The organism is Octadecabacter sp. B2R22, assembly GCF_018861045.1.
Lineage (GTDB): Bacteria > Pseudomonadota > Alphaproteobacteria > Rhodobacterales > Rhodobacteraceae > Octadecabacter.
In genome coordinates this window covers 520,306-633,906 of the sequence record NZ_JAHKQJ010000007.1, presented here as the reverse complement: position 1 = coordinate 633,906, position 113,601 = coordinate 520,306, and the positions used below count along the sequence as shown (strand labels likewise).

Sequence of the window (113,601 nt, the reverse complement as noted above, 5' to 3'; positions counted from 1 at the left end):
TGCTGGAGGCGCGCTCCGCCCAAATTGCGCCAACGCTAATCGACAGGTCGAGAACACGCCCATCAATGACAATCTCACTTACCGATACGACGCGACGACATCTTTCTGCGATGTCTTCGGCTTTGCTGCGCGGAATCTGGTTGAGGATCACGACAAATTCGTCCCCGCCAATGCGTGCGAAAATGTCCTGATATCGCAGAACGTCACTGATCTCGGAAATGATATGTTTTAAGACGTCATCGCCAATTCTATGCCCATAGGAATCGTTGACCGATTTAAAGTGATCAATGTCGAAATAAAGCAACGCGCGGCCTTGATCGGGTGCAGTCGGGAAAGACAATTGTGAGTAGGCCATCTGCAATCCCCGCCGGTTCAGGAGGCCTGTCAATTGATCCGTGTTCGCGTCCCGCCGCAAAGCTTCGGCTGCAGACAAGAACGACAGTTCCCCAGATAAGAAATGGCTGATGACAAGAGCACCGATCACGTTCGAGACGACCATGTAGGGGATCAGTTGGGTCAGCACTCCGTACCACAAATGGGGCGGCGCGAAAAAAATTCCGACAGATTGAAGCGAGATCATCAAACCGAGGATGATTGACTTTTTCCATTGCGCAAAGCCTTTAGGTTTAATCCCCAGGCGCCAGACAAGTCCGCCAGCACAGGCCCCGACAATAAGCGCAATCCCCGATTCCAAACCGGGTGGGCCAATGCTGAGACGGAAAATCAAAGCGGTCACAGCCGTCATAAGCCCAACCACGGGCCCTAAAAGCGCCATTCCCGTGCCGATCAGCAACCCACGCATGTCGTAAATGCCGCCCGCCCCCATATCGATCGGGTCAGACATCGTAACGAGTGCTGCCAAAGAAAACACCGCGCCAAGCTGAACGCTGTGCATCAAACCCCGGCGATCACTTCGGTGTAGAATGCTCAAAACGAGTATGAGTGCCATAAGCATGGCAACTGCATCAAAGAACGTCAAAAGCAGCTTAGAAAAGTCATCCATCAACAGTACCAAAAAGAAAAAACTCCACGCCTGTCTGGCGTGAAGTTCCTAATATTTGATTATGTGGCGTCAGAATTACCATGACGCATTACGGATCCGGCAGACCCTAGCAGGTCTGGTCGAAAACGTCGCCTTAAAGGAAGACCCGTTCCACCACCCAATAGGCGCCAATCAACGCGATGCCGATGCTTGCAGGCATGGCGACCATATGACGGTAGGTTTCAAACCGTTCCACCGCACATGACGCCGCACATAGGCCGGACAGGGCTGCAACCATGAACAACAGCGGCAAATAGGCTTCAACCGCGTCAGGCCCCATGGCGCTGATTGGAATGATAGCCAATGGAACGACAAGGATCGCAATCCCCATATAGGCCCAAGCCGCACCTTTGTTGACCTTACCATCCTCAGAGAGCCGCACCGCCGACACCACAATGATGAACGCAACCGCGATGCACAAAAGCTGACCCAATTCGACGCCGATGTTAAAGCCAATCAGTGCCGGGAGAACTGCACCATCTGGCAAACCGTAAGCCGTCAATACAGACGCAAATCCAAGCCCATGCAACAAACCGAAACAGAAAATAATCGCCGGCCGCCATGGGTTTAGGCCATCGGTAAAGATGTTCTCAACGGCGACATAAACGATAGATGCCGCAATGATGGATTCAACAATCCACATGTATTCATCAGGAATATTAACAAAACCCATGGTCGCGAGAGCCAGCGTCACTGTGTGCGCCGCCGTAAAGGCCGTAACTTGCCACAGCAACGGGCGCATACGTGTCGACAAGAAGAACAAGCCCAACACAAACAGGATGTGATCCAGCCCCAGTGGCACAATGTGTTCGACACCAACAGGAATGAACCGCACGAAAGCCTCGCCGCCCGTCATGGCATCGCCACCACCCAGTTGGACTGGATCCGTCATGCCGCCGCCAGACAGATACCCGTCCCAACCGGCCTCAACGCCCATCTGTCGTAGAACCAAAACGCCATACTCCGCGGGCCAAGCAATTTGCATCGCTTCCGCGCCCTCAGCCAGTGTGGCTGTGAATTCCAAAGTGGAGGTGCGCACGATATCAACGTTGCCCACTTCCGGCACTGCAATGCCTGTCAGGGTCAGCTCAACTGGTGCGCCATCGACCAAAACCTTAATGCTTTCAGACATTTGCGGCCAATAAGCATCGATCTCCGCGATGAAGTCGTTAGGTTCTTGGGCACGCAACTCGGTGTAGCGGTCGGCCTCTGGGGCGGCTTCTGTGTCTTCCAGACCGTCCAGATTGATCCCGGCCACGAGGCTCTCGAGATTGCCGTCGACCTTGAATGTCAGCTGACCGTCTACGACTTCCATGTCACCAATGCTCGGCAGCACCTCGTGGGCCTGCGCCGCTAACGTAAGCGTGAACCAGATCACGGTAGCCATTGACACTGACAGCAGTCGGGCCACTGTGCCCATAACTTTATCGGAGAATTTCATGCGCATTCTTGCAGCCCTTTCAGCCCTAACACTCGCCCTGCCCGTTCCATCGGCCCTTGTTGCTCACGAGTTCTGGATCGAGCCTCTCGCCTTTCAAATCGAACCTGACGCCCGGATGCAAGGGAAACTCCTGAATGGAGAAGATTTTGGCGGCGTAGAACAGGCATATCTGCCGCAACGTATTGATCGTTTCAACGTTTCGGCAGGCATGCAGCGCGCGAACGTCGAAAACCGTCTTGGTGCGCGTCCCGCATTGGATGTGGCACCTCTCAGCGAAGGGTTGAACATCGTCACTTACGGCGCGCAGCTGTCCACAATCACCTACACGGACTGGGAAAAGTTCCTGGGCTTCGCCGAGCACAAAGGCTTTGAGGACATCGAGGCCCGTCACGATGCCCGCGGCCTGCCCCGCGAAGATTTCACCGAAGGCTACTGGCGTTTCGCCAAAAGCCTGATCGGGGTCGGCCATAGCGTAGGCCGTGACTACCGTGTGGGCCTTGGTGTGGAATTTGTCGCGCTCGACAACCCCTACACAGATGATCTGTCCGACGGTCTGCGGGTGCAGCTATATTTCTTGGCCGACACCGTAGCGGATGGTCAGGTTGAACTGTTTGAAAAAGCACCAGATGGAACCGTAGACATCACATACCACCGTACAGATGCCGACGGGATCGCCACCCTACCCGTACAAGCTGGGCATAGCTATCTGGTCGATCACGTCGTTCTGCAAGAACCATCAGAAGCCCTCGCGGCTCAGGCAGATATCGAATGGGAAACCCTTTGGGCGGCCCTGACGTTTGGCGTGCCAGAATAAGCCTACGTACGAGACCCAGCAACCGCCAGTTTCGAGTCCAAATTCACTGCTGAGAAACCGACAAAAAATAGACATAATATTTTGTTACTTTTTCCGAAAGTGATGCCGTTTTTTGGCCTCGCTGTATATCAAGTCAAATCCAGCAGGGGTTACCCTTGCGGAGGGAGTAAGCATGGCGTTCGTATCAGAAGTGCACTTTCGTGGCACAGGTGTTGCAAACTCGGGAGAGTTTGTGGAGATCACGCTTGGCCCCGATGATGACCCTGCCGACTTTGTTGTTTCAGTTTATGATGATGACGGAACCTTGCATACGGGTGCTGGGATTGCAGGCGGTGAAGTTAACCTTGGAACGCTGACTGGAACGACGCACCCAGACAATTCGGATTACACCATCTACACCATCCCTGTAGGGCTGCGTAACGCTGCAAGCGACTCCAACGAAGGGAGCGGCATTGCGCTGACGAATATCGATACCAATACGGTAATCAACTTCTATAGCGCCGACAATATTGCGGCATTCGCCGTAACAGAAGGTGCGGCGGATGGCGCGACATCTGAAGCTATTTTGGAACATACGGATGTTGCGGTTGGGGAAAGCTACCAGTGGGACATCTTTGGCAACCTTACCTATGAGACAATCGAATCTGGTGACTCCGTCTTGTGTCTCGCTGGCGATACGCGCGTCCGAACAGAACGTGGCGCATTGCACGCGAAAGACCTGATTGTAGGTGATATGGTTTGGACTGCAGACCATGGCTTTCAGCCTATTCAATGGCTCGGCAAGACAGAGCTTTCTGCGGAGTATTTGGCGCAAAACCCAAAGCAACAACCGATCACACTTACGAAAGACAGTTTGGCCCCCGGCTTTCCACAATCCGATCTAACTGTCTCAAGGCAACATCGTGTGTTGATCTCGTCACCTGTTGCCGAACGTATGACCGGCGAATACGAGGTCTTGGTCCCTGCTGTAAAACTGCTCGACGCTGAGGGTATCGAGTTGAGAGTTCCTGACGATGGGGTAACTCTTGTGCATATTCTTTTCGAGCGACACGAAGTCATTGCGGCCGAAGGTGCGTTGGTCGAAAGCCTTATGGTCACGGATCACGTCAATGCGAAGATCCACGGTAAAAATGCAGGTGGTCGAACGAATGACGGACCTGCTCGCCTGATTGTCGATAACAAAAGGGCCAAGCAGTTAGTGTCGCGTATTCTCAAAAACCAACGGCCCTTATTCGAATCCAGAATGCGGTATAACTCTGAAACGGACGCTGCTTAGGTTTTCACCCCCTAACCGTTCGGGTCTGAGCGGTCTCAACACGAACGATACAAATGGTAAATGGGCTTTGACTTTGGCTCTACAAAAGGCTGCTTTATATGCAAAGCGGCCGTCCTGGCCGCACGTCACCCATTCAACAACCGCTCCAATTCAGCATTGAACTCCGCCAGCTCTAGCCCCGCGTCCAGCTCGATGGGTTGCAGATCAAGGCTGACATGGCGACGACCCTTTTTGCGACCGATAAAGCTCCAGAACAGATCGTAGGTGGCGCGTTGGAACTTACCCAACCCGTCAAGGCGCAGCAGCATGACCGGCGTGTCCGGTTCCGCACGAAGGATTTCGTGAACGCCTGTCAAATACGGAGCAACGATTTCTTCGGGCTGGCGGCGCACCTTGCCTGCAGGAAACAAGAGGATCGAATTGCCCTGCCCCAACAGGTCGTGAATTTTGGATAGGGTTTCTTCTTTACGGGCCGTGCGTCGGTCCTCTGGCCATGATTTTGGCGACGACATAGGGACCGCACCTGCCACATACATTGGAAACCACTGTGCGAGGTTGTGGTATTCATCGTAATGCACCGTCGGACGGACCCGTTTGGTGGAATAGAGGGTCGTGGCGATCAACGGCCCATCATGGCGGCTGACATGAGTGGCAAGGATCAAAACACCGTCTGTATCTTGCAGCAGATGTTTGCCCGCTGCACTGACGTTGTAGAACAACCCGTAATAGGTCCGCAGCAACACGAAAAAGAAGTGGCGGGTCCATTTGCCCAAGGTATTGTCTAAGAAACGTTTCATATGGGAGAACCTTTACAGATTGGTCGCGTGAGGGGAACTGCATTAAATCGTGAACATTGTTCAATTAATCTCATCCCTACCCCAACGACAAGAGAAAATTCACCCGAGTAAGGAAACCCAGACCCCAATCCGTGTGTTGACCTCCTCGATGGCGCAAGCCATCAACACCTCATGACACAACCAGATATCCTTTGTATCGGCTCGGTCCTTTGGGACATCATCGGGCGCTCTTCCAGCCACATGCGCGCAGGGTCTGATGTTCCCGGCCGGATTACCCGTATTCCGGGTGGTGTTGCGATGAATATTGCGATGACGCTGATCAATTTCGGCCTGACCCCTGCGTTGCTGTCCGCCGTGGGCCGCGACCCTGAGGGCGATGAGCTGGTGGCTGAGGCGGATCAGCTCGGGATGATAACCAACCACCTTTACCGATCCGAGGATCTGCCGACCGATGCCTATATGGCCGTTGAGGGCGCAAACGGGCTTATTGCGGCGATTGCCGATGCCCATTCACTGGAACAGGCTGGGACCAAGATTTTACGGCCAATGTCTGAGGGGGCCCTTGGGACGCCAGACGCCCCGTGGAACGGCCTTGTGGCGCTGGACGGCAATCTGACCCGCGAACTGTTGGGTGACATCGCGAAATCCCCGTTGTTTGCCAAATCCGATCTTCGGGTCGCGCCAGCCTCACCGGGCAAGGCAGAACGCTTGCTCGCGTTGGTCGGGCATGCCTCCGCGACGCTTTATGTGAACCTCGAAGAAGCCGGATTGTTGTGCCAGACAACGTTTGATCTGGCAGCGGACGCAGCAAAGGCACTGACAGAGCGCGGCGTCCATCGCTGCCTTGTCACCGATGGCGGCAACCTTGCCGCAGAGGGCCATGGTAACGCCTTACGCACCGCACAACCGCCCGAAGTCCTTGTCACCCGCGTAACAGGTGCAGGTGATACATTTATGGCAGCCCATATCGCATCCGAAGTGCAAGGCATGGACCCACAAGCTGCCCTTGAACGCGCCCTTAACGCCGCCGCCACCTACGTTTCAGGAGAAACCCCAACATGATCCCACTGCACTACGCACCCGAAGTTGCCGCCGCCAAAGAGGCAGGCAAAGCGATTGTCGCACTGGAATCCACAATCATCACCCATGGCATGCCCTACCCCCAGAACGTCGAAACTGCGCGTCTGGTAGAAGGTGACATTCGTGATGCTGGCGCAGTTCCAGCCACGATCGCGGTGATGGACGGCAAGCTGCACATTGGGCTTACGGACGGCGAACTGGACACGTTGGCTCAAACGAAGAACGTCGCCAAGCTCAGCCGCGCGGATATGGCGGCGTGCATCGCCACAGGCGGCACAGGTGCAACAACCGTTGCCGCGACCATGATCGCCGCGCACCTTGCAGGCATTCACGTCTTTGCCACGGGTGGCATTGGCGGTGTGCATAAGGGGGCTGAAACCAGTTTTGATATCTCGGCTGACCTGCATGAGCTAGCGCAGACGCCTGTAACCGTCGTCGCTGCGGGTGCCAAAGCGATCCTCGATCTCGACAAAACCTATGAGGTTCTTGAGACTCTCGGCGTTCCGGTGATCGCCTATGGTCAGGACGTGTTGCCCGCGTTCTGGTCCGCCACATCGCCCCTGCCCGCACCTTTGCGCATGGACACCCCCCGCGACATCGCACGCGCTGGGCAGATGCGTACTGAAATGGGACTTCCGGGCGGTCAGTTGATCACCAACCCAATCCCGAAGAACGCCGAGATTTCCGCCGAAACCCTTGCGCCGATCATTGCGCAAGCCCTGAGCGAGGCCGAAACCCAAGGCATAGCCGCCAAGGCCGTCACACCCTTCTTGTTGGGGCGTATTTTTAAACTTACAGATGGCGCGTCTTTGGTGGCCAATATCGCCCTTGTGCGAAACAATGCACGGCTCGCTGCCCAAATTGCATGCGTTTGGGCGGGATAACGGGGCACAAATCCTGTCCTCCATTGCCGTTCCATAGGTCCTACCCTACATAACCATCTAGAGTTAATAACGGTTTCCCAAAGGTCCTTTCTGTGAGCACACCCCAAGACCCAAAACCGCGCCGCGCTGTTCTGACGGCCATGCGCAACAATTTCATCGCCGGTTTGGTGGTGATTGCCCCCATTGGGTTAACGCTGTGGCTGATTTGGACGGTCGTGGGCTGGGTCGATAGTTTTGTGTGGCCTTTCGTGCCGGATGCCTACCAACCAGAGGAGCTGTTGAACCGGTTCTTGGGCAACTCCCAAGCGGATGACAGCTGGATTCCGGTGAACGTGCGCGGCATCGGTGTTGTGATCTTCTTGGTCTTCACGATGCTTGTTGGCTGGATGGGCAAAGGGCTGATCGGGCGCAGTTTCTTGCGCTGGGGCGAAGGCTTGGTCGCGCGCATGCCTGTGGTCCGTTCTATCTATAATGCCGTCAAACAGATCGCCGAAACGGTCTTTGCCCAGTCAGAAACCAGTTTTGATAAAGCCTGCATGATCGAATATCCGCGCAAGGGAATTTGGGCGATCGGGTTTATTTCAACGGCCACAAAGGGCGAATTGCTGGTCAAGGCCGACACTGGGCCAATGACGTCCGTATTCCTGCCCACGACGCCGAACCCGACGTCGGGGTTTCTGTTGCTGGTTCCGACCGAAGATATCATCGAGTTAGACATGAGTGTCGAAGACGCAGCCAAGCTCGTTATTTCGGCAGGGCTAGTTTATCCGGGCGAAAAAGACGCCAAACTGCCGGATGCCATGGACAAACTTGCCGACAAGATCGCCCATCAGCGCACGCCTGAATCCTAAGATCAGGCGTTAAACATCGCCTCAAGATCGACAGTGTCACGTTTGCCGAGATCATCAAAATGAACGCTCAGGAAACCGTCCGCCGCCGCACGTCCCGCCGTCTTTAAACGTGACAGAACCACAGGGTTAGGTACGGATTTCGTCGCAACACTAAGATCATTCATCAAGGCGTCATCTGACACCATGTGCACGAGGACGTTCTTCATTGCATCCTCATCCATCGATCCCGCCGCCAGAAGGCGTTTGACGAATTTAATCGCCCGTAATTCGCGAAGAAGCGAGGAATTGAAGCTGATCTCATTGATGCGGTTTTGAATGGCTTGCGGATCCGTGGGAATGTCGTCGCGGTGCAGCGGATTGATGTTCACCACAACAATATCCGCGGGCAAATGCCCTTCAAACAACGGAAACAGCGCAGGGTTGCCGGTGTACCCGCCGTCCCAATAGGCTTCTCCGTCGATTTCAACCGCCTGATACACAGTCGGCAGACAAGCTGACGCCATCAACGCATCGCTGGAAATTTCGTCGCCAGAAAACATCTTGATCTTGCCCGAACGCACGTTAGTCGCACAAACATAAAGCTCAGGCCCCGTTTCAGCACAGACGGCATCAAACTTCATCTGATCGACGATTGGTTTCAACGTATTCGTATAGAAAAGCCCCGCCCCATAAGGCGACATCAACCGCGACGTGAAATCTATCGCCGCGTATGCAGGTGAATATGACATGGCGGCCGACAGGATTGACGTCGCGGGGGACCATGCATCCATCCAGCTTGCGAGGCCGTCGTCCGTCACCGCCCCGATTTGCCCCCAGAACCAATCAAGGTTCTCGCGCGCGCCGTCTCGTCCTCCGCTAATCATACCCGCTTTTAGCGCAGCGCCATTCATCGCCCCCGCAGAGGTGCCCGAAATCGAGGCGATCTCGATCCGCTCATCCTCAAGGATGCGATCCAGCACGCCCCATGTGAACGCCCCATGGGCTCCACCGCCCTGAAGCGCGAGGTTGATACGTTTTACCATTGGGCGACCGCCAGCACGGTGCGGTTCACAAAGCTGTCCAACCGCCATCAACGCTGATGGTCGTGCCTGTGATCTGTGCCGCAGCATCAGACGCGAGGAACACAGCCGTTCCGCCAAGCTGTTCGACCGTCGCGAATTCCTTAGACGGCTGGCGTTTCAACATGACGTTCTTGATCACGTCTTCACGGCTCATATCGTATTCTTTCATCGTGTCGGGGATCTGGGCCTCGACCAATGGTGTCAGCACATAACCCGGACAGATCGCATTGCAGGTGATTGGTTCTTCTGCGGTTTCTAGTGCTGTGGTCTTGGTCAACCCGACGACCCCGTGCTTTGCGGCTACATAGGCAGATTTATAAGGCGATGCAGTCAGCCCGTGGGCAGATGCAATGTTAATCACCCTGCCCCAACCTGCCTTGCGCATCATTGGCAATGCGGCCGCTGTGGTGTGAAACGCAGAGCTCATGTTGATTGCAATGATCGCGTCCCATTTTTCAGTCGGGAATTCATCAATCGGCGCGACGTGCTGGATACCGGCGTTGTTGATCAGGATATCGCAGGTCCCTGCGTCTGCAACCAAGCGACGGCAGTCGTCGGCTTTGGACATGTCCGCAGCGATATACGTCGCATCGACGCCAAATTCCTTCGCGATCTCGGCTGCAATTGCGTGATCTTCTTCGCGATCCGTAAAGGAGTTCAAAACAACATTGGTGCCGGCTTTGGCCATCTCTCGGGCGACCCCAAGACCAATACCCGAATTCGATCCCGTGATTACGGCGGTTTTACCTGAAAGAGGTGCGTTGGACGTCATGGTGCTCTCCTGCATATCATGTTGCGATGCAGCATAGGCGGCTGAACCAAGACAGCAACAGGTCTCGCGCCATAGTTGTGCCAGATTCGAAAATTAAATCTTTGGTAACAGTTATTTCTTGTGAGAATCCCCATGGAACCGATCGTCATCAAGTCCACCCCGAAGACCTTTCAATTTGGAATCATCGTCGGAGGGGACATCTTCCAAGGCGTCACCGTCAAAGGGACTGACCTGACGTATGACCCAGTGACCGGACTACCGATCACTGGCGCCGTACGATGGATGGAATACATCAATTACGGATCGCTTATTGATGCCCCTGAAGGCATGTTTGGGCTTCCTGCATTGACCGAAACGGATGTTGCAACTCTTAACGCTGGGTCAATTCAATGGTTTGAACCGGCCAGTTTTTTGGAGTTCGTCGCAGCGCAAGCTCAACTGACGATGAACCTGACATTTAGCAACGGTGAATTTGTCGGAACGAGTGGCGATGATCGGATTACCCTGACTGACCACATCTATGTTGAAAACCGCGCTGTTGATGGTCGTCTGGGTGATGACATCCTAAAGGGATCGGAAACCGCTGACACATTGTCGGGCAGCGAAGGGGCCGACCGTCTTTTTGGAAACTATGGTGATGATTCACTCTATGGCGGCACCGGCGATGATCAGGTTTTCGGCGGAAACGATGATGATTCAATCCTTGGCGGTGCTGGAAACGACCGCATTTACGGTGGCGACGGTCACGATTGGCTGTTCGGAGACTCGGAAACGATACAGGATTACGGTGTCACCGACTTCGGGCGGGACGTCATTTTCGGCGGTAGCGGGGACGACATAATCTTAGGCCATTCTGGCAATGATCGACTGCTCGGCGATGGCGGCGTTGATACCATTTATGGCGGCATGGGTGCCGATGACATCTTTGGCGGCGACGGCAATGATTATCTGTGGGGCGATGATAACTTTGTAGCAGACGATGCGGCCGATAGATTGTTCGGCGGCGATGGCGATGACGTCCTGGCCGGCGGCAACGGCGATGACCGATTGTTCGGCGGCAATGGCAACGACACCATAATTCTGGGCGAAGGTGACCAAATTGTTAACGGCGGCGCCGGTGACGACATTCTTGGATCGGAAGGCAATGGCACGAACGTCTTGATCGGCGGCAGCGGCGCTGATCAGTTCCTCTTCGTGGCGTCCTCATCGACTGTTGCTACGATCCGGGACTTCAATGCGGCAGAAGACGTTTTCTCGTTGTATTTCGCTCAGACCACCACCCAACAAGAACAGTTTGATGCTTTCATGGCAGGTGCAACGCAGGTCAATCAACATGTAATCTGGACAAGTGACACCAATACAATTGTGTTGAAACGGTTGGACATCGACGACCTGACACTCGACAATTTTGTTGACACCCAAGGCGAGGTCGTCGCGACCTATTAGCCCTTAAAGCCCTGCGGCAACCGACACCACGCTCATAAACCAACGAGCACGTCCGGCTGCCGCACAATCGACAAATTCATGCTCTGATTGTTTCCCGACGACACCCAATCTCCTGTTTAATGACATATTTCTCCCCAAATTGATGGGTACCTCTTTCGGTGAATTAACCAAATACTCACCACCGGAGGCAGATATGCCACTTACTGACCCTGTGATTTCGAATACCCATGAGAGCCGTTTTTTGTTTGGCTCATTTTCTGACGAAGGCACAGCACCCGTTTTCTATGGGGTTGTCGTGTTTGGCTCTGACCTGACATATGATCCTGATACTGGTCTTCCAAACGGCGGAAACATTGACCGCATCGAACTGCAGACCCGTACAGAAGACGGTATGCAAACCCTGCACGCGGAGTTCACTGATTTCGACGCATCGGTCATCCATTTGGACAATGCTTTCGCAACGGCGGACACGCCTTGGTATGACCCTACCCATTTCTTTGGAACGGAAATGTTGGACCGAAACGGTGAAGTTAACTGGAGCGGCGGCACCGATGGTGACACGTTTACAGGGTCGGAAAAAGGCGAAACCCTACTGGGGCGCGCTGGCGATGACACGCTTCATGGCGCAGAAGGTGCGGACGATCTGCGTGGCCAAACCGGCAACGACGAAATCTATGGCGGTGACGGGCGGGACTATGTCGCGGGCGGACTTGGCGACGACACTCTCTATGGCGATGCAGGCAAAGACTCCCTGCTCGGTGGCGAAGGTGACGACACTCTTTATGGTGGCCAGGAAAACGACGTAATGTTCGGTAACGACGGTGCCGACACTCTCTTTGGTGGTGACGGTAAAGACGAAGCACAAGGCGGTTACGGCAATGACTATATCGACGGGGGCGCGGGCGCGGATTCCATCCGTGGGGCCGCGGGCGACGACGATTTGTATGGTGGCGACGATAATGACCGTCTATCCGGTGGCGACGGCCTTGATGACCTTTATGGCGGCCTCGGAAATGACACCCTGAGCGGTGGGAGCGGTGAAGACACCCTGTCCGGCGACGAGGGAAATGACTACCTCTACGGCAACGACGGTGACGATACGGCCTACGGCATGACCGGCGACGACCGTATCACAGGAAACAACGGCCATGACGCGCTTTATGGTGGCGAAGGCCGCGACGACATCAGCGGCGGCCAAGGCGGCGACGTTTTGGACGGCGGCACAGGCAATGACAAACTGTCAGGCAACAGCGGCGATGACGTTCTCATCGGGGGCGCAGACGATGACCGTATGACTGGTGGTGATGGCAACGATGTTTTGGTTGGCGGAGACGATGATGATCAGATCGCGGGCAACGATGGCGCTGATACGTTCCTTCTGGACGAAACCCAGGACGGCGGTGTCATGACCGTTCGCGACTTTACGGACGGCGAAGACAACCTGTACCTTAACACCGGTGATATTCTTACGGCGCAAGAGATGTTTGACATCTTCACGGCTGGCGCAACCCAAAAGGGCCAAAGCGTGAGCTATGACAATGGCGAGGGCAATGTCATGTCCCTGCTGAAAACATCCCTTGAAGACATCACTGTTGACGATTTCTACACGCTCGAGGTGCATGAAGACGACGACACAGGTGAGAGATCCATCGCGTCCGAGGGCCTCGTTGAGGACTTCATGCTCGGGTTCCTTTAATCCAGCAGCCCTGCAGCGGCATCCCAACACAAAAACAAGCGGCCCCCTGTCACGGATAGCGGGGCCGTTTTGCTGTCCGGTTAACGATTCTTAACACGGGCCCACAAGTGATTCCGTGCGCCGGATCTACGTGCGATTCTGGTTGATTTGAAATGCTCTCTCAACCGCAAAACCCCCAATAAATGTGGGCAGAAAAAAACCCCAGCCGAAGCTGGGGTTAAGTTATTGAGGCAGGTTTCATACAGGCAAGAAACCTATCGAGCAGTGCCCTTGTTATAAGCAATTGGCCGCCCGCATCCAAGCTAAAAGTTTGAAAAGGTTTGTTTCCCCATCTAGGTTAGTCGTAATACCGCCGATCACAGGCGGTGAAAATCGGGGGAGCGACATCAAAATGTCCGTACAAATTCTATCAACAACGGCGGCAACTTTGCGCGTATTCGCGCTAGCAGCGTCAACGTCCGTCCTAGCAACACTTGCAGCAGCCGAGCCCGTCCATGGCATAGCTATGTATGGTGACCCTGCTCTACCCCCAGATTTTGCGCATCTCCCTTATGCAAACCCCGATGCACCAACAGGCGGTTCTATCGTTACGGCCAACATCGGCGGCTTTGACAGCCTTAACCCCTACATCGTCAAAGGGTCCGTTCACTGGCAGCTTCGGTTCTTGATGGGTGAAAGCCTAATGGCACGTTCCTTGGACGAACCTTTCTCGCTTTATGGCCTTCTCGCCGAATCGGTTGAGACCGCAGATGATCGGTCTTGGGTCGAATTCACCCTGCGCCCTGAGGCCCGATTCTCTGATGGAAGCCCAGTGACGGTCGAAGACGTGATCTGGTCGTATGAAACCCTCGGCACCGTGGGCCACCCGCGCTACCACGGATTCTACAATAAGGTCGAAAGCATCGAGACCGTTGGCGAACGCGGTGTGCGGTTCAACTTCGCAGAGCAAGACCGCGAATTGGCGCTTTTGGCGGGCCTGCGTCCAATCCTGCAGAAAGCCCAATGGGAAGGTTTGGATTTCGCCGAAAGCGGCCTCGACGTGATCCCTGTGACCTCCTCGCCCTACACCATCACCGATTTTGAGGCGGGTCGTCACATCGAACTCACACGCAACCCAGACTATTGGGGCTACGACGTCGTGCCGTTTGTGAACGGGCTTTATAACCTCGACACCATCCGCATGGAGTTTTTCGGCGACGAAACGGCGGCGTTTGAGGCGTTCAAGGTCGGTGACGTAAACACCAACCGCGAATTCAACGTCGCGAAGTGGGACAGCCAGTATGATTTCGCACTGATGCAATCCGGCGATTATGTGCGTTCAATCTTGCCGCACTCGCGCCCAAGCGGGATTACGGGTTTTGTGATGAACACCCGTCTGCCCCAGTTCGAAGATATCCGCGTGCGCGACGCAATGATGCATGCGTTCAACTTTGAGTTCATCAACGACGCGATGACAGGTGGCGCGCAGCCGCGCATCACCAGCTATTTCTCGAACTCTCCACTGGCGATGCAGGATGGCCCCGCAACGGGCCGTGTTCTCGAGTTCCTTGAACCCTTTGCCGACAGCATTCCCGCGGATGCAATCAGCGGCTATGCCCTGCCCGTTTCTGACGGATCCGAACGCAACCGCGCCAACATCGGGGCGGCTTTGGACCTGATGGAACAGGCCGGTTACACTGTTCAGGACGGCGTGATGGCAGGCCCCGACGGCGAGGAATTCACCTTTGAAATTTTGCTCAAGAGCGGATCGAGCGAGAACCAGTCCATCATCGACATGTTCACCGAAAGCCTCAGCCGTCTTGGCATTACGCCAACGATCACCGTGGTCGACAACGCCCAATATAGCGAACGCACTGACGCTTACGACTTTGGAATGACCTATCATCGTCGCGGGCTGTCGTTATCTCCGGGCAACGAGCAATACCTCTACTGGGGGATTGAAGCTGCGGACGTAACCGGTGGGCGCAACCTGATGGGTGTAAAGTCCGAAGCGATTGACGAGATGATCAACCTGCTTTTGACCTCTGACAGTCAGGACGATTTCGTCGCCGCCACCCGCGCGATGGACCGTTTGCTCACTTCAGGCCGTTATGTGATCCCGATCTATCAATGGAACATCAGCCGCATCGCCCATGACGCGGACCTCCACTACCCCGACACCATGCCGATCTTTGGCGACTGGCCCGGTTGGCAGCCAGATGTCTGGTGGTTTGAAGAAGGTTAACAAAACGAGCGCCCCTTAACTGGGGCGCTTTGTTTCTCAAAGTATGACCCAAGTAGCCCCTGCAAAAGACAGCGCAACCACATGGATCAAGGCCATATTGATATGGGCATTCCTCGCGTTTTGGTGTGTTGGCATGCTCACGGGGTTGATGGCATCCAGCTGCCGCAAGGTTGACGACGACCCCGCCCGAAAACTCAGCCGGTGTAATCTGGCAATCAGCACGGCTTGGATTTTCCCTAGCGACGGGCAGAAAGGGTCGATCATCCACCTAGAGCGCGGCATCGCACAAGCGCAGATCGGTAATCTGGACGCTGCGACAGTCGACATGCAACGCGCCATCCTAGATGCGCGCCCGCAAACGCCGTCCTACGAACGGCTCGCAGACCGCATTGCAGAATTTGATCCATCCTCACCCGAAGCCCGCGTCTGGACCAGATTAACAGAAGCCGCCACGCAGTAGCCCCGTCACACCCCTGTTACATTCCCGAACTAACGAAACATCATGAATATACTTGTCCTCTGCACCGGTAACTCGGCCCGCTCGATCCTTTTGGAATCCATCTTCAACCGCGACAGCAACGGTCGTTTTACGGCCTACTCCGCTGGCTCGACGCCGTCGGGCAAAGTGCATCCGCAATCGCTGACGCTTTTGGCAGATAAGGGGTATGCGACCGAAGGATTGTCGTCCCAAAGCTGGGATGATTTCGCCGGACCAGACGCGCCGCAAATGAATATCGTGATTACGGTTTGCGACAGCGCCGCCGCAGAGACCTGCCCCCTTTGGCCGCAGACGGGCGACACGCCACCCGTTCAGGCCCACTGGGGCATTCCTGATCCCGCCGCCGCAACAGAACCAGATTGGGCGCAGGCGTTTGAAACTGCCTATGCGGCCTTGGCCGCAAAAGCAGCAGCATTGATGGCGCTGCCACTAGAGGATATGGATCGTGCAGACTTGAAAACTGCACTAAACAAGATTGCTGATGTATGACCTCTCAAAAACTCGTTGCTGAAGGCCTTGGTACTGCGCTTTTGCTGATTGGCGTTGTTGGCTCAGGCATCATGGCGCAAACGCTGACGGATGATATTGCGCTGGCGCTGCTCGCTAACGCGATTGCCACGGGGTGCACGCTGTATTTCATCATCACCATTTTGGGGCCGATTTCGGGCGCGCATTTTAACCCGGTGGTGACGCTGGCCTTTGCGCTTAAGGGCGAACACCCTTGGCGTTTGGTGGCCAGTTATATTCCGGTGCAGATCATAGGCGGCATCTTGGGCGTGTGGCTGTGCCATGTGATGTTTGACCTTGATTTCATTCAGGCCTCCACCACCGCACGCACAGGTGTAAACCAATGGACATCTGAGGTTTTTGCCACTGTTGGTCTGTTGTTGGTAATCTTTGGCGGCTTGCGCAGTCGCCCTGATACCGTGCCAACCTTGGTGGCGGTTTACATCACGGGGGCCTATTGGTTCACGTCCTCGACCAGCTTTGCCAACCCTGCCGTCACCATCTCTCGGGCGTTTTCTGACACCTTTGCGGGGATCGATCCAACCCATGTTGTCGGCTTTATTCTAGCACAGCTGATCGGGTTGGCAGTCGCCCTGCCCGTTATTCGCTTCCTGTTTGACAAGAGCGACTATTAACCACGCTTTAAGGCTGTTGTGATGATCTGAACCTGCGCTGGCGGTTTGTCAGGGCAGAAAGGCATCTTATGACTTGGACCGACACACTGAAGTTCCAGCCAGATTTCCCCACTGTGATGTGCCGGGATTTTTCGCTTCTCGATCAGACCACATTACATGAGCGGCAATCTGATTGGGACGGCATCGTGCGCTACTTCGCCGGGGTTTATGACCTCACGGTCGCCGAAGGCTATGACACGTTAGGCGAATGGGCCACACGCCGACTAGCGCCAGTGATCGAAAGCGCGGCGGCCTGACCAATACTGGCAGTTGCACCTGCCTGTACGGATAAGATACCGCTTGGGCATGACACATGATCCTGTCCCTTCGCCCTTTAACCTCGCGGCTTATGTCCTTGGGCACGCGTCACAGCTGCCTGACAAAACCGCGCTGAGCATTATTGGCTCTGACACCATCGATGAGTGGTCTTACGCACGGCTGGAGCAAGCCATTCGCGGGGCGGCTACTGGTTTGCTGTCTACGGGGCTGACGGCTGGCGATCGGGTTATTTTGCGTCTTGGAAACACACCGGACTTTCCGATCGCGTTTCTGGCCTGTCTGGCTGTTGATCTTGTTCCCGTGCCGACCTCGGCACAGCTGACCGCGTTTGAAATCACCGCAATGTCACAGGACATCGCCCCCAAGGCCATTATCGCAGGGGACGGCATCACCTTGCCCGATCACCCTGCGCCCGTCATCGAAACTGCCACCTTGCGCGGGTTTTATGAACATGAACCTGCCGCCTTCACCTTGGGTGATCCTGACCGCGTCGGGTATATCATTTTTACGTCTGGAACCTCGGGCAAACCCCGTGGTGTTGTTCATGCACACCGCGCGATTTGGGCACGCCGGATGATGACAGATGGCTGGACAGGCCTAACGCCTAAAGACCGCATTCTTCATGCGGGCGCGTTTAACTGGACCTATACGCTGGGCACCGGATTGATGGACCCTTGGACCATTGGCGCAACGGCCCTTATTCCCGCAGCAAGCACCCCCATAGCAGATATCCCTGCGCTGCTACGCAAACATAACGCAACTATTTTCGCAGCTGCACCAGGCGTTTACCGACAACTCCTCAAGTGCGAACTGCCTCAGCTACCAGACCTACGGCACGGGCTATCGGCGGGTGAAAAACTCCCCGATATGACCCGCACCGCTTGGGAGACCGCCACTGGAACGCCCATCTTTGAGGCCTACGGCATGTCGGAGTGTTCTACCTTCATTTCGGGCAGCCCAACGACCCCCGCTGAGGCTGGAACCCTTGGGCAGCCTCAGACAGGGCGGCGCGTTGCCTTGATGCAAGACGGTGATCCGACGGTATCTGACGGTCAAATCGCCGTTCATCGCAGCGATCCGGGCCTCATGCTTGAGTATTTCAACGCCCCCACCGACACAGCTGCCCGTTTTGACGGGGACTGGTTTTTGACGGGCGACATGGGCCACCGCACCGAGAGCGGTGCCATCGCCTATGCGGGGCGCGTTGATGATATGATGAATGCAGGCGGCTACCGCGTCTCACCGATTGAAGTCGAAACCGCCCTTGCGCTCCATCCCGCCATTGATGACGCCGCCGCCGTTGAGCTGCGCGTTAAATCCGACGCATCCGTAATTGCCGCCTTTTACACCGGCGCAGGTGTGATAGACGAAGACGAACTGGCCGCGCATGCGGCCACACATCTTGCGCGGTACAAATGCCCGCGCCTGTTTATTCACGCCGAGACATTGCCTCGCGGGGCAAACAACAAACTGCTGCGCCGCGCGCTCAGAACCCAATGGGAGACCGACCATGGTCAAGCTTGATATTATCTCTGATCCAATTTGTCCGTGGTGCTACATCGGCAAAACCAATCTGGATCGCGCATTGGAACAAATCCCCGATCACCCATTCCAGATTGAATGGCATCCGTTTCAGTTGAACCCTGAGATGCCCGCCGAAGGCATGGATCGCCGCGAATACCTCGAGCGCAAGTTCGGCGGTAAAGACGGTGCTGTTCGCGCTTATGCACCCATCGTTGAGATGGCCGAAAAGGTCGGGCTTAAGATCGATTTCGAGGGCATGAAACGCACACCTAACACTATCAACGCGCATCGTTTGATCCATTGGGCTGGCATCGAAGGCCGCCAGACTTTCGTTGTGCATCGTCTGTTCGAAGCCTATTTCCGTGACGCCCGTGACATTGGTGATATCGAAGTCTTGGCCGATATCGCAGACAGCTGTGAAATGGACGCAGGTGTGATTGCTAAACTGCTGGCGTCTGACGCGGACATTGACGGCATTCGCAACCGCGATACCCATAGCCGTGAAATGGGCGTCAACTCCGTGCCGACCTTTATCATCGACAACAAACATGCCGTTCCCGGTGCACAGCCCGCCGAGCTTTGGGTGAAAGTCATCGGTGAAATCATGGAGCAGATCGAGGCCGCTGAGTGAGCCGTGACGTTATCCTTTTCTTGTTTGCCACCCTCGCGACGATCGTCGGCTTGGGCACGGTCTTCTTTCACTTCGTCGAAGGCTGGAGCTGGCTGGACGCCTATTTCTTTACGGTCGTAACCCTGTCCACGGTCGGCTATGGCTCCCTCGTGCCCGTAACAGCCGTCGGCAAGATCGGCACAACCATACTGATTTTTGTCGGGTTGATCGTCGTTGCAGCCGTTATTCAGCAACTGGGCTCCTTCACTTTGAACAACCGTATCAAAGCACGTCAGGCCATTACAGAAGCACGCCATCGTGCCGCTTTGGCCGAAAAACGCGCGATAGCAGCGGAAGAAAAAGGGCCAGATGCGTGATCACAGCTCACCTTCCTTCGGGGTATGTTTTCGGACGATTGCTTCAGAATAGCGGCGCCCGATGGCCTTTGATCCTTCCTGCTGCCGTGGTTGGCGGAATACTTCCCGATTTCGACATGATCTGGTTCTACTTGGTCGATGATCGCGCATTTCATCATCATCGCTATTGGGTGCATATCCCAGCATTCTGGGCTTTGGTTGCAATCGCCGTCTTGCCGCCGCTTGCATTGATCGCTAAGCGTTTCTTACCAGCCGCTTTGGCGTTTTTTGCCGCGCTCTTTTTGCACTTGTGTCTCGATACTTTGGCTGGCGATATTTTATGGCATTGGCCATGGTCCAATGACTTCACACACTTGGTAACGATCCCCGCAGTTCATGACTGGTGGGTTCTGAATTTCGTTCTCCATTGGGTATTTGGGCTGGAAATACTCATCTGGATGGCTGCAGTCTGGCTTTGGATTAAACGATGATAAGTGCTTCAAGAACCTCGCTCAAACCCCTTGGCCAAACAGAATTCATCGCGCTCGTCGCCATGCTGGCGGCAACTGTGGCATTTTCCATCGATGCCATGCTGCCCGCCCTGCCCGAAATCGCAGCCGAACTGACACCAGAAAACGAGAACCGAGCACAGCTGATCATCACGAGTTTTGTGCTGGGTATGGGCTTGGGAACTTTTTTCACCGGACCATTGGCGGACCGTTTCGGGCGTAAGGCTGTTATCGTGGGTGGCGCCGCGCTTTACGTTACAGCAACCCTTTTCGCATTCTTGGCCCCGACACTCGAAACGATGATCGCCTCTCGCGTGTTGATGGGACTGGCTGCAGCGGCGCCGCGCGTTGCCTCCATCGCGCTTGTCCGCGACATCCATTCAGGGCGCGAAATGGCGCGCATTATGTCGTTCGTAATGCTGATCTTTGCGCTGGTGCCTGCCCTTGCGCCAACCATCGGCGCTGGCATCATTGCGTTTTCAGGCTGGCGTGGGATCTTTATCGCCTTTGCGGTTTTCTCCAGTATGGTGACACTGTGGTTGATGCTGCGGCAACCAGAAACACTCGCGGTCGAAAATCGCCGCCCCCTTAGTTTCGCCGCCCTTGCCGCAGCCGCCCGCGAGGTCGCCGCACACCCAACCGTGCGCCTGTCCATCTTTGTTCAAACACTGGGTTTTGGGATGTTGTTTTCCGTCCTGAGTTCAACACAGCAAGTGTTTGACCAAACCTACGGCCAAGGCGAGACGTTCCATTACTGGTTTGGCGGCATTGCGGTCCTCGCTTCGACGGCATCGATCATCAATGCACGCCTTGTCGGACGGCTTGGAATGCGACGGATCGTCAAGGCCATGTTTATTGTGCAGGCGGGCATGTCTTTGCTGATGATCCTAGCCGTTTCATTGCACTTGCCAAACCACACAGAGCTGTTGATTTACGCGGCTTGGACTGTCTCAGTGTTCTTTCAGGCGGGTCTAACAATCGGCAACCTGAACGCGTTGGCGATGGAACCAATGGGCCACATCGCAGGGTCTGCGGCCTCCATCATCACGGCGCTCTCAACGGTCGGCGCGGTCTTGATCGCCGTGCCCATCGGCCTGAGTTTCAACGGCACCCCAATGCCATTAGCAATTGGTGTCTTCATCTGCGCAGTGCTCGCCTTTTGGCTCACGTCCTTGATCCGGCGCGACAGCGATTAAGGGGCTAAGCCTTCTTTGCTGTCGCCTCTTTAACCTTCGCCGCCAAGTCTTTGGCAATCGCAAAGGCGCCTTGGATTTTCAGGCGATCCGTGCCCCAATCCCGCTGCACAACGATCTTGTTGTCTTTGACTTTGGCCAAGCCCCGTTGATCCTCGATGAATTCGACCAACCCTTTGGGGGATGCGAACTTGTCGTTGTGGAACCGGATGACCGCGCCCTTAGGCCCGCCATCCAACTGGCTGATCCCTGCCCGTTTACACATCGCTTTGATGCGCACGACCAACATGAGCGTGTTGACCTCTTTGGGGAGAGTACCGAACCGGTCAATCAGTTCAGCCGCAAAGCCCTCCAGTTCGACCTTAGTCGTCAGATCGCTCAAACGGCGATAAAGGCCCAGTCGCACATCTAGATCCGGCACGTAGTTTTCAGGGATCAAGACTGGCACACCAAGGTTGATCTGCGGCGCCCATTGGCCGTCTTCGACCAATGTGACCTCACCGGACTTAATCTTGGCGATCTGTTCTTCGAGCATGGACTGATACAGTTCATAACCGACTTCGCGCATCTGGCCGGACTGTTCCTCGCCCAACAGGTTACCTGCCCCGCGAATATCCAGATCCTGCGACGCGAGCGTAAACCCAGCTCCAAGGCTGTCGATAGACCCCAGCACGCGCAGACGTTTTTCAGCCTGTGGTGTCAATTTTTGGCGCGGCTTATAGGTCAGGTAAGCATAGGCGCGGGTTTTAGAACGCCCGACACGGCCCCTGATCTGATAGAGCTGTGCAAGGCCAAACATGTCAGCCCGATGCACGATCATGGTGTTGGCCGTCGGAATATCCAGACCGCTTTCAACAATCGTGGTGGCCAACAGGACGTCGAATTTGCCGTCATAGAACGCGTTCATCCGGTCATCGAGCTCACCTGCCGCCATTTGGCCGTTGGCTGTCACATAGGTGACTTCCGGCACTTCGCGTTTGAGGAAATCTTCGATCTCTGGCAGATCTTTGATGCGCGGCACAACAAAGAACGACTGCCCGCCACGATAATGCTCGCGCAGCAGCGCTTCGCGGATCGTTACAGTATCAAATTCGCTGACGTAGGTGCGGATCGCAAGGCGATCCACGGGCGGCGTGCCGATGATACTGAGTTCACGCACACCTGACAGCGACAATTGCAGCGTGCGCGGGATTGGCGTGGCCGTCAGCGTCAGAACGTGGATGTCCGTGCGCATCTGTTTCAGGCGTTCTTTGTGCTGCACGCCAAAGTGTTGCTCTTCGTCGATCACCAACATGCCAAGGTTCTTGAACCGCACGTTCTTGGCCAGAAGTGCATGGGTGCCGATAACAATATCAACCGTGCCCTTGGCCAGACCGTCTTTGGTCAAAGCGGCATCTTTTGCACTCACAAAGCGCGACAACGTCCTGACATTAATCGGAAAACCACGGAACCGTTCGGCAAATCCTTTGTAGTGCTGGCGCGCCAGCAAGGTGGTCGGCGCAACAATCGCAACCTGCACACCAGACATCGCGGCCACAAACGCGGCACGGATGGCCACTTCGGTTTTGCCAAAGCCCACATCACCACAAATCAGACGGTCCATCGGCTGACCGGACCCGAGGTCTGTCAAAACGTCTTCGATGGCCTGCAACTGGTCTTCGGTTTCCGCATAAGGGAACCGCGCGAGGAACTGATCCCACATTCCGTCAGGCACTGTCAGCGCTGGTGCCGTACGCAAGGCGCGTTCGGCGGCAACACGGATCAGCCGTTCCGCCATCTCGCGGATACGTTCCTTGAGCTTGGCCTTCTTGGCCTGCCACGCACCTCCACCCAATTTGTCGAGCAATCCAACGTCATGGCCATAGCGGCTGAGCAGTTCGATATTTTCAACGGGCAAGTAAAGCTTTGAATTTTCTGCATATTCCAAAAGCAGGCATTCATGCGCGGCGCCTGCCGCTGTGACCACTTCCAGCCCCAAATAGCGTCCGACCCCGTGATCGACATGGACCACCAGATCGCCGGGGCTAAGGCTTTGGGTTTCTGTTAAGAAATTCTCGGCGCGGCGTTTCTTTTTGGTTTGGCGGATCAGGCGATCCCCCAGCACGTCTTGTTCAGAAATGACGGTAACGCCATTGCTTTCAAACCCGTGTTCCAACGCCCAAACGGCCAAATGCAAGCCAGACTTTCCAACGCGATTGAAGTTGGTGACAGGAATAGTCTCAGCGATACCTTCGTCTTCGATCAGCCCCATCAAGCGTTCGCGCGCGCCCTCTGAATAAGAGGCCACGACAACGGGACCATCCGCCATTTTCGCTTTAAGATGCTGCGCCAACGCCCCAAAAAGACTGATATTTTCTTGCTGACGTTCCGGCGAAAAATTACGCCCGATCCGCCCGCCAGCATCCGTTACACCAAGCCCCGTTGGCAGCGGCAAAGCATTGAACTGCACCACTCGAAACGGCGCAACGGCGGCGTCCCAAGCGGCATTGTCCAAATATAACCCCTCTGGGTGAGCTGGCTTGTAAACGGAATCCATTCGCCCCTTGGCGAGCATGGCTTCACGGCGGGCATCGTATTGATCATCAATGCTTTCCCACCGCGCCTGCCGTTGGGCGGCATTTTGTTCATCCAACGTAATGGTTGCGCCGGAAACATAGTCAAACAGCGTCTCGAGGGTTTCGTGAAAGAACCCTAACCAGTGCTCTAGGCCTGCGTGTTTATGGCCTGCGGAAACCGCCTCGTACAAAGGGTCATCCGTTCCTGCTGCGCCGAACTCCAAACGGTAACTCTGGCGGAACCGCGTGATCGCGGCCTCATCAAGGATCACCTCGGACACAGGCGCAAGCTCGACCACATCCAGTTTTTCGATTGTGCGCTGGGTGGCGGGATCAAAGCGGCGTGCGCCATCCAGATCGTCGCCAAACAGATCAAGCCGCACAGGCCCTGACTGACCCGGAGGGAAGATATCAATGATCCCGCCACGCACGGCGTAATCGCCCGGTTCCATAACGGTTGGCGCTTGGGCAAACCCCATACGGACCAAGAACGCCTTAAGGGCGGCTTCATCGATACGGTTGCCAACGACAGCCTTGAACGCGGCTTCTTGCAAGACGGCCTTCGCAGGCACCTTCTGCGTCGCGGCATTTAGCGTGGTCAGCAGAACATAGCGCTCCGGCATCCCGCCTTGATCCGCATGTGCCAAGCCCGCCAGAACAGCCATACGCGCGGCCGACACATCCGCGTTCGGGGACACACGGTCATAGGGCAAACAATCCCACCCGGGAAACACGATCACAGGCATATCGGGCGCAAAGAACGCCAACGCCGCGCGCGTGGCCTCAAGGCGCTTATCATCGCGACAGACATGCACGACGGGGCCGTCTTTCGCCTCGGCTAGAATGAGGCGGGCATCAAACCCTTCGGGGGCTCCGGATACGGTGATGTGTTTGTTTTCGGACATAAGAACCGACCTACTCTGCGCGGCCCTAGTGTCAACCGCTAGAACGGCAATTAAAAACCGGGACCGACGGCAAGGTTTTGATACATCCCGAACATGGCCGTTACAAAGATCGAAAACATGCCAATGAATTGGGTGATGACGCGGTGCTTTGTGAGCCGCGCGAACAACGCTTCGCCCTGAGGTTGATCACGGGCGATGACGTTAGCTGTCGCCATGCTAAGCGCTCCAACCAAGGTCATCGGGAAGGCCAACAGGAACACGGCTTGCGCAAATTCGACATCATAAAAGAACGCCATGATCCCTAATGAGGTCAGGGCGAACGTCAGAAACGTCAGTAAAACAAGCCCAGACACCTGCCCGATATAAAGCAGTCGATTGACGTTGATGCGGACCATGTCCTGAAGGTCGGCTTCTGCCTGATCACCCAGCTTGCGGGCCTTCTGGATCATGTCAAACGGGACACCCAGCACCCAATGGCTTACAGATGACCAGACAACAGCCAATGCAATCCAGTACCAAAGGTTACTGAAGGATCGCATGTCGATGACTTCAAAAAGAGTATTTGTCCAATTCACGGTGCGGCAGCCTGAGTTGATTTTTTCGCAACCTAACCGCGACGTGCGCCAATGCCCAGCCTTGTGAAGCGACGAATTCCATGGCAGCACATAGGTGTGACCAGAAAGGCCCGATTGCATATGAAACCTGTTGTCCCCTCCTTCCCGACTGCGCGCCTGCGCCGCTTACGCCAAAGCCCTGCGCTGCGCGCGATGGTCCGTGAAAACACGCTCTCCCCGTCCGATTTTATCTGGCCAGTTTTTGTTATGGAAGGTACCGACGCCGAAGAACCTGTCGCATCCATGCCAGGCGTCGTGCGCCGCACGGTCGACCGCATCGGGGCTGCCGCCCGAGAAGCCTTTGATCTTGGCATTCCAGCGATCTGCGTGTTTCCGTATACGGGGATGGAACAACGCACCGAAGACTGCGCGCTCGCGTGGTCGCCAGACAACATCGCCAACCGTGCAATCCGTGAGATTAAGTCAGCAGTGCCCGAAATGGCCGTGATGACGGATATTGCGCTGGATCCTTACAACATCAACGGCCATGACGGCTTTGTTGAAAATGGCCAAATCATCAATGACCGTACGGTAGACGCCTTGGTCAAGATGGCGCTGACACAGGCGGAATGTGGTGCGGACATCCTTGGCCCATCTGACATGATGGACGGACGTGTTGGTGCGATCCGCGCCGCACTTGAGGCCGAAAATTACCAGAACGTCACCATCCTGAGCTACACCGCGAAATATGCCTCTGCGTTTTATGGACCGTTTCGCGATGCGGTTGGCGCGTCCTCTGCGCTGACAGGCGACAAGAACACTTATCAAATGGACCCCGCCAATACAGACGAGGCCATGCGACTGGTGCAACGTGATCTTTCGGAGGGCGCCGATATGGTCATGGTCAAACCAGGCATGCCCTACCTCGATATCGTGCGCCGCGTGAAAACCGAATTCGGCGTGCCGACGTTTGCCTACCAAGTGTCTGGCGAATACGCGATGATGCAAGCCGCCGCCGCCAATGGCTGGCTGGACGGTGATGCAGTCATGATGGAAAGCCTGATGGGGTTCAAACGTGCGGGTTGTGATGGCGTGCTGACATACTTCGCTCCGGCAGCGGCCAACCTGTTGAACGGCTAAGCATGCTAAACACCGCCATCGACAACAATGTTCACTTGTGTCGCACAGTGCTGTCGCAGTTTGGTATCAAAGCGCAATCTCACGGCTGCGCCACCCTATTTTATGGCGCGCCACGTCCGTACTTTCCGAGCGTCATTACCCACAAGCCGCACTTAGACGACCGCACGATTGCCCATATCGCCACATTGCCCATTGGCGCTGGGATCAAAGACAGCTTTGCGACGCTCGATCTTTCACAGACGGGGTTTACCGCTGTGGTCAATGCCCATTGGATTGCACGGGCGCCAACGCCCGTGACAGGGCGACCGCTTTATCGTGTTGAGGATGAATTGAGCTTGCGAGGCTGGCTAGATGCATGGAATTCCGGAAACTCGATCGCACACGCCAACTTTACGCCGGACATTCTGGCACGAACTGACATTCGAATGCGCGCAACACCTGATTTTCATGCAGGTGTCATTACGAACCGGCATAAGAACGGCGTCACAGGTATTTCCAACCTGTTCGGTTCCCCAAGCCGCGTCCTCGATGGTCTCAGCGATCTTCCCGTTGGTGACAGTTTGATCGGTTATGAAACGGACCCCGCCCCATTTGTAGCTATGGGGTTTACCATACTCGGCCCACTAACCGTATGGATCAAAACGGGCTAAATCTTGCCGCCCTGCATCTAGCTGCTGACAGGGCGCGAAATACCGCCTATGGTGTGCGCATAACGGGAAAAAACCCCGATCCTAGAGGCGAGACAGACATGACCCTACTTACAAGACGCAGCTTTGCGCTTTCTGCGCTGGCAACAACCACCCTTTCGGCCTGCGGCAACGGCATCGGCGGCAATGGCGCCGATGTGATCGACAGCCGCGTCGATAGCACAATCAATTTCATGTACGATAGCTATCCTGGCACCCGTGATCTGGCCAACAAGGCCAGCGGGATGCTTGTGATGCCCGTCGTGACCGAAGCCGGCCTTGGCCTCGGCGGGTCTTACGGGCGCGGTGCATTGCGCATCGGGCAGACGACGGTTGATTACTATTCTTCCGCAGCCGCCAGTGCGGGCCTTCAAATCGGCGCACAACAATTCTCGACGGTGCTGTTTTTCATGACGGAAGAAGCGTTGACAGATTTCCGCCGTGCAAACGGTTGGGCAGCTGGCGCGGACATTGAATATGCGTTGCGCGATGACGGCCAAACCCTGCGTGCAGAGACGACAACGTCCCTGTCGCCTGTGATTGCGGTTGTTTTCGCTCAGGCTGGTTTTCGGGCTGGAGCCACCATCGAAGGCACCAAATACACGCGCATCATCCCATAAATCATGCTCTGAGCCGCTCTCCCTTGGGATCAAAGGGCGGCTCAGCCAGCACGACACCACGATGCGGTTTGCCGAGGATCATAACATCCACCTCGGTTCCTGCGGGTGTGTCTTTCAGATAACCAAGCGCCAAGCTCATATCGACAGAGTATCCAAACGTGCCAGACGTTACGCGCCCAACCGGCGTGCCGTCATGCAGGAAAATAGGCTCGCCACCTGTGGCGTCCGCCGTTGTGACATCTCGCACATGGATCAAAGACAGGACCTCACGGGATGGGTTATCTTTGATCTTCAGGTAACTGTTTTTATGTAGAAAATCCTTATCTATCTTGATCAATTTATCAAGACCGACTTCCTGTGGCCAGTATTCAGGTGAATACTCGCGCCCCCAAGACCCGTAACCCTTTTCGACCCGCAGGGACATCAAAGCGCGGCTACCAACTGGACCGCCGCCTTCTACGTCAGCAACCTGCAAAAGCGCTGCGTAAACTGCGGCTTGATCTTCGGCCTTACAGTGGATTTCCCAACCCAAGTCGCCCGTAAAGGACACGCGCAGCGCCAGACAACGCACGCCCGCAATGTCCAACCACTTTGATCGCATAAACGGGAAGTCCGCCGTTTCCAAAGATGTATTCGTAAGCGTTTGCAGCGCCTTACGAGACGAAGGGCCCGCGATGTTGAACCCGCACCACGCTTCGGTTTTACTTTCAAACGTTACATCGTCGGGCATCGGCACCATGTTCCAGAACCGCTGGTGATACCGTTCCGCCATACCGGACCCAATGATCCAGAATTCGTCCTCGTCCATACGTGTGACCGTGAAGTCCCCAGCGATACCCCCATTCACGCCAATCAGGGGCGTCAAACAGGATCTACCCACGGATTTCGGCATGGTGTTGGCAAAGACAGCGTTTAGCCAGTCTTCGGCCCTAGCCCCAGCAACGCGATATTTCGCAAAGTTGGAAATATCAATGATACCAACAGATTGCCGCAACATATTCACTTCACGGCCAACGCTGTCAAACCAAGGTTGGCGCGTAAAGCCCGCGCTTTCGGGGGTGTCTTTGTCGAAATACAGCGGGTGTTCCCAGCCGTAATTGAGCCCGAACACAGCGCCCATGTCCTTTTGTTGCTCATAGACAGATCGCACCCGTACTGGTCGCCCTGCATCACGTTCCTCATTCGGGAAGTGGATCTTGAAACGGTGGGCATATTGGTCCCCGACCCGCGCCTTGGTGAATTTTGCATCAGCCCAAGCGCCAAACCGCGCCACATCCCACGCGAACATATCATACGAACTTTCGCCCTTGGTGATCCATTCCGCCGCCATCAACCCCATGCCGCCAGACTGGCTGAACCCCGGGATAATGCCGTTGCAACAGAAATAGTTCTGCAAATCAGGGTGCGGACCAAACAGAACGTTTGAATCTGGCGACCAGATCATTGGCCCGTTAATGACCCGTTTGATCCCCGCTTCACCGACCGCTGGGACACGATCAATGGCGCGCATTATGTTGTCCTCAATACGTTCCAGATCATCGGCAAACAGCTCATGGCCGAACCCTTGTGGTGTACCGTCTTCAGCCCAAAACCGAACGTCCTTTTCATAGGCCCCGACAAGCAGGCCCTGACCTTCTTGGCGCAAGTAGTACTCACCGTCGCGGTCCGCGACAGATGGCAACCGCCTGTCCATCGCTGCAATCTCGGCTATGGTTTCGGTCACGAAGTACTGATGTTCTGTGGGTAGCAGCGGCAGTTCGATCCCAGCCATCTTGCCCACTTCACGCCCCCAAAGGCCCGCGGCGTTGATGACCCATTCGGTTGCGACGTTGCCCTTTTCAGTTTCGACGATCCACGAGCCATCAGGCTGCTGAATGGTCGCTGTGACGGGGCAGAACCGGATGATCTCAGCGCCGCGTTGGCGGGCCCCGACTGCATAAGCATTGGTCACACCGGAAGGATCAACATTGCCGCCATCAGGTTCATACATAATGCAGCGGATGCCATCATAGTTTACCATCGGGTGCAGCTCTTCCGCCTTTTCGCGGCTCACTTCATGGAAGTTCATACCGTAAAACTTGGCCTTCGCCGCCTGCAGGCGCAGCTGGTGTTCGCGATCTTCGGTTTGCGCCAAATACAAACTGCCGGGTTGAAACACACCGCAGGACTGGCCCGTCTCGGCCTCCAGTTCGTTATAAAGGTTCATCGTATAGTGCTGAATGCGAGAGATATTCGTACTGTCGTGCAGCCCGTGAATATTCGCCGCCGCGTGCCATGTTGATCCGCTTGTCAGTTCGTCGCGTTCCAGCAGCACAACATCGGTCCAACCCAGCTTTGCCAGATGGTACAGGATCGAGCAGCCGATAACGCCGCCTCCGATGACAACGGCTTGGGCATGGGTCCTCATGTGGGTCTCCTTATGTTGCCCTAGACTGAAAGCCGCAGCGGTCATTGGTTTGCCGCAAGGCGACATTTACTGTCGCTGCCGTCGCATTTTTTCGGTGGTGTCGCCGAAGCCAAATCGTTGCGACAAAGCCGACAAAGATAATAAGCAGCTTCCAGAACGACAAATGGTCGTGAAGGATAATCTCAAACCACCTTGTCACGATACTGATGAACGGCTCTTTCACGTTTAGGCAAGGAAACGGCTGGCGATCACTCCGTGCATAACGTCCAGAACCACACTCTTGTTGGTTTGCGAGTCATCCTCCAGCCTGTGGACAACTCTGTGGACAGACCGAAGGCCAATGGGTGCAAGTATCGGACTTATCGTTGCCCTATGCGATCAGGCACCGTGCTGGTCTAGGGATCGAAATCAATATAATAGGGGGTATGTGCTGTGCCCCTTCTATGACCGCCTCTAGATTTGACGCCGATGGCGCGCGGTTGCGCGGATGATTGCAACGCTCCTCCTTGCGGCGGGTGCGTCATCGCGCATGGGCGGGCGCGATAAACTGCTGGAAGATGTTGGTGGTGCGCCACTTTTGCAGGTCATGGCCGACCGTGCTTTGTCCGTCGGGCCGACCTACGTCACCGTTCCCTCGCTCAGCCACAAAAGAAACGCCATCTTGCCGGCAGCGGTGCAGGTGATTGTGGTAGATGGCCAGATGAGCGACAGCATAAAGGCGGGCATTGCCTCCCTGCCCGTAGCAACCACGGGCGTCTTGATTTTGCCTGCGGATATGCCGGACATCACGGCCAATGACTTGGCGCTGATCGGGTCAGCAGCACGCCAATCCGATGCGCCAATCCTGCGCGCAATGACCGAAGACGGGCGTCCCGGTCACCCGACTTATTTTGCGGCCAGTCAATTCGATGATCTTTCAACGATAACGGGGGATCGCGGTGCATCCGGTCTTTTGGCGGGTCGCACGGCAGACATCGAATTCGTGGCGTTACAAGGGGATCGTGCGCGGCTTGATCTGGATACGCCCCAAGACTGGGACGCCTACCGCGCCCGTTCATAAGCGTTTCAAAACCAAACATTTAGTGAGGGCATTTGAGGGGCCGTATCAGGGGTGCGTGCATTCCCCTTTAAAGTGGTACCGGTGGCCGGACTCGAACCGGCACGATGTCACCATCGGGGGATTTTGAATCCCCTGCGTCTACCATTCCGCCACACCGGCACGCATGCAACCATATGGGCTGCATTGGTATGCGGCGTGCAATAGCCGTCCCATTCGGGGACGTCAACGCCGCAATTTCACCTTTTGCATCTTGTCCTAAAGATCATTGGTCGAAAACGTATCACAGGCCGCGACCTGCGCCGTATCATAACCAGTTTGGAACCACCGTTGACGCTGCGCGGACGTGCCATGTTCAAAGGTGTGCGGCTGCACTGTACGGCCAGCATTACGCTGTAAGGTATCATCGCCAATCTGGGCGGCCGCATTCATCGCCTCGGCAATGTCGCCGCGTTCCAGACTGTTAAAGCGTTCTTGTGCGTAACGCGCCCAGACACCGGAAAAACAATCCGCTTGCAGTTCCAAGCGCACAGAAATCGCATTGCTTTCAACCTCGCTTACTTGTTGGCGGATGCGGTTGGCCTGCCCCAGAATCCCAAGTTCGTTCTGGACGTGGTGTGCTACCTCGTGGGCGACCACATAAGCGGCCGCAAAATCACCACCCGCACCCAGCTGGCGTTCCATCGTCACAAAGAAATCCGTATCCAGATAGGCTTTGCTGTCTGCGGGGCAATAAAATGGCCCGCTTTGCGCAGTTGCCCCGCCACAAGGTGATTGCGTCGCGCCCTTAAACAACACCAAGGTCGGCGCCGCATAGGTTTGACCGATCTGCGTCTGAAAAACTTCGGCCCAGATTTCTTCGGTGTCGGCCAATGTTACGGACACAAACTGTGCAGCGCGTTCATCCGCTTCGGTCACTTCACCGCTGGACTGAACCTGCGTGCCCCCCAGATCAACGAAACCTGATGTATCAAACCCGAAATACATACCTGCCAGCAGGATCAGAACACCCGCGATTCCACCGATACCGCCCGCTTTGCGCGCACCGCCGGAACGGCGACGATCTTCAATATTGTTGCTTCCACGCCGACCTTGCCATTTCATGACTGCACATCCTCTGCATAATACTACGGTTGACCATATCGCCTCTCTCTGGCCTAAGAAACCAAACAAATAAGAGCAGACCCAAGGTAAATCACATGATCCGACGCCTCTATGACTGGACTTTGTCCCTTGCGACATCGCCCTACGCGCTTTGGGCGTTGGCTTTTGTGGCCTTCATTGAAAGCTCTGTGTTTCCGATTCCGCCGGATTTGCTGATGATCCCAATGATCATCGCGACCCCGCGCCGCGCCTTCCTGATCGCAGGTATTGCGACGGTGGCATCCGTATTAGGCGGGCTTCTTGGCTATGGCATTGGCATGTTTGCCTTTGAGGCCGTCGGCCAGCCTATTCTGGAATCCTTGGGCAAGGCCCATTCAATGGAAGAATTCAGCACCCAGTTCAACGATTACGGGTTCTGGGCCGTCTTGATCGCGGGCCTGACCCCGTTTCCATACAAAGTTATCACTATCATGTCCGGCTGGACGGCGATGCCACTGGGCACCTTTATGGTCACATCGATCATCGCCCGCGCCTTGCGGTTCTTCATCATCGCGGGCTTGTTGTGGAAGTTCGGCGCTCCGATCCGTGATTTCATCGAAAAACGCCTCGGCCTGATGTTCACGTTATTTTGCGTTGTCTTGGTCGGCGGTTTCTTCTTAGTGCGGTACCTATGACAAAACCAAGCCTCATCGCCCTCGCCGCCTTTGGCAGCTTTGCCCTCCTTGCCGGAGCGTTCATGTTTCAGTTCATGGGTTTTCCCCCCTGCCAGATGTGCCTGTGGCAACGCTACCCACATGCAGTCGCGGTTGTGGTCGGTCTTTTGGCGATTCTGTTAGGCCGGTTCCAATCGCAGCTTGCGATTTTGGGCGCGATTGCAGCCGCTATCACGGGCGGTATCGGCGTCTATCATACAGGCGTTGAACGTGGCTGGTGGGAAGGCCCGACAAGCTGCACAAGCGGTGGCGCTCTCAGCGGCGATCTACTCAGCACTGACATTGCGCCAATCGTGATGTGCGATGATGTTGTCTGGTCGCTTCTGGGTCTGTCTATGGCATCTTACAACGCGCTGATCTCATTCGGTTTGGCCGCTATTTGGATTGCAGCGGCGCGGCGCTAACGCCCTGCCCGCCGTGTGCTTAATAGCAGGCTTGTTTCCGATCTCGTAACGCCGTCCAGACGGCGGATGCGAAACAAGACCTCGTCCAAGGCATCCAGGGTCTCGGTTCCGATCTCGACGATCAAATCCCACGTCCCATTGGTGGAGTGAACGGCCTGTACCTCGACCAGGCCCGTCAGCGTGCGCATCACTTTTTCTGTGCCGCGCCCCTCGATCCCCAGCATCATCAGCCCTCGGACGGCGTGGGCTGCAACATCGCTGCGTGTCACAACCGTAAATCCCGCAATCTCACCGCTATCTCGAAGCCGATCCATGCGGGCCTTAACCGTAGCACGTGTCACGCCCAAATCAGCACTCAGCTCCGACACGCTGGCGCGACCGTCACGCCGCAACGCCTTGACCAGCTTACTATCCATTTCATCCATTGCAGCTGCCCATTTTGAATAATCTTCGCTCATTTTGGACAATGCGCGGGCTATCCCAATCAATCAAGCCCCGCGATGATGATCCAAACAACAGGAGCCCAACATGACCGCGCAAGACATCATCTTCATTGGAGCCCCCGTAGACAGCGGCAAAGACCGCAAGGGCTGCATCATGGGGCCAGACGCCTACCGCACCGCAGGCCTTGAAGACACGTTAGCCGGCCTTGGGTGCACCGTAATCGACAACGGCAATCTTACGGCCGAACAAACCGAAATCCCCGATCACGACCACCTTGTTGCCCTGCCACAAACCGTGGGCTGGACCCGCACCCTTCACGCCGCCGCTGTAGAAGCCGCCCCCAAAGGCTTGCCAATCTTTCTTGGCGGGGATCATTCCTTGGCCCTTGGTACAGTGACTGGGATCGCCGATCACGCTGCCAGCGTCGGCAAGCCATTGTTTGTGCTCTGGCTGGATGCACATACCGATTATCATACGCCCGACACGACCAGCAGCGGTAACCTGCACGGCACACCGGTGGCCTATTTCACGGGCCGCGACGGCTTTGATGCCTTTCCCGCGGTCAACAATCCTGTCCCGACAGCAAACATCTGTATGATGGGCCTGCGTTCGGTCGATCCCGAAGAACACGCAGCTTTAGCGGATACGGAGATGCACATCGCAGATATGCGCGCCATTGATGAATTCGGCATTCGCGCCCCGCTGGCACACTTCCTTGACCGTGTCGCCGCCGCGGACGGGCTGCTGCACGTCTCTTTGGATGTGGATTTCCTCGACCCCGATATCGCCCCTGCCGTTGGCACCACTGTTCCAGGTGGCGCGACCCTACGCGAGGCCCACCTGATCATGGAAATGCTGCACGATTCTGGCCGCGTAACCTCGCTTGATTTGGTCGAACTCAACCCCTTCATGGACGAACGTGGCCGTACCGCATCCTTGATGGTTGATCTTACAGCTTCGCTCATGGGCCGCCGGGTCTTTGACCGCCCAACTCGTTCTTTCGTTTAAGGATAAGCCCTATGCAATCCCCCTCAAACCTCGCTCTCGTGCCGTTTGTTTCTGTAGAAAACATGATGCGTCTGGTTCATGCCAACGGGCTGGACAGCATGCTTATTCGCATCGCGGACACAATCGAGCAAGACTTCCTGCGGTGGGATCAATTCGACAAGACCCCGCGCGTTGCGTCCCATTCTGACGTTGGTGTGATCGAACTGATGCCCACATCTGATGGTGAAATGTATGGTTTCAAATACGTCAACGGACACCCCAAGAATACCGCCGAAGGCCTGCAAACCGTCACCGCCTTTGGCCTACTTGCAGATGTGCACTCCGGCTATCCGGTGCTGCTGTCTGAAATGACCCTGCTCACCGCCCTACGCACAGCCGCGATGTCTGCCCTGGCCGCCAAATACCTCGCCCCCAAAGGCGCGACCACCATGGCGATGATTGGCAATGGCGCGCAGTCCGAATTCCAGTGCCGCGCGTTTCAGGCGATCTGCGGTATCACCCATGTGCGCCTTTTTGACAGCGACCCTGCAGCGACGGAAAAATGTGCGGCAAACCTCGCGGACTCAGGACTGCACATCACATCCTGCACCACCCCAGAAGACGCCGTGCAAGGCGCGCAGATCATCACCACCTGCACTGCCGACAAACAGAATGCCACTGTCCTGACCGACAACATGGTCGGCGCAGGTGTGCATATCAACGCAATCGGCGGCGACTGTCCGGGCAAAACCGAACTGCACAACGACATCCTGCACCGCTCCGACATCTTTGTTGAATACCCCCCCCAAACCCGCGTTGAGGGCGAAATTCAGGCCTTGGCCGAAGATCACCCTGTTATTGAACTCCACGATGTCTTTGCTGGCCGCATCGCGGGGCGTAAAACTGACAAACAAATCACCCTCTTTGACAGCGTCGGCTTCGCGATCGAAGACTTCTCAGCCCTGCGTTGCATCCTTGACGCCATCCAAGGCACTGATTTCTACATCGACCTTGATATGCTCGCTGATCCAGACGACCCACGCGATCTTTACGGCATGCTCAACCGCTCCAAATAGGCATTTTCCCTTTGCCTTTGTTTCGAAAATACCTCGGGTGGAGTCCGCAGGACGGGGGGCTGGCCCCCCACTTGCTGCTATGGGGCCTGCAACGCCACTACACCAAGCGATCCAAACGGTGCAAAATCGGCCCTTTACCATTTGCACCACCCCTAGCCTCTGATAGTCTGTCCTGAACTAAATATAGAACCCGCGAAACGCGGCGAATCGGACAGGCACACGACATGAGCGACATTCCAGAAACTCCTGAAAATACAGAAGAAATGCCACCTGAACGCCCTGCGTATGACGGTCCTCAAATCTCGATCACCGCCGAGATGAAAACGTCCTACCTCGATTACGCCATGTCTGTGATCGTATCACGTGCGATTCCGGACCTTCGTGACGGGCTAAAACCGGTTCACCGCCGCATTTTGTATGCGATGTATGAAGGCGGAAATACCCACGACAAACCCTATCGCAAATCGGCCCGTGCCGTCGGCGACGTCATGGGTAAATATCACCCGCATGGCGACAGCGCGATCTATGACGCCTTGGTTCGTATGGCGCAGGATTTCTCCATGTCGCTGCCGCTTCTGGATGGTCAAGGCAACTTTGGCTCCATGGACGGCGATAACCCAGCCGCGATGCGTTATACCGAAGTCCGCATGGACAAACCGGCGGCGTATCTGCTAGCTGACATCGACAAAGATACCGTCGATTTTCAAGACAACTATGACGGCAAAGACCGCGAACCCACCGTCCTGCCCGCCCGTTACCCCAACATGCTGGTTAACGGCGCAGGCGGTATTGCGGTTGGTATGGCCACCAACATCCCGCCCCACAATCTGGGCGAAGTCATTGATGCCACTTTGGCTTTGATCGTAAATCCTGACCTTACGTCTGAAGAACTCATCGAATACGTGCCGGGCCCTGATTTCCCGACAGGTGGCATCATGCTGGGCCGTTCTGGCGCCCGCAAAGCCTACCTCGAGGGTCGCGGATCCGTTGTGACCCGCGCCAAGACCAAGGTCGAGGAAATCCGCAAGGACCGCTTCGCCATCGTGATCGAAGAAATCCCCTATCAGGTGAACAAATCCACCATGGTCGAACGCATCGCCGAGGCGGCGCGCGACAAGAAGATCGAAGGTATCTCTCACGTTCAAGATGAATCCGACCGCAACGGTGTTCGGGTTGTCGTCGAACTCAAACGCGATGCCACCGCCGAAGTCGTGCTGAACCAATTGTTCCGCTTTACGCCTATGCAAACCAGCTTTGGCTGCAACATGTTGGCGCTGAATGGCGGCCGCCCTGAAACGCTCACTTTGCGCCGTTTCCTGACGTCTTTCCTCGATTTCCGCGAAGATGTTGTTATCCGCCGCACCGCGTTTGAACTCAACAAAGCCCGCGATCGTGCCCACGTCTTGTGTGGTCTGGCCGTGGCTGTGTCCAACGTGGACGAAGTCGTTGCAACAATCCGCGCGTCTGCGGATGCCCCCGCGGCACGTGAGGCATTGATGACCCGCGCCTGGCCTGCCGAAGAAATCCTGCCGTTTATCGCGCTGATCGATGATCCGACCCACACGGCCAACGATGATGGCACCTATAACCTGTCCGAAATTCAGGCCCGCGCGATCCTTGAATTGCGCCTGCAACGCCTGACACAGATCGGCGTGAAAGAAGTAACTGACGAGTTGGAAGAACTCGCTGGGAAGATCAAAGAATACCTCGCGATCCTTAGCTCACGCGACCGTATCCTCGGGATCATCCGTGACGAACTGCAAGAATGCAAAGACCTGTTCGCGGTCCCACGTCGCACCGAGATCGTTGACTGGTCTGGCGACATGGAAGACGAAGACCTCATCGAGCGTGAAGATATGGTCGTAACGGTCACTGAATCCGGCTACATCAAGCGGACAGCTCTGGCTGACTTCCGCGCGCAAAAACGCGGCGGCAAAGGCATCTCTGGTGGGTCTTTGAAAGAAGACGATGTTGTTACACAGCTTTTCGTCGCCAACACCCACACGCAGCTGTTGTTCTTTACGACAGACGGAATGGTCTACAAACTCAAGACATGGCGCCTGCCCCAAGGGTCGCGCACGTCTAAAGGTAAGGCCATCGTCAACATCCTGCCGATCCCGACGGGTGTTTCGATTGCCGCCATCATGCCCGTGGACCGCGATGAGGAAGACTGGGACGACCTTCAAATCGTCTTCGCAACCTCAGCAGGCACCGTGCGCCGCAACAAACTGTCCGATTTCACCAACGTTATGCGCAACGGTAAAATCGCAATGAAGTTCGAAGGCGAGAACGAAGGCGTACAGCTCATCAATGCGCGTATCTGTTCAGATGATGACGATGTGATGCTTGTGACGAACTCGGGCCGCGCGATCCGCTTCCCAAGTACGGATGTGCGTGTGTTTAATTCACGCAATTCCCTTGGGGTACGTGGCATTAAGCTTCAGGGCGACGATACCATCGTATCCATGTCTGTGATCCGCCACTTCAAGGCCGAAGCCGATGAACGCGCCGCATACCTTAAAATGCGCCGCGCAATGGCAGGCCTCGCTGATGACGCAGAAGTCGAAGACGAAGAAGCGCCAGCGGGTGACATTACCACCGAACGCTATGCTGAAATGTCTGCCGCCGAGAACCTGATCCTGACGATCACGTCTGGTGGGTCTGGCAAGCTGTCCTCAAGCCACGACTACCCCGTTCGCGGACGTGGCGGCATGGGTGTTACGGCCATGGACAAGGCAATGCGCGGTGGTGAAATCGTCGCGTCCTTCCCTGTTGAAATGGACGACCAGATCATGCTGGCGACATCCAAAGGCCAATCAATCCGTGTTCCAGTTGAAGGCATTTCGTTCCGCAGCCGGTCCGCCGGTGGTGTTAAGGTGTTCAATACCGGTAAGAACGAAGTCGTTGTTTCTGTTGCTTATATCGCCGATCAAGCCGACGATGAAGACAGTGAGGACGAAGGCTCCGAGGAATGAACCCCGATATCTTCCTTCCCATCGCGTTCACAATCATGATCGCCCTTTTGGGCCTCATGGTCGCGGTGGGAATTCCACGGGGCAAGCGGATGCAAAAGACAAACGAGCGGATCGAAGCCAACCAGCGCAAACAAATGGAATTGGCTGAACGGCAAACAGCGGCGGTTGAACGCATCGCCGCTGCCCTTGAAAAACGCAGCTAACCTAGCGGCAATATTCTTCGGACACGAGCGCACCATCGTTGGTCACGGTTCGAGTTTCAAAGTTGTAACAGCCCGCCGTCTCGCTCGGTGAATACCGCATGTAATAGGCCTCGCCCTCATAGGTGTAATCCATGCTGCGGGTTCCGTCGGGCAATTGAGTGAAAATGAGATCCTCAACGCCGCCACGTGGCGGACGCCCCGGTTCAATGCCGCCACCCCCTGACGCAAGTGTTAACGGTGCTGTGCGCGGAAGATCACGCAAGCTGGCGACCTCACCCATCAAGCATTGCACGATATACGGAGCCTCAGTTGAGGTGTGATAGCGATAGCCGAAGGTTTCATCGGGTTGGCCGTTGCACAGGTCAAGGTCCCCTTCGGCGATCTCGGTGCCATCAGGGTTCTTGTCGCCATAAATCGGAAACCCGTCAAACGCCCAGCCAATGATCGCATCATCACCTGCGTTTTTCATCTGCTCGATCATGCAAGTCGGCGCGACGTGGTAGTGGTAATCATCCCCACGTCCCGCATGACCGCCACAAATATCAAGCTGCTGGGTCGCTAAAGTATCATGCTGTGACTGGTAATGAACCAAGTCGTCCTGACTCATCTCGCCGCCGCCGGTGTAGTCGAAAATCGGCACACCATTCACAGCTACCGCAAGGGCCGCGTCGCGGGTCTGCGGTGTATCGCCAAGAACGGGCAGCAAGGGAATAGGTGCGTCGTAGCTCTTTGCGGGCACTGGCACCTGCTCGTTCGTGCCAACAATGCCCGTCATCAGCTCATGATCGGGATAGCTGTCCGAGCTGATAACAGCGTTTCCACCGTCACAACTCACCGACACAGCCTCCGAAAACCCCGCCTCGGACACCGAAAGCTGCACGGCCTCGCAATGCTGCGCATCATCATGAGCCAAGACCATCTGCGGCGCGATAAATGCGGCCTGTACCGCGATTAGTCCGATGTGAAGCTGTTTCATGTTGCGCGCTCTCCAATTGGTCGATTTCTATATGATACGCGCCACGTTTCCGATTTGGTCGTTTGTCTGGCTTTTTTGTTGTAATCGCAGGATGGCGACTGGACCAAGCCCTTCGCAAGAGCGAATTCATCTCTTTTCAATAGGACACCAAGCGCCTAAGTCAGCCACATGACAGATACATTGCACATCATCGGCGGCGGAATGGCCGGATCAGAGGCCGCTTGGCAAGCGGCTAATCAAGGCATCCAAGTGGTCATCCACGAAATGCGCCCCAAGGTGGAAACCTTTGCTCACCGTACGGGCAACCTGGCGGAGATGGTTTGCTCCAATTCGTTCCGCTCGGATGATGACGAACAAAACGCGGTTGGCCTGCTGCATTGGGAAATGCGCACCGCTGGCGGTATCATTATGGCGACGGCTGATACACACAAACTGCCTGCGGGTGGTGCTCTCGCGGTGGATCGTGACCCATTTGCAGAGGCCGTGACCGCTGCATTAACATCGCACCCTAACGTATCGGTTTCATACGAAGAAATCGATGCGCTTCCTGATGACGGAAACTGGATTATAGCCACAGGTCCGCTGACATCTGGAAAACTGGCAGATGCGATTGCTGCGGAAACTGGCGCCGAAGCCTTGGCGTTTTTCGATGCCATCGCGCCGATCCTCTATCATGACAGCATCGACATGAGCAAAGCGTGGATGCAGTCGCGCTATGATAAGGGCGAAACCGAAGAAGAACGTACCGCCTACCTTAATTGCCCGATGAGCAAAGACGACTACGAGGGCTTTATCGACGCCCTGCTGGCGGCCGAAAAAGCTGAATTTAAAGAAGGCGAAACAGCGGGGTACTTTGATGGCTGCCTGCCGATCGAAGTCATGGCAGAGCGTGGCCGTGAAACATTGCGCTTTGGCCCGATGAAACCTGTCGGCCTGACAAACCCGCACGATCCGGAAAACAAGCCCTACGCCGTTGTCCAGCTGCGCCGCGACAACGCGCTTGGCACGCTTTACAACATCGTCGGGTTCCAAACTAAGATGAAGTACGGTGCACAAACCGATGTTTTCAAACGCATTCCCGGCCTTGAGAACGCAAGCTTTGCCCGTCTTGGTGGTATTCACCGTAACACGTTCCTGAACTCACCGACCTTGCTCGATGATCAAATGCGTCTGAAATCAAAACCAAACATCCGCTTTGCAGGTCAGATCACAGGCGTTGAAGGCTATGTTGAAAGCGCTGCGATGGGGCTTCTTGCGGGCCGCCTTGCTGTTGCAGAAATGAAGGGCCAATCCTTAGGCCCTGTACCAGACACGACCGCAACAGGCGCGCTTGTCACACACATCACTGGCGGCGCCGAGGCCAAGACATTCCAACCCATGAACGTCAACTTCGGCCTATTCCCCCCCGTTGAGGGCCTTAAGGGTGGGCGACGAGGCCGCAAGGACCGTTACAAAGCCTACACCGACCGTGCTAAACTCGATTGGCAGGGCTGGCTCGACGCATCTGACAGATGATCACCCGGTTTGCGCCATCCCCTACGGGGCCATTGCACCTTGGCCACGCCTATTCCGCGCTTTTAGCTTATGACATGGCGCTTGAGGCTGGAGGTGATTTTCTACTGCGAATTGAAGACATTGACCAATCCCGCGCACGCCCCGCATGGGAAACACAGATATACGACGACTTGAAATGGCTTGGCCTGTGGTGGCCCGAGCCTGTGATGCGCCAGTCGGATCGCCTTGGGGTCTATCACGACAAACTGCGTTGGCTTTGGAACCATGGCTATGCTTTTGCCTGTTCGTGCACGCGCCGTGACATCCAAAACGCAATGTCGGCCCCCCAAGAAGGCGTCACCCATGGCCCTGACGGGTTGATTTATCCGGGCACATGTCGGGCAAACCATTGCCACGGTGGCACGGTCCCGTTCCCCGATGACACCGCAATTCGTCTGTCGATGGACGCCGTCGCTCGCAAACATGGCAGCGCTTTGACGGGGGCTGATACCTTCTCGTTCTTAGAAACCGGTGAAGGCCCAAACGGCGAAACGGGGCTGATCGAATTCACCGTAGCAGACGCCATCCAAACCATCGGAGACGTTGTTCTAGCGCGGCGTGACATGGGCACGTCTTACCATTTGTCGGTGGTCCTAGACGATGCAGAACAGGGCATCACACATGTCGTTCGCGGTCAGGATTTGTTCGAAGCCACGAAAATTCACGTTATTTTACAACGTGTTCTGAAACTTCCAACACCGACCTACCATCACCACAAACTCATCCGTGATGACGCAGGGAAACGCCTTGCCAAACGCGACGATGCACGCGCTATTTCAAAGTACCGTCAAGACGGCGCCAGCCCTGACGACATCCGTGCGATGGTCGGGCTTTAGTCTTCCAGCGGTTTCATCAGTTCGGTTTCTTCGCCGTCCACGACAGATGTGTAGAAACATGACCGCCGGTTTGTGTGGCACGCTGCCCCGACTTGGTTAACCACGGCCAACAAGCAGTCGCGGTCGCAGTCTACCCGCAGATCAATCAGCTCTTGGGTGTGGCCAGATGTTTCGCCCTTGATCCAGAACGATTGGCGGGACCGCGACCAATAGGTGACGCGCTTTGTTTCAAGGGTCTTAGCGACGGCTTCAACATTCATCCATGCCATCATCAGCACTTCGCCCGTGCCGTCTTGCTGTGCAATACATGGGATCAAACCATTGGAATCATAACGCAATGTTGATGGATCGAACTTCATGACATGTTTTCCTTTGGCAATGGGTGCGCGCGGCCCTATCTAGGGGGAGTGATCCGCAAAGGCAATTGAGATGACCGCAGATACAGACCTGATAAAGCTATACTCAACCCGTATCTTGGGAATGGCTGCGGATATTCCGCACCGCGAGCGATTGGATACGCCTGATGGAACCGCCAAACGTCGCTCCCCCCTATGTGGTTCAACCGTAACCGTGGATTTGAACCTTGAAGACGGCAAAATTTCCGCTTTCGGCCAAGATGTAAAAGCCTGCGCCCTTGGGCAAGCAGCGGCATCCGTGGTGGGTCATAACATCATCGGCCTGACTGAGGCCGAGGTGCTGACAGGCCGCGATCAATTGGCCGCCATGTTGAAATCCGCAGGCCCAGCCCCTGACGCGCCCTTTGATGGCCTTGGCGTTTTGGCGCCAGCTGCAGAATATAAGAACCGTCATACGTCTATCTTGCTGACCTTGGACGCGACGTTGGATGCCTTTGCTGACGCGCGGAACGCAAAAACCGTCTGATCCCTTCCCCAAAAGAAAAAACCGCCGCTTTCCGGGACAGTGGAAAGCGGCGGGAGATATGCGTTTCGTGTGGGACCGGTGAAATCGGGAAAGGCAGTTTCCCAGACGGTACTTTGACAGGCAGTGTCGGACGTCGGCAGATCAAGTTGGGACAGAGATCTGGGGGCACCGGCACGAAACGCGAGGGTTGGACAGACAGTTAGAAAAAGTTCGGTAGGCTCAACGCAGCGAACATCATTACGACAAGGGCAGCCATTCCAAGGGCGTCGGCAATGATCGTGTCAGATGAACGAACGATAACGCTTTTGATTTCCTTAGCCATTTTGGTGCTCCTCAATGATGTTCTCTTTGTTGCCCCTTTGTTCTCATTAACCAAATCTAAAAGCAAGAACTTTTTGAGAACAAAAGTGAACAAAATGCGCTAAAATGCGCTAACCCACTGAAATTAAACGAATAGCCTTATCCTGTTCCATTAACCAAAGAAGAACACGCGCCGCCTGCCCGCGTTCTGTTGTCAGGTCGGGGTCATCCAAAAGCAGTTTACGCGCATCAGATTGCGCCAACGCCATCAAAGCGGTCTGGCGTTCCAGATCCGCGATGCGGAACCGCGGCAGTCCTGATTGAGCCGTCCCAATCACATCCCCCGCGCCGCGCATCGCAAGGTCTTCCTCAGAGATGCGGAACCCGTCTTCGGTCTCGCGCATAATCTCGAGCCGTTGACGCCCGCTTTCGCTAAGCGGGGCCTGATACATCAGCAAACAGGTGGATTGCGCAGACCCACGTCCGACGCGTCCGCGCAACTGGTGCAACTGCGCAAGCCCAAAGGATTCTGCGCGTTCAATCACCATGATCGAGGCATTGGGTACGTTCACCCCGACCTCAATCACCGTGGTGGCCACCAAAACTTTGGTTTCCTGCGCCACAAAGGCCCGCATGGCCTCGTCCTTTTGGCTCGGCGGCATTTGACCGTGGACAAGCCCGACGACGCCTTCGCCCAGGGCCGCGCGCAGACGTTTGAACCGCTCCTCTGCGGCGGTCATGTCGCTAACTTCGGATTCCTCGACCAAGGGGCAGACCCAATAGCATTGTCGCCCTTCTGCCACCGCCGCCCGCAAGCGATCCACCACCGCGTCCAGTTTGGATGTTGCCACAAGGGCCGTTGTTACAGGCGTTCGACCTGGGGGTTTTTCATCTAGAATACTGACGTCCATGTCGCCGTATTGCGCCAGCGCCAGGCTGCGTGGGATTGGCGTGGCAGTCATTACCAAGACGTCTACGGCGTCGCCCTTAGCGCCAAGCTCCATACGTTGCGCGACACCAAACCTGTGTTGTTCATCGATAATCGCCAAGCGCAAATCTTTGAAAACAACATCTTTTTGGAACACCGCATGGGTCCCGACAAGGATATGGATGTCACCCGCGAGCAGTGCCGCCAGCTTTGCCGCCCGCTCCGAGCCCTTATCCCGCCCTGTCAAAATCTCAAGCACAACACCCGCAGCCTCAGCCAAAGGGCGCAGGCCCTCAAGGTGTTGCCGCGCCAGGATTTCTGTCGGGGCCATCATCACGCCCTGCCCGCCAGCTTCAACTGCGATCAACAAAGCCATCAACGCCACATAGGTTTTGCCCGATCCGACATCCCCCTGCAAAAGCCGGTTCATCTTATGAGGCTTGCCCATGTCCTCCGCGATCTCACCCACAGCGCGGGTCTGAGCACCTGTCGGGGCAAACTCCAACGCGGCCAAGACCCGTTTTTGATTACTGCCATCGCCGACCGTCCCGCGTCCCTTGCCGCGCCGCGCCTGTGCACGGGCTAAGGCGAGGGTCAGTTGATGGGCGAGTACTTCGTCATAAGAAAGCCGTTGTCGCGCCGCGGCTGTTGGCTGCAACTCAGCCGATGACATCGGTCGGTGCGCCTGCTGCAAGGCGGCATTCCATTCCGGCCACCCTTCTCTCGCGCGCAAAGCAGGGTCAATCCATTCCGGCAAGTCCGGCGCCTTGCCCAAAACATCCGTCGTTGCCTTGAACATCGGCTTTTGCGTGATGCCTGCGGTCAACGGATAAACGGGTTCGAATACCGGAATGTCCTCAGCGTCATCCGGCGTAAGGATATGATCCGGGTGAACCATTTGCCCAACGTTATCAAATAGTTCAACTTTTCCAGACACCACGCGACGTTGCCCTGTCGGCAATAACTTTCGCAGATATTCGCCATGGGCACGAAAGAATACCAGCTGGAACGTCGTCTGCGCGTCCTCAACCATGATCCGATAAGGCCGCCCGCGTTGCGCCGGTGGATTGTGTTTGCCAACCGTGACTTCGACCGTGCACACCGCAGGCGCCTGCACCTCAAGAATAGAACCACGGCGGCGGCGATCCACGCCTGAATGCGGCAACGTAAACAGCAAATCACGCGGTTTTTCGATATGCGCACCGGCCAAGGCCTGAGCCGACTTTGGCCCGATCCCATCGAGGGTTTCGAGGTCCGCAAACAGCGGCCAGAGGATCTCCGGCCGACCGCTCATGCGTCCGCTATCAGCGCCAGCCAGCCGTCCTCATCCAAGGTTTCGATCCCAAGTTCGGCAGCTTTCGTCGCTTTGGACCCTGCCCCTGGGCCTGCAACCAATAGATCGGTTTTGGAGCTGACCGAGCCGCTGACCTTTGCGCCAAGCCCTTCGGCACGGGCCTTGGCCTCGGCACGGGTGGTCCGCTCCAACGTCCCCGTAAAGACGATCGTTTTGCCCGCGACGGGGCTGTCCGTGCTTTGGGCCTTTGGGGGGATGATTGTGCTCAGCTGGTCAATCAAACGGGTGATTGCGCCGCTTTCATCAGGGTTCGCCAAGGCGTCAGACAGCGACAGCGCAACCGTCGCCCCGATCCCGTCAGCATCAATCAAGAACGACCATGCCGTGTCGGCATCCGGCGCAACATCACACTGTTTGATCGCCGCCTTACGGGCCTCGGACAGGCGCGGTTTGCGGCCTGATTGCGCGGCGTTTTCTCGTTCCACGCGTTCTGCTTCGTCCGCTGCGCGATGCGCTAAGGCCGCTGGGCGCGCCTTTTCAACGTTTACCTGCAACGCATCCCAACTGCCAAAATGCCGCGCGAGGTCTTGGGCGGTCACTTCGCCCACATGACGAATACCCAGCGCAAAGATCAGTCGGGACAGTTCTATTTTTCGCTTATTATCAATTGCTTGCCACAGCTTTTTGACACTTGTATCGCCCCAACCATCACGATTGGAAAGCTTGGCCAAACTTGCGGCATCCCTTTGGTTTAGCGTGAAGATGTCGGCGGGCTCTTTTACGGAAAGCTGATCGTCTTCATAAAACGCTTCGACCTGTTTCGCGCCGAGGCCTTCAATATCAAAGGCCGCGCGGGATACAAAATGCTTCAGTTTTTCAACGGCTTGCGCGGCGCAAATCAACCCACCCGTGCAACGGCGAACAGCGTCCCCGTCTTCGCGCACCGCGTCCGAGCCACAGATGGGGCATTTGGTCGGAAACAAGTAAGGGGTCGCATCCTCGGGCCGTTTGGACAAATCGACATCCGCAACTTTAGGGATCACATCGCCCGCGCGGTAGACCTGAACCCAATCGCCCTCCCGAATGTCTTTACCGCCGCGAATTTCCTCACCTTTATTGCCACGTCCAGCAATGTAATCTTCGTTGTGCAATGTCGCATTGGACACGACCACACCACCAACAGTCACTGGCGCCAAACGCGCAACGGGGCTTAATGCGCCCGTGCGGCCAACTTGAATGTCGATGGCTTCAAGTCTGGTCCAAGCGAGTTCAGCAGGAAATTTGTGGGCGATCGCCCAGCGTGGCGTCGTGGAGCGAAAGCCCAAACGCTCCTGCAAAGACAGATCATCCACCTTGTAAACAACACCATCGATGTCATAGCCCAGCGTCGCGCGTTGCGCCTCAATCGTTTTGTAATGCGCGATCATTTCTCTGGGCCCGTCGCACAGTTTTGTTAATGGATTGACCTGAAAGCCAAGCTCGCCGAGCCGCACAATGGCACCTGATTGCGTGTCGGCAAGCGGCGCGGACAGATCTCCCCACGCATAAGCAAAAAACTCAAGCGGGCGTGATTTTGTAATCGTGGGGTCAAGTTGGCGCAATGATCCCGCAGCTGCATTGCGCGGATTGGCAAAGGGTTTGTCGCCTGTCTCGCTCTGGCGGGCGTTCAAGGCATCAAAATCCGCATGGGACATGTAGACCTCACCGCGCACCTCTAGGATGTCGGGCGCACCGGTAAGGGTCTGCGGGATGGTCGAAATGGTTCGTGCGTTTGCGGTTACGTTTTCACCCGTCGCACCATCACCGCGCGTGGCGGCTTGTTGCAAAATTCCGTTCTCGTATCGCAAAGAAAGCGACAACCCATCAATTTTGGGCTCTGCTGTATACGCGAGTTTTCCTGTCCTTATGCCAAGGAATTTGGAAATTGAGCTGTCGAACTCGGTTACATCCTCATCGGTGAAGGCATTGCCGAGCGAAAGCATCCGAACCACATGCGCCACTTTACCAAATCCAGACGTCGGGGCCGCGCCCACTTGTTCGCTGGGGCTGTCATCCCGCTTGAGCGTCGGGAATCGATCCTCAATCGCGGCATTGCGCCGTTTCAGAGCGTCGTAGTCGGCATCTGAAAGTTTCGGCGCATCGGCTTGGTGATAATCCGCGTTCGCCTGCCGCAAAAGTGCCGAGAGCCGCGCAAGTTCCTGCGCGGCTTCCTTTTCAGCCAGATCATTAACCGAAATCTCTGCGGTCACACCCTACCCCCCGTTATGGTCAGCCCCTGCAAACTAACTCAGTGATAGGTCTGTGTTTTGAGCAGGTCCAGCCCCGCTGTTGCAATTGGGGCTGAAACTTGGGTTCTTGTGTTAGGCGCCGATTGCAATGCGTTCCGGATCGGTCATGCTGACAGGATCCGGGTCACGCAACACATAACCACGTCCCCATACGGTTTCGATGTGGTTGTCACCGCCTGTCGCCTCGGACAGTTTTTTACGCAACTTACAGATAAACACGTCGATAATCTTGAGTTCAGGCTCATCCATGCCGCCATAAAGGTGGTTTAGGAACATTTCTTTCGTCAAGGTCGTGCCTTTACGCAGGCTTAACAGCTCAAGCATTTGATACTCTTTGCCCGTCAGGTGCACTGGCGAACCTTCCACCTCAACGGTTTTAGCGTCCAAATTGACCGCAACAGCACCGGTCTTGATGATGGATTGCGCGTGCCCTTTGGAGCGACGGATAATCGCGTGGATGCGGGCGACCAGTTCTTCGCGATGGAACGGTTTGGTCATGTAGTCATCAGCCCCAAACCCAAAGCCTTTAAGCTTGCTTTCGGTTCCATCTTCGCCGGACAGGATCAAGATGGGTGTTTCAATCCGGCTGAGCCGCAATTGGCGCAACACATCATGGCCGTTCATGTCAGGCAAATTGATGTCCAAAAGGATCAAATCGTAATCATACAACTTCGCAAGATCGATCCCCTCTTCCCCCAAGTCCGTTGTGTACACATTCAAATTGGCATGGCCTAACATCAATTCGATGCTCTTGGCCGTGGTTGGGTCATCTTCTACCAGCAATACGCGCATTCCGCTTCTCCGATCTCGGTGTGTAGAGTGACCATAAGATAAGAATGGTTAACCACACGTTACTGGACCTGTAAAAGAATGCAACTCCCCTTAAGGTTGTCGGTATTTTTGCAAAGTTGTTGCCTTGAGCGCGTTTACGCCGTGATCACGGACGGCACTTTCCCATTCTGTAAGTTCGTCGTCAGACAACCCATAGGTTTCAGAGGCATCCGCCCTCGTTAACAAGCCACAGGCAACAGCTTGCACCACAAGCGCCTTTCGGGACGCAACCCAGCGTCGCGTCGTTGGCGATGGCAAATCTGCACGGGTCATTACCGACCCATCAGGTAGTTTAACCGAGCGCGGCCCGTCGATTTTCTTCAAAAACATCTCTCACACCCCTTTGTGACATTGGTTTGGGATGTATTGCGTGGTTTCAGCTAACACATGGTAAAGCCGCCCCTTGAGAGTGATTACACTTTTCCTATATTGCAGCAGATACCATTCAGGCTGATGCCCCGTCGGGCCAGTCGCAAAGGATACAACATGCCCCTCGACCCTGCGATAAACTCTCTTGGTTTTGCCAAGCCCCCGTCAGAAACCCGTGTTGTCGTGGCAATGTCGGGCGGCGTGGACAGTTCTGTTGTCGCCGCCATGCTGGCCGAACAAGGTTATGATGTGGTTGGCGTGACGCTGCAACTGTATGACCACGGCGCCGCTTTGGCGAAAAAGGGCGCGTGCTGTGCGGGTCGTGATATCCATGACGCCCGCCGCGTGGCCGAGGAAATGGGCTTTCCGCACTATGTCCTCGATTATGAAAACGTCTTCAAAGAAGCGGTCATGGATGAGTTCGCCGAAAGCTATCTTGCCGGAGCCACCCCTGTTCCCTGCATCCGCTGCAATGAACGCGTGAAATTTAAGGACCTGTTGGAAACTGCCAAAGATCTGGATGCGGACTGCATGGCCACAGGGCACTACATTCAACGGATGATGGGTGACAGCGGGCCTGAGCTGCATTCCGCGGCAGACCCGACCAAAGACCAGAGCTACTTCTTGTTTTCCACCACCCCCGCACAATTGGATTATCTGCGCTTCCCCCTCGGACATCACGCGTCCAAGGAAGAAACCCGTGCCTTGGCGCGCAAGTATGGTCTGGCGCTGGCGGACAAGCCCGACAGCCAAGACATCTGCTTTGTGCCTGATGGCAACTACGCTGGCGTCATCGAAAAGCTTCGCCCTGGTGCGGCTGAGCCGGGCGACATCGTGGACACGGACGGCAAGGTTTTGGCGCAACACGACGGTGTCATTCACTATACCATCGGTCAACGCCGAGGACTTGGCATCGGCGGATTGTCGACCCCCTTGTATGTGGTGAAACTGGACGTCGACAAACGTCACGTGATTGTGGGACCAAAAGAGATGCTGACCACACGCACCGTCCCTGTGCGCGAAATCAACTGGCTGGGTGATGATGCCTTTGATGCTGTGCCCGAACGCCATGTGTCAGTCAAAGTTCGGTCCACCAAACCACCCGTCGAGGCCGTTTTACGCCCCTTGTCCGCGACCACCGCCGAAGTCGACCTTCTGACCCCAGAAGAAGGCGTGTCCCCCGGACAGGCCTGCGTATTTTACGACGGCGACAGCAGCCGCATCTTTGGTGGCGGCTGGATATGGCGCGGGTATTAACGCCCCGTTTTAGCTCAACACCCCAATTCTTAGGATAGTTATCAATGCCCCTGATCGAAATCATCGCCCTTCTTGCTGTCGCCCAGTTCCTTTATTTTGGCTATTTAGTTGGTATGCAGCGCCGCGACTCAGGCCTCAAGGCCCCCGCGATGACAGGCCATGACGGGTTCGAGCGGGCCTACCGCGTCCAGATGAACACGCTTGAACTTATGATCGCGTTTCTTCCCGTGTTGCTGTTGGCTGGGAAATACTGGCCCGCATGGATGATAGCCCCTATCGGCCTCATTTATCTGGTCGGCCGCACGTTGTATCAACAAGCTTATATGAATGACCCGTCAAAGCGCGGTACTGGTTTCATGCTTACTCTCGGACCAATTGCAGCATTGCTCGTTTTGGCCTTGCTGGGCGCGGTGATCCACCTTTTCTAAGCGGTTATTTAGCCCCCGGCGCTCGATTGTTCTGTTTCGCTTCAAACTGCTTCCAAACATGCATCCGGCCTTTTTGCCGCGCATCTGCGAGCCACATCTTCTTGCGGGCGTCCGGAATTTCAAGCGCTCGGTAGGCGCCTTCCGAAAATTTGGGCCAGTCTATGGCCAAGCCCTGCTTGACCATTTCAGCGGACAAGTCCCGACCATCCGGCAGATAGCATTTCGCAACGGTTCGCCCATGGGTATCAACATGGTGAACCTTCGCTTTGATAACCTGACCCTTACACAATGCGAGAAGCGCCCACTTAGCACGTTTTCCGAAAGGATGATTTAGTTCAGGCGCATCGACACCAAACAACCGGATTTCGACACTTTTGATAACCAGTGAATCGCCGTCTGTGACAAATGCCCGCCCTTCTATGACCCTCACCGGAGGTTCAGGCGCACGCCATGCCGCATTCGGGCCTGAATTTTCGGGCGCTCGTGCTGGCTTAGGGCGTGGAGGGCTTGGAAAATTTAATGGTGGTAAAGGATCATCAATCTTCGGTTCAGATCTCGCCGCCCGTTTTTTAGGAGGTTGGGGCGTTCCGCTGTTTTTGGCCAGCTTTATTATAAGTCCGATCAGCACTCCGAACACGCACAACAATAAAAGTACTTCCATTAAGACTCGCCGAGGTTTTCTTCAAATAAATCCTCAATTAATAATTGAGTGATTTTAATGTATTACACGCATAAGTAATTTCAATTAAAAACGACTTACTCTTGTGTCACTGAATCCTTCGGCCCCCTAAAAGATGTTTTCGGATGAGCCCAGCGTAGCCAAAATCGACCAGAGCATCATGCTCGACCGCGAGCGGTTTTGGCCCTCCCTAAGCAAACGCAATGATACTCGTTGCGCCAATTCCAGTGGATCGCAAACTGGACGGCCCACAATAAAAAACGCCACATGACACTGTGGGCCTTTCAAGTGTTCTTTTGACACGCTGACGAATGGTTCGTGACCGCGAACCTATTTGGGCCCCAGATCATCAACCAAGCCGCAAAGCTAAGTTCGGCCAGCGTTACGATCACCAAGAGACCTATGATAACAATGTTCAAGGCCAAGACCTCGATGAACATCAGCTTCGCTATGCCCTGCGCCAGATAACCAAACGCACCAACAAACAGCCCCCAGCCCAACAGCTTTGGCGCTAAGCCAGTGCGCAAGATGGCCGCGCCGAGCGCCAAAAGATGCACGCCAAAGAAAAGCTGCCAAACAAATATGCCAAGCGCATGAGCGTCAAAGAACATCATCATTTGATCCGTGTGGGCTGAAAGATCGTTTAGAAACGTCAGCGGCATTACCCAGATCAACACGTTCAGCCCCATTACAATGGCCATCCCTGCCCGCGCGATCATCGCGGTGCTTGATAAAACGGGGCTGTCCCTTTGAAACATGACGAACAAGATCGCCGTGAGGGCAATTTCGAATAAGATGACAAAGATGTCGGCGAGCACGCCCAGTTTGAACAGCCCGAGGTTGCCAGACAGATTGCTGGCGGTCGTCGCAGCGTCACCAGCAACAACGATCGCTTGCGGTACATAGCCAATGCTAAAACCGCCAACACAAGCAATCGCGAGATAGAATGCACCGGCAAGACGCGGAAGGTGATGTGATGGAAATGCTGAGGTCATGTCAGGCCCTTCTCCAGATAATGAGGGGTTGTCTGCTCAAACGGTCCCGTCAAAGCAGTTGCTAAGTTTTGAAGTCGTTGTGTGTCTGAAGACTGTCTAGATCACCCGAACCATGGCAGGAATTGGCGAAATCCTGAGACATCCCATACATATTCGTATGGGTTTCCGCGCAATGCGCAGGAACGCAAAACGCCCGCACAATGTGGCGGGCGTTTTAGGAATATTGGTTCAGGTTGGGGTTAGCCGCGGCGGCGGCCACCTTTGCGCCCTGCCCGACCGCGGCCTTCTTGGCCAGCTTTCGGGGCTTCGCGGTTCATGGTGATCCACGCAGCACCACCATCATCGTTGTTGGTCAGGAAGTTGGCAGCGCGGATGGCTTCCATTTCCTTACCCGCGCGTGGCTTGGTCGATCCCATGCCGAACATCTGAACGAAGGCTTCGTCGTCCATGCCGTCTGGCAGTATAATGCCGGACGCAAGGATTTCTTCTTTCTTGGCGGCGATCTTTTTCGGGCCAACGGGCAGCGCCACAGGGTTCATGATCGCCGATGTCATACCAGCGGTCATGGCCATTGGCAGGAAGGCGTTGTTGATGCCGTGACGGTTTGGCAGACCAAAGGAGATGTTAGATGCGCCACAGGTCGTGTTCACACCCAGTTCTTCGCGCAAACGACGCACCAGCGTAAAGACCTGCAAGCCTGCGGTCCCCATCGCGCCGATTGGCATCACCAGCGGATCAACCACGATGTCATGAGCTGGAATACCGAAATCAGCCGCACGTTCGACGATCTTTTTGGCGACGGCAAACCGCACGTCTGGGTCCTCAGAGATGCCAGTGTCGTCGTTGGAAATTGCCACAACCGGCACGTTGTATTTTTTCACCAGAGGCAAAACCAGCTCAAGGCGTTCTTCTTCGCCTGTGACCGAATTCAACAGTGGGCGGCCTTCGGCAGCGGCCAACCCTTGTTCAAGCGCGCCCGGAACGGAGCTGTCGATACACAACGGCGTATCCACAACCGCCTGTACCTTTTCGACCAACTGCCTCATCAAATCAGGCTCAACAAAGTTGTTGTCCGCATAACGCGGATCTTCGGCCATTTTGTTAGAGAACACCGCACCAGAGTTAATATCCAGAACCGTCGCACCTGCCATGGTTTGTGCAATCGCGTCTGCCTCAACGCGGGAAAAGTCACCGCGCTCCAGTTCTTCGTTCAGGATTTTGCGGCCCGTTGGGTTGATCCGCTCACCGATCACACAGAACGGTTCGTCAAAGCCCATCACGGCTGTCTTGGTTTTGGATTCGATAACAGTGCGGGTCATACTGGCCTCTCCGTAGGTGTGTTATATCCGAACCCTAGAGCGCATTTGCTTGAAGTACGGCGTACTTGCGACATAGCCAGCCCCAACCGCGACGTCACCCCGAATAGTATTCATGTAAATGATGAGGAACTGGCAGAAACGCTATGAGGTAAAGAACATCAAAGAGGTTGAGGGTGCGCTTTGTGGAAAACAGCTGACTTTTATTATTGTGATGCGAAGCCTGTTCACGGTTCAAGCCTGACAGTGACGTCGAAGGCGGAAAGCTACGATCTGAGCCAGATTTATTTACGGCTTCAAGCAAAAGTGGGGTCAGCTTGGCGGACACCAGTACTGTGAATTTTACAAGTTTGGACCGGGACCAAAAATCAACCGAATCGGAATCCAACGCACAAATTCAGCAACGTTTATTGACCCTTCGCCACCCCACAACCCTGCGTTGTTTGATTTATTAACGCCCAACCAATACAATAACATTAATAAATAGCTAATTTTTTATAGCCAAGTTCGGCAATTTCTGCACGACAACAAGTATTTGAGTACGATTCGAAAATAGGGGATGAATAGTCCATGTTTAGTAAAATTCACGCATTGGTTGTGGCCTCCGTTCTTTCTTCGGGACTGGCGACAACCGCAACAGCCGCAACGATGACCTTCACAAACGCCGAGCCAACGCCGGTAATGACAATGGTTGTTGATGACACAGTTTCAGCAGGCAACTTGCGCTTTAGCCTATCAACGACAGTTGGAACGGCCGATTATCTAGCGCTCGCGTTCAACTTCTCAGGGACGTCGCTTAATCAAAGCGATATATCCTTCGTCAGTGCGACAAGAGAGGACGATTCCCCTAGCATAGTTGACCTAGAGCTATTTGGGGACAACAGCTTGAGCCAAAACGTCTGTGGCGGGGGCTGTAACTTTAATGGTGCTGGTAGCGCGACTTTGTTCGATTACATCATTCGCATTGGCGAGAACGGTGGTGGTGGACAGGGCGGTATTAATTTCGTGAAATCTGTCGTGTTTGATATTTCAAGTACAGCTAATCTCGCGAACAGCCCCTTCTCAGGGTTTGCAGTTCGGGCCCAGAGCACCAGCAATTCAAGTGGTAGCATCAAGACAAATCTAGTTCCTGACATTCCCGCAGTGCCTGTGCCAGCTAGTTTGCCTCTGTTGGCATTTGGGTTGATTGGATCCGGTCTTGTGGCCCGCCGCCGAAAGGCGCGTTACTGACAAACGTTCGGACCCGCAAAGTTTTTGATGAAAGCGCCTCCTCGGGCGCTTTTTTCTTGTCTTGTTATTTGCCGCGACGATCCGATTTCTCGCCAATAGCAATCATCGGAGAACAATGCAGCATGTGCCGCGTCGGGCTTAAATCCGACGTTCACGACAAGCCTGAATCTCACGTTAATCAGTGAACTTAGCTTTTGACCGCAGGCACCGCAGACGCCCCGCCGTTTTCAATCGCCCAATTGGCGTTGGTTTTGATACCGCCGAGGGGGAAGAAATGGACCTTCTCGATGTTGCTGTCTGGGTTCGCAGCCTTATGGGCGGCCAATTCGGTTAGCACCTGTGTTGGCTCAAACGGCAACAGCAGTTTGGTGACGTCTTTGGCGCGTTTCTGAAGAACCTTTAGGGATGGGCCAACACCGCAAGCAATCGCGAACTTGATCATGGTTTGTAGTTTCGCCGGCCCCGCGATGCCAATGTGGATCGGGATCGTGATCCCCGCCTCTTTCAGACTGTCGGCCCATTCAATGATTGGGCCCGCTTCAAACGCGAATTGCGTGGCGAGCGCCATTTCGGCGTCTGTGGTTTCGCTAAACGTTTGTTTCCAGCGCAAAGCGTCATCCACGTTGGCTGTACCGCCCTTTGGATCAATATCTTTGTTGCCTTCTGGGTGGCCCGCAACATGAAGCCGTTTGAACCCGCCAAAGGCTCCGGTTTCAAGCAATTGCATAGACGAATGGAAATCCCCCTGCGGCGTATCCACGCCACCCGCCAGCAAAAGCGCCTGATCGACGTCTGCTTCGCCCTGATACATAGCAATCCAGTTTTTCAGCGTCGCCTCATCTTTGATGATGCGGGCCGGGAAATGTGGCATCACTGGGTAGCCATCAGCGGCCAGACGTTTGGCCGTGGCGACCATGTCCTCAATCGGAGTGCCCTCGATGTGGGCGATGTAAACGCGGGTGCCTTTGGGCAGCAACTGGGTGAAATCTTCGACCTTTTCAGCGGTGCGCGGCATGACTTCTATGGAATACCCGTCGAGGAAAGCTTCAAGATGTGGGTTCGCGCCACTTGGTTCTTCGACTTTCTTACGGAAATTCAATAGCGCCATCAGGGTCTCCTTTAACGTGCTCACGCACGGCCGTCGTTGTTGATGAGTTCGATCAGTTTATCTTTGTCGTATTCAGCTTCCAGACGCGTGGCCTCTGCTGTGGCAACATCGGCATCCGCGCCGTCAACCGAATACGGTGCGGCTTTGCGCCAATCGGCAAGGTAGTCATCAGTGCCAGCGGCACCGGATTTCATTGCGGCGCGGTCAATGGCTTGCTCAAAGCGTTCGCTGAGCTGAACCTTGGTTCCACGACGGCCTTTACCGACGATGATTTGAGCAGGAATATCCCGCCAATAAACTACTGTGACGTCTGCCATGCGAATCTTGCGCCTTTCTTGCGTTACCCAACACCTAGCTTGGGTTATTCTATCAACGACGCCTATTTTCGACATTGAGCGGGCGATTGGCGACCCCCGAACGTCCCTCTGTGCTGCCAAAATCCTCATGACAAGAATGAGGTGCATCACAACGCTTGCGCCAAACCCGTTGCGGGCATACCTTGGGGGTAACTCGAAAATGGAGGGCGTTAATATGGCGCCCAAGCGTCCCGATGGTGCGGGCGCGTTCCCAAAACCGGTAGAGCGCCCCGCGCCGACACCGCCCGATCCATCTGCGCTTTATGCAGCGCTGGATTTGGGCACGAATAGTTGCCGCATGCTGATTGCCCAACCAAAGGGCAGCCAGTTTCATGTGGTCGACAGCTTCTCCAAATCTGTCCAGCTTGGGCATGGTCTGGAACAGACTGGCAAACTCAGCCGTGCGTCTATGGCTCGCACGGTCAATGCTATGCGTGTGTGCCGCCAGAAACTCCAGCGTCACAACGTCACCAACATGCGCCTTGTCGCCACAGAGGCCTGCCGCCGTGCCCGCAATTCCCAGTTCTTTATCAATCAGGTCAAACGCGAAACTGGCCTGTCCCTCGAGATTATCCAACCCGAAGAAGAAGCGCGGCTGGCGGTGATTTCATGCGCCCCGCTTGTTAGCACCAAGACTGAACAGCTTTTGGTGGTGGATATTGGTGGTGGATCAACAGAGCTGGTCTGGATTGATTTGACAAATGTGCCCAAACGCGAACGCCCCCGCGCAATCATGCGCCTGCATGCCGGGTTTCGACAAGATGCAGGGCCGTTTGCCGCGGCCAAAGTTGTCGATTGGATTTCCGTGCCCCTTGGCGTGGCGACCCTGCGTGATCAGTTCGCCGATGTGGAAGACGATTCCGCCCGTTTCGCCTTGATGTCTTGGTTCTTTGAAGAAAACCTAGAAAAATTCGCGCCCTCCGCGATGGAGCAAAAACGCGAGAATTTCCAGATCGTCGGCACCTCCGGAACTGTGACGACAGTTGCAGCGAGCCATCTTGGCTTGCGCCGTTATGACCGCAGTAAGGTGGATGGGTTGCGGATGACGTCCGATCAGATTGACGCGGTGATCCATGGCTATCTGAAACAAGGCGCGGCAGGTCGCAAAGCGGACCCAAGGATTGGCAAAGATCGCCAAGCTTTGATTATGTCCGGCGCTGCCATCTTGCAGACCTTGATGCGGCTTTGGCCCACGGATCGGTTGTCGGTCGCGGATCGGGGCCTGCGCGAGGGGCTATTGTATCAGCAGATGTCAGCCCACGGCGTTCTCGAAGACGCGCCCTACTAGGACTGTTCTGGCAGATGAGCGGCGAGGTTTTGCAACCCCGCCTGCAACACAAGGCTATCTGACCCCACGCCGAGAAACCGAACACCGCGTTCAATTTGCGACGAGATGTCGGCAGGATCGAACACCACCGTTCCGGCGATCTTGCCTGCGGCCAGTGTACGTTCATAGACATGGTTGATCTCGGCCACGACCTCTGGTGCATCGGGCTGCCCGACAAACCCCATATCCGCGCTTAGATCGGCTGGACCAACAAACAGCCCGTCAACGCCGTCCACTGCTGCGATCGCATCCACGTTTTCAACGGCCTCAGCGCTTTCGATCTGCACGAACAGGCAAATCTGGTCATTGGCCGACCCGACATAATCAACAATTGCGCCATACCGTGCCGCCCGCGCCAGCGCCGCGCCCATGCCGCGTGTGCCATGACCGCGTGTGCCTTGGCCGGGATACCGCACGGATGCTGCGACCTCGGCGGCTTGTTCGGCAGTGTTCACCATCGGCACAACAATCGTTTGCGCACCAAGGTCCAGCACTTGCTTGAGCAACCAATCCTCTCCCGCAGGCACACGCACAACCGCTTGCGCCGCTGTACCAGCAAGCGCCTGCAGCTGCGTTTGAATGGTGCTTAGTGTGTTGGGGCCGTGTTCGCCGTCAATCAAACACCACGCAAACCCTGCGTTGCCCGCAATCTCGGCCACAGCCCCATTCGCGAGGGTCATCCAGACACCGCATTGCGTATCCCCGTTCAGTAAAGCGGCTTTAAGTGCGTTCTTGGGGGCTGGCATGTGCGACGTCCTTTGGTTTTGACGCAGCTTCGCCCAAACGCTAGATCCGCGCAAGCACCGCGCGCGCCGCGCGAAGACCGGGGCGTTCGCCGCCACGGCCCAATCGCTCCATCGTAAGATCAAGGGCGGCCAGTTGCGAAGACGGGTCCGCGAGTGTTTCGCTAAGGGCCTGCGCAATTGGGTCGGGCTGACAATCCGCGCCGATGAATTCGGGCACAACACGGGTTTCACTGACCAAATTCACCAAGGTCACCGTATCCGTTAGCAACATGCGGCTGATGATCTGGCGGCTCATCCAGTTCATATCATAGGCAATCACCATCGGCGTGCCCGCAGCGGCGAGTTCCAGCGACACCGTGCCAGAGGCGGCCAAAGCCACATCCGCATAGGCCATCGCCACAAGACGTTCGCGCGCGGCGGCTTCTGGTGACAGGCCTTCTCCGTCCAGCAAGACGCCGTTGCAGCGGTTGAGCGTCGGCTCAAAGACCTGAGCCACAGTCTCTCGCAAATGGGGGAGCGTTGGGATGATGGCCTGTTTGTCGGATATGTCCATCGCGTCAATCGCGGCGGCAAACGTCTCGCTTAACCGTTCAATTTCAGAGCAGCGGGACCCGGGCAGAACAACGATGGTGTTCGCCCCCAATTCTGCGCCCGTCTTGGCCACAAATGCATCCAGTTCTTGCTGGGACACAGGCGCCTCGGCGGCGACGGGATGGCCGACAAAATCACACTCCATGCCCGCCTCTTGCATGTAGGGCGGTTCAAACGGGAACAACGCAAGCACATGATCGATATGGCGTGCCATCTTGGCCGCACGCCCTGCCCGCCATGCCCAAACCGTCGGCGCCACATAATGCACCGTGCGAATCTCAGACGCCGCTTTGACCAACCGCGCTACACGCAAACAGAAATCGGGGCTATCAATGGTGATCACAACGTCTGGGTTCGCTGCGAGGATCGCATCCGCAGTCTCGCGGATACGACGTTTTAGATGGCGATATTTGGGTAGAATTTCGGCGATGCCCATCAAGGACAGCTCTTCCATCGGGAACTGGCTGGTTAAGCCATGGCTTTGCATCAACGCACCGCCTATGCCCTCAAACGTCACATCAGGGACCAGCTCTTTTAGGCCGTCCATCAGGGCCGCGCCCAGTTTATCGCCCGAAGGCTCACCTGCGATAACAAAGACCTTCATGCCACCACCTGCAAAAACATGCCTTGGGCATTCAGGATCGCCACCACCTGCGGCAAATCCAGAACCATCACACGGCCCTGAGGAATGACTATCCCCGCAAGGCCAGCCTCTGCGGCTTGCATCGCAGTGTCTGGCCCAATCAGAGGCATGTCCGCTTTCAATATTTGGTCTGGCTTGGGCGCCTTGAACAAGATCGCCCCTTTGGCGTTGGGCGCTATGTCCTCGGGTTTGTCCGTGATCCAGTCAATCGCATCGCTTACAAGATCCACCGCGCCTTCAACCAAATCCGCTAAGGGGTCGCCCGATCCGCCGTATTGTTCCAGTGGCTCACAAAAATCACGTAACATGGCTTCTGTGCCGCGCGCATCTTCACGGGCGATCACGGCACCATCGCGCAATAGCATCGCCTGCCCTTGATCTGCTTGGCCCATTTCTTTCAGCGCAACGTCTGCCGCAGTCAGGTCCGCCGTCAAATCAGGGACGGACGCCGTGGTGTGCTGACCCCTGATCGGCAACAGGTCCGGCGCGACGTCATGTGCTCCGAGGATCGAAAAGCCGTGTTCCTCAAAAATCGAAATGATCTCGCGCAGGGTGCCATCGTCCCCCTTGGCCATAGCGGCCATCAGACGCGGGACAAGCGGCGCTGTGGCAGGGTCGATCGCGGCTGGGTCAACATCGGGACGCTGCATCGCGCCGGCCATACAAACTTCGGTGACCCCCAAGTCTTTCAGGGCCTTAAGGAATGTTCCAAGGGTTTCGATCCGAAACCCGACCCGTGGGAAATCCCCCACGATCTCGGACACAAACCCGCGCATTTCACAGATGATCGGCGTGCGACCTTGGACCATCAGACTGCCGGCCAAATGGGGCGGCAACCCGCCCGTGCCTGCGATCAGGGCAATCGTCATCGTGGCGTCAGGAAATGGCGATCCGTGTCCGCCATGATGAAATCCATCATCTGCGACACATATTTACTGTCCGCTTCATCACCGAGCCGTTTGGCACGATCCATGAACGAACCTTCGCCGTCTTTGAGCGTTTGGAACGCAACCCGCAGGGCCGAGATGTCTTTACGTTCCACCCCGCGCCGCTTGAGCCCGACAAGGTTAAGGCCATCCAACTCACCGCGTGGCCCCATGACCAAGCCATGAGGGATCACATCGTTGGTCACCATGGACAGCGCACCAATGATCGCGCCCTGCCCGATGCGGACAAACTGATGGATGCCGCAAAGGCCGCCGATGATGACATCGTCCTCAATCACGCAATGTCCTGCGACAGCAGATTGGTTCACGATAATCACGCGGTTCCCAATCATTGCGTCGTGGGCCACGTGGCACCCCGCAAGGAAAAAGCCGTCATCACCAACGCTGGTAATGCCACCGCCGCCTTCAGTGCCCGGATTCATGGTTACATGTTCGCGGATGCGATTGCGTTCACCAATCACAAGCTTTGCCGCTTCGCCTTTGAATTTCACATCCTGCGGAATTTCACCGATGCAGCAGAACGGAAAGATCACCGTATCCGCGCCAATGTTAGTATCCCCTGTCACAACAACATGGGATTTCAACTCGACCCGATCCCCAAGAACAACCTTGGGACCGACGATGCAAAACGGCCCGACAGTTACGTCTGCGCCCAGTTGTGCGCCGTCCTCGATTATGGCTGACGGATGAATGGCCATATCTTAGCCTTGCAGGTCCATCATCGCCGTGAACTCGGCCTCGGCCGCGAGTTCACCTTCAACCGTTGCAACGCCTTTGAATTTCCAAACCTTACCACCGGGCTTACCGCGCGTGGTTTCGACCTTCATTTCCAGCACGTCACCTGGAACAACCTTGCGACGGAATTTGCAGCCATCGATACCCATGAAATAGATCAACATATCTTTGTCCATCAGCCCCATGGTCGCGCCGACCATCACAGCGGATGTCTGCGCCATCGCTTCGATAATCGTCACACCCGGCATGATTGGCGTGCCTGGAAAATGGCCCTGAAAATGCGGTTCGTTCATGGTGACGTTCTTGATGCCCGTCGCGCTTGATGTGCCATCGATATCGATCACCTTATCCACCAAAAGGAACGGATAACGGTGTGGGATAATCCGTTGGATCAATTGGATGTCGGCGGTTGTGATGGCGTCAGACATGAAGCTCTCCGGTCAAAAGACAAGGCGTGGACGTTATTGTTTTATCTGCCTAGCAAGCTCGCCGCGTCTGGGCAAGCCGCGAAGCCCGCGCGTGCGCTTAGTTGTCGCCAGCCTCGGCCTCTGGTGTTGGGGTCTCTTCGGGTTCTGCGTCCGGCTCATCCTCCGGCGTTGCCCCCGCTTCAGCCCCATCGCCAATGGTCTCATCAATGCGCGCGATCGCATCGTCCGTTACGTCAATGCTGCCCAAAGACAACAAAACCGACCGACGATCCAAAATCGCATATGCTCCCCGATCGACCATCAACTGGCCCAAGATCGGTTGGGTCACCTCAAGAAACTGCGCCCGCCCGGCATCCAACGACTCTTGAAGGGCTGTTTCCTTGGCATCTTGGGCGCGACGGATACCTTGCGCCTTCTCATCAAAGGCTTCGGCTTCTGTGCGGAACACATCCGCATCCATACCCGCGCGACGCGCGGTTAGGTCAAGCTCTTCTGCCCGCAAAGCATCTGCAATGCGGCGGTTCTCGTCATTCAGTTCAATACGGCTTTGGGTATAGGTTTCCGCGATGCGCTGCCCGAACTGTGATTGGGAAAACAGACGTTCGATATCAACTGTCAGCAAAGACGGCGCAATCTGCGCCGAGGGCACTTCAAAGACCGAAGGATCACTAACCTGTTGTGCGCCGACGCTGCCAGCGCCACTGGCGATCGCCAAAGCGACCAGCAGTCTGGACGCAAGACCGCCCATTAGAATTCGGTCGAGATCGTAACGTCAAACTGCTTGGTTACATCGTTGGGTTGCACATCAAGCGGCTCGGTCCAGTTGAACCGCAGTGGGCCAATCGGTGTGTCCCAGAAGATAGAGACACCCGCAATTGTACGCGGTGTGAAATCATCATACTCGATGCCAGATCCAGCACCTGAAATGCCAGTATCCCAAACAGACCCGTAATCAAGGAACACACCACCGGAAATCCCGTATTCTTCAGGTAGTCCAAGCGGGAATTCAGCTTCGAGGCGCAACACAGCATATGCGTTACCGCCAAGGGCGTCATCTGTTGCGGTGTCACGCGGGCCAATACCGCCCACTTCAAAGCCACGCATAATGCTGCTGCCGAGGAAATAACGGTCTGTGATGCGGCTGTTGCCGTCAGAATAGCTCAAAAGGCCGCCTTCCAACGTGGCGCGCAAGGTCAGCTCTTCGTTCAAAACACGTGTTTGTCCGGTAATTTCAGCAGTGGTTTCGATAAAGGACGCATCCCCAACACCGAATTTTTGACCGAACTCGAACAACAAACCTGCATTCGGGTTTAGACCGGTGCGGCGGGTGTCGTAGTTATAGGCATACCCCAACGCATGTGTCCCAACAGAACCCTCATCGTCTACGATATAGGCAGATGCATCTGTGTCTACGTTTTTGATGTCGGTGTATTCATAGGAATAATACAGGCTCAAACGGCCGTTTTCAGAAACAGGGAACCCGATCCGGGGCTGAAAACGTGCTGTGGTTGTGTCGAACGTTGTGTCGTCACTGTCGCTTGTATTGTAGCTGGCGTTCAGGCCAAACAACAAATCCCGCCCCAACAGGCGCGGCTCCGTGAACCCGAAGCTCAGCGTTTGATCGTCCTCACCCGCTTGCAATGCAAAGCTCAGCGTTTGGCCACGACCAAGGAAATTGCGCTGGTTAAATTTCGCCAAAAGGCTAAATCCACTGTCAGTTGAGAAGTTACCGCCAAAGGACAGCGACCCTGTTGGCGCTTCTTCAACGTCAACATCAATGACAACCTGATCAGAGCTAGACCCTTCACGAGCGTCCACCGCCGCGGTTGAGAAATATCCCAAAGCGCGAATTCGTTCCGCAGATTCACGAATTTGGCGCGGGTTGAACGGGTCGCCCTCAACCACATCAAAACGAGAACGCACAACGCGGTCCAAGGTTGTATTGTTGCCTTCAATATCGATCCGCTCAACAAAGATACGCGGGCCATTTACCATGGCAAATTCGACATCCAGTGTCAGGGTGCGGTCGTTGCGTGTGATCCGTGGCTCAACACGCACAAAGTTCAAACCTTCATTCAGTGCCAAAAGTTCAATACGGGAAATGTCGCGTTCGATCAGTTCTGGCGAATAGGTTACGCCGGTGCGCAGGCGCAATGCACGTTCATAAAACTCGGGGTCCGCGCCTACGATTTCGGACGTCAGCGTTACGTTGCCAAATTCAAACTTCTGGCCCTCTTGGACGTTGAACGTAATCAAGTAGGCATCACGTTCGCGCGTCAGGGAGACGTCAACGTTCTGAACTTGGAAGTCCACATAACCGCGAGATAGGTAAAAGTCGCTTAGGACCTGCTGGTCGAACGCCACGCGGTCAGCGATATATGTATCGCGCCCAATCACGGCCCGCAGAATGCCGGCCTGTTTGGTTTCCAATACGCGGCGCAAACGGTTTTCACCGAACGAACGGTTGCCAACAAAGCTGATACGTTCAACTTCGGTCAAGCCACCTTCAAACACTTCGAACACCAGATCGACGCGGTTGTCAGAGCGTTCAATAATACGCGGGGCAACTGTCGCGTTAACGCGGCCTTGATCTGCATAGACTTGGGTAATCGCAGCCGTGTCAGCTTCGGCTTGGGACGGGCTGTAAACACGGCGGGCTTGGCTGGTCACAACGGCGGACAGCTCAGCGTCACGAACGCGGCTGTTGCCTTCAAACGTAATGCGGTTAACGGTTGGGAATTCGACAACCCGAATAACCAATGTGTTGCCTTGTGGGACGACATCGACGCTTTCAAACAGGCCGGTGCCACGAATCCTTTGGGCTGCGTCATTGACCGCCCCAGCTGTAACAGTTTCGCCTTGTCCGAACCCAAGATACGTCAGGATCGTACCCGTTTCGATCCTCTGGTTCCCCTCGACGGAAACGTTAGAAAACGTGAAATTCTGAGCAAATACAGGGCTGGCAAGCGCCATCATCCCCGAAACGAGTAAAAAGAGCGCAAAAGCCCCTACCCGAAAACGATCCGAAATTACGATGACAGCCTGCTGCGCGTTTTTCATTTTTTTTGCTCGTATGGGGTCCCAGTTACAACTGGTCTACTCCCCTGAACAACGCTTGTCAAAACGAACAAACGCGCCCCGAGGGACGCGCATCTTCATGCCGTTAGGCGGTTGTATGTGCCGCACTGGCGGACCGTTCTAGTGGTAAGATCCAAGCCAAGCACCGCCACCCAAAGCGGCAGCAATAGTAGCGATGTAAATAAGACGATCCCAGTTCAGGTTCACCAAAAGGCTAACGCCTTGATATCCAGCTGTGATTGTTTGCATCTTTACGCCCTTCGGTACTAACAGGTATTTGTGTTGTGCAGAACGATCGCATTCAAATGTGGCAACTTCTGGGCAGCGTTAAGGAAACTTACGGGCAAAACAGCAGATCATTACCAATTGCGAACAGCATCAGTGTTCCGATCATCGCAAGGCCGATGGCCATAAAAATACGTAATGCGCTGTCACTTGGCATCTTACCTGTCACCGCTTCGTAGGCATGAAACACAAGGTGTCCCCCATCCAGAACCGGAATTGGGAACAGGTTTAACAGGCCAACAGCCGTGGATAGAACCGCGATCAGGCTGATGAAGCTCACAGCGCCCTGACTGGCCATAGATCCTGCGGTTTCAGCGATGCCGACAGGCCCGCTTAGGTTACATGTGTTGATGTTGCCGATGATCATCTGCTTCAAGCCGTTCAACGACTGAACGATAATGAACCAAACCTGTTTTGCGGCCAGCCCAGCAGATTCCAAGATTCCGGCACTGCTGGTTGCAGGGTCAAAGAACAAACCGCCATTGCCGATCCCTAGTTTTGGCTCATCCAGCATTGACCCGTCCGGCTGCGGAATTGCCTGCAAACGCGGTGTCAGGGTTTCAATGCGCATCTCTCCGTCGCGCCAGACTTCCAGCTCGATCGGGTTGGCGCCCGTGGCGTTTACCTCGTTAATCATATCAGCAAACTGATACACCGCCGTGCCATTCATGCTGACGATGACGTCGCCAATTTTCAGGCCCGCATCATCTGCGGCAGAACGCGGTGTAATTGATTGAACAAATGCAGGCTGAGGCTGTGGCCCCTGCACTGTCATCGTCTCTCCGTAGCGTACAACCTCATAGGCAAGTGACGGCTGAGACGGCAAACCAGCAATCGCCGCTGCAAAACCATCAGGGTAATCCAACGCGTTGCCCTCAACGCTGATCACCTGATCCCCCGGCAGCAATTGTTGTTCGATGCTATCAGGGAAACTTGGCAATGAGGAAACGGTCAGCGGCGTAATTGGTTGACCTTGAAACAACAAAAGACCCGAAAACACGAAGAAAGACAGGATGAAATTGAAGATAGGGCCAGCGGCGACTGTCGCCGCACGGCCCCAAAGTGGTGCGCCTAACATAGTGTTGCGCGACGTGAGCGTATTCACATGGGCCTGTGCCGCAGGCGAAAGATTCTTCGCGTGTTTGTCATCGTCCAGTGAACCTTCGACATCTGTGTCACCGCCAAAGGACGCCGCATTCGCGTCGCCTAAGAATTTCACATAGCCCCCAAAGGGCAAAGCCGCGATCTGCCAAACGGTTCCGCGTTTGTCCGTCCGGCTCCAGAGCACTTTGCCAAACCCGATGGAAAACACCTCAGCGTGGATGCCCGACCAGCGGCCAACGATGTAGTGTCCATATTCGTGGATCGCCACAATGATCGACAAAGCGACCACAAACGACACAAGCGTCCAGCCAAAGCTGCCAAAAGACGAGATCAACGTATTCAGAATTTCCAAGGTTTAGCCCTTTGTGTCCGCAATTTCTTCGCTTGTGAGTGCGCGCGCCATGGCGTCGGCCTCTCTCACGCTATCTAATGTGATCGTGGCATTTTGCAGCCCCTCTCGGGTCAACATAACGTCAAGCACCGTCTGAACGACCCGCGCCATGTCTGTAAACCCACAATCGCCCGCAATGAAATGATCCAATGCCTGCTCCTTGGCGGCGTTAAAGACCGCGCCGGATAGCCCACCTTCGGCCATGACCTGATCGGCAATGGCAAGGGCTGGGTAACGCGCAGGATCAGGTGCGCGGAAATTTAACTGCCCGATCTTGGCAAGGTCCAGCCGTTCGACCGGCAATGTCTTGCGGTCGGGGTAATTTAACGCAAACCCGATTGCATGTCGCATATCGTGCGGTCCGACATGGGCCATCAAAGCCCCGTCGTTGAACCCCACAAGGGCGTGGATCAGGCTTTCGGGGTGGATGATTGTTTCGATTTGAGACGCAGAAACGTCAAAAAACTCTTTTGTTTCAATCAGTTCCATCGCCTTATTAAACATGGTCGCGGAATCGATTGTGATGCGTTGCCCCATGTCCCAATTGGGATGCTGGGACGCCTGTGCCACCGTGACGTTGGCAAGTGCATCGATTGGATAGTCACGAAACGCACCTCCGCTGGCCGTTATGATGACCCGTTCCACGGCAGCGATATCTTCGCCTATCAATGCTTGGAAAACCGCGGAATGTTCACTGTCGACAGGCAAGACGGTCGCCCCTAACCGCTTGGCTTTACCCATCAAAAGCGGGCCAGCCGTAACTAGGGATTCCTTGTTTGCGAGCGCCAAAGTTGTGCCATGCTTGAGCGCTTCGAGCCCCGGTGCAAGGCCGGCAAACCCAACAATGGCCGACATGATCCAATCGACAGGACGTGCAGCCGCTTCTATCAGTGCTACGTCACCGGCCGCAGCTTCAATTCCTGTGCCCGCCAATCCATCGCGCAACTCCGATAGTCGGGTTTCATCAGACGTGACAGCGATATCAGCGCGCAAGTCTTTGGCATCTTTGATCAATTGCTTGATGTTAGTCGCGCCCGTCAAGGCAATGACATCGTAATTGTCAGGCGCGCGTCGGATCAGATCAATGGTGTTTTGCCCGATAGACCCCGTCGCCCCGAGAACAGTAATCCGCTTCAAAAGGCCACTCCGGGGACGTTAAAGATACTGGCCACAAGCAACATGAACAGCGACGCACCAAGTAAAGCATCAAAGCGGTCAAACAACCCGCCGTGGCCGGGGATCAATGTCGAACTGTCTTTGACACCTTGGCGGCGCTTGAGCGCACTTTCCGCGATATCGCCCATCTGCCCAGCAAAGCTGATCACAACAGACAAGAGGATGATCGACAGACCCGCGTTGGTGAAAAGCGTAAAGACAAACCCGACCAATGCCGCGCCGATCCAGCCGCCTATTGTCCCACTCCAGGTCTTCTTGGGGCTGATCGCCGGCCAGAATTTCGGCCCGCCCAGTGATTTACCCGCAAAATATCCAGCAACATCCGTCATGACCACGATGCCAACCAGCCAAATCAACCACGTAAACCCGTAATCAATCCTAAAATGCACCAAGCCCCAGCCCGCGATCTGCAAAGCCAATGCAAAGACGAAAAACGTTATGCGTTCGCGGTTCAGGACCAAAGCACCGAGAACTGGCACGACAAGGAAAAGAACCAAAAATTCAGGCGCTTGAGATCCGCCAAAAACCTGTGCGGACAAGATCGAGGCCACCGCCGCCGCCAGCAACATCCCCGATGTCGGAGAAGCCCCCCGGATCATAATCCAGCATTCCCAAACCATGACAGCCGTCACAAAGACCGCAAGCATCTGAAACCAGACGCCGCCCATAATGATGGCACCAATACCGATTGCCGCCATCCACACGCTGGACAACAACCGCGGTTTGAGGTCTTCCCAGTTGGCCGCCATCAGACTTTCACCGCCCCAAAACGGCGGTCGCGGGCTTTGAAACCATCCAGCACCTGTTCAAAGACCGCTGGAGTAAAGTCAGGCCAAAGCGTGTCGATAAAGTCATACTCGGCATAGGCCGATTGCCAGAGGAGGAAATTGGAAATCCGCGCTTCGCCGCTTGTACGGATTACCAAGTCCGGATCTGGCAGGAAACAGGTGTCCAGATACTTCGGCAGTGTTTCATCGTCGATATCTTTGGGCGCCAAACGCCCCTGTTCTACGTCATAGGCTAGACGTTTCGTTGCGCGTGCAACCTCGTCGCGCCCACCATAGTTCAGCGCAATCGTCAGATGGACCTTGTCGTTGTCACGGGTCAACAATTCTAGTTCGTCCATCATATTGACGAGCTTATCGTCCAGCCGAACCCGATCACCAATAAAACGAACCCGCACACCGCGCGCCAAGAGATCACGCGCTTCGCGTTGAATGTAACGGCGGAACAGTTTCATCAAACCTGCGACTTCGGTTTGAGTGCGTTTCCAGTTCTCTGTCGAGAATGCAAATATTGTCAGATACTTAACGTCGAATCCGGGACAGGATTCAACGATGTCACGGACCCGCTTGGCACCAGCGTGGTGCCCAAAAAGCCGCGGGCGACCGCGCATCTGAGCCCAACGCCCATTGCCATCCATGATGATGGCGACGTGATTTGGCCCGGCTTTGCTGTCTTTGGCCATAAATGTGGCCCCCGCTCTACTCGTAATTGATCCTGACAACGTGTCAGACTTGCATGATTTCCGCTTGTTTAGTCTCAAGCTGATCATCGATCCGCTTGATATAATCGTCAGTCAATTCCTGAACGGCGCCTTCCCAGAACTTCTGATCGTCCTCTGACATGCCGTCATTCTTTGCCTTTTTGATCTGGTCCATCCCGTCACGGCGCAAATTGCGAATGCTGACGCGGCCACTTTCGGCGTAACCGCCAGCGACCTTGCCCAATTCGCGGCGGCGTTCTTCGTTCAGTTCCGGAATCGGCAACATGATGATCGTGCCGTTCAGCTGTGGGTTAATCCCCAGACCACTTTCACGGATCGCTTTTTCGACTTTGCCGACAAGGCCCTTGTCCCAAACGTTCACGGTTACCATTCGTGGCTCTGGCACGTTGACGGTGCCGACCTGGTTGATCGGCGTCATTGAGCCGTAGGCATCAACCATCACAGGGTCCAGCATGGAGCCGGACGCACGGCCTGTGCGAAGGGATGAGAATTCAGTGCGCAAATTGGCGATTGCGCCATCCATGCGTCGCTGCAAATCGTCGGTATCTAGGATAAAATCATCTGACATTGGGCTGCTCTTTTGGGTTCGTTTGAGGTGATATACAGTTATCTAGTCGCATTTGTATAGCGGATGTGCGCAGAACATGTGCAGATCGGCGGGGTTCAGGTCGGATAATGACAAAGCGGTGGGCGAACTGCCCGCTCCCAAAAGCCACTGCGCCAGCCAACAGCTTCTGCAATCAACTCGTATTCGGCAAACAAATAGATATTTTGAACCGACTGCGGCTCAACATTGGCCCGGTCGTATCCCTGAATTTTGTTGGCCACCCGGATACTATTGGAGGTCGCTCTTACGCCGCACTCACTTTGTTCTCCGAGTTCGCGAACGTAGCGAGCGAAACCAGACAAATGAATTCCGTGGTTTACTCGGAGGTCGTCAGCATTTGTTGAACTTGCACAACCGCCGCTCGTGAAGTGGTAGTCAGCTATCCCGAACGCCGAAATTTTATTATTACTAAATAACCGCACATCTCAGGATACGATATTTGCAGCAACAAACTCCACATAATTGGCGCGCTGGATTTCTTCTTCAGAATCGCCAGTCAAAGCAAGAATCAAAAACTCCTAATCCAGCGTGCAATCGTTGGCTACAATCTGGCCCAAGACATCGCCGACCTTTTTGGGAGTGTATGGCTACAGTACCCGCGATCCAAAGTCAGAAATCGTCAAACTGCTTTCAATCCTTGGCAGGCGGATTGTGCAAACGCTTTCATCAAAGACAATGAACGAGCCCTGCGCTTTTGCTTGCCCTGTCGCTTGTGCCGACAACGCCACGAGCTGGATGGCCTCAAAGGCTAGTCCAACAGCCAATGCGTCCGCCAAGCTGTCATCACTCAGGGTGCAGCCATGTCCGCCCAGAAGCTCCAAAACCTCGAGGTGTTCAACCGTAGCTGGCCAATCGGGTTCCGCAAAACATGGCGACGCCATGAGTGCAAAACCAACGGCCAGTCGCATCAATCCGTCACGACCGTCGATGTGCCCGTGCCGTCCAGAATGCTCTTGAACCCACCCTCTGCGTCCAATGAGAACACCACAATCGGCAGGCTGTTTTCACGCGCCAATGCGATGGCGCTGGCGTCCATCACACCAAGGTGCTGGGCGAGAACCTCATCATAGGTGATCTTTTCATAACGCTTGGCGTCGTCGTGTTTTGCAGGGTCTTTGTCGTAGACGCCATCAACCTTGGTGCCCTTAAAGATCGCTTCGCAGGCCATTTCGGACGCGCGCAACGTGGCCGCAGTATCTGTCGTGAAATACGGGTTGCCCGTACCCGCCGCAAAGATACAAATCCGTTTCTTTTCAAGGTGGCGCACAGCGCGGCGGCGAATGTAGGGTTCAGCCACTTCGTTCATTGTGATCGCAGAAATGACCCGTGTGTGGATGCCAAGGCCTTCAAGGGCCGCTTGCATCGCAAGTGCGTTCATCACCGTCGCAAGCATTCCCATATAGTCAGCCGTGGTGCGTTCCATCCCTTGCGCAGAGCCCTGAAGCCCGCGGAAGATGTTTCCGCCACCGATGACCATGCAAATCTCAACGCCCATTTCCTGAACGCTTTGAACTTCTTTGGCGATCCGCTCAACGGTTGGCGGATGCAGGCCGAACCCTTGGTCGCCCATCAACGCCTCACCAGAAATCTTCAGCATGACCCTGTTATAAGTGGTCTTTTCGGTCTCTGACATCGCTGCCCCCTGCTGCTGCTTTCCGTTTCGCGCAAAATGTCGCAAAAGGGGGCCGGACGCAATGGGACATATGATGTTTGACCTCACCAAAATCGATCCAGACAAGCCTGTCTTGATTTACGGGCCGACGGCCAGCGGCAAATCCGGTTTGGCACTGCAAATCGCTGAGGCCCAAGGTGGCGTGATCGTCAATGCAGATGCGTTACAGATCTATCAGGGCTGGCCCATCCTGACCGCACAGCCCCCCGCTGAAGATATGGCACGTGCGCCACATCATCTTTATAACCACCTTCCTTATGACGCGCCCTATTCCGTTGGGGACTGGCTGCGCGATGTCACGCCATTCCTTAAAGGCGTGCGCCCCATCATCGTCGGGGGTACGGGATTGTATTTTACCGCCCTTACCGAAGGGTTGGCAGACATTCCCCCAACGCCCCCAAACGTTCGGGCCGAAGCTGATGCAATCGCCCTGCCCGATTTGATCGCAGGATTGGACGCAGACACGGCAAACGGTATCGACCTCAACAACCGCGCCCGCGTTCAACGCGCATGGGAAGTGCAACAGGCAACGGGCCGAAGCATCCGTAAATGGCAAGCTGACACACCGCCGCCGCTGCTCCAGTTGGAAGACTGCACCGCCCTTGCCCTGATGCCGGACGTCGACTGGCTGAACGCGCGCATTGAACAGCGATTTGAAATGATGATGGACGCTGGGGCCATAGCCGAGGCCGAGGCGATGTTGCCAAAGTGGGATCCCCACGCCCCGTCTTCCAAAGCCATCGGTGCCCAAGAGATGGTCCAACTGCTTAACGGTGAAATCACAACCGATTCGGCCCGTGAAGCAATAATTGTGGCCACACGGCGCTACGCCAAACGTCAACGCACTTGGTTGCGGTCCCGCATGAAGCGGTGGCAAATCCTGCCTCTACCAGATGTAGCCCAGTGACAGATTGTCCACAAAAATAACGTTGATTTACAATTTCTTGGCGTCAAAATTGTCCTAATCGAACATCACTTTTGATTAAGACTGGACCATACGCCCATGATGACTGACCCGCAAAACCGCCTCGCTTTGACAGCAATCGCCCAAAACGCTGGGCAAGGTCGCTGGCGGACGGAAGCCATGCGGTCGCATGCCTCTCCGCGTCTGATTTTCGTCGCCCGTGGTCAGGGACGCATCACCATTGCGGGGTTGACCAGCGGCTTTGGCGCCAACAACCTGATCTATATTCCGGCAGGCACTATGTACGGGTTCGAAGTTGGCCCGACCGTGTTTGGGCAGATGCTGACCATCCCGTCTGCCATGGCCACCGAATGGCCTTTGGAGCCAACCCATCTGCGGCTGCGAGATGTCATTGCCCAAAAAGAGTTCGCCGCACATCTGGATGCCTTGGAACGAGAATTGAAGTCCGATCAGTCCGGCCATGATCGCGCGGCCCATTACCAGCTTGGCCTGCTCGCGATCTATTTTGAACGGCAACTTGGCCTGCGCACCGATGACAGCAAAGACAGCCGCTCGGATACGGCTTCGGCGCGTCTTGTGGCAGCCTATACTGATCTGATCGAGCGGGACTATCATCTGCACAGCGGTGTTGCCGACTACGCCGCGAAATTGGGCGTGACCCCGACCCATCTCGCCCGCTGCTGCAAGGCCACAAGTGGGAAATCAGCTCTCTCGTTGTTGAACGATCGTATTCTGTTCGAAGCGCGCCTTATGCTGCGTGACAGCAAGGCTCCGGTGAACAAAATCGCCCAATCGCTTGGCTTTGGATCCCCGGCCTATTTCACCCGCGCGTTTCAATCGCAGACCGGAATGACCCCGTCTCAATTCCGCAAAAAAGGGCCACTTGCCTCCGTCTAAGGTCTAAGGCTCATCAGTCGCCCTAAACCCACGCGATCACATATACAACATCGCGCTTTGCGCTTGGGTTATGTCGCGCGCGCCCCCCAAACGTGTTGCAAAGCCCGTTTGATACGCGGCACCTGCCTCGAGACACCCGCCAAGTATTTAGTTATGTTTATCAATAAGAAAGGCGCCGCATTTCATGCGACGCCTCAAGATTTACGACCTGTTAGGTTTCTAGCTGCCCCAGATGACACGCACGTAATTGCGCGTCTCACGGTAAGGTGGCACACCGCCGTGCTGCTGAACCGCGCCCGGGCCCGCGTTGTAGGCCGCAAGCGCCAAGCGCCATGACCCGAAAGTGTCATACTGTTCACGCAAATAGCGCGCACCACCATCTAGGTTTTGGTAAGGATCACGAGGGTTTACACGTAAATACTGTGCTGTCCCCGGCATCAGTTGTGCTAGTCCAATTGCCCCCGCATGGGACAGTGCATTCGGGTTCCATGCGCTTTCTTGTTGGACCAAACGCAGGAACAAATCTTCGGGAACGCGGTTACGCTGTGCTGCGGCTTTTGCCATGTTAAGAAACTGACCACGATAGCTGCCGCTATATTGCGGCCCTGTGTTCGTTGTTGTCGGCACTTCAATGCGAGGTGGCTGCAAACGGATCGAATTGGCGTATTGAGACGCAGCCCGACCATCCAGCACATCAAGCTGCGAACTGAATAAAGTGGTGCGGTTGCGCGTCGACAGGGTGTCAGCAGCAGCTGGCACCGAAGTGATTGAAATCGTAGTAAAAACAGTAGCGAACGCCGCCACACTTGCCAATACGCGCATAAACATGCCCCCACATTTTGCAAAAATATAACCTATCATCCAAGGTTTGACCATATTGCAGCATGGTTTTATCCCGTGCGGAATGAACCCTAAGGGTCCGTTAAGGCTTTCGGGCCTATCACGGGTGCTGTAACAGGGTTAAAACCCTTTAAAGATTCTACAGGAGAGGCGAATAATGGCCGGTTCACTTAACAAAGTCATGCTTATCGGCAATCTGGGGCGCGACCCAGAGGTGCGCAGTTTTCAAAACGGTGGCAAGGTTTGTAACCTTCGCATCGCCACATCTGAGACTTGGAAAGATAAGAACACTGGCGAACGCCGCGAAAAAACAGAATGGCACTCTGTCGCGATTTTCCAAGAAGGTTTGGTGCGTGTTGCCGAACAATACCTCAAGAAGGGCTCGACGGTTTATATCGAAGGCAAACTGCAGACCCGCAAATGGCAGGACCAGTCCGGCAATGACCGCTATTCTACCGAAGTGGTTTTGCAGGGCTTTGACGGCGTCATGACCATGATCGGCGGGCGCGGCGACAGCGGCGGTGGCGGTGGCTACGGCGGCGGGGATCAAGGCGGCGGTTATGGTGGCGGTGGCTACGGTGGTGGCGACCAAGGCCGCGACTACGGCGGCGGCGACGAAAAAGGCAGCAGCGGTGGCGGCGGCGGTGACATGGACGACGAAATCCCGTTCTAAGCCACCACACCAAAGACATTTCATAAGGGGCCGAGCATTGCTTGGCCCCTCATCATTTGTGGCGTGATAATAGCGTGGTCTACCGCGCCGCAAGCCCATCGCGCAGCACACCCAGCACGGTGTCCGCTGGCACGTCAGATGTGATAAAGGCCTCACCGATTCCACGGGCCAAAATGAAGCGCAGCTTGCCATCGACGACCTTTTTGTCCTGCCCCATAAGCGCCAACAGCGCTTCGGCATCGGGCAGCTCCCCATCGATGTCTTTCAGATCGGTCTTCATCCCCATGTCTTTGAGGTGCGCGCGCACGCGGCTTGGCGCTTCTTGGCTGCACAGCCCCATGCGAGCGGAAACTTCAAAGGCCATGGCACAGCCAATCGCAACCCCTTCGCCGTGAAGCAGGCGGTTTGAATACCCAGTCGCAGCCTCAAGGGCATGACAGAACGTGTGGCCAAGGTTCAGCAAAGCGCGATCCCCTTGTTCGGTTTCATCCCGTTCGACGATGTCGGCCTTCATCTGCACAGACCAACGCACAGCTTCGACCCTCGCAGCCATAACCTCATCAGATACGGCATCCGAAGACACAATATTATTGTCGTTCAACAGTGGCTTAAGCTTTGGCCCTTGCACTTCCAGCCAATCAAAGAAATCAGCGTCGCCCAGCAGCCCGTATTTAGCGACCTCGCCGTAGCCCGACAGGAAGTCACGGTTTGTTAGGGTGCCAAGCAAGGCCACATCCGCAAGAACCAACGTCGGCTGGTGGAACGCGCCGATCAGGTTTTTACCCGCAACCGAGTTGATCCCCGTTTTGCCGCCCACGGAACTGTCGACCTGTGCCAACAAGGATGTTGGAATCTGAACGAACCGCACGCCACGGCGCACTGTGGCGGCCGCAAACCCCACCAGATCACCAATCACACCGCCGCCAAATGCGATCACGATATCGCCGCGCTCGACCTTTTGTGCCAACAGAAATTCGACGGTTTTCTCAAGGAACGGCCAGCTTTTGGTGCCTTCACCTGCGGGTAAAACTAGGTTTTCTGATGTGATGCCTTCCGCTTCGAGCCCTGCGCGCAAGGCGTCCAGATGCAGCGGCGCGACATTGTCTTCGGTCACGATCACAACGCGTGGGCGTCGCAAAAACGGTGCGATCCGCGCACCCGCCTCAGCCAAAAGACTCGGTCCGATCACCACGTCATATGAACGCCCTGGCAGGTTTACGTGAACGGTTTCAATCAAGTCGCTCATGGGGCGGGCTCCAGAATGTCAGGGCGCGTGGCAAGGATGTCCATCACGACGTCGGTTGTTTGTTCGATTGAGTATTCGGGTTTGGTTTGGACCTGTAACTCGGCTTTTGCATAGATCGGAGCGCGCGTCTGATAGATTTCGCCCAAGGTTTTGCGCGGGTTAGACGTGCGCAGCAAGGGGCGCGTATCCTTATGGCGAACCCTTTCCCAGAGAAGATCTAGGTCCGCATCAAGCAGCACAGCAACACCGTGCTGCGAAATCTCGGAGCGATTGCGCTCTGCCAAATAGGCGCCACCCCCCGTGGACAGGATGCAAGGCTGAGCCGCCAGCAAACGGGAGATGACTTCGGCCTCGCGATCCCTGAAGAACGGCTCACCGGAGCGTTCAAAGATTTCCGAAATCGTAGCGTTGGCGGCAGATTCAATTTCGGCATCAGAATCGATATAAGGCACATTCAAACGCTGCGCGAGGGCACGACCAATGGCCGTCTTGCCTGATCCCATCATCCCGACCAGCACAACCGTGCGGTGCAAGACAAAGTCCTGGTTCGGGCCCACTGTGATTTCTGGTCCTTCTGTCACCTGTATATCCCCCAGTTTGAGCCTTATTATCAAAGCTCACCGCCAAATCGTATCGGCCAAGCCCCGCCTGTTTGAAAAAATATGCTAAGCGGTGGCGTGATCTTGCTGCAAAGGACATATATAACCTCAGGACAAGCGGCAACTAAGGCCGCGCATTTGGGGCAAAGAAACGGGCAAAAGGGTGGACCGAGCAGCATGTGGCGATTGATAAAACTTCTATTGGTGTTGTGCATTCTAGCGGCAATCGCTTTCATCGGCTTTGCCTATCTCGGGCCGATCTTTATGCCCGACGATTTTGCAGCCCCAATCGAACAGGTGGTTATACCGGTGACATTAGGGAGCGAGTGATGCGTGGGTTCGGAGTTTTTACGAGTGTTTTGATTATATGTTCTGCTCCGGTGCTGGCGCAAACTGACGACAATACGCCTTTGTCGGCCATTGATTGGCTGTCGGAAACTGTTGAACAACCCGAAGTCGCGGTTGCGGCCCCCGTTTTGGGAACGCAAGCGACACGGATCCCTGATGCCGATGAAGATCCGGTCGCACAATCCGCCACCACACCGAATGTTTCGGTTCAGACATTGGGCGGCCCTGCCCCTCGTGCTTTGGGTATTTTGGCCCCTGAGATCACGGGCCTCCCCGTAGACATCTGGGAAAACAGCGCACCTGACACCATCGCCGCCCTGTTGATGGCACAGCAGGTTGATACGCTCCCTGCGGTGCAAGACCTGATCATGACCCTTTCCATGAGCCAAGCAAACCCGCCAAGACTGGGATCGGGCGACGACGCATTCTTTTTGGCACGTGTCGATAAATTGTTGGATTTCGGTGCGTTGGAGCGTGCACAAGCGATGCTTGAAGCCGCCAGCCCAGACACGCCCGCCTTGTTTCGCCGTTGGTTTGATGTGTCTTTGCTGACGGGCACGGAAGACGCTGCTTGCCGTGAATTGCAGTCGCGCCCTGATGTGGCCCCCACACCGTCGGCCCGTGTTTTTTGTCTGGCGCGATCTGGTGATTGGTCTGCGGCGGCCCTGACATTGAACACAGGGATGGCGCTTGGTGATATCGATGAGGACACTGGCGCGTTGCTGTCGCGGTTCCTTGATCCTGAACTTTTTGAAGAAGAGCCCGATCTCACCCCGCCCGACCACACCACTCCGCTGACCTTCAGAATGTTTGAAGCCATCGGCTCACCGCTGAGCACGCAGGGGCTTCCCCGTGCGTTCTCTCATGCAGATTTGCGGGCCAATGTCGGTTGGAAAGCCCAGCTTGAGGCGGCCGAAAGGTTGGCACGATCTGGGGCCATCGCCAATAATGCGTTGATGGGGCTTTATACGGCCCGTGTACCCGCCGCGTCTGGTGGTGTATGGGAACGCGCGCGCGCCGTTGATCAATTGACCACTGCGCTAACGAGCGAAGATGAAGGCGCAATGAATGACGCCCTGACGCGCCTGTGGACCGAGGCCCAATCCGTTGGCGTCACCGTTCAAATGGCCCAATATTTCGCACCTTTGATGTTGGACACAGGCGCGGTTCCGGCTGATCCATTGGTGTTTAAGTTCCTCTTGTTGTCCGATCGTTACGAAGAAGCCGCCCTGAACGAAGACCTCGCCATCACCGATCCATCCTTGGCCGCGATTGCACGCGGCGGTGATTTTTCAAACGTCGGCGCTGAGCGCACACAATATCCTTTGGTGCGCGGAGCCTTTGAGGCAGAACCGGATGCAACTCTGGTTGAAATGGCAAGCCAAGGCCGCACCGGCGAAGCGATCTTGCGCAACATTGCGACCCTTCAACAAGGGATCGACGGCGATGCACAGGCCTTTCAAGATGGGATCGCAACCTTGCGCGCGCTTGGTTTGGAAGACGCCGCGCGACGCATCTCTTTGCAATATCTGTTGCTCCCATGAGCGCGGCTGAACGCCCGAACGCCAACTGGATCCAAGCCTTTCTTGAAGCACAGGCCGCAGAGCTGGACGCTGCTACAAACACCCAATTGGCCTATGCCCGTGACCTGACCGCGTTTTCTGACTGGTTGGACGGGCATTTCAACGACGTCACGCAAGGTGACGTTGAGCGTTATTTGATCTGGTGTGATGACCAAGGCCTTGCGAAATCCACGCGGGCGCGACGCCTGTCCGCGATCAAGCAGATCTATCGGTTCGCCTTTGAAGAAGGCTGGCGCGATGACAACCCTGCAATCCAGATCAGTGGCCCCGGGCGCGACAAACGTCTGCCCAAGACGCTAAGCCATGAAGAAGTCGATGCCTTGTTGGGCGCCGCACGCGCCGCACCCAAAGACACATTGCGCACGATCTGCCTGATGGAACTGCTGTATGCGACGGGCATGCGAGTAACCGAATTGGTGTCCCTGCCTGTTGCCGCCGCACGGGGTGATCCGCGCATGTTGTTGGTACGCGGCAAAGGCGACAAGGAACGCATGGTGCCCCTTTCCCCACCTGCCCGCACGGCCACCGCCACGTGGCTCACCGCACGCGATGAGGCCGAGGACGCGGCCGTGAAAGACGGAGCACCACGATCAAAGTACCTGTTCCCATCCCGCGGTAAGCTGGGCCATCTCACGCGGCAAAGCTTTTTCAATCTCATCAAGGACCTTGCCGTTGCGGGTGGCGTATCCCCTGCAAAGGTTACCCCGCACACGCTACGCCACGCCTTTGCGACCCATCTATTGGCAGGCGGTGCTGATTTGCGATCCATCCAGACGTTGCTGGGCCATGCGGATGTCGCCACGACCGAAATCTACACTCATGTTCTTGATGAACGCCTGAAAGAACTGGTGCTGGATCACCATCCTTTGGCGCAAGACGACTAGCCCCCCTTGAACGTGCCCCCATGCGCCACCATAACACTCCAATGATAAAGATTTACTGCCATGCTTGACGCTGCGTTCTGGATCACCGCTGGTGCGATCCTGTTTCTTCTTGTGCTTTCGGGTTTCTTTTCAGGGTCCGAAACCGCGCTGACAGCCGCCTCACGCGGCAAGTTGCGTGCCAATGCCGATAAGGGCGATAAGGGCGCTGAGAAAGCGTTTGATGTCACGGAGGACCGAGAACGGCTGATCGGGTCGGTTTTGCTGGGCAACAATCTGGTCAACATTCTTGCGACCTCGCTGGCGACGACCATGTTCTTGCGCCTGTTCGGAGAAAACGGCGTGGCCTTTGCGACGATCATCATGACGTTGTTGGTGCTGATCTTTGCCGAAGTTCTGCCCAAGACCTATGCCATCACCAATCCTGAACGTGCCGCATCGCTGGCCGCGCGTCCGATTTCGTTGGTCGTGACGATCTTTGCCCCTGTGGTGACGGCGGTCCGCATGTTGGTGCGTGGCGTTTTGCAGGTGTTCGGGGTTCAGACCGATCCTGACAGCAATATCCTTGCCGTGCGTGAAGAGATCGCAGGCGCTTTGCAATTGGGCCATTCCGAAGGCGTCGTCGAAAAAGAAGACCGCGACCGTATTTTGGGTGCACTTGATCTGGGTGATCGCACGGTTGAAGAAATCATGCTTCACCGCACAGATATCGAAATGATCGACGCCGCCCTGCCCGTTGCTGAAATCCTCAAGCTCTGTCTAGACAGCAACCACACGCGCCTGCCGCTGTATCGCGATGAGCCGGAAAACATCGTTGGTGTCTTGCATGCCAAAGACCTGCTGCGCGCAATGCATAAGATGCTGGCCGATGGCCGGATCGAACCAGACGAAATGGCCGGATTTGATATTCTGACGGTCGCGATGAAACCTTACTTCGTGCCGGAAACCACGACGCTGGATGACCAGATGCATCAGTTCTTGGCGCGACGTCGCCACTTTGCGCTGGTCGTCGATGAATACGGCACGCTGCAAGGTTTGATCACACTGGAAGACATCCTTGAAGAAATCGTCGGTGAAATCACCGATGAGTTCGACACTGACGAGGAAAACGACCTCATCGCGGCCGAGGATGGCAGCTATACGGTGGACGGCACCATGACGATCCGCGACGTGAACCGCGCGACCGACTGGAACTTGCCAGATGACGAAGCCAATACCGTTGCTGGACTGGTGATCCACGAGGCGCAGATGATTCCGATGGCCGGCCAAGTGTTCAGCTTTCACGGTTTCCGCTTTGAAGTGATCGCCAAGGATGAGAACCGCGTTTCCGAGCTGAAGATTTCAGAGCTATAGCAACGCAACGCGCCAAGACCGCACAGGACAAATTGAAATGACCTCTGAGACAATCCTTGCTGACCGACTGAAATCTGTACGCAAGGCGCGTAAAATCGGACGCCCGAAATTGGCGAAACTGTCGGGTCTGACAGAACGTCAGCTTGCAAAGCTGGAAACAAAGGGGGCCGCGGTGCCCGAACCGGTTTTGTCCAACTTAGCCGAGGCGCTGCACATCACGCCTTTGGCTTTGACAGGCGCCCTGCCCTTGATCGACGAAGATCTAAAGCCAGCCGCCAGCACCTGCACAAGCGGGTGCTGCGGCTGACCCGTCGCTATCAGCGGCCCTTAAACAAACCACCTAAGATACCGCGCACAATGCGTCGACCTGTGGTGCCCTTAAGTTCCTTGGCAACGACGGTGGCAATCGCACCGCCCCAGCTGTCCTTGGAGGACGAACGGCGGCTGGTCGAGCGTTCTCCGTCACTGCCCGTATAGCGACGGCCTTGTTTGTGCTCGCGTTCTTCGGCTTCTAGTTTTTCTTCTGCGGCCTCGGCGTCTTCGGCCGCTTTAGCCGCGTCACCTGCCCGTTTTGCCAGCATTTCAGCGGCTGAATTGCGGTCCAAACGTTCGTCGTATTTGCCCGACATCGGAGATGCGGCCATGACCTCGGCGCGTTCTGCTTTGGTGATCGGGCCAAGCTGTGAAGATGGCGGACGGATCAAGGTGCGTTCCACAATGCCGGGCACACCTTTGTCCATCAACATAGACGTGACGGCTTCGCCGGTTCCGACTTCGCGGATCGCTTCGGCGGTGTCGAACAATGGGTTCGGGCGATACGTGTCGGCCGCCTGTTTCAGTTCTTTCTGGTCCTTGGCAGTGAACGCGCGCAGCGCATGCTGCACGCGGTTGCCGAGCTGACCCAGAACGTCTTCGGGAACGTCTGCTGGGTTCTGCGTAATGAAATAGACGCCTACGCCTTTGGAGCGGATCAAACGCGCGACCTGTTCGACCTTATCAACCAGTGCCTTGGGCGCGTCGTCAAACAACAAATGCGCTTCGTCAAAGAAGAAGACCAGCTTGGGTTTGTCTGGGTTGCCGACCTCTGGCAGTTCTTCAAACAGTTCAGACAGCAGCCACAACAGGAACGTCGCATAGAGCTTGGGTGACGCCATAAGCTTGTCAGAGGCAAGAATATTGATGCGCCCGCGCCCGTCGGCTTCGGTGTGCATCATGTCATGGAGGTCCAACGCCGGTTCACCGAACAGCTCTGCGCCACCTTGGTTTTCCAGAACCAGCAATTGCCGTTGGATCGCGCCCACGGATGACGACGCCACATTGCCGTACCGCAATGACAGGTCTTTGGCGTTCTGACCGACCCAAACGAGCAAGGCTTGCAGGTCTTCCAGATCAAGCAGCGGCAGGCCGTCTTCGTCCGCGACGCGGAAGGCGACATTCAGCACGCCTTCTTGCGCTTCGCTCAATCCCATCAGGCTAGACAACAACAGCGGGCCCATTTCGGCAACTGTGGTGCGGATCGGGTGACCCTGCTGGCCCAGCAAGTCCCAGAACGTAACCGGAAAAGCATCGTACTGTAAATCAAGGCCGATCGTCTCGGCGCGTTTCATAAAGGGTTCGTGCAGCTTGATGTCCGCTGTGCCGGATTTTGCCAATCCGGACAGGTCGCCTTTTACATCAGACAGGAATACAGGCACGCCCGCAGCCGAGAACCCTTCGGCAAGGATCTGCAACGTCACTGTTTTGCCGGTACCTGTCGCCCCAGCGATCAACCCGTGGCGGTTTGCGTATTGATACTGCAATTCCTGCGCTGTGCCGTATCCATCGCCGCCGCCACCTACGAAAATTCCGTTGCTCATTTTTTGTTCCCTGCCTCGACCCACCTGGAGCCGTCGTTTCATTCACCAGCTAAAATACATTCTTAACCTTTATGGGCCAGTATATTCGTACGGGCCGCATGAGTCCTCGTGTTGGCCCGTGACTTCCTCCCTGTCAGACTTGCCGCGCCCCCAGATTTTCTCTGAGGCGCGGTTTTTTTCGTCCAGCCTTTGCGGCAAAGAAAGCCGCTGAAATGGCCTAAATCTTAATTATCAAACAGATCCGAAGGCATTTTTCTCAAAAACGTGAAGATGATGGAGTTGACGGGTGCCAAATGGTTTCGTAGCGTCTGCGCAATAAGTCGGCCAAGTCCGATAGGGAGAAGACGAAGAAGGGCCTCTGGGGGCCCTTTTTCTATTTTGGAACAGTACTTTCGTCAATGTCCCGTGTTCCGTAAGCGTCCCATTGCCGAAGGTGTCTTTTGCGCTGACAGCCTATTCAACCCATGCTAAACCCCGCGCAAGTACCAACACCCTTGCACTTACTTGTATTGGAAAGATCTATGACATTCTTGAACACGTCCCTTTCTCACGCCCTATCTGCCGCAGCTCTTGCCTGCCTTTTGGCACAGCCAACTTTGGCACAAGAAGCGACTGAAGAAGCTGCCACAGAAGAACAACCGGACAGCGTTTTCAATATGGGTGAAGAAGTGGATGAGAACGGCGATCCAATCGCGCCAGAACCACAAGAACCACAGGTCGGTCAGCAGTACCTCAAAGAGGTGCACGGTGACTGGGCCCTGCGCTGCCTGAAAGTCGAAGAAGGCGAAGACCCGTGTCAGATGTATCAATTGCTAAACGACGCTGACGGCAACTCTGTTGCTGAGGTCGCGATTGTGTCTTTGCCAAACAGCGGCCAAGCGGTTGCCGGTGCGACAATCGTTGTGCCACTGGAAACTTTGTTGACCGAACAGTTGACCATGCGTGTTGACGGCGGCACGGCACGCCGCTTCCAGTTCAACTTCTGTAACGTTGGTGGCTGTGTCACGCGCCTTGGCCTGACAGAACAAGACATCGCCCTGTTCCGCCGCGGCGCGTCTGCAACGATGACCATGGCACCAGCAGCAGCACCGGATCAAACGGTAACTGTGACAATGTCTCTGGCTGGATTCACAGCTGCGTATAACGCAGTTTCTGCCCAATAAAACGGGCCAATTCTACTGAAACGCCGCTCTTGAAGGGGGCGGCGTTTTGCGTTCTTAGGCTGATTTCAATGCGATCACGGCGTTCAAGCCACCAAAGGCGAATGCATTCGACAGCACCGCGTCCACTTTGACGTTTCGGGCTTCGTTGGGGACAACATCCATCGCGCATTCAGGGTCCGGTTCTTCAAAACCGATGGTGGGCGCAATAACGCCATCACGCACGGCCATAATACACGCGAGAAGTTCGACAGCCCCCGTTCCGCCGATCAAGTGACCATGCATCGACTTGGTGGATGACATCATCAGATTGTCCGCATGCGCCCCGAACACATCCGCCACTGCGGCACATTCGGTCTTGTCGTTGGCAGCCGTCCCCGTGCCATGGGCGTTGATATAGCCAACGTCCCCTTTGTTCAGCTGTGCATCCTTTAAAGCTCCCGCAATCGCACGCGCGGCACCTTGTTTGCTTGGGGTAACGATATCGGACGCGTCCGATGACATGGCAAAGCCTGCAACCTCGGCGATGATGGTGGCGCCCCGTTTCATGGCGTGATCGCGTTCTTCGAACACAAACACACCCGCGCCTTCGCCTTGCACCATCCCGTTGCGGGTGGCGGAAAACGGACGACAGGCATCTTTTGACATCACGCGCAGGCCTTCCCAAGCCTTTACGCCGCCAAAACACAGCATGCTTTCAGAACCACCCGTCACCATCACATCTGCCATCCCGCTGCGGATCATCGCAAAGGCCTGCCCCATAGCGTGGTTGGAGGACGCACAGGCCGTGGCCACCGTAAACGACGGGCCGCGCAGGTTGTATTGCATCGAAACATGGCTGGCGGCTGCGTTGTTCATCAGCTTGGGTACGATGAACGGGTGCACACGGTTTTTGCCCTCTTCATAGACGGCGCGGTAGTTTTCGTCCTGTGTGTTCAGCCCGCCGCCAGACGTGCCCAGAATGACACCAGAACGATCCGCCAAAGCGCCCGAAAACGTCAGCCCGGCCTCCAGAATGGCTTGCTCGGCAGCCAACAAAGTGAACTGCGTAAAACGATCATAAAGGCTGATCTGCTGACGGTTAAAATGACTGTGCTCATCATATCCGGTGACTTGCCCTCCAATCTTGACCGCAAGACGGTCCACATCGCGGATATCCAGCGGGCCAATCCCACAATGCCCTTCGGCCATGGCCTTCAGGGTTGATGGCACGTCATGGCCGAGCGCGTTGATCGTGCCAGACCCCGTAATGACAACCCGTTTCACGATTGATCCTTCACCAGGGTTTCAATGGCGCTGATGATCGTGCCGACGTTTGTGATGTCGAATTCACTTTCGTTGGGGTCATTGGCATTGAACGGAATGGTGATGTCGAAGGCTTCTTCGATTGCAAAAATACTTTCGACGAGACCAAGACTATCAATGCCCAAATCTTCGAGCGTCTTGTCACGGGACACGTCTGACGGCTCAAGCAAAGCTTGTTCTGCAATAATCGCAACAACTTGGGATTCAATGCTCATGTTACGTCGTCCATTTCATTCTGGTGTTGGCACCCATTTAATGTGCAACCGCCCAATTTGGAACCGTTATTGCTTACTCAACCGTCGCAAGGCCTTTTGGGCGGCGCGGTGTTCATGGGTCGGCTGTGCGGGATGGCCGGATACGAAAACCCCATCCGGCACGTCAGCTAAAACAATTGCACCGCCGCCGGCAACGACATCGCGGCCAATGGTCAGGTTGTCCGCAACGCCAGATTTGCCGCCAAGGATCACCCGCGCACCGAGCACCGAAGACCCCGCAATCGCCGCCTGCGCACAAAGCAAACAATCCTCACCAAGCACAACGTTGTGCCCAACCTGAACAAGGTTGTCGATCTTGACGCCATTGCCCACGCGCGTCGCACGGATGGTGCCCGCATCAACCGTCGAATTCGCACCGACTTCTACGTTGTCACCGATCTCTACGCTGCCAAGAGAATGGATGCGGTGCCATGTGCCGTCGATCGGTTCAAGCGGTGCACCACGCGCCCGCACGGCGCGTTCTACGTTGCTTGGCCCATCTGTGGTGAATGAAAACCCATCTCCACCGATGGCGACGCCCATTTGTGCAATGAACCCGTCACCGATCCGCACCCGAGGGCCAATTCTGACACCTGCGTGCAGTGATGCATTCGCACCAATTACGGTCTCTCGCCCAATCGAAACATGCGATGCGATCCGTGCATTGGGGCCGATCCGAACATCGGCTTCAATCACCACAAACGGGCCGATTTGGGCACTGCCAGCGATCTGGGCGCTTGGGTCAATCACAGCGGATGCATGAATGCCAGGCAGCCCTGCAAATGCGGGATCATCATCCATGGCTTGCGTCAGGCCCGCCATTGCAAGCCGCCCCCGTGGCGCAACGATCGCCCCATCAAGCCCAAGGTCGTTTAGGTCCGCCCCCGGCCAGACCACGGCGGCGCGAGCTGCTGAGTTTTTCAGGGTGTCGGCAAATTTCGGGGCCACTGCCAGTGCAAGATCCCCTGCCCGTGCCTCGAGAGGTTCGGCCAACCGGTCTACCAAAATAGATGCGTCGCCAAGGGTTTCAGCCCCAAGCGACGCAGCAAGTTCTTGTAATGTCTGTGGCATGCTGTTCCCCTAAACCTTGGGGACAGATTTACCCGCCAATCGAGCGGACCGCCACCCCTTCACCCGCCAAAGCATTCCAGATGCGGCTGTCACGGTTGTAGACGTCACGGCGGAAGTTCAACTGACCCGTCGTGTGCGTGAACGCTGTGCGGTACACGAGGTGCACCGGTACAGGCTCATCAAGGTTCACCCGTGCTTCACGACCTGTGCGCAACTGAGACTGAAAGAACCCTTCTGGATCGGATTCTTGAGCCGCCAGAAGGGCGTAGGCAAAATCAAACGGGTCATTCAGTCGGATACAGCCATGGCTGAACGCACGCACTTCACGGCTAAACAGCGATTTTGCAGGCGTGTCGTGCAGATAGATGTTGTACTGGTTCGGGAAAATGAACTTCACCAGACCAAGGGCGTTACCGCGGCTCGGAGGCTGACGCATGGAATACGGGAACGTGCTTGCGTTGAACTGGCTGAAGTTCACAGAGCTGCGGTTGATGGCACGACCACGGCTGTCCGTAATCTCGATATGGCTAACGGCGTTACGGTTGCGTTGCAGCGCCGGCAGATATTCATTCACGATGATAGAACGCGGAACATACCAACTTGGGTTGATGACCATATACTCCATCACGTCGGAAAATTCCGGTGACTCGCGATCACTGCCCAAGGCGCCGATGACGGAGCGCGTCTGATATGTGACGCTGTCATTGTCCATAATCGCAGCGGTGAAATCTGTCAGGTTAACCCAGACATGGCGCTGACCACGCGGGCGGTTCATCCAGCGTTCGCGTTCCATCGCAACGATGACTTGTTGCAAACGGTTGGCAACAGGAACGTTCACTTCACGAAGCGTCCCTGCCCCAGCAACACCATCCGCGGTCAACCCGTGGGATGTTTGAAACCGCTGAACGGCGGCTTGTACGGTCGCGTCATAGGTCTGCGTGGCAGAGCGCTCCATATAGCCCATCGCAACCAAACGATCTCGCAGTGCGATCACGTTAGATCCGGATGCACCTGGCTCAAGTCCGCCACCGGACACAGATGGTCCCCAGCCGCCGACAGCCAACAGACGCTCAAGGCGCAGCTTTTCACGCAGCAAGCGTGCATATTCTGGGGAGCTTGGGGCCAATGAGGACAAATAAGCAGCGGGGTTGGATTGCTCGAACCCTTGCAGATATCCAAGCCGTGAGCGCAGGGGCACTTCGCGGCGAATTTCAGCAACGACGTTACGAGGTGTCAGAATACCGGTCTGAAGGGAGCGCGCGTAAGATAAGAAAAGGCGCGACATCTCGACTTCCATGGCGCCTTTCTCGGCGGGCGTGTTTGCAGCTTGCAAGCGCGCCATCAAGGAGTCTGGATCATATTGCGCTGCTGGCAAACCATGATCCCCAGCCCCGGCGAATGCGGCCAAAAGAGCATTGCGGCGGGTACGGTCACGGCCGGTCGTTCCGGTCCAGATGCCATCGAAGTCGCGCGCGCGGTAAAAATCAGCAAGAGCCTCGTCACGGGCAGCGCCCTCTGCAACAGCTTGGCGGAACGCAGTCGTCTGCGCTTCGGCCATTTGTGGCGGCATTAGAAAGACAAACACGGCAGTCAATAGCGCCAAGACGCGGAAAATTGGGTAGTTAAGCGTAGTCATTTGGTCCCCCCCGGAACATTTTAGCGCGAACACACAGCGCCAACGCATCGTAAGTATTTATAAGTTTAGTGAATCAGGCAGCGATCCTAATAAGTCTATTCACATTTGCGCTAGCAATTGAAAGGGTTTTCAGGCTGTCGCCTCGGCGCCACCCTCTTATTGGCACAAATGCAACAAATGGTGAAATGCACACAATCTGCGCAAAATTTCGCCGATTTCCCCCTTGATTGAGACTGCGACACCAAAAGGGCTTGGTCGGCGAATCGTTTTGTGGCATATAGCCCTCACACTTGGGATCAAATGGCAGAAAAATCCGTGGAATCACGGACTTACAGGTAAGCGACGGGACAGCGCTGATATGACACTGAAGACATCGAGCATCTCTCGGCGTGGTTTGCTAGGCGCATTCGCTGCGACGGCTATCACAGCCGCCCCAACATATTCCAATGCAGCAGGCTTCCTGCGCGGTGGTGGCGATATTCGCCGCCTCAAGATGTACTCTGGCCGCACAGGCGAAAGCATCGATACGATTTATTGGATCGAAGGCCAGTACATCGGCGAATCCATGACCGAAGTGAACCGCTTCTTCCGCGATTGGCGCAATGGCCAGACGCACCAGATCGACACCCGTACGATCGACATTATCGCGGCCACTCAAAACCTTTTGGACAACGATCAGCCCTATACGCTGATTTCCGGCTACCGCTCGCCTCAGACAAACGCGATGCTGCGTGCGAACTCGTCCGGTGTTGCACGGAACTCCCTGCACCTTCAGGGCAAAGCATCTGACTTGCGTATGCAAGGCCGTTCGGTTCAGCAGATGGCGCGTGCCGCTGCAAGCTGTAGCGCCGGTGGCGTTGGCCGCTACTCTGGTTCCAACTTTGTGCACGTCGATTGCGGCCCAGTTCGCGCTTGGGGCAGCTAAGACAGCCACCCCGTACTGTTCCAAATTAGAAGACAATCCAATAGCCCGAACAGAAATGTTCGGGCTTTGTGCATAACCCCCCGAATATAACGGGAAATAATTGCCATTCCCTCACTGTCCTCCTAGAACTTCAGGCGGGTAAGTCGAAGGTGACATGGTGACAAGTAGCTGTCCTTTTCTCGCGAATATCGAAGCACAAGAACGTCTTGTTGACGCGCGCTATGAAGATGGCGTGTCCGAACTGTTCTCGGATGCCGCCGATCCCGTCACGGTCTCCATGGTGGTATTTGACCAAGATGGCGACATGCCGAATTCCGCGGGCCTCAGCACGTTGTTCACGACGTTCGGCCAATTTTTGGACCATGACCTTGTCCTGACCCCCGAAGATCACGACGCGGGCAGCATCGAACTCATTGGTATGCCCCATGACATTGACCGATCTCAGGTCGCCGAGGAAATTGGCGACGGAGAAACCATCGCCCCGACCAATGTTGTGACGTGGCAAATTGATGGCTCACAGATTTATGGATCAACAGAGGCGCGCGCAGAAGATTTGCGCAGCTTTGAAGGCGGTCAGCTGCGCATGCAGGAAGACACCACTTCCGCCTCAGAGATGTTGCCCGATGCTGACCCGGATAGCTTCATGGCGGGTGACATCGAAGGTGATGACCCTGTTTATCTGGCCGGTGACATCCGCGCCAACGAAAACCCGAACTTGCTATCAATGCACACGATGTTTGTGCGCGAACACAATTATTGGGCGGATCGACTGGCCGACGAAAACCCCGATTGGGACGATGACCAGCTTTATGATGCGGCACGTTCCATTGTCGAATACGAGCTGCAACAGATCACCTATAACGAATGGCTGCCCCATTTGATCGGCACTGAAGCCGGTGAAGATATGACCGACTACGCGGGCTATGATGCTGATGTCGTTGGTGAAATGTCGGTGGAGTTTTCAACAGCGGCATTCCGGTTCGGGCATACGCTGGTGTCATCCCAGATTGATATCCTTGGCGAGGACGGCACGGATGAAGGGTCGCTGGCCCTGATGGAAGCGTTCTTTAACCACACCCCCGTCGAGGAAAGCGGCATTGATGCGCTGATCCGTGGGCAGTTGGATGCCACCGCCCAAGAGCTCGACGCGCAGATCGTGGATGACCTGAATTTCTTCCTGTTCACCGAGGACGGCATCACCGGTTTCTCGCTGGCGGCCCTAAACCTCGCACGGAGTTTGGATCACGGGCTAGAAAGCTACATCGAAGTGCGCGCCGCCCTGATTGGCGACATTGATCCTGATACGTTGGACCCGCAGGATTTTTCTATCATCACCAGCGACGAGGACCTTCAGGCGCGGTTTGCGCAGGCCTATGACAATGTGTATCAGGTCGAATTGTGGACCGGCGGATTGGCCGAAGATGCGATTGATGGCACGCAGATGGGTCCGTTGTTCACTCATATCATTGCCGATCAATTCACTCGCACCCGCGCTGCGGATGAAACCTTTGGGACGCTCGACTCGGCATTGGGTGCTGAAATACTTGAAGAAATTCAAGGCAGCACCTTCGCGACGATCATTGAACGCACAACCGACGTGGACATGATCCAAGACGATGTGTTTCTTGCCGCAGACCGCAGCCTGAGCGCGGCCGAGGATATTGAAACAACGTGGCACGCGGATATCATCGAACTTGCCGCCAAGACGTTGGACGGCACTCTTTACACAAATTCAGGCAATGACACCGTAATCTTGACCGGCGGTACGACCATCGACGGCAATGTTGAAATGGGTCAAGGGGCCGATACGTTGATTGCGTCCAGCGGCGCAATCCTTGGCGATGTCGACACCGACCGTGACGAAGATACGGTCGAGTTGACCGGCACGGCGGATATCGAAGGTGATGTCGACCTTGGCAGCGGTGACGACGTCCTTGCGATGGAAGACATGGCACGTGTGCATGGCAACGTTCAGACGGGCCATAACGATGACACTGTGGTGCTGGAAGACCGCGCAGAAATCAGCGGGGATCTGGACACCGGATATGGTGGCGATGATGTTACGATTGGCGCACGCGCCACGGTCGGCGGAACCATCGATCTTGGGTCCGGCAATGACAGTATCCGCGTTTCCACTGGGGCGAGCGTTTCGGATGTGAACGGGGGGAGTGGCTTTGACACGCTCGAACTGGATGGTCCTGCACGTGTTGAATACGATGCGGACCCCAAGAATGGCAGCGTCTTCTTTAAGGATGAGGACGGAAACGATACTGGCGAAAGCTTTGATTTCAAATCGATCGAACGGATCACCTGTTTTACCCTTGGCACGCTGATCATCACTGAACGCGGCAAGCTGCCGATCCAAGACCTGCAAGTTGGGGATCTGGTTTGGACGATGGACAACGGGTTGCAACCAATCGCTTGGGTTGGTCGCGCGACCGTTCCTGCTCGGGGTGCAATGGCACCGATCATGATCCGCAAAGGCGCGATGGACAACGCACGTGACTTACTCGTCTCACCGCAACACCGGATGATGCTGGATGGCTGGCGCGTGCAAATGCACTGCGGTGAGGACGAGGTTCTCGCCCCTGCCAAAGCGCTGACAAACGACGGATCAATCCGGCGGGTCGAGGGCGGCACTGTTACCTATGTGCATATCGCCTTTGATGCCCACGAAATCGTTGTCGCCGAAGGCATCCCTTCAGAAAGCTTCTTCCCCGGTGCCGAAGCCCTAAGCGCGCTGGACAACGCTGCACGAGATGAAATACTGACGTTGTTCCCCGAATGGCGCTGCCCGCATTTGCGGCCAGCTGCTGCGCGCAAGGTTCTGACCCTGCGCGAAGCAAAGGCGCTGATCTAGACGAAATCGATATGCTTGTTGAACGGCATTTCACGAATGCGCTGCCCTGTTGCGGCAAAAATCGCGTTTGCAAGGGCTGGGGCCGCAGGTGGGACAGGCGGTTCACCAATGCCACGCACGTGATCGCCTAGCTCAAGACCTTTTACCGTAATTTCAGGGGCTTGATACAGCCGCATGGCTTCGAACCCGTCATAGTTCAGCTGGTCCGTCATCCCGTCCGAATGGGTAATCTCACCCGAGATCGCATGCCCGAGCGCCCAAACGATACCGCCGCTCATCAGACGGGAAAAGTTTTGGGGATCAACCACTCGGCCAACATTGGCGACAGCAAAGACCTTATCAATCTGGATACCTCGGTCGGTGTTGGTGACCTCGACCACCTCTGCGCAGGGCACGCCAAAGGACATACAAAACGCAACGCCCCTGCCCCTGTTCGCCCCCATCGACGGCCCATCCCAGCCCGACATCTGCGCGACCTCTTCCAGCACGGCACGGCTGTTGTCATCCCATGCAAGGCGAATGCGTTCGTCCATCGGATCGGCGCCTGCCTCGTGGATTAGCTCGTCCAAGGCGCTGTCATGAAAGAACCCGTTGGTGGACGCCCCGACAGAGCGCCAAGAACTAATCGGCGCAAGATCAGCGCTGCGATATCCAGTCACACGGTAGTTGGGAATGCCAAAGGGTTGGTCCCACGCCCCTGCCGTGATCATCGCATCCGGTCCGGGCATGGACAGCCCCAAGCGTCCCATCTGACTCGAGACAACCGACGGCATTGCAATGCCAAGATCCAGAGTTTCAACCTGACCGTCTTTGACCGTGCCCTGCATCCGCGCCATCGCAATCTGGCGGGTGTAGTCGTGCGTCATGTCTTCTTCGCGTGAATAGGTCAGTTTGACCGGCGTGTTCTTCATCGCCATCCCAAGGTGTGCCGCCTGCGTGATGACATCAATCTCAAGGCGATGCCCGAACGACCCGCCCATCATCAGAACGTGAATATGGACGTCGTCTTTGTCCAATCCCGTGACGTCCGCCACAGCGTCCTGTGCAAATCGTGGCACTTGCGTGCCTGTCCAGACGTCGGCGCGTTCATCGGTTATCAGCACGGTCGCGTTAAGCGGTTCAAGCGGAGCATGGGCAAGGTACGGCGCGCGATATTCGGCCGCGACCACATCGCCCGAGGACAATGAAGCGTCGGCATCGCCATCATCGCGATACTGGCTGTCTTGGTGGTCCTTGGTAAAACTTTCGGCCAGCACGGCCCAATGGTCGTCTTGTTCTGCGGGATACTCTGCAGGACCCCACTCAAATGTAATCGCCTGCGCCGCCTGAAACGCCCGCCATGTGTTGTCCGCGATGACGCCCATACCATTCGGGACCGCAACAACCTTCAAAACGCCGCGCATGTCTTCGGCGTCAGACGTGTCCGCAGATAGCATCGCGCCACCCTTGCGTGGGTTGGTGATGACCGTGGCATGGACCATGCCATCAAGTTCCATGTCGATACCATAGGCCTGCGTTCCAGTGGATTTTGACACAATATCAATGCGCTGCATGTCTTTGCCAATGTAGCGCCACTGGGAAGGATCTTTAAGGGTCACGTTGTCCACAGGATCAAGGCCCGCCGCAGTCGCCGCCAAATCCGTGTAAGCCAACTGGCGCCCATCGGGCAATATTACCGCACCGCGTTCAGTCTGCATATCGGCGACGGCCACGCCCGTTTCTTGGGCAGCGGCGGCCTTGAGCGTTTCGCGTGCCACGGCACCGGCCACCCGAAGTTTATCCCAGCTGTCAGACACAGTGGTTGACCCACCCGTGATCTGCACGCCCATGATTTTCATCGCTGCGTCCAGCACGGTGCGGGTCGCGTTGGCTGCAAACCCGTCGTCCGTCGGCATGAATCCCGGTGCTTCGTCGCTGAGGGCGGTGTTGTAGTAGGCTGGCGATGGCGGACCCGGATCGACAGTGACCTGATCAAGATCGATATCGAGTTCCTCTGCGATCAATGCGGCCTGCACATGGTAAACGCCCTGCCCTTTGTCCGCGCGAGGCGTGATCAGCGTCACCCCATCAGCGGTGATGCGAACATATTCCGTCAGCGCAGCATCACCTTCGGCCAGACCCTCCAGCAGCGGATTGGCGACAGGTTTCTTATAAAGATATGCGCCAAAGGCGACCCCACCCAGAACTGCGGCAGATCCGATAAGGAACGTGCGGCGGGCAATTGTTTTGATGCGACCCATGGCTTAACCCTCCCGCAGTTTTGCGGCGGCGGTGACAATCGCGGCCCGGATTTGAGGATATGTCCCACAGCGGCACAGGTTTCCGGACATCTCAGCGTCAATGTCCTCGTCCGTTGGGTCAGGGATCGCAGCCAGCATACTTGCGGCTTGCATGATTTGACCTGATTGACAGTAGCCACATTGGGCAACCTGATGTTCGGCCCATGCCTCTTGGACGGCATGCATTGCGTCTGGCGTGCCAAGGCCGTTGATCGTCGTGACCTCCGCGCCAACCGCATCGACAGCCCACGTTTGGCACGATCGTACAGCGACCCCGTCCAGATGCACAGTGCAGGCGCCACACTGGGCAATACCGCAACCGTATTTCACGCCTTTGACGCCGATTTCATCGCGCAAGACCCAAAGCAATGGCATGTCGTCTTCGACATCGACCTCATGGGTGGTTCCGTCTACATTCAATTGCATGGCTCGCCTCCTACTGGGTTTCCGCAACTTGACATTTCGTCAATTTTTGTCAAGTTGATTTAATGAACGCAGAACACACACCAATTCTAGATGCCGCCCTTGAGGTTTTCTTACGCTACGGCTTTCGGCGGACTACGATGGGTGACATCGCCAAAGCAGCGGGCCTATCGCGCCAAACGCTATATTCCCGCTTCGCCAATAAGGACGAGGTCTATGCCGCGGGACTGGACCTGCACACCCAACGCATCGTCGCGGACCTAAAATCGGCCTTCTTAGAGGCCGCTACGATTGAAGATGCCATGGATGGGTTCGCAACGATCAGCATCGTTTCCACGTTCGAAATGCTAAACCAAAGCCCGGACGCCTCTGACCTTATCGAGGCGGCGAACAGCCCGGAGGGCCAAGCAGCGATGGCTCGTTCGTCATTGCTCAAACGGCAAATTTTGGCGGAGCTTTTCGAACCATATTCAACCGCGCTGGAGACCCATGGTCTCTCGCCATCACAACTGGCAGAGTTCGTGGAGACCAATAAGCTCGCGATCAGTAAAACCGCGCAAACGCGCGAACAGCTCGAAGGCCAGATTGCGACTCTAACGGCGTCTGTCGTAGCACTTACAAAAGGGTAATGGCGGACCGTAGAGGATTCGAACCTCTGGCCTCTGCCTTCGGAGGGCAGCGCTCTATCCAGCTGAGCTAACGGTCCATGTCGTCGCTATAGCCTCGGGCCGAGCGTCATGCAAACAACTTGTGGCACAATTCAAGCGCATCGACCAAAGCATCCACATCATCGGTTGTATTATACATCGCAAAAGACGCGCGGCAGGTTGCTGTTAGCCCCAGATGGTCCATCAATGGCCCCGTGCAATGTTGCCCTGCCCGCACCGCGACGCCCTTTTTATCAAGCACTGTCGAAATGTCATGGGCGTGCGCCGCACCGTCTAATGTAAAGCTAAAGATCGCAGCTTTGTTCGCCGACGTCCCCTGCACGTTAAGCCAGTTCAAACCGTCCAGTTTACTGCGAGCGTAATCGCGCAATGTCCGTTCGTGGGCTGCGATGTTTTCCATCCCGAGGCCCATCATGTAATCAAGCGCGACACCAAAACCGATGGTTTGCACGATGCCGGGGGTTCCGGCTTCGAATTTCATGGGGGCGTCGTTGTAGATCACGTGATCTTTGTGGACCTCACGGATCATATCTCCGCCACCCATAAAGGGGCGCATCTCTGCCATGCGTTCGGCGCGAATGTAGATCGCGCCTGACCCAGACGGCCCGTAAAGCTTATGGCCGGTGATCGGGTAAAAATCACAGCCCAAATCTTCGACGTTGACGGGCATATGAACCGCACCTTGGCTGCCGTCTACAAGCGTCGCGATGCCCTTTTCACGGGCCGCGTGGCAGATCGTTTTGACATCAACAACCGTGCCCAAAACGTTTGAAAGTTGGGTTACGGCGATCAATTTGGTCCGCTCCGTCACAGCATCCAGAACGCGTGCCGGATCCAGATCGCCATTGGTGTCGATATCCACCCAAACCAGTTTCACCCCCATACGTTCGCGCAGGAAATGCCATGGGACGATGTTGGCGTGGTGTTCCATAACGGACAGGATGATCTCGTCGCCCGCTTTCAGATTTTCCATGGCCCAAGCGTAGGCAACCGTGTTGATGCCTTCTGTGGTGCCAGAATTCAGAACGATGGAGTTTTCGTCCGTCGCACCGAGGAACTTGGCAATCTTGGCCCGCACGCCTTCGTAGTTTTCGGTGGCGAGATTGCTCAGATAATGCAGCCCGCGGTGCACGTTAGAATACTCTTCCGCGTAGGCGGTCGTGATGGCGTCAATCACCACCTGCGGTTTCTGAGCAGAGGCCCCGCTGTCGAGATAGACAAGCGGCTTGCCGTTCACTTCACGGCTGAGGATCGGGAAATCGGCGCGAACCGAGGCGACGTCAAAAGTCATAGTGTTTCCCCCGCGACGACTGCGTCGGGACCAAGTCCAAACACAGCGCCCAAGACAGTGATAAAGATGTAAACAGCGAGGAACGACAGAACGATCACAGCAACGGTTTTACCCATGTTATTGAAATCGTGCCCAACATTCACAGCATTTCCAAGCCCGCGCAAAAACACAAACCCGCCGAACAAGGCCAAAAGCCCACCTAGGATCGGTTCTATGAAGAATACGACGATCACAACCAAGAAGATCAAAGCCGCGACCAGCTGAATAACCGCCGTCACCGCCATAATATCATTCAAGCCGCCCTGCCCGCCCATAGCAGCACCTATGCGGTGCACCGCAAAGGCAAGTGCGATGCCTTGCAGCGACGACAGCACGCCTTCCATAAGGGGGTTTTGGCTAAGTGGCGTTATCTGTTGCTCAGCGAGTTCAATGTTGGCGAGCATCGCTTCAAACGCATATGAAAAAATGCCGAAGGTGATGCCGGACACAACGCCAGCCAGAACGATCAAGATGATCGAAACCTCAAGCGGCAGGCGCGCCTCTTTTACAAGAGATGATGCCATCCTTGGATTTCGGATCGTTAGCTTGACCCACTCCAACATGCTTTTGAATGTAAGATCCATTAGTCCGCCTTTGAAATTTCGGCCAAGCCGCTGATCCAGAACCACAACAACACGGCCAGCCATATCCCACCGACCAGTGTGGTGCCCGGATGTTCCAAACCGTTTAACCCGACCAGAAGCCCATAAAACAGGGCGATCGGCGTCGCTGCCAGCCAGCCCCAAAACACCGCAACCCGTGCGCCATACCCCGTCGCATTTGGACGGATCAGCTTGGTCACGGCAAACAGAATGCCTGCAATCAGGTAGAACACCAGCGGCAAGAGCATCAGCAACGTAAAGAAGGCATAGATGGTGTCTTGTTGAAAATCACTGCCCGTCTGAACCGCCTGTCGCTGCAAACCAGGCAGTCGAGAGATGAACATCAAGAAGCAGCCAATCATCAACCACAGGATGCCACGATCTTCGCGTGGCCCCATGCCGTAAAGCCGCCGCACCACTTGGCGCGGACGGCGATACGTTTCCACTATGTCCTGCGTGACAGGCATCAGCTCGCGCGCCGCGCAAGCCAGCCCTCAAGGCGGTCCAGCATGGCTTCTGCCAAGGTTTCATCCTCGATCTCTTCCAAGGCTTCTGCCAAGAACGCCAATACCAACAGGTCGGTTGCTTCGGCTTCAGGAACCCCGCGCGAACGCAGATAGAACAGCGCCTCTTCGTCAATCGCACCCGTGGTTGAGCCATGCGAACAGATCACGTCATCCGCATAGATTTCAAGTTCAGGCTTCGCGAGGAACTGGCTGTCACCATCCAGCAGCAAAGACTGGCTGATTTGGTAACCGTCTGTTTTCTGAGCGTCTGCTTTCACAAGGATTTTGCCTTGGAACACACCTGTCGCGCCATTGCGCAGCACTTTCTTGAACACCTGACGGCTTTCACAGTTCACGGCGTCATGTGTGATAAAGACCGTGTCGTCATGGTGAAAATCAGCACCATCCCCAACGCAGGCCCCAGCCACAGTCGCCTTTGCATCGTCGCCAGTCAGTTCGATCACGCATTCATTGCGCGTCAACACGCCATTCATCGTCAATGTGAACGATTTGAACGTGGATTCCGTGCCAAGACGGGTGAAAATGCCCGTTACCGCGCGGCGTTCATGATCACGTCCTTGGACGCGCACATGGTGGAACCCTGCGTGATCCGCGACCTCGACTTCCATGGTTTTGTTAAACCGTGCCGCGGCCGGACCTGTTTCCAGCAGTGTCAGATCTGCGCCTTCGTCCAACTTGATGCAGTGATGAAGGATCACGTCAGAATTGTCTGATTTATGAAGGTACATCAGGTTGATCGGCTTGCTGACTTTGCCAGTCGCGTGAAGGACAATCCCGTCGGTCGCAAAGGCCGTGTTCAAAGCCGCAAGTGGGCGTTCAACAACCTCTTGGCCGCGCTGTTCAAGTACGCCGTATTGGTCTTTCGCCCAGTGGATGTCTTTGTTCATGACATCGGACAGGCGTTCGATCGTGACCCCTTCCAATGACAGATCATCAGAGGCGTCCGCATCAAACACACCGTCCACGAACACGATCTTAAGACGATCAACGTGGTCCCACAGCGGCGCTTCGCCACCGTCAAACGTTGCCGCTTTTGGTGGCTCTGCCTGCACCAGCGTGTCCGGCTTGGTGAATTTCCAATACTCATCGCGCCCGTGTGGCAGGCCCATTGTTTCAACGCGGGCCAATGCGGCCTTACGGGCGTCCTGCGCCCACGTCGCACCGTCTGGCAAAGTCATCGAGGACAGGCGCGCTTGCGTAGTGTCCTGTTTGATTTGCAGCATTTTCTTTGGAGCAGCCATTAAGCCACCTCCGCCAGAATGTCGGCATAGCCGTTGTTTTCAACTTCAAGCGCCAGCTCTGGGCCGCCCGTTTTGATGATACGGCCATCCGCCATGATGTGAACAACGTCCGGTTTGATGTGGTCCAATAGACGCTGGTAGTGCGTGATTACAAGGAAACCGCGGCCTTCGTCACGCAGCGCGTTTACGCCCTCAGAAACCAATTTCATCGCATCAACGTCCAGACCGGAATCTGTTTCGTCCAAGATGCACATCTTTGGCTCAAGCATGGCCATCTGAAGGATCTCGTTACGCTTTTTCTCACCACCGGAGAAACCAACGTTCACAGGGCGTTTCAGCATATCCGCATCGATCTTAAGCGTCTTCGCCTTAGCGCGGATCACTTTCAGAAACTCGCCAGCAGACATCTCGTCTTCGCCGCGCGCTTTGCGCTGTGCGTTTACCGCTGTGCGCAGGAACGTCATGTTGCCAACGCCCGGAATTTCAACAGGATACTGGAACGCCAAGAACAAGCCGGCAGCGGCGCGTTCTTCGGCTTCCATGTCGAGCAGTTCTTCACCACCCAAGGACGCAGAACCCTCAGTGACCTCATAGCCTTCTTTGCCGGACAGAACGTAGGACAACGTGGATTTACCAGACCCGTTCGGCCCCATAATCGCGTGCACTTTACCGGGCTCAACCGTCAGGTTGACGCCTTTCAGGATCTGCTTGTCTTCTTCTTCAAGTTTGACGTGTAGGTTTTTGATTTCTAGCATCTTTTTCTCTTTCCAAATACGGCTAGAGGGCGCGCACGGATGCGGCCCTCATCGTTGATTTCATCATGTAGGTTGGTGTTAGGTTTAGGTGAGCAGCGTCGCGCTGGCCATCATTTCTGTAACCCACGCGTCCGGATAGAACCGCGCGTAGACCTCGGGTGCGAGTTTCACAAGATCGGCTTCGAACATCACTGCGCCCACGAAGCCAGCCATTTGCAGTGGCACGGTCCGCTTGGAGGTCAGACCCAAAACGAACATGGTCACGAGGCTGATCAGAACGGCCAGCGACAGAGCGATTGGTAAACTGGACAAGACCGAAGCGGCGTCCACGCCCTTTTCGGCGGCAAATGCCATTGCTTTGTCGAAGTACGTAAAGTCGATCCAACGCGCAGCGATCACGCTGCCCGCTCCTGCAACCAATGCGGCCACATAAATCAGCGGATTGCGCTTCTTCTGGGTGGATTTCTTCATCATTTTCACAGGTGTTTTCTTCAGAAAACTGCGCTCGTCGCTCGTCGTGGCGAGGCCCTGACCGGGAACAGTCCATGATGTCGTATTGCCGGAATTGATTTTGCTCATCCGTTCCGCAAATGTTGTTGTGCTGACAGCCATGACCGAAGATCCCTCTAATTTCCGACTCAACTTTTAGTGGTGAGTTGAGGCCGAAATGGGGCGCACCACGGGCAGCACAGGGGCGTTCTTGGGCAATCGTAGCCTCTTTTGGCAAAGTGACGCTACGTCCGTTCAAAGAAAGTGCCATTATGCGGCCTCCCTTTGTTTAAGCCCGTCAGGAAAACTTTCAACGAGCGCTTCTTTTGCGATGGCGATTCCGTCGGCGTATGGCAGCGTCCCGTTTGGCGCGTTCGACGCCACATCTGTGATTTCATGTTGTTCGATCGGTGTGCCCAGCGCACGGCCAATGCCAGCAGCGTAATCATGGAATTTCAGCATGGCCCCGCCATGGATGCCAAGCGGGTCCAGCCAAGTGTTGGGAATGCCATACGCGTCTGCCGTGATAAGCCCGTGCAAGGACTGGCTTATGACATGCGAACAGCTTGCGATCTCACGCACCACGGCATGGGGATCGGGATTGCGCACGTCGATTAGCTTGATGTGCGTGTTATCGGCTGCGATCTTTGCAAAGCGTTCATCATCCGCGAAATGCATATGTGGCACGAGGCCGACAACATCTTGGCGTTCAGGCGGATCGCCCAGCGCATCGGCGATCAAAAGCCCCGTATCACCGAACAAGCGATCATCGCGCTGCAACAAGGCCGCTGTGATCGGCCCACGCAGCAAAGCCACGCGTACGTTCTTAAGGAAACTCAGGTCCGCGATGCCCGACATGGCCCCCGTACCCCAAATAAACGGCTTACCGCCCTTTTCGCGTGGCTCGTTCTGGTTGTTCTTGACCATCTTCATCAAGCTGCCCAGCGCGTACATCTCGCAGTTTTTATGCCCAGCCCATACAACATCCCGCCCTGCCACATGGGCGACGATGGTGGCGCTGATCGCGTCACCAAAGTTCTGTTCTTTGTTGTAGTAGAACAGTTTGAGGGGGGAGCTGTAGGTCATGACGTGCGATCAGTCCCGCGTGACCGTCACAGCCGTGCCCGATGCACTGACCATAAGCATGTTGTTGATGACTTCATAATCAAGATCAACGCCAACAATCGCGTTTGCGCCCAAGGCCACCGCTCGTTCTTCCATCTCATGGAGAGCCGTGACCCGCGCTTTGCCGAGTTCCTGCTCATAGGCAGCAGAGCGGCCCCCGACAATATCGCGGATCCCAGCAAAAACATCGCGAAAGATGTTGGCGCCAAGGATAGCCTCGCCAGTAACGATGCCTTTGTAATCCTTGATGCGTTGTCCTTCGATAGAAGGTGTTGTCGTAACAATCATTGCTTGCCCTTTCTATAAAGGTAGAAGCCGATTTTAACCGCGCCGTAGATCGCAGCAAAAACCAGCGCGTCCAATGCAGCGTCGCCGATCTCTCTCGACCCGATCAGGACGATAAAACCAAAGTACACGCAGGAAGCGATCAAGATATTCCCAATCAAGGGCAACGCAGTCTGCATGGTTTACCCCACAGAGCCTTCAAGGCTGATCGCGACCAAAGCCTGTGCTTCCATGGCAAACTCCATCGGCAATGCTTGCAGCACTTCTTTGGCGAACCCGTTGACGATCAAAGCCACGGCCTCTTCTTCGTCCATCCCGCGACTACGGCAGTAAAACATTTGATCATCGTCGATCTTGGAGGTCGTGGCTTCGTGCTCTACGCGGGATGAGTTATTCTTCACCTCGATATAGGGCACTGTGTGTGCGCCACACTTGTCGCCAATCAAAAGGCTGTCGCACTGTGTATAGTTGCGGCTGTCTTTGGCTTTCGGGTGCATGGACACCAGACCACGGTAGGTGTTCTGCGCTTTACCCGCTGAGATGCCTTTGGACACAATGCGTGACTTGGTGTTCTTGCCAAGGTGCACCATCTTTGTGCCTGTGTCGGCCTGCTGCATGTTGTTGGCAATAGCGATGGAATAGAATTCGCCTTGGCTGTCGTCCCCACGCAGAATGCAGGATGGGTACTTCCATGTCACAGCGGAGCCTGTTTCAACTTGGGTCCACATCACTTTGGAGCGATCCCCACGGCAATCGGCGCGTTTGGTCACGAAGTTATAGATACCACCTTTGCCGTTTTCGTCACCGGGGTACCAGTTCTGAACGGTGGAATACTTCACCTCAGCGTCGTCCATAATCACGATCTCAACCACAGCGGCGTGCAGCTGTGCCACGTCCCGTTTAGGGGCGGTACAGCCCTCAAGGTAGGACACATAAGCGCCCTCGTCACAGATGATCAGAGTACGTTCGAACTGGCCTGTGTTTTCAGCGTTGATGCGGAAATAGGTGGACAGTTCCATCGGGCATTTAGTGCCTTTGGGAATGTAGACGAACGATCCATCCGAGAATACCGCACTATTGAGCGTCGCATAAAAGTTGTCTTGTACCGGCACGACGGACCCAAGGTACTGTTTGACCAACTCAGGATGCTCGCGGATCGCTTCTGAGATGGAACAGAAGATTACGCCAGCCTTTTTCAGCTCGTCTTGGAAGGTGGTCCCAACAGAGACGGAGTCAAACACAGCATCCACAGCAACTTTGCGCGGCGCGTCTGACATCTCTTCTGCGCCTTCAACACCGGCAAGGATCGCCTGCTCTTTCAGCGGGATGCCCAGCTTGGCGTATGTCGCCAACAGCTTGGGGTCCACCTCGTCCAAGGACTTTGGCTTCACTTCCATGCTCTTGGGGCGCGCATAGTAGTACTGGTCTTGGAAATCGATCTTTGGGTAATCGACCATCGCCCACTCAGGCTCTTCCATCTTGAGCCAGCGCGCGTAAGCCGCCAGACGCCAGTCCAGCATCCACTCTGGTTCTTCGTTCTTTTCAGAGATCAGACGCACGATGTCCTCGGACAGACCAAGCGGCGCATAATCGGTTTCGATGTCCGTCTCCCAGCCGTATTTATAGGTGCCAGAGAGCGCGGCAACCGCATCTACGGTGTCCTGATCGACGCCGTCTTTCACGTCTACTTTATCTTTCACATCCATCTGCTTCTCTTCCTTCATTGCGCCACACGTTCACGTGTGGCGGGCATCATTGCGACCAATCCGTTACCCGTGGCGGGCGCGGTGCTTGGCCAATCTGTCTGTCCAGACGTCAACAAACCGGTTGACGTCGTCCACTGTGTTTTCGGGGCCCAAAGACACCCGTATCGCGCTTGCGGCGTCAGTCTCACTATACCCCATGGCTTGCAAGACCCCGCTTGCTTTGACCTTGCCACTGGAACAGGCAGACCCCGCTGAAACCGCAATCCCCGCAAGGTCCAGCCCCATGACCTGACGCTCCCCCGTCCACCCCGGCGTGAGCAGGCAAGATGTATTGGGCAACCGCGCCTGCTTATTCCCGACCAAAATAGTCTCCTTTGACGCAGCCTCAACCCCATTTTCTAGAATACTTCTAAGTTTCTCGACACGCTCCCAAACACCGCTTTCAAGATCGCGCATCGCGGCCTCGATTGCAGCGCCCATTCCGGCAATACCGATGATGTTTTCAGTACCCGATCTGCGGCCCATTTCCTGACCACCACCGGTGATTTGTGCAGCGACATCCGTCCCTTGCGGAAAAACCAAAGCGCCCACGCCCTTGGGGCCGCCAAACTTATGGGCCGACAGAAACACCATACCAATGCCAGACCACGAAAAGGAGAACGGCAAACGCCCGACCCCCTGCGTAATATCGGATACGGCCAACCCCTGCGGCAAATCCTGCACAACACCGGTTTCCGAGTTGGCCCATTGCAAAACACTGACATCGGGATTCGCAACGATAACCCGCCCAGAGGGCTCAACGGGTAAATCCGTCTCAACCCAGCCCTTAAGCGCATCATGCTCAATTGCGGCCCCATGCAGCCCACGCCCCTTACAAGCCAGCGCTGCAGCTTCGGTTGAACCAGATACAAACACCACATCAGCACCTGACGCCCCAATGGCGTCCGCAATTTGCCCACGGGCTCGCTCCAAAAGCGCCTTGGCCGCGCGCCCTTCGGCATGCACCGAACTCGGGTTGCCCACCACATCCATCGCGGCAATCATCGCGGCGCGCGCCTGCGCACAAACAGGCGTGGTCGCATTATGATCCAGATAGACCCGCTTCACCTCAACCCACTCTTCATTGCCTTTGTTTGACAAATACCTCGGGGGTGAGCGCGCAGCGCGAGGGGGCTAGCCCCCTGCACCCGCCCGCCGCAGGCGCTGATCGCAAGATCATTCCCCCTCATCACCCGTCCACAACCTCAAACAAGTTCGGAACGGCCGGACAAGGCGCCAATCCGTTCTCGACAACATCGCTCAGCCGCGTCTGGTGCAAGAACACATAGACATGCGCACTCAGCCCCTCCCACAAACGGTTGGTCATGCTTTGGGCGCGTGAACCCGACGCCCCACCAGAGGCACCGGCCCCTTGATGCATAGCGCTCACGGTCTCATCAACCGCCCCAAGGATATCAACGACACGGATGTCTGACGCTGCTTTTGCCAAACGGTAACCGCCACCCGGCCCACGCACACTTTCGACCAACCCCGCACGGCGCAGTTTCACAAACAACTGCTCAAGATAGGGCAAAGACACATCCTGACGTTTCGACAATTCCCCAAGGCTGACAAGCGTGTCAGCGGGTTGAAGCGCGATATCCGTCAAAGCGACCATCGCATAACGGCCTTTTGTGCTTAATTTCATAGCTTTCGCCCCCACTTCGGGTCGCGCAGGCGTTGACGTAGCCCCAGCACCCTATTAACTCAGTCAGACAACGCAGCCCTAAGGGCGCGCGATTTAGAATCTTTCTAAGGTGGTCGAGGGTTTTCGTCAAGAATGCCAGTGACTCCAACGAAACCGAATTAGTAATGAACGGACTCCTATGCCCGAAGTCATCTTCCCTGGCCCAGAAGGCCGCCTCGAAGGCCGCTACCACCCCCAAAAAGAACGCGACGCACCGATCGCCATCGTTCTTCATCCCCACCCGCAATTTGGCGGCACGATGAACAACAAGGTCGTCTACAACCTGCACTACGCGTTCTACCAGATGGGCTTTACGGTTCTGCGGTTTAACTTCCGCGGTGTTGGGCGCTCGCAAGGTGAATATGATCAAGGCGTTGGTGAATTGTCTGATGCGGCCTCCGCGCTCGACTATCTCCAGTCCATGAACAACAACTCCAAGCACTGCTGGGTCGCCGGGTTCAGCTTTGGCGCGTGGATTGGCATGCAGCTGTTGATGCGTCGCCCGGAGATCACGGGTTTCATCTCTGTGTCTCCGCCAGCGAACATGTATGACTTCAGCTTCCTTGCGCCGTGCCCGTCTTCTGGCCTGATCATCAACGGCGCGGCGGACCGCGTGGCGCCTCCTGCGGATACTGTGAACCTCGTGAACAAACTTCATGAACAGAAGGGCATCACCGTCACGCACGACGAAGTCCCCGGCGCGGGCCACTTCTTTGAAGACCCACACATGGATCCGATGATTGAAACAGTGCAAGGCTATGTGAAGCAACGCCTGACAGAGAACACCCGCTGATGTCTGACACCGTAACCAAACTGGCGGCCAAGCTCGCCGAAGATGTTGTCGACGTTCAAGATGCGACAGGCGAAAGCCGTCTGTTCATCGAACTTGGCGAAGTCATTGGCTCAGCATCGCAAACCCTTGAAGAAGCGTTCATGACCGAAGTGCGTATCCGCTTGGCCGAGCGCGTGGCGCGTAAATATCTAGACGCCAAGATTGCCGAGCTTTCGGCACAAGCCACGAGCCAGACTTAGTACCCGAGACATGCAAACAGCTGACCTTGTTCTTATCCCGCTTCTTGATGGCCAACATGCGTTGGCGCAGATTGCGCGGGTTGAGAACGGGTTGGCGTTGCTGTTCTTCACCGATCAGGTTGCAACGCCCCGCAGCACGCCGCGCGCCCTCGCAGATGACGATGTAATTGCAGCGCTCTGCGTTCAGGTTGCCGATCTGCCCTCCGATATCTGGCCGATCATTGGCTATGAGGCCGTTCCGCGAATTGCGCCCTATCACGACACAGCGCTCGACCTGTTCGACACCGTTGACGCAACCCATATCGAAGCCTTTGTGAACGCCGTGCAGGGGCTTTACCCGTGGGACGGATTTCCTGATCCCGATTATTTCACGCTTATGCTGCGTGATGAAAATGCCCTGCCCGTTCGTGCGCGCAAGACAGCTGATTTCCCAAAACCCGAAAGCTCCTAAATGCTGGATCGCATCGCAGCGCAACTCGCCTTTTTAATCGAGGCGGATAAGCTCAAATCCGTAACCCGCGCCAATGTGTTGGCCGATGGGTCGCGCTTGGAAAACACAGCCGAACACTCATGGCATGTCTGCCTTTGGGCACTGATTTTTGCGGATCAATCAGGTGGCGCAAACATTCCACGCGTGATCCAGATGTTGCTGCTGCATGACCTTATCGAGATTGACGCAGGCGATCATCCGATCCACCTGCCCCACAACGCCGATGACGTCCGCAAAGCCGAAACCGCTGCCGCTGATCGGCTCTATGCCTTGCTGCCAGATGATCAGGCCATCGCTTATCGTTTGCTTTGGGATGAATTTGAGGCTGGTAAAACGACCGATGCACATTACGCGCGGATGATCGACAAAGCCGCGCCGATGTTTCTTGAGCTTGCAAACCCCGGCCTTGGCCCGACGGAACGCGATATACTGCACGCCATCCAAGACACAGGGCGTTTTGCTGATCTGAAAAACGACTGGCCAGACGCCTACCAACACGCCTCTAACCTTCTGAACAAGCGTAGCCTTATGCCGCTTGACCCTTTTGCATCGCGGTTGCGGTTTGTGATGGAAGCGGATCAGCTCAAGTCGGTGCTGCGCGGAACGACCCTTTGCGATGGCTCACGGCACGAAAACTCTGGCGAGCATAGCTGGCACATCATGCTTTGGGCGATGACGCTCGAAGAACACAGCCACGCCCCCGTCCAGTTGGATGTCGTGTTGATGATGTTGCTGCTGCATGACCTCGTTGAGATCGACGCGGGCGACAACCCGATCCATGGCGACTATGATGTTGCAGCCGTCGAGGCGCAGGAACAATTGGCCGCTGATCGCCTATTTGGAATGCTGCCCCCCACCCAACGGGATCACTGCCGCGCGGTTTGGGAAGAGTTTGAGACCGCAAGCAGCACGGATGCGGTTTTCGCCAAGTCTTTGGACCGTGTGCAACCGTTGATTTGCAACTTGGAATCCGGTGGCGGATCTTGGCGCGATTACAACGTCACGCGCGAACAGCTCGAAACTCGTGTCGCCGTAAAAGTCAAACGCGGCGCTCCTGCGGTTTGGGACGCTATTGCCCCCCGAATTGATGCTTGGTTTTCCGCCAACACCTAAGAAAGACGTGGGTTTGGGTGACAGTTTACGGTAATTCCCCTTGCCAAATTAGGCCGCCGGCAAGACTGTATTAACAAAGGTCGCATAGCCGCGGTCTTAGCGTCATGCTCCTCATCGTTATTTCTGTATACAATTGCATACAGACCTTTTCACCAGCGCCAACACGCGCTATCCAGTCACCAAATTCGCACCAGTATTAGGATATCCCCCATGGATAAGATCAAAGTAGCCAATCCAATCGTTGAGATGGACGGCGACGAAATGACTCGCATCATCTGGAAGTTCATCAAAGACAAGCTGATCCTGCCCTATCTTGATCTTGATCTGCTGTATTACGATCTTGGCATGGAAAGCCGCGATGCCACGGATGACCAGATCACGATCGATGCTGCTGAAAAGACGAAAGAAGTCGGTGTAGCGGTCAAATGCGCTACGATCACACCTGACGAAGGCCGCGTCGAAGAATTTGGCCTTAAGAAGATGTGGAAATCGCCGAACGGCACGATCCGCAACATCCTTGGCGGCACGATCTTCCGCGAACCTATCATCTGCTCCAACGTGCCGCGCCTTGTCCCCGGTTGGACCCAGCCGATTGTCATTGGCCGTCACGCGTATGGCGATCAGTACAAAGCCACGGACATGAAATTCCCTGGCCCAGGTAAGTTGAGCATGAAATTCGTCGGTGAAGACGGGACCGTCATGGAAGAAGAAGTGTTTGATGCACCTTCCTCTGGCGTTTACCTCGCGATGTATAACCTTGATAAATCTATCGAGGATTTCGCCCGTGCGTCATTTGAATATGGCCTGAAGCGCAACTTCCCCGTCTATCTGTCCACCAAGAACACTATCCTGAAAAAATACGACGGCCAGTTCATGATGACGTTCCAGCGCATCTATGACGAAGAATACAAAACCCAGTTCGAAGAAGCTGGCCTGTGGTACGAACACCGCTTGATTGATGACATGGTGGCCTCTGCCATGAAATGGTCCGGCGGCTATGTTTGGGCCTGTAAGAACTATGATGGCGATGTTCAGTCTGACACCGTCGCACAGGGCTTCGGTTCCCTTGGCCTGATGACATCCCAGTTGATGACGCCAGATGGCAAGATCGTCGAGTCCGAGGCGGCCCACGGCACCGTGACCCGCCACTACCGCCAGCACCAAGCAGGTGAATCGACGTCCACCAACTCCATTGCGTCGATTTTCGCATGGACCGGTGGTTTGCGGCACCGTGCGAAACTGGATGACAACGCCGAGCTTAAGGTTTTTGCCGAAACGCTGGAAAAGGTCATCGTGGATACTGTTGAATCCGGATTTATGACCAAAGATTTGGCGCTTTTGGTTGGACCAGACCAGTCTTGGCTGACCACTGAAGGGTTCCTCGAGAAAATCGACGAAAACCTAAAGGCTGCCCTCACCGCATAAGACGGGACAAACTGATGAAAAAATGGGCTGTCCGTTTGGATGGCCCATTTTTTATGGCCAGCCGCGTTCGGGTGACTTGAAAGGTCAGCACTACTGCCATATCATTTATGCATGGCAATCCAAACAGCAGTCCCGCACCACACGACACTCGACGATGCACAGGGCCTCGCGCTTGGTGTGTTTCTATCCAGTCTTGGCGTGCATGTATTGGCCCATCTTGGGCTGGTCACAGGGCAAACTGCGGGTATCGCTGTGTTGTTCGCCTATGCAACAGGCCTGTCATTTGGCGCCGCGTTCTTTTTGGTTAACCTCCCCTTTTACTTGCTCGCCTATCGCAGGCTGGGTCCCTCTTTTACAATAAAATCAATCGTGTGCGTTACGTCCCTGTCGATCATTGTGGAAATTCTGCCGCAGATTTTTCCGCTGAGACCCATTCATCCCGCCATGGGCGCCGTGACTTTTGGTGCTCTCACGGGGCTCGGGCTTTTGGCTGTGTTTCGCCACAATGGCAGTTTGGGCGGCGTTGGTGTTTTGGCGCTTCTCGCGCAAGATCAATGGGGGCTTAAAGCGGGGTATGTGCAACTGGCAACGGATGGTGTGATCTTTGCAATCGCTTGGCTGATCTTCCCCACATCGATCATTGTCTGGTCTCTGCTGGGGGCTGTCGTTCTTAACCTTGTTATCTTGCTCAACCATCGCCGCGACCGCTATATCGCGATCTAACCCACAATCGGCCTTCTTTTTGATAGACAGCCCGAAATCGGACCGATACCCAATTTTCATGGCAAACACTCAAAACATTCCACCAAAGAACCGTCCACGCCGGCACACCCTTCTTGAAGACGCTCAAGGCTTGGTCACCGGCACCGGCATGGCCGCGACGGGCCTTGTAATCCTGACCCATTTGGGATTGGTCACAGGGCAAACCGCTGGGCTTGCAATGCTTCTGTCTTATGTGACGGGATATTCATTTGCGGTGACGTTCTTTCTGGTAAACCTGCCGTTTTATTGGCTCGGCTACAAAAGAATTGGGCCGCGGTTTGTTGTCAAAACACTGATCTCTGTGGTTCTTGTTTCTGTCTTTTCCATATATTTTCCTATGCTTATGACATTCGAAACCCTTAATCCGTTCTATGGCGTAGCCTTATTCGGCGTGCTGACAGGGGCTGGGCTGCTTGCCATTTTCCGTCATGGTGCGTCTTTGGGCGGTGTCGGCATTCTGGCGCTGTATATTCAAGAAAGCACAGGGTTTCGCGCAGGTTACACGCAGCTGCTGTTTGATGCCTGCATCTTTGGCGCAGCCTTCTTTATCCTCGATCCAAGCGCCGTTCTGCTGTCGATGCTTGGCGCGTTTATCGTCAATATGATTATCACGTTTAACCACCGCAAAGACTGGTATGTCGCCACTTAAAGGATACTCCAATGCCTACGCATTTCATCACGCTCTTCGTTGCTGTCATCTTTGAAACCATCGGGACAACCGCCCTGCAAGCCAGCCAACAATTCACCAAATTCGGGCCTTCGGTGATTGTCGTCATATCCTATGCGCTGGCGTTTTATCTGCTGGCCCTGACGCTCAAACATATGCCGGTCGGGATCATGTATGCGATCTGGTCTGGATCGGGCATTGTGCTGATTTCCGTGATTGGTTGGGTGGTATTTCGTCAAACGTTGGACCTGCCCGCGATCCTTGGAATGGGGATGATCCTGTCTGGGATCGTGATCATTCAGCTGTTCTCTAAAACGGCAGTTCACTAACAGCGCACATTACCCCTTTGCCTTTTGGTGCAAGGCACGGTATGGCCCGCGCAACCACGAATTATGTCTTATCGCTTCGCTACTTGAGGTCGTGTTCAACGTCCCAGAGCGCCTTTACTTAAGGACTACCAATGGAACTGCGTAACATCGCCATCATCGCCCACGTTGACCACGGCAAAACGACCCTTGTGGACGAGCTGCTGAAGCAATCGGGCACCTACCGTGAAAACCAAGCGACAACAGAACGCGCCATGGATTCCAATGACTTGGAACGTGAGCGCGGCATCACGATTTTCGCCAAACCGACATCGGTTGAATGGAAAGGCACACGCATCAACATCGTTGATACGCCGGGCCACGCAGACTTTGGCGGCGAAGTAGAACGCATCCTGTCCATGGTTGACGGTGTTGTCTTGCTGGTAGACGCGGCCGAAGGCCCGATGCCACAAACCAAGTTCGTGACGTCCAAGGCGCTGAAACTGGGCCTGCGCCCGATCGTTGTTGTGAACAAAGTCGACAAGCCAGACGGCGAACCTGATCGCGCACTGGACGAATGTTTCGACCTTTTCGCCAACCTTGATGCTTCAGACGAGCAACTTGATTTCCCAACGATGTATGCCTCTGGCCGTTCTGGCTGGGCCGATCACGAGTTGGACGGCAAGCGTGACGGTCTGGACGCTTTGTTCGATCTCATCATTGAACACGTCCCTGCCCCTGCGCAGGTCGCAAACACTGACAAACCCTTTACTATGCTGGCCACAACACTTGGCGGCGACCCCTTCTTGGGTCGCTTGCTGACGGGTCGCGTTGAAACAGGCACATTGCAGGCTGGCCAGTCCATCAAAGCAATGTCGCGCGACGGCACATTGATCGAAAACTTCCGCTGCACCAAGATCCTCGCATTCCGCGGATTGGAGCAAACAGCGATCGACACCGCCGAAGCTGGCGACATCGTTTCCATCGCCGGTATGACAAAGGCGACCGTTGCGGACACATTAGCAGACACTTCCGTTGTTGAAGCGATCCCAGCGCAGCCTATCGATCCGCCAACCATCACAGTGACTTTCGGCATCAACGACTCCCCTCTCGCGGGTCGCGACGGCAAGAAAGTTCAGTCCCGCGTTATTCGCGAGCGCCTGATGAAAGAAGCCGAATCCAACGTGGCGATTAAGATCACAGACACACCGGGCGGTGACGCCTTTGAAGTTGCCGGTCGTGGCGAACTTCAGATGGGAGTTTTGATTGAGAACATGCGCCGTGAAGGTTTCGAACTTTCGATCTCCCGTCCTCAGGTTCTGTTCCAAGAAATCGATGGCGTCCGTATGGAACCAATCGAAGAAGCAACAATCGACGTAGATGATGAATACTCTGGCGCAGTTATCGAAAAGATCACTGGCACGCGTAAGGGTGAACTGGTCGAGATGAAACCAGCCGGTGCAGGCAAAACCCGCATCATCGCCCATGTCCCGTCCCGTGGCCTGATTGGCTACCACGGCGAATTCCTGACAGACACGCGCGGCACAGGCGTGATCAACCGCGTATTCCACGACTGGGCACCGCACAAAGGTAAGATCCCTGGCCGTCGCGCAGGTGTTTTGATCTCCATGGAAAACGGTACATCCGTTGCGTTTGCCCTTTGGAACCTCGAAGATCGCGGTAAGATGATGATCGGCGCACAGGCTGACGTTTACACGGGTATGATCATTGGCGAACACAGCCGTGAGAACGACCTCGAAGTGAACCCGCTGAAAGGTAAGAAACTGACCAACGTGCGCGCGTCCGGTACGGATGAAGCCGTTCGCTTGACGACACCGGTAATCTTGTCCCTGGAAGAAGCGATTGCTTACATTGATGACGACGAACTGGTTGAAGTTACGCCGAATGCGATCCGTTTGCGTAAGCGTTACCTTGACCCGCACGAGCGTAAGCGCCACGCGAAGAAAGAGTGATAATTCACTGATTTAGAAAACAAAAAGGCCCGCGCTT

115 protein-coding genes and 2 tRNA genes (1 of these 117 only partly in view) are annotated in these 113,601 nt (G+C 55.6%); 55 read left to right on the top strand and 62 right to left on the bottom strand.

Annotation, left to right across the window (positions count from 1 at the left end):
* Both KO486_RS08605 and KO486_RS08600 read right to left on the bottom strand, forming a co-directional pair.
* Window positions 1-1,003 carry the 5' portion of a diguanylate cyclase gene (locus KO486_RS08605; protein ID WP_216036826.1) on the bottom strand. Its footprint begins 125 nt before the window's first position, so only the first 1,003 of its 1,128 coding nucleotides appear in the window; it begins with the start codon at window positions 1,001-1,003; the stop codon falls past the left edge of the window.
* A gap of 133 nt (window positions 1,004-1,136) precedes the next feature.
* Window positions 1,137-2,489 (bottom strand): HupE/UreJ family protein, encoded by a 1,353-nt coding sequence (locus KO486_RS08600; RefSeq protein WP_252734626.1) that lies wholly within the window; start codon window positions 2,487-2,489, stop codon window positions 1,137-1,139.
* Between KO486_RS08600 and KO486_RS08595 the strand changes: the two genes are divergently transcribed.
* Window positions 2,482-3,297 (top strand): DUF4198 domain-containing protein, encoded by an 816-nt coding sequence (locus tag KO486_RS08595; protein ID WP_216036825.1) that lies wholly within the window; start codon window positions 2,482-2,484, stop codon window positions 3,295-3,297. The genes KO486_RS08600 and KO486_RS08595 overlap by 8 nt on opposite strands.
* A gap of 172 nt (window positions 3,298-3,469) precedes the next feature.
* Window positions 3,470-4,573, top strand: a complete 1,104-nt coding sequence (locus KO486_RS08590) for a Hint domain-containing protein (protein WP_216036824.1) — start codon at window positions 3,470-3,472, stop codon at window positions 4,571-4,573.
* Window positions 4,574-4,698: 125 nt separating this feature from the next.
* Here the strand turns inward: KO486_RS08590 and KO486_RS08585 are convergent, their stop codons facing one another.
* Window positions 4,699-5,370: a 1-acyl-sn-glycerol-3-phosphate acyltransferase gene (locus KO486_RS08585; RefSeq protein ID WP_216036823.1), complete on the bottom strand. Its 672-nt coding sequence runs from the start codon at window positions 5,368-5,370 to the stop codon at window positions 4,699-4,701.
* Between the two features lie 171 nt (window positions 5,371-5,541).
* On the opposite strand from KO486_RS08585, the gene KO486_RS08580 reads away from it, so the two are divergent.
* From KO486_RS08580 to KO486_RS08570, 3 genes are all read left to right on the top strand, one after another.
* Window positions 5,542-6,432: a PfkB family carbohydrate kinase gene (locus tag KO486_RS08580; protein ID WP_216036822.1), complete on the top strand. Its 891-nt coding sequence runs from the start codon at window positions 5,542-5,544 to the stop codon at window positions 6,430-6,432.
* The gene (locus KO486_RS08575; RefSeq protein ID WP_216036821.1) at window positions 6,429-7,334 is read left to right on the top strand and encodes a pseudouridine-5'-phosphate glycosidase; all 906 of its coding nucleotides are present in this window, start codon (window positions 6,429-6,431) and stop codon (window positions 7,332-7,334) included. Before KO486_RS08580 ends, KO486_RS08575 begins: the two co-directional genes overlap by 4 nt.
* A 140-nt stretch (window positions 7,335-7,474) precedes the next feature.
* On the top strand, window positions 7,475-8,185 hold the full coding sequence (locus KO486_RS08570) for a DUF502 domain-containing protein (RefSeq protein WP_216037544.1): 711 nt from the start codon (window positions 7,475-7,477) through the stop codon (window positions 8,183-8,185).
* 2 nt (window positions 8,186-8,187) lie between these two features.
* On the opposite strand, the gene KO486_RS08565 is transcribed toward KO486_RS08570, so the two are convergent.
* Window positions 8,188-9,207, bottom strand: coding sequence for a patatin-like phospholipase family protein (locus KO486_RS08565; protein WP_216036820.1), 1,020 nt, complete (start codon window positions 9,205-9,207; stop codon window positions 8,188-8,190).
* 25 nt (window positions 9,208-9,232) lie between these two features.
* Window positions 9,233-10,033 carry a 3-hydroxybutyrate dehydrogenase gene (locus tag KO486_RS08560; RefSeq protein ID WP_289847964.1) on the bottom strand — a complete coding sequence of 267 codons (801 nt, stop codon included), beginning with the start codon at window positions 10,031-10,033 and terminating at the stop codon, window positions 9,233-9,235.
* A 117-nt stretch (window positions 10,034-10,150) separates the two neighbouring features.
* On the opposite strand from KO486_RS08560, the gene KO486_RS08555 reads away from it, so the two are divergent.
* The 12 genes from KO486_RS08555 (at window position 10,151) to KO486_RS08500 (ending at window position 21,538) form a co-directional block, all read left to right on the top strand.
* Complete coding sequence (locus tag KO486_RS08555; protein WP_216036819.1) at window positions 10,151-11,464, top strand: calcium-binding protein; 1,314 nt, start codon at window positions 10,151-10,153, stop codon at window positions 11,462-11,464.
* 193 nt (window positions 11,465-11,657) lie between these two features.
* Window positions 11,658-13,160, top strand: a complete 1,503-nt coding sequence (locus KO486_RS08550) for a calcium-binding protein (protein WP_216036818.1) — start codon at window positions 11,658-11,660, stop codon at window positions 13,158-13,160.
* A gap of 391 nt (window positions 13,161-13,551) precedes the next feature.
* Entirely contained in the window at window positions 13,552-15,384 is a 1,833-nt protein-coding gene (locus KO486_RS08545; protein ID WP_216036817.1) for an extracellular solute-binding protein, read from the top strand.
* Window positions 15,385-15,427: 43 nt separating this feature from the next.
* The gene (locus tag KO486_RS08540) at window positions 15,428-15,844 is read left to right on the top strand and encodes a hypothetical protein (protein ID WP_216036816.1); all 417 of its coding nucleotides are present in this window, start codon (window positions 15,428-15,430) and stop codon (window positions 15,842-15,844) included.
* A gap of 42 nt (window positions 15,845-15,886) precedes the next feature.
* Window positions 15,887-16,372, top strand: a complete 486-nt coding sequence (locus KO486_RS08535; RefSeq protein WP_216036815.1) for an arsenate reductase ArsC — start codon at window positions 15,887-15,889, stop codon at window positions 16,370-16,372.
* The gene (locus tag KO486_RS08530; protein ID WP_216036814.1) at window positions 16,369-17,025 is read left to right on the top strand and encodes an MIP/aquaporin family protein; all 657 of its coding nucleotides are present in this window, start codon (window positions 16,369-16,371) and stop codon (window positions 17,023-17,025) included. Before KO486_RS08535 ends, KO486_RS08530 begins: the two co-directional genes overlap by 4 nt.
* A gap of 68 nt (window positions 17,026-17,093) precedes the next feature.
* Window positions 17,094-17,321, top strand: coding sequence for a hypothetical protein (locus KO486_RS08525; protein ID WP_216036813.1), 228 nt, complete (start codon window positions 17,094-17,096; stop codon window positions 17,319-17,321).
* Between the two features lie 49 nt (window positions 17,322-17,370).
* A complete protein-coding gene (locus KO486_RS08520) occupies window positions 17,371-18,867 on the top strand; it encodes a class I adenylate-forming enzyme family protein (RefSeq protein ID WP_216036812.1) in 1,497 nt (498 codons plus the stop codon).
* Window positions 18,854-19,498 carry a DsbA family oxidoreductase gene (locus KO486_RS08515; protein WP_216036811.1) on the top strand — a complete coding sequence of 215 codons (645 nt, stop codon included), beginning with the start codon at window positions 18,854-18,856 and terminating at the stop codon, window positions 19,496-19,498. The genes KO486_RS08520 and KO486_RS08515 overlap by 14 nt, the downstream gene beginning before the upstream one ends.
* Window positions 19,495-19,854 (top strand): potassium channel family protein, encoded by a 360-nt coding sequence (locus KO486_RS08510; protein ID WP_216036810.1) that lies wholly within the window; start codon window positions 19,495-19,497, stop codon window positions 19,852-19,854. Before KO486_RS08515 ends, KO486_RS08510 begins: the two co-directional genes overlap by 4 nt.
* A complete protein-coding gene (locus KO486_RS08505; protein ID WP_216036809.1) occupies window positions 19,851-20,324 on the top strand; it encodes a metal-dependent hydrolase in 474 nt (157 codons plus the stop codon). The genes KO486_RS08510 and KO486_RS08505 overlap by 4 nt, the downstream gene beginning before the upstream one ends.
* A complete protein-coding gene (locus KO486_RS08500) occupies window positions 20,321-21,538 on the top strand; it encodes a multidrug effflux MFS transporter (protein WP_216036808.1) in 1,218 nt (405 codons plus the stop codon). Before KO486_RS08505 ends, KO486_RS08500 begins: the two co-directional genes overlap by 4 nt.
* 4 nt (window positions 21,539-21,542) lie before the next feature.
* On the opposite strand, the gene mfd is transcribed toward KO486_RS08500, so the two are convergent.
* Together mfd and KO486_RS08490 are read right to left on the bottom strand one after the other, a co-directional pair.
* Window positions 21,543-24,995, bottom strand: a complete 3,453-nt coding sequence (gene mfd / locus KO486_RS08495; RefSeq protein WP_216036807.1) for a transcription-repair coupling factor — start codon at window positions 24,993-24,995, stop codon at window positions 21,543-21,545.
* A gap of 50 nt (window positions 24,996-25,045) precedes the next feature.
* Entirely contained in the window at window positions 25,046-25,570 is a 525-nt protein-coding gene (locus KO486_RS08490) for a component of SufBCD complex (protein ID WP_216036806.1), read from the bottom strand.
* 120 nt (window positions 25,571-25,690) lie between these two features.
* Between KO486_RS08490 and hemB the strand changes: the two genes are divergently transcribed.
* From hemB to KO486_RS08475, 3 genes are all read left to right on the top strand, one after another.
* Window positions 25,691-26,689, top strand: a complete 999-nt coding sequence (gene hemB / locus KO486_RS08485; RefSeq protein ID WP_216036805.1) for a porphobilinogen synthase — start codon at window positions 25,691-25,693, stop codon at window positions 26,687-26,689.
* 2 nt (window positions 26,690-26,691) lie between these two features.
* The gene (locus KO486_RS08480; RefSeq protein WP_216036804.1) at window positions 26,692-27,339 is read left to right on the top strand and encodes a hypothetical protein; all 648 of its coding nucleotides are present in this window, start codon (window positions 26,692-26,694) and stop codon (window positions 27,337-27,339) included.
* Window positions 27,340-27,437: 98 nt separating this feature from the next.
* Entirely contained in the window at window positions 27,438-27,995 is a 558-nt protein-coding gene (locus tag KO486_RS08475; RefSeq protein ID WP_216036803.1) for a YSC84-related protein, read from the top strand.
* Between the two features lies 1 nt (window position 27,996).
* Here KO486_RS08475 and KO486_RS08470 read toward each other — a convergent pair whose 3' ends face one another.
* Entirely contained in the window at window positions 27,997-30,402 is a 2,406-nt protein-coding gene (locus KO486_RS08470) for an FAD-dependent oxidoreductase (protein ID WP_216036802.1), read from the bottom strand.
* A 487-nt stretch (window positions 30,403-30,889) separates the two neighbouring features.
* Between KO486_RS08470 and KO486_RS08465 the strand changes: the two genes are divergently transcribed.
* Complete coding sequence (locus tag KO486_RS08465; protein WP_216036801.1) at window positions 30,890-31,462, top strand: nucleotidyltransferase family protein; 573 nt, start codon at window positions 30,890-30,892, stop codon at window positions 31,460-31,462.
* Window positions 31,463-31,535: 73 nt separating this feature from the next.
* Here the strand turns inward: KO486_RS08465 and KO486_RS08460 are convergent.
* Both KO486_RS08460 and KO486_RS08455 read right to left on the bottom strand, forming a co-directional pair.
* Window positions 31,536-31,621: transfer RNA gene (locus tag KO486_RS08460), tRNA-Leu, on the bottom strand.
* A gap of 96 nt (window positions 31,622-31,717) precedes the next feature.
* The gene (locus KO486_RS08455) at window positions 31,718-32,563 is read right to left on the bottom strand and encodes a neutral zinc metallopeptidase (RefSeq protein WP_216036800.1); all 846 of its coding nucleotides are present in this window, start codon (window positions 32,561-32,563) and stop codon (window positions 31,718-31,720) included.
* 95 nt (window positions 32,564-32,658) lie between these two features.
* On the opposite strand from KO486_RS08455, the gene KO486_RS08450 reads away from it, so the two are divergent.
* Together KO486_RS08450 and KO486_RS08445 are read left to right on the top strand one after the other, a co-directional pair.
* Window positions 32,659-33,237, top strand: a complete 579-nt coding sequence (locus KO486_RS08450) for a YqaA family protein (RefSeq protein ID WP_216036799.1) — start codon at window positions 32,659-32,661, stop codon at window positions 33,235-33,237.
* Window positions 33,234-33,680 (top strand): disulfide bond formation protein B, encoded by a 447-nt coding sequence (locus tag KO486_RS08445; protein WP_216036798.1) that lies wholly within the window; start codon window positions 33,234-33,236, stop codon window positions 33,678-33,680. The genes KO486_RS08450 and KO486_RS08445 overlap by 4 nt, the downstream gene beginning before the upstream one ends.
* Here KO486_RS08445 and KO486_RS08440 read toward each other — a convergent pair.
* Complete coding sequence (locus KO486_RS08440) at window positions 33,677-34,105, bottom strand: Lrp/AsnC family transcriptional regulator (protein WP_216037542.1); 429 nt, start codon at window positions 34,103-34,105, stop codon at window positions 33,677-33,679. The two genes, KO486_RS08445 and KO486_RS08440, sit on opposite strands and share 4 nt — an antisense overlap.
* 103 nt (window positions 34,106-34,208) lie before the next feature.
* On the opposite strand from KO486_RS08440, the gene rocF reads away from it, so the two are divergent.
* The 4 genes from rocF (at window position 34,209) to KO486_RS08420 (ending at window position 39,365) form a co-directional block, all read left to right on the top strand.
* A complete protein-coding gene (gene rocF, locus KO486_RS08435) occupies window positions 34,209-35,132 on the top strand; it encodes an arginase (protein ID WP_216036797.1) in 924 nt (307 codons plus the stop codon).
* 11 nt (window positions 35,133-35,143) lie between these two features.
* A complete protein-coding gene (locus KO486_RS08430) occupies window positions 35,144-36,187 on the top strand; it encodes an ornithine cyclodeaminase (protein WP_216036796.1) in 1,044 nt (347 codons plus the stop codon).
* A 224-nt stretch (window positions 36,188-36,411) separates the two neighbouring features.
* Entirely contained in the window at window positions 36,412-39,162 is a 2,751-nt protein-coding gene (gene gyrA, locus KO486_RS08425; RefSeq protein ID WP_216036795.1) for a DNA gyrase subunit A, read from the top strand.
* Window positions 39,159-39,365: a hypothetical protein gene (locus KO486_RS08420; RefSeq protein ID WP_049834405.1), complete on the top strand. Its 207-nt coding sequence runs from the start codon at window positions 39,159-39,161 to the stop codon at window positions 39,363-39,365. The genes gyrA and KO486_RS08420 overlap by 4 nt, the downstream gene beginning before the upstream one ends.
* A 1-nt stretch (window position 39,366) precedes the next feature.
* Here the strand turns inward: KO486_RS08420 and KO486_RS08415 are convergent, their stop codons facing one another.
* Entirely contained in the window at window positions 39,367-40,341 is a 975-nt protein-coding gene (locus KO486_RS08415) for a YHYH protein (RefSeq protein WP_216036794.1), read from the bottom strand.
* A gap of 168 nt (window positions 40,342-40,509) precedes the next feature.
* Between KO486_RS08415 and trmFO the strand changes: the two genes are divergently transcribed.
* Entirely contained in the window at window positions 40,510-41,856 is a 1,347-nt protein-coding gene (gene trmFO / locus KO486_RS08410; RefSeq protein WP_216036793.1) for a methylenetetrahydrofolate--tRNA-(uracil(54)-C(5))-methyltransferase (FADH(2)-oxidizing) TrmFO, read from the top strand.
* Window positions 41,853-42,731, top strand: coding sequence for a tRNA glutamyl-Q(34) synthetase GluQRS (gene gluQRS / locus KO486_RS08405; protein WP_216036792.1), 879 nt, complete (start codon window positions 41,853-41,855; stop codon window positions 42,729-42,731). Before trmFO ends, gluQRS begins: the two co-directional genes overlap by 4 nt.
* Here gluQRS and hisI read toward each other — a convergent pair.
* Entirely contained in the window at window positions 42,728-43,090 is a 363-nt protein-coding gene (gene hisI, locus KO486_RS08400; protein ID WP_216036791.1) for a phosphoribosyl-AMP cyclohydrolase, read from the bottom strand. The genes gluQRS and hisI overlap by 4 nt on opposite strands.
* 70 nt (window positions 43,091-43,160) lie before the next feature.
* Here hisI and KO486_RS08395 point away from each other — a divergent pair, with 70 nt between their 5' ends.
* A complete protein-coding gene (locus tag KO486_RS08395) occupies window positions 43,161-43,613 on the top strand; it encodes an iron-sulfur cluster assembly scaffold protein (RefSeq protein WP_216036790.1) in 453 nt (150 codons plus the stop codon).
* Between the two features lie 199 nt (window positions 43,614-43,812).
* Here KO486_RS08395 and KO486_RS16530 read toward each other — a convergent pair whose 3' ends face one another.
* The 5 genes from KO486_RS16530 to KO486_RS08375 form a co-directional block, all read right to left on the bottom strand.
* Entirely contained in the window at window positions 43,813-43,935 is a 123-nt protein-coding gene (locus tag KO486_RS16530; RefSeq protein ID WP_289847963.1) for a hypothetical protein, read from the bottom strand.
* A 109-nt stretch (window positions 43,936-44,044) separates the two neighbouring features.
* Window positions 44,045-46,135, bottom strand: coding sequence for an ATP-dependent DNA helicase RecG (gene recG, locus KO486_RS08390; protein ID WP_216036789.1), 2,091 nt, complete (start codon window positions 46,133-46,135; stop codon window positions 44,045-44,047).
* Complete coding sequence (ligA, locus tag KO486_RS08385) at window positions 46,132-48,384, bottom strand: NAD-dependent DNA ligase LigA (RefSeq protein WP_216036788.1); 2,253 nt, start codon at window positions 48,382-48,384, stop codon at window positions 46,132-46,134. The genes recG and ligA overlap by 4 nt, the downstream gene beginning before the upstream one ends.
* Before the next feature lie 111 nt (window positions 48,385-48,495).
* Entirely contained in the window at window positions 48,496-49,215 is a 720-nt protein-coding gene (gene ctrA / locus KO486_RS08380) for a response regulator transcription factor CtrA (protein WP_216036787.1), read from the bottom strand.
* Between the two features lie 90 nt (window positions 49,216-49,305).
* A complete protein-coding gene (locus KO486_RS08375; protein WP_216036786.1) occupies window positions 49,306-49,584 on the bottom strand; it encodes a DUF1153 domain-containing protein in 279 nt (92 codons plus the stop codon).
* A gap of 156 nt (window positions 49,585-49,740) precedes the next feature.
* Here KO486_RS08375 and mnmA point away from each other — a divergent pair, with 156 nt between their 5' ends.
* Together mnmA and KO486_RS08365 are read left to right on the top strand one after the other, a co-directional pair.
* Window positions 49,741-50,880 carry a tRNA 2-thiouridine(34) synthase MnmA gene (mnmA, locus tag KO486_RS08370; protein ID WP_216036785.1) on the top strand — a complete coding sequence of 380 codons (1,140 nt, stop codon included), beginning with the start codon at window positions 49,741-49,743 and terminating at the stop codon, window positions 50,878-50,880.
* Window positions 50,881-50,924: 44 nt separating this feature from the next.
* Complete coding sequence (locus tag KO486_RS08365; RefSeq protein WP_216036784.1) at window positions 50,925-51,308, top strand: MAPEG family protein; 384 nt, start codon at window positions 50,925-50,927, stop codon at window positions 51,306-51,308.
* Between the two features lie 4 nt (window positions 51,309-51,312).
* On the opposite strand, the gene KO486_RS08360 is transcribed toward KO486_RS08365, so the two are convergent.
* The 3 genes from KO486_RS08360 to KO486_RS08350 form a co-directional block, all read right to left on the bottom strand.
* Entirely contained in the window at window positions 51,313-51,969 is a 657-nt protein-coding gene (locus KO486_RS08360; protein WP_216036783.1) for a thermonuclease family protein, read from the bottom strand.
* 302 nt (window positions 51,970-52,271) lie between these two features.
* Window positions 52,272-52,982 carry a DUF4386 domain-containing protein gene (locus KO486_RS08355; protein WP_216036782.1) on the bottom strand — a complete coding sequence of 237 codons (711 nt, stop codon included), beginning with the start codon at window positions 52,980-52,982 and terminating at the stop codon, window positions 52,272-52,274.
* Between the two features lie 239 nt (window positions 52,983-53,221).
* Complete coding sequence (locus KO486_RS08350; RefSeq protein ID WP_216036781.1) at window positions 53,222-54,301, bottom strand: methyltetrahydrofolate cobalamin methyltransferase; 1,080 nt, start codon at window positions 54,299-54,301, stop codon at window positions 53,222-53,224.
* Window positions 54,302-54,868: 567 nt separating this feature from the next.
* Here KO486_RS08350 and KO486_RS08345 point away from each other — a divergent pair.
* Window positions 54,869-55,528, top strand: coding sequence for a PEP-CTERM sorting domain-containing protein (locus tag KO486_RS08345; protein WP_216036780.1), 660 nt, complete (start codon window positions 54,869-54,871; stop codon window positions 55,526-55,528).
* Window positions 55,529-55,715: 187 nt separating this feature from the next.
* On the opposite strand, the gene KO486_RS08340 is transcribed toward KO486_RS08345, so the two are convergent.
* Together KO486_RS08340 and KO486_RS08335 are read right to left on the bottom strand one after the other, a co-directional pair.
* On the bottom strand, window positions 55,716-56,636 hold the full coding sequence (locus KO486_RS08340; protein ID WP_216036779.1) for a methylenetetrahydrofolate reductase: 921 nt from the start codon (window positions 56,634-56,636) through the stop codon (window positions 55,716-55,718).
* A gap of 20 nt (window positions 56,637-56,656) precedes the next feature.
* Window positions 56,657-56,953: a virulence factor gene (locus KO486_RS08335; RefSeq protein ID WP_216036778.1), complete on the bottom strand. Its 297-nt coding sequence runs from the start codon at window positions 56,951-56,953 to the stop codon at window positions 56,657-56,659.
* Between the two features lie 214 nt (window positions 56,954-57,167).
* On the opposite strand from KO486_RS08335, the gene KO486_RS08330 reads away from it, so the two are divergent.
* A complete protein-coding gene (locus KO486_RS08330) occupies window positions 57,168-58,280 on the top strand; it encodes a Ppx/GppA phosphatase family protein (RefSeq protein WP_216036777.1) in 1,113 nt (370 codons plus the stop codon).
* Here KO486_RS08330 and KO486_RS08325 read toward each other — a convergent pair.
* The 16 genes from KO486_RS08325 to pyrH all read right to left on the bottom strand — a co-directional run bounded on the left by KO486_RS08325 (window position 58,277) and on the right by pyrH (window position 72,190).
* Entirely contained in the window at window positions 58,277-59,065 is a 789-nt protein-coding gene (locus KO486_RS08325) for an HpcH/HpaI aldolase/citrate lyase family protein (RefSeq protein WP_216036776.1), read from the bottom strand. The genes KO486_RS08330 and KO486_RS08325 overlap by 4 nt on opposite strands.
* 40 nt (window positions 59,066-59,105) lie before the next feature.
* Window positions 59,106-60,260 carry a lipid-A-disaccharide synthase gene (lpxB, locus tag KO486_RS08320; RefSeq protein WP_216036775.1) on the bottom strand — a complete coding sequence of 385 codons (1,155 nt, stop codon included), beginning with the start codon at window positions 60,258-60,260 and terminating at the stop codon, window positions 59,106-59,108.
* The gene (lpxI, locus tag KO486_RS08315) at window positions 60,257-61,168 is read right to left on the bottom strand and encodes a UDP-2,3-diacylglucosamine diphosphatase LpxI (protein WP_216036774.1); all 912 of its coding nucleotides are present in this window, start codon (window positions 61,166-61,168) and stop codon (window positions 60,257-60,259) included. The genes lpxB and lpxI overlap by 4 nt, the downstream gene beginning before the upstream one ends.
* Window positions 61,165-61,944: an acyl-ACP--UDP-N-acetylglucosamine O-acyltransferase gene (gene lpxA, locus KO486_RS08310; RefSeq protein ID WP_216036773.1), complete on the bottom strand. Its 780-nt coding sequence runs from the start codon at window positions 61,942-61,944 to the stop codon at window positions 61,165-61,167. Before lpxA ends, lpxI begins: the two co-directional genes overlap by 4 nt.
* A 3-nt stretch (window positions 61,945-61,947) precedes the next feature.
* Window positions 61,948-62,409, bottom strand: a complete 462-nt coding sequence (fabZ, locus tag KO486_RS08305; protein WP_216036772.1) for a 3-hydroxyacyl-ACP dehydratase FabZ — start codon at window positions 62,407-62,409, stop codon at window positions 61,948-61,950.
* A 97-nt stretch (window positions 62,410-62,506) separates the two neighbouring features.
* Window positions 62,507-63,157, bottom strand: coding sequence for an OmpH family outer membrane protein (locus tag KO486_RS08300; RefSeq protein WP_216036771.1), 651 nt, complete (start codon window positions 63,155-63,157; stop codon window positions 62,507-62,509).
* Entirely contained in the window at window positions 63,157-65,469 is a 2,313-nt protein-coding gene (gene bamA, locus KO486_RS08295) for an outer membrane protein assembly factor BamA (RefSeq protein WP_216036770.1), read from the bottom strand. The genes KO486_RS08300 and bamA overlap by 1 nt, the downstream gene beginning before the upstream one ends.
* A gap of 138 nt (window positions 65,470-65,607) precedes the next feature.
* Window positions 65,608-65,736, bottom strand: a complete 129-nt coding sequence (locus KO486_RS16525; protein WP_272492152.1) for a hypothetical protein — start codon at window positions 65,734-65,736, stop codon at window positions 65,608-65,610.
* A gap of 88 nt (window positions 65,737-65,824) precedes the next feature.
* The gene (gene rseP, locus KO486_RS08290; protein WP_216036769.1) at window positions 65,825-67,228 is read right to left on the bottom strand and encodes an RIP metalloprotease RseP; all 1,404 of its coding nucleotides are present in this window, start codon (window positions 67,226-67,228) and stop codon (window positions 65,825-65,827) included.
* A 3-nt stretch (window positions 67,229-67,231) separates the two neighbouring features.
* On the bottom strand, window positions 67,232-68,404 hold the full coding sequence (gene dxr / locus KO486_RS08285; RefSeq protein WP_216036768.1) for a 1-deoxy-D-xylulose-5-phosphate reductoisomerase: 1,173 nt from the start codon (window positions 68,402-68,404) through the stop codon (window positions 67,232-67,234).
* Entirely contained in the window at window positions 68,401-69,192 is a 792-nt protein-coding gene (locus KO486_RS08280) for a phosphatidate cytidylyltransferase (protein ID WP_216036767.1), read from the bottom strand. The genes dxr and KO486_RS08280 overlap by 4 nt, the downstream gene beginning before the upstream one ends.
* Window positions 69,192-69,911, bottom strand: a complete 720-nt coding sequence (uppS, locus tag KO486_RS08275) for a polyprenyl diphosphate synthase (RefSeq protein ID WP_216036766.1) — start codon at window positions 69,909-69,911, stop codon at window positions 69,192-69,194. Before uppS ends, KO486_RS08280 begins: the two co-directional genes overlap by 1 nt.
* Window positions 69,912-69,954: 43 nt before the next feature.
* A complete protein-coding gene (gene frr, locus KO486_RS08270) occupies window positions 69,955-70,518 on the bottom strand; it encodes a ribosome recycling factor (RefSeq protein ID WP_216036765.1) in 564 nt (187 codons plus the stop codon).
* A gap of 95 nt (window positions 70,519-70,613) precedes the next feature.
* On the bottom strand, window positions 70,614-70,859 hold the full coding sequence (locus tag KO486_RS08265) for a hypothetical protein (RefSeq protein ID WP_216036764.1): 246 nt from the start codon (window positions 70,857-70,859) through the stop codon (window positions 70,614-70,616).
* 285 nt (window positions 70,860-71,144) lie between these two features.
* Window positions 71,145-71,438 carry a hypothetical protein gene (locus tag KO486_RS08260; protein WP_216036763.1) on the bottom strand — a complete coding sequence of 98 codons (294 nt, stop codon included), beginning with the start codon at window positions 71,436-71,438 and terminating at the stop codon, window positions 71,145-71,147.
* A 26-nt stretch (window positions 71,439-71,464) separates the two neighbouring features.
* Window positions 71,465-72,190, bottom strand: coding sequence for a UMP kinase (gene pyrH, locus KO486_RS08255; RefSeq protein ID WP_216036762.1), 726 nt, complete (start codon window positions 72,188-72,190; stop codon window positions 71,465-71,467).
* Window positions 72,191-72,251: 61 nt separating this feature from the next.
* Here pyrH and miaA point away from each other — a divergent pair, with 61 nt between their 5' ends.
* Both miaA and KO486_RS08245 read left to right on the top strand, forming a co-directional pair.
* Window positions 72,252-73,136, top strand: coding sequence for a tRNA (adenosine(37)-N6)-dimethylallyltransferase MiaA (gene miaA / locus KO486_RS08250; RefSeq protein WP_252734625.1), 885 nt, complete (start codon window positions 72,252-72,254; stop codon window positions 73,134-73,136).
* A gap of 96 nt (window positions 73,137-73,232) precedes the next feature.
* Complete coding sequence (locus KO486_RS08245; protein ID WP_216036761.1) at window positions 73,233-74,051, top strand: AraC family transcriptional regulator; 819 nt, start codon at window positions 73,233-73,235, stop codon at window positions 74,049-74,051.
* Window positions 74,052-74,270: 219 nt separating this feature from the next.
* Here the strand turns inward: KO486_RS08245 and KO486_RS08240 are convergent, their stop codons facing one another.
* A complete protein-coding gene (locus tag KO486_RS08240; RefSeq protein ID WP_216037540.1) occupies window positions 74,271-74,873 on the bottom strand; it encodes a lytic transglycosylase domain-containing protein in 603 nt (200 codons plus the stop codon).
* A gap of 175 nt (window positions 74,874-75,048) precedes the next feature.
* Here KO486_RS08240 and ssb point away from each other — a divergent pair, with 175 nt between their 5' ends.
* Window positions 75,049-75,564, top strand: coding sequence for a single-stranded DNA-binding protein (ssb, locus tag KO486_RS08235; protein WP_216036760.1), 516 nt, complete (start codon window positions 75,049-75,051; stop codon window positions 75,562-75,564).
* Between the two features lie 79 nt (window positions 75,565-75,643).
* Here the strand turns inward: ssb and aroB are convergent, their stop codons facing one another.
* Together aroB and KO486_RS08225 are read right to left on the bottom strand one after the other, a co-directional pair.
* On the bottom strand, window positions 75,644-76,801 hold the full coding sequence (gene aroB, locus KO486_RS08230) for a 3-dehydroquinate synthase (protein WP_216037539.1): 1,158 nt from the start codon (window positions 76,799-76,801) through the stop codon (window positions 75,644-75,646).
* 5 nt (window positions 76,802-76,806) lie between these two features.
* Window positions 76,807-77,391, bottom strand: a complete 585-nt coding sequence (locus tag KO486_RS08225) for a shikimate kinase (RefSeq protein WP_303435066.1) — start codon at window positions 77,389-77,391, stop codon at window positions 76,807-76,809.
* A gap of 195 nt (window positions 77,392-77,586) precedes the next feature.
* Here KO486_RS08225 and KO486_RS08220 point away from each other — a divergent pair, with 195 nt between their 5' ends.
* The 5 genes from KO486_RS08220 to KO486_RS08200 are packed head-to-tail and all read left to right on the top strand — an operon-like array spanning window position 77,587 to window position 81,881.
* Window positions 77,587-77,739: a hypothetical protein gene (locus tag KO486_RS08220; protein ID WP_216036759.1), complete on the top strand. Its 153-nt coding sequence runs from the start codon at window positions 77,587-77,589 to the stop codon at window positions 77,737-77,739.
* The gene (locus KO486_RS08215; RefSeq protein WP_216036758.1) at window positions 77,739-79,301 is read left to right on the top strand and encodes a hypothetical protein; all 1,563 of its coding nucleotides are present in this window, start codon (window positions 77,739-77,741) and stop codon (window positions 79,299-79,301) included. The genes KO486_RS08220 and KO486_RS08215 overlap by 1 nt, the downstream gene beginning before the upstream one ends.
* Entirely contained in the window at window positions 79,298-80,224 is a 927-nt protein-coding gene (locus KO486_RS08210; RefSeq protein ID WP_216036757.1) for a site-specific tyrosine recombinase XerD, read from the top strand. The genes KO486_RS08215 and KO486_RS08210 overlap by 4 nt, the downstream gene beginning before the upstream one ends.
* Window positions 80,225-80,284: 60 nt before the next feature.
* Window positions 80,285-81,574, top strand: a complete 1,290-nt coding sequence (locus KO486_RS08205; protein ID WP_216036756.1) for an HlyC/CorC family transporter — start codon at window positions 80,285-80,287, stop codon at window positions 81,572-81,574.
* A gap of 37 nt (window positions 81,575-81,611) precedes the next feature.
* Window positions 81,612-81,881, top strand: a complete 270-nt coding sequence (locus KO486_RS08200; protein WP_216036755.1) for a helix-turn-helix transcriptional regulator — start codon at window positions 81,612-81,614, stop codon at window positions 81,879-81,881.
* A 10-nt stretch (window positions 81,882-81,891) separates the two neighbouring features.
* On the opposite strand, the gene KO486_RS08195 is transcribed toward KO486_RS08200, so the two are convergent.
* Window positions 81,892-83,430 (bottom strand): helicase HerA-like domain-containing protein, encoded by a 1,539-nt coding sequence (locus KO486_RS08195; RefSeq protein WP_216036754.1) that lies wholly within the window; start codon window positions 83,428-83,430, stop codon window positions 81,892-81,894.
* A gap of 521 nt (window positions 83,431-83,951) precedes the next feature.
* Here KO486_RS08195 and KO486_RS08190 point away from each other — a divergent pair.
* Window positions 83,952-84,593 (top strand): invasion associated locus B family protein, encoded by a 642-nt coding sequence (locus KO486_RS08190; RefSeq protein WP_216036753.1) that lies wholly within the window; start codon window positions 83,952-83,954, stop codon window positions 84,591-84,593.
* Window positions 84,594-84,647: 54 nt separating this feature from the next.
* Here KO486_RS08190 and KO486_RS08185 read toward each other — a convergent pair whose 3' ends face one another.
* From KO486_RS08185 to KO486_RS08170, 4 genes are all read right to left on the bottom strand, one after another.
* Entirely contained in the window at window positions 84,648-85,856 is a 1,209-nt protein-coding gene (locus KO486_RS08185; RefSeq protein WP_216036752.1) for a beta-ketoacyl-[acyl-carrier-protein] synthase family protein, read from the bottom strand.
* Window positions 85,853-86,110, bottom strand: coding sequence for a phosphopantetheine-binding protein (locus KO486_RS08180; protein ID WP_216036751.1), 258 nt, complete (start codon window positions 86,108-86,110; stop codon window positions 85,853-85,855). The genes KO486_RS08185 and KO486_RS08180 overlap by 4 nt, the downstream gene beginning before the upstream one ends.
* Window positions 86,111-86,176: 66 nt before the next feature.
* Window positions 86,177-87,220 carry a UDP-3-O-(3-hydroxymyristoyl)glucosamine N-acyltransferase gene (locus KO486_RS08175; protein ID WP_216036750.1) on the bottom strand — a complete coding sequence of 348 codons (1,044 nt, stop codon included), beginning with the start codon at window positions 87,218-87,220 and terminating at the stop codon, window positions 86,177-86,179.
* 28 nt (window positions 87,221-87,248) lie between these two features.
* Window positions 87,249-88,856 carry a L,D-transpeptidase family protein gene (locus KO486_RS08170; RefSeq protein ID WP_216036749.1) on the bottom strand — a complete coding sequence of 536 codons (1,608 nt, stop codon included), beginning with the start codon at window positions 88,854-88,856 and terminating at the stop codon, window positions 87,249-87,251.
* Window positions 88,857-89,214: 358 nt separating this feature from the next.
* Here KO486_RS08170 and KO486_RS08165 point away from each other — a divergent pair, with 358 nt between their 5' ends.
* A complete protein-coding gene (locus KO486_RS08165) occupies window positions 89,215-89,781 on the top strand; it encodes a DUF882 domain-containing protein (protein WP_216036748.1) in 567 nt (188 codons plus the stop codon).
* Between the two features lie 157 nt (window positions 89,782-89,938).
* Entirely contained in the window at window positions 89,939-92,641 is a 2,703-nt protein-coding gene (locus KO486_RS08160; RefSeq protein ID WP_216036747.1) for a peroxidase family protein, read from the top strand.
* Here the strand turns inward: KO486_RS08160 and KO486_RS08155 are convergent.
* Together KO486_RS08155 and KO486_RS08150 are read right to left on the bottom strand one after the other, a co-directional pair.
* A complete protein-coding gene (locus tag KO486_RS08155) occupies window positions 92,638-94,881 on the bottom strand; it encodes a molybdopterin cofactor-binding domain-containing protein (RefSeq protein ID WP_216036746.1) in 2,244 nt (747 codons plus the stop codon). The two genes, KO486_RS08160 and KO486_RS08155, sit on opposite strands and share 4 nt — an antisense overlap.
* Before the next feature lie 3 nt (window positions 94,882-94,884).
* The gene (locus KO486_RS08150; RefSeq protein ID WP_216036745.1) at window positions 94,885-95,346 is read right to left on the bottom strand and encodes a (2Fe-2S)-binding protein; all 462 of its coding nucleotides are present in this window, start codon (window positions 95,344-95,346) and stop codon (window positions 94,885-94,887) included.
* A 62-nt stretch (window positions 95,347-95,408) separates the two neighbouring features.
* Between KO486_RS08150 and KO486_RS08145 the strand changes: the two genes are divergently transcribed.
* Window positions 95,409-95,972: a TetR/AcrR family transcriptional regulator gene (locus tag KO486_RS08145; protein ID WP_216036744.1), complete on the top strand. Its 564-nt coding sequence runs from the start codon at window positions 95,409-95,411 to the stop codon at window positions 95,970-95,972.
* On the opposite strand, the gene KO486_RS08140 is transcribed toward KO486_RS08145, so the two are convergent.
* The 13 genes from KO486_RS08140 to KO486_RS08080 all read right to left on the bottom strand — a co-directional run bounded on the left by KO486_RS08140 (window position 95,973) and on the right by KO486_RS08080 (window position 105,758).
* Window positions 95,973-96,049, bottom strand: a tRNA-Arg gene (locus KO486_RS08140).
* A gap of 29 nt (window positions 96,050-96,078) precedes the next feature.
* Window positions 96,079-97,302 (bottom strand): cysteine desulfurase, encoded by a 1,224-nt coding sequence (locus KO486_RS08135; RefSeq protein WP_216036743.1) that lies wholly within the window; start codon window positions 97,300-97,302, stop codon window positions 96,079-96,081.
* Complete coding sequence (locus KO486_RS08130) at window positions 97,299-97,988, bottom strand: YIP1 family protein (RefSeq protein WP_216036742.1); 690 nt, start codon at window positions 97,986-97,988, stop codon at window positions 97,299-97,301. The genes KO486_RS08135 and KO486_RS08130 overlap by 4 nt, the downstream gene beginning before the upstream one ends.
* Window positions 97,925-98,410: a hypothetical protein gene (locus KO486_RS08125; RefSeq protein ID WP_216036741.1), complete on the bottom strand. Its 486-nt coding sequence runs from the start codon at window positions 98,408-98,410 to the stop codon at window positions 97,925-97,927. The genes KO486_RS08130 and KO486_RS08125 overlap by 64 nt, the downstream gene beginning before the upstream one ends.
* Window positions 98,410-99,711 (bottom strand): Fe-S cluster assembly protein SufD, encoded by a 1,302-nt coding sequence (sufD, locus tag KO486_RS08120; RefSeq protein WP_216036740.1) that lies wholly within the window; start codon window positions 99,709-99,711, stop codon window positions 98,410-98,412. Before sufD ends, KO486_RS08125 begins: the two co-directional genes overlap by 1 nt.
* Complete coding sequence (gene sufC, locus KO486_RS08115; protein ID WP_216036739.1) at window positions 99,711-100,466, bottom strand: Fe-S cluster assembly ATPase SufC; 756 nt, start codon at window positions 100,464-100,466, stop codon at window positions 99,711-99,713. The genes sufD and sufC overlap by 1 nt, the downstream gene beginning before the upstream one ends.
* A gap of 84 nt (window positions 100,467-100,550) precedes the next feature.
* The gene (locus tag KO486_RS08110) at window positions 100,551-101,078 is read right to left on the bottom strand and encodes a hypothetical protein (protein WP_216036738.1); all 528 of its coding nucleotides are present in this window, start codon (window positions 101,076-101,078) and stop codon (window positions 100,551-100,553) included.
* A 147-nt stretch (window positions 101,079-101,225) separates the two neighbouring features.
* Window positions 101,226-102,041 (bottom strand): polysaccharide pyruvyl transferase family protein, encoded by an 816-nt coding sequence (locus KO486_RS08105; protein WP_216036737.1) that lies wholly within the window; start codon window positions 102,039-102,041, stop codon window positions 101,226-101,228.
* Between the two features lie 9 nt (window positions 102,042-102,050).
* Complete coding sequence (locus tag KO486_RS08100; protein WP_216036736.1) at window positions 102,051-102,368, bottom strand: heavy metal-binding domain-containing protein; 318 nt, start codon at window positions 102,366-102,368, stop codon at window positions 102,051-102,053.
* On the bottom strand, window positions 102,365-102,544 hold the full coding sequence (locus KO486_RS08095) for a hypothetical protein (protein ID WP_216036735.1): 180 nt from the start codon (window positions 102,542-102,544) through the stop codon (window positions 102,365-102,367). The genes KO486_RS08100 and KO486_RS08095 overlap by 4 nt, the downstream gene beginning before the upstream one ends.
* Window positions 102,545-102,547: 3 nt before the next feature.
* Window positions 102,548-104,071 (bottom strand): Fe-S cluster assembly protein SufB, encoded by a 1,524-nt coding sequence (sufB, locus tag KO486_RS08090; protein WP_216036734.1) that lies wholly within the window; start codon window positions 104,069-104,071, stop codon window positions 102,548-102,550.
* 63 nt (window positions 104,072-104,134) lie between these two features.
* Window positions 104,135-105,178 (bottom strand): cysteine desulfurase family protein, encoded by a 1,044-nt coding sequence (locus KO486_RS08085; protein ID WP_216037537.1) that lies wholly within the window; start codon window positions 105,176-105,178, stop codon window positions 104,135-104,137.
* Between the two features lie 121 nt (window positions 105,179-105,299).
* The gene (locus KO486_RS08080; RefSeq protein WP_216036733.1) at window positions 105,300-105,758 is read right to left on the bottom strand and encodes an Rrf2 family transcriptional regulator; all 459 of its coding nucleotides are present in this window, start codon (window positions 105,756-105,758) and stop codon (window positions 105,300-105,302) included.
* A gap of 178 nt (window positions 105,759-105,936) precedes the next feature.
* Here KO486_RS08080 and KO486_RS08075 point away from each other — a divergent pair, with 178 nt between their 5' ends.
* The 9 genes from KO486_RS08075 to typA all read left to right on the top strand — a co-directional run bounded on the left by KO486_RS08075 (window position 105,937) and on the right by typA (window position 113,564).
* Window positions 105,937-106,590 carry an alpha/beta hydrolase gene (locus KO486_RS08075; RefSeq protein ID WP_216036732.1) on the top strand — a complete coding sequence of 218 codons (654 nt, stop codon included), beginning with the start codon at window positions 105,937-105,939 and terminating at the stop codon, window positions 106,588-106,590.
* On the top strand, window positions 106,590-106,829 hold the full coding sequence (locus tag KO486_RS08070) for a hypothetical protein (RefSeq protein ID WP_216036731.1): 240 nt from the start codon (window positions 106,590-106,592) through the stop codon (window positions 106,827-106,829). The genes KO486_RS08075 and KO486_RS08070 overlap by 1 nt, the downstream gene beginning before the upstream one ends.
* A 10-nt stretch (window positions 106,830-106,839) precedes the next feature.
* The gene (locus KO486_RS08065) at window positions 106,840-107,280 is read left to right on the top strand and encodes a hypothetical protein (RefSeq protein ID WP_216036730.1); all 441 of its coding nucleotides are present in this window, start codon (window positions 106,840-106,842) and stop codon (window positions 107,278-107,280) included.
* A complete protein-coding gene (locus KO486_RS08060) occupies window positions 107,281-108,432 on the top strand; it encodes an HD domain-containing protein (protein WP_216036729.1) in 1,152 nt (383 codons plus the stop codon). It begins immediately after the preceding gene.
* A gap of 210 nt (window positions 108,433-108,642) precedes the next feature.
* A complete protein-coding gene (locus KO486_RS08055) occupies window positions 108,643-109,857 on the top strand; it encodes an NADP-dependent isocitrate dehydrogenase (RefSeq protein ID WP_216036728.1) in 1,215 nt (404 codons plus the stop codon).
* Between the two features lie 111 nt (window positions 109,858-109,968).
* A complete protein-coding gene (locus tag KO486_RS08050; RefSeq protein ID WP_216036727.1) occupies window positions 109,969-110,580 on the top strand; it encodes a YitT family protein in 612 nt (203 codons plus the stop codon).
* 58 nt (window positions 110,581-110,638) lie between these two features.
* Complete coding sequence (locus KO486_RS08045) at window positions 110,639-111,268, top strand: YitT family protein (protein WP_216036726.1); 630 nt, start codon at window positions 110,639-110,641, stop codon at window positions 111,266-111,268.
* Window positions 111,269-111,279: 11 nt separating this feature from the next.
* Complete coding sequence (locus tag KO486_RS08040; protein WP_216036725.1) at window positions 111,280-111,615, top strand: SMR family transporter; 336 nt, start codon at window positions 111,280-111,282, stop codon at window positions 111,613-111,615.
* A gap of 131 nt (window positions 111,616-111,746) precedes the next feature.
* Window positions 111,747-113,564, top strand: coding sequence for a translational GTPase TypA (gene typA, locus KO486_RS08035; protein ID WP_216036724.1), 1,818 nt, complete (start codon window positions 111,747-111,749; stop codon window positions 113,562-113,564).
* Window positions 113,565-113,601 lie beyond the last annotated feature (37 nt).

Excerpts from the sequence above, each read along its gene's own strand:
- KO486_RS08595 (WP_216036825.1), top strand. The coding sequence starts at position 2,482 with ATGCGCATTCTTGCAGCCCTTTCAGCCCTAACACTCGCCCTGCCCGTT.
- KO486_RS08600 (WP_252734626.1), bottom strand. The coding sequence starts at position 2,489 with ATGCGCATGAAATTCTCCGATAAAGTTATGGGCACAGTGGCCCGACTG.
- KO486_RS08590 (WP_216036824.1), top strand. The coding sequence starts at position 3,470 with ATGGCGTTCGTATCAGAAGTGCACTTTCGTGGCACAGGTGTTGCAAAC.
- KO486_RS08585 (WP_216036823.1), bottom strand. The coding sequence starts at position 5,370 with ATGAAACGTTTCTTAGACAATACCTTGGGCAAATGGACCCGCCACTTC.
- KO486_RS08580 (WP_216036822.1), top strand. The coding sequence starts at position 5,542 with ATGACACAACCAGATATCCTTTGTATCGGCTCGGTCCTTTGGGACATC.
- KO486_RS08575 (WP_216036821.1), top strand. The coding sequence starts at position 6,429 with ATGATCCCACTGCACTACGCACCCGAAGTTGCCGCCGCCAAAGAGGCA.
- KO486_RS08570 (WP_216037544.1), top strand. The coding sequence starts at position 7,475 with ATGCGCAACAATTTCATCGCCGGTTTGGTGGTGATTGCCCCCATTGGG.
- KO486_RS08565 (WP_216036820.1), bottom strand. The coding sequence starts at position 9,207 with ATGGTAAAACGTATCAACCTCGCGCTTCAGGGCGGTGGAGCCCATGGG.
- KO486_RS08560 (WP_289847964.1), bottom strand. The coding sequence starts at position 10,033 with ATGCAGGAGAGCACCATGACGTCCAACGCACCTCTTTCAGGTAAAACC.
- KO486_RS08555 (WP_216036819.1), top strand. The coding sequence starts at position 10,151 with ATGGAACCGATCGTCATCAAGTCCACCCCGAAGACCTTTCAATTTGGA.
- KO486_RS08550 (WP_216036818.1), top strand. The coding sequence starts at position 11,658 with ATGCCACTTACTGACCCTGTGATTTCGAATACCCATGAGAGCCGTTTT.
- KO486_RS08545 (WP_216036817.1), top strand. The coding sequence starts at position 13,552 with ATGTCCGTACAAATTCTATCAACAACGGCGGCAACTTTGCGCGTATTC.
- KO486_RS08540 (WP_216036816.1), top strand. The coding sequence starts at position 15,428 with ATGACCCAAGTAGCCCCTGCAAAAGACAGCGCAACCACATGGATCAAG.
- KO486_RS08535 (WP_216036815.1), top strand. The coding sequence starts at position 15,887 with ATGAATATACTTGTCCTCTGCACCGGTAACTCGGCCCGCTCGATCCTT.
- KO486_RS08530 (WP_216036814.1), top strand. The coding sequence starts at position 16,369 with ATGACCTCTCAAAAACTCGTTGCTGAAGGCCTTGGTACTGCGCTTTTG.
- KO486_RS08525 (WP_216036813.1), top strand. The coding sequence starts at position 17,094 with ATGACTTGGACCGACACACTGAAGTTCCAGCCAGATTTCCCCACTGTG.
- KO486_RS08520 (WP_216036812.1), top strand. The coding sequence starts at position 17,371 with ATGACACATGATCCTGTCCCTTCGCCCTTTAACCTCGCGGCTTATGTC.
- KO486_RS08515 (WP_216036811.1), top strand. The coding sequence starts at position 18,854 with ATGGTCAAGCTTGATATTATCTCTGATCCAATTTGTCCGTGGTGCTAC.
- KO486_RS08500 (WP_216036808.1), top strand. The coding sequence starts at position 20,321 with ATGATAAGTGCTTCAAGAACCTCGCTCAAACCCCTTGGCCAAACAGAA.
- mfd (WP_216036807.1), bottom strand. The coding sequence starts at position 24,995 with ATGTCCGAAAACAAACACATCACCGTATCCGGAGCCCCCGAAGGGTTT.
- hemB (WP_216036805.1), top strand. The coding sequence starts at position 25,691 with ATGAAACCTGTTGTCCCCTCCTTCCCGACTGCGCGCCTGCGCCGCTTA.
- KO486_RS08480 (WP_216036804.1), top strand. The coding sequence starts at position 26,692 with ATGCTAAACACCGCCATCGACAACAATGTTCACTTGTGTCGCACAGTG.
- KO486_RS08475 (WP_216036803.1), top strand. The coding sequence starts at position 27,438 with ATGACCCTACTTACAAGACGCAGCTTTGCGCTTTCTGCGCTGGCAACA.
- KO486_RS08470 (WP_216036802.1), bottom strand. The coding sequence starts at position 30,402 with ATGAGGACCCATGCCCAAGCCGTTGTCATCGGAGGCGGCGTTATCGGC.
- KO486_RS08465 (WP_216036801.1), top strand. The coding sequence starts at position 30,890 with ATGATTGCAACGCTCCTCCTTGCGGCGGGTGCGTCATCGCGCATGGGC.
- KO486_RS08455 (WP_216036800.1), bottom strand. The coding sequence starts at position 32,563 with ATGAAATGGCAAGGTCGGCGTGGAAGCAACAATATTGAAGATCGTCGC.
- KO486_RS08450 (WP_216036799.1), top strand. The coding sequence starts at position 32,659 with ATGATCCGACGCCTCTATGACTGGACTTTGTCCCTTGCGACATCGCCC.
- KO486_RS08445 (WP_216036798.1), top strand. The coding sequence starts at position 33,234 with ATGACAAAACCAAGCCTCATCGCCCTCGCCGCCTTTGGCAGCTTTGCC.
- KO486_RS08440 (WP_216037542.1), bottom strand. The coding sequence starts at position 34,105 with ATGGATGAAATGGATAGTAAGCTGGTCAAGGCGTTGCGGCGTGACGGT.
- rocF (WP_216036797.1), top strand. The coding sequence starts at position 34,209 with ATGACCGCGCAAGACATCATCTTCATTGGAGCCCCCGTAGACAGCGGC.
- KO486_RS08430 (WP_216036796.1), top strand. The coding sequence starts at position 35,144 with ATGCAATCCCCCTCAAACCTCGCTCTCGTGCCGTTTGTTTCTGTAGAA.
- gyrA (WP_216036795.1), top strand. The coding sequence starts at position 36,412 with ATGAGCGACATTCCAGAAACTCCTGAAAATACAGAAGAAATGCCACCT.
- KO486_RS08420 (WP_049834405.1), top strand. The coding sequence starts at position 39,159 with ATGAACCCCGATATCTTCCTTCCCATCGCGTTCACAATCATGATCGCC.
- KO486_RS08415 (WP_216036794.1), bottom strand. The coding sequence starts at position 40,341 with ATGAAACAGCTTCACATCGGACTAATCGCGGTACAGGCCGCATTTATC.
- trmFO (WP_216036793.1), top strand. The coding sequence starts at position 40,510 with ATGACAGATACATTGCACATCATCGGCGGCGGAATGGCCGGATCAGAG.
- gluQRS (WP_216036792.1), top strand. The coding sequence starts at position 41,853 with ATGATCACCCGGTTTGCGCCATCCCCTACGGGGCCATTGCACCTTGGC.
- hisI (WP_216036791.1), bottom strand. The coding sequence starts at position 43,090 with ATGAAGTTCGATCCATCAACATTGCGTTATGATTCCAATGGTTTGATC.
- KO486_RS08395 (WP_216036790.1), top strand. The coding sequence starts at position 43,161 with ATGACCGCAGATACAGACCTGATAAAGCTATACTCAACCCGTATCTTG.
- KO486_RS16530 (WP_289847963.1), bottom strand. The coding sequence starts at position 43,935 with ATGGCTAAGGAAATCAAAAGCGTTATCGTTCGTTCATCTGACACGATC.
- recG (WP_216036789.1), bottom strand. The coding sequence starts at position 46,135 with ATGAGCGGTCGGCCGGAGATCCTCTGGCCGCTGTTTGCGGACCTCGAA.
- ctrA (WP_216036787.1), bottom strand. The coding sequence starts at position 49,215 with ATGCGCGTATTGCTGGTAGAAGATGACCCAACCACGGCCAAGAGCATC.
- KO486_RS08375 (WP_216036786.1), bottom strand. The coding sequence starts at position 49,584 with ATGTTTTTGAAGAAAATCGACGGGCCGCGCTCGGTTAAACTACCTGAT.
- mnmA (WP_216036785.1), top strand. The coding sequence starts at position 49,741 with ATGCCCCTCGACCCTGCGATAAACTCTCTTGGTTTTGCCAAGCCCCCG.
- KO486_RS08365 (WP_216036784.1), top strand. The coding sequence starts at position 50,925 with ATGCCCCTGATCGAAATCATCGCCCTTCTTGCTGTCGCCCAGTTCCTT.
- KO486_RS08360 (WP_216036783.1), bottom strand. The coding sequence starts at position 51,969 with ATGGAAGTACTTTTATTGTTGTGCGTGTTCGGAGTGCTGATCGGACTT.
- KO486_RS08355 (WP_216036782.1), bottom strand. The coding sequence starts at position 52,982 with ATGACCTCAGCATTTCCATCACATCACCTTCCGCGTCTTGCCGGTGCA.
- KO486_RS08350 (WP_216036781.1), bottom strand. The coding sequence starts at position 54,301 with ATGACCCGCACTGTTATCGAATCCAAAACCAAGACAGCCGTGATGGGC.
- KO486_RS08345 (WP_216036780.1), top strand. The coding sequence starts at position 54,869 with ATGTTTAGTAAAATTCACGCATTGGTTGTGGCCTCCGTTCTTTCTTCG.
- KO486_RS08340 (WP_216036779.1), bottom strand. The coding sequence starts at position 56,636 with ATGGCGCTATTGAATTTCCGTAAGAAAGTCGAAGAACCAAGTGGCGCG.
- KO486_RS08335 (WP_216036778.1), bottom strand. The coding sequence starts at position 56,953 with ATGGCAGACGTCACAGTAGTTTATTGGCGGGATATTCCTGCTCAAATC.
- KO486_RS08330 (WP_216036777.1), top strand. The coding sequence starts at position 57,168 with ATGGCGCCCAAGCGTCCCGATGGTGCGGGCGCGTTCCCAAAACCGGTA.
- KO486_RS08325 (WP_216036776.1), bottom strand. The coding sequence starts at position 59,065 with ATGCCAGCCCCCAAGAACGCACTTAAAGCCGCTTTACTGAACGGGGAT.
- lpxB (WP_216036775.1), bottom strand. The coding sequence starts at position 60,260 with ATGAAGGTCTTTGTTATCGCAGGTGAGCCTTCGGGCGATAAACTGGGC.
- lpxI (WP_216036774.1), bottom strand. The coding sequence starts at position 61,168 with ATGACGATTGCCCTGATCGCAGGCACGGGCGGGTTGCCGCCCCATTTG.
- lpxA (WP_216036773.1), bottom strand. The coding sequence starts at position 61,944 with ATGGCCATTCATCCGTCAGCCATAATCGAGGACGGCGCACAACTGGGC.
- fabZ (WP_216036772.1), bottom strand. The coding sequence starts at position 62,409 with ATGTCTGACGCCATCACAACCGCCGACATCCAATTGATCCAACGGATT.
- KO486_RS08300 (WP_216036771.1), bottom strand. The coding sequence starts at position 63,157 with ATGGGCGGTCTTGCGTCCAGACTGCTGGTCGCTTTGGCGATCGCCAGT.
- bamA (WP_216036770.1), bottom strand. The coding sequence starts at position 65,469 with ATGAAAAACGCGCAGCAGGCTGTCATCGTAATTTCGGATCGTTTTCGG.
- KO486_RS16525 (WP_272492152.1), bottom strand. The coding sequence starts at position 65,736 with ATGCAAACAATCACAGCTGGATATCAAGGCGTTAGCCTTTTGGTGAAC.
- KO486_RS08280 (WP_216036767.1), bottom strand. The coding sequence starts at position 69,192 with ATGGCGGCCAACTGGGAAGACCTCAAACCGCGGTTGTTGTCCAGCGTG.
- uppS (WP_216036766.1), bottom strand. The coding sequence starts at position 69,911 with ATGGCCAAAGACAGCAAAGCCGGGCCAAATCACGTCGCCATCATCATG.
- frr (WP_216036765.1), bottom strand. The coding sequence starts at position 70,518 with ATGTCAGATGATTTTATCCTAGATACCGACGATTTGCAGCGACGCATG.
- KO486_RS08260 (WP_216036763.1), bottom strand. The coding sequence starts at position 71,438 with ATGGCGTCGCCATGTTTTGCGGAACCCGATTGGCCAGCTACGGTTGAA.
- pyrH (WP_216036762.1), bottom strand. The coding sequence starts at position 72,190 with ATGTCAGAGACCGAAAAGACCACTTATAACAGGGTCATGCTGAAGATT.
- miaA (WP_252734625.1), top strand. The coding sequence starts at position 72,252 with ATGGGACATATGATGTTTGACCTCACCAAAATCGATCCAGACAAGCCT.
- KO486_RS08245 (WP_216036761.1), top strand. The coding sequence starts at position 73,233 with ATGATGACTGACCCGCAAAACCGCCTCGCTTTGACAGCAATCGCCCAA.
- KO486_RS08240 (WP_216037540.1), bottom strand. The coding sequence starts at position 74,873 with ATGCGCGTATTGGCAAGTGTGGCGGCGTTCGCTACTGTTTTTACTACG.
- ssb (WP_216036760.1), top strand. The coding sequence starts at position 75,049 with ATGGCCGGTTCACTTAACAAAGTCATGCTTATCGGCAATCTGGGGCGC.
- KO486_RS08220 (WP_216036759.1), top strand. The coding sequence starts at position 77,587 with ATGTGGCGATTGATAAAACTTCTATTGGTGTTGTGCATTCTAGCGGCA.
- KO486_RS08215 (WP_216036758.1), top strand. The coding sequence starts at position 77,739 with ATGCGTGGGTTCGGAGTTTTTACGAGTGTTTTGATTATATGTTCTGCT.
- KO486_RS08210 (WP_216036757.1), top strand. The coding sequence starts at position 79,298 with ATGAGCGCGGCTGAACGCCCGAACGCCAACTGGATCCAAGCCTTTCTT.
- KO486_RS08205 (WP_216036756.1), top strand. The coding sequence starts at position 80,285 with ATGCTTGACGCTGCGTTCTGGATCACCGCTGGTGCGATCCTGTTTCTT.
- KO486_RS08200 (WP_216036755.1), top strand. The coding sequence starts at position 81,612 with ATGACCTCTGAGACAATCCTTGCTGACCGACTGAAATCTGTACGCAAG.
- KO486_RS08195 (WP_216036754.1), bottom strand. The coding sequence starts at position 83,430 with ATGAGCAACGGAATTTTCGTAGGTGGCGGCGGCGATGGATACGGCACA.
- KO486_RS08190 (WP_216036753.1), top strand. The coding sequence starts at position 83,952 with ATGACATTCTTGAACACGTCCCTTTCTCACGCCCTATCTGCCGCAGCT.
- KO486_RS08180 (WP_216036751.1), bottom strand. The coding sequence starts at position 86,110 with ATGAGCATTGAATCCCAAGTTGTTGCGATTATTGCAGAACAAGCTTTG.
- KO486_RS08175 (WP_216036750.1), bottom strand. The coding sequence starts at position 87,220 with ATGCCACAGACATTACAAGAACTTGCTGCGTCGCTTGGGGCTGAAACC.
- KO486_RS08170 (WP_216036749.1), bottom strand. The coding sequence starts at position 88,856 with ATGACTACGCTTAACTACCCAATTTTCCGCGTCTTGGCGCTATTGACT.
- KO486_RS08165 (WP_216036748.1), top strand. The coding sequence starts at position 89,215 with ATGACACTGAAGACATCGAGCATCTCTCGGCGTGGTTTGCTAGGCGCA.
- KO486_RS08155 (WP_216036746.1), bottom strand. The coding sequence starts at position 94,881 with ATGGGTCGCATCAAAACAATTGCCCGCCGCACGTTCCTTATCGGATCT.
- KO486_RS08150 (WP_216036745.1), bottom strand. The coding sequence starts at position 95,346 with ATGCAATTGAATGTAGACGGAACCACCCATGAGGTCGATGTCGAAGAC.
- KO486_RS08145 (WP_216036744.1), top strand. The coding sequence starts at position 95,409 with ATGAACGCAGAACACACACCAATTCTAGATGCCGCCCTTGAGGTTTTC.
- KO486_RS08135 (WP_216036743.1), bottom strand. The coding sequence starts at position 97,302 with ATGACTTTTGACGTCGCCTCGGTTCGCGCCGATTTCCCGATCCTCAGC.
- KO486_RS08130 (WP_216036742.1), bottom strand. The coding sequence starts at position 97,988 with ATGGCTGGCCGTGTTGTTGTGGTTCTGGATCAGCGGCTTGGCCGAAAT.
- KO486_RS08125 (WP_216036741.1), bottom strand. The coding sequence starts at position 98,410 with ATGCCTGTCACGCAGGACATAGTGGAAACGTATCGCCGTCCGCGCCAA.
- sufD (WP_216036740.1), bottom strand. The coding sequence starts at position 99,711 with ATGGCTGCTCCAAAGAAAATGCTGCAAATCAAACAGGACACTACGCAA.
- sufC (WP_216036739.1), bottom strand. The coding sequence starts at position 100,466 with ATGCTAGAAATCAAAAACCTACACGTCAAACTTGAAGAAGAAGACAAG.
- KO486_RS08110 (WP_216036738.1), bottom strand. The coding sequence starts at position 101,078 with ATGGCTGTCAGCACAACAACATTTGCGGAACGGATGAGCAAAATCAAT.
- KO486_RS08105 (WP_216036737.1), bottom strand. The coding sequence starts at position 102,041 with ATGACCTACAGCTCCCCCCTCAAACTGTTCTACTACAACAAAGAACAG.
- KO486_RS08100 (WP_216036736.1), bottom strand. The coding sequence starts at position 102,368 with ATGATTGTTACGACAACACCTTCTATCGAAGGACAACGCATCAAGGAT.
- KO486_RS08095 (WP_216036735.1), bottom strand. The coding sequence starts at position 102,544 with ATGCAGACTGCGTTGCCCTTGATTGGGAATATCTTGATCGCTTCCTGC.
- sufB (WP_216036734.1), bottom strand. The coding sequence starts at position 104,071 with ATGGATGTGAAAGATAAAGTAGACGTGAAAGACGGCGTCGATCAGGAC.
- KO486_RS08080 (WP_216036733.1), bottom strand. The coding sequence starts at position 105,758 with ATGAAATTAAGCACAAAAGGCCGTTATGCGATGGTCGCTTTGACGGAT.
- KO486_RS08075 (WP_216036732.1), top strand. The coding sequence starts at position 105,937 with ATGCCCGAAGTCATCTTCCCTGGCCCAGAAGGCCGCCTCGAAGGCCGC.
- KO486_RS08070 (WP_216036731.1), top strand. The coding sequence starts at position 106,590 with ATGTCTGACACCGTAACCAAACTGGCGGCCAAGCTCGCCGAAGATGTT.
- KO486_RS08065 (WP_216036730.1), top strand. The coding sequence starts at position 106,840 with ATGCAAACAGCTGACCTTGTTCTTATCCCGCTTCTTGATGGCCAACAT.
- KO486_RS08060 (WP_216036729.1), top strand. The coding sequence starts at position 107,281 with ATGCTGGATCGCATCGCAGCGCAACTCGCCTTTTTAATCGAGGCGGAT.
- KO486_RS08055 (WP_216036728.1), top strand. The coding sequence starts at position 108,643 with ATGGATAAGATCAAAGTAGCCAATCCAATCGTTGAGATGGACGGCGAC.
- KO486_RS08050 (WP_216036727.1), top strand. The coding sequence starts at position 109,969 with ATGGCAATCCAAACAGCAGTCCCGCACCACACGACACTCGACGATGCA.
- KO486_RS08045 (WP_216036726.1), top strand. The coding sequence starts at position 110,639 with ATGGCAAACACTCAAAACATTCCACCAAAGAACCGTCCACGCCGGCAC.
- KO486_RS08040 (WP_216036725.1), top strand. The coding sequence starts at position 111,280 with ATGCCTACGCATTTCATCACGCTCTTCGTTGCTGTCATCTTTGAAACC.
- typA (WP_216036724.1), top strand. The coding sequence starts at position 111,747 with ATGGAACTGCGTAACATCGCCATCATCGCCCACGTTGACCACGGCAAA.